Genomic DNA, 113994 nt, shown 5'->3' with positions numbered 1-113994 from the left:
TTTGGCGGCGAAGGCGGCGACCGATTTTTCGAGCGCGAAACGGCTTTCCAGCGGCCGCGACTGCTGGCTCGCCCAGGCGCCGATGCGCGAGTCGCGCGGGCGGCTGGAGAAATATTCGTCCGCCTCGACGTCGCTGACCGGGCTGACGGGGCCGCGCAGCCGCACCTGCCGGCGAAGCGACTTCCAGTGAAAGAGACCCGCCGCCTGCATATTGGCCTCGAGCTGGCGCCCTTTGGCGCTCTCGGCGTTGGTGTAGAATACGAAGCCGTCGGGCGTCCATTCCTTCAGGAGCACCATCCGCGCGTCGGGAAGGCCGCCGGCGTCGGCGGTCGCCAAGGCCATCGCCTCGGGATCATTCGGCTCTTTGGCCTTCGCTTCCTCGAACCATTGTCCAAACAACGCGAAAGGTTCGGTGGCGTCGACAAAGTCACCCGGCGTTAACGCGTTCAAGCGAGAATCCTCTCTAAGCCGAGTCAAAAGATCGGCGCTTCGAAGGTGGCGCTTTGCAGTTCCAGCGCGTCAGACATACCGCCGCTTGCGTCATTGCTCAAATGCCGCGCGGCGCAAGGCTTGTTGTCCTCACAGCGACAGCTGGCGGCCTCGCCGGCTGCTCGATCGCCGTGCCCATGGCCTCGGAACCCTCGCCGATGTGGAGTTCCGAGCGGGTGGCGTCGGACGTCACCGGCGCGATTCCGAAATCCCCGCCGAAATTGTCGCGCGCGCTCGATTCCGAAGATCAGCGCCGCGCCATTGCCGCGATGAGCACCGCGCTCGATCCGCAGGGGAGCGGCGCGAGCGTCAATTGGGACAATCCGCAGACTGGCGCCAAGGGCTCCTTCACGCCGGCCGGACAGCCCTATCCCGCCGAGGGCAAAATCTGCCGCGCCTTCCACGCCAACATCGCGGTGAACGAGACTCAGGAAAGCCTCGAGGGCGCGGCCTGTCGGGACAAGACCGCCGAATGGGCGCTCACCGAGGTAAAGCGCAAGAAAGGATGACATGTCGGCGCCCTTCGGCAGACGGCTCGTTATAACGACCATCGCGGCGATGCTGGCGATCCCGGCGTATTTTGTCCTCGCCCGCGCCGTCACAGCGTGGCGGCAGGGCTACGACTGGGCGGAAATGGACTGGGACGACAAGGGCCATACGTCGATCGCGGACTTCCTGCGCGCCGCCGACGTCGGCAAGCGTCCGGTCGACGTCGGCGGCCAGTCCTGCGTCGAATATTTCCTTTACCGGGAAGGCATGACCGTGAAGATCGTCTGCCCGCGCGGGTGAAACGCTAAAGCAGCACGCCCGGGTTCAGGATCCCCTTCGGGTCGAGCGCCGCCTTGATCGCGCGCATGGCGTCGAGCGCCACGGGGTCCTTCGTCTGACGCAACAGATCGCGTTTCAGCCGCCCGATGCCATGTTCGGCTGAGATCGAGCCGCCGAGTTCGCGCACGACGCCGTGCACGATCGCGTTGACATCCGCCCAGCGCGCCAGGAACTCGGCCTTGTCGCCGCCGACAGGCTGGGAGACGTTATAGTGGATGTTGCCGTCGCCCATGTGCCCGAAAGGCACAGGCCGCGCCTGCGGGAAGGCGGCGGCGAGCTTTTGTCCCGCCTCCGCGATGAAGCGCGGAATTTCATTCACCGGAACGGCGATGTCGTGCTTGATCGAGCCGCCCTCGCGCTTTTGCGCTTCCGACATGCTTTCGCGCAGCTTCCATAAGGCCTGCGCCTGATCCAGCGATTGCGCGAGCGTCGCGTCCTGCGCCATGCCGGCGTCGAGCGCCGCGGTCAGGATCTCGGTCGAGACGCGCTCGGCCTCGCCATCCGAGAAGCCCGCAAGTTCGACAAGCGCATACCAGCCGTGGCGCTCGGCCAGGGGATCGCGGCTTCCCGGGATGTGGCGCAGAACAAGATCCAGCCCCAGTCGCGACAACACCTCGAAGGCGTTGAGCATCGGACCGGCGCGTCCCTTGACGAAGTTCAGGAGCTGCAGCGCCTCGGCCGGATCGCGAAGTCCGAGAAAGGCGACGGCGCGTGAGCGCGGCCGCGGAAAAAGCTTCAGCGTCGCGGCCGTGATGACGCCGAGCGTTCCTTCCGATCCGACAAAGAGCCGCGTCAGATCGTAGCCGGTGTTGTCCTTGCGCAGCGCGCCGAGCATCGACAGCAGGCGCCCGTCAGCCAGCGCGACCTCGACGCCGAGCACGAGGTCGCGCATCGATCCGTGGGCGAGTACATGCACGCCGCCGGCGTTGGTCGCGAGATTGCCGCCGATGGTGCAGCTGCCTTCCGAGGCGAGCGACAGCGGAAAATAGCGGTCGGCGCCGAGCGCCGCGTCCTGCGCTTGCGACAGGGTGACGCCGGCCTCGACTGTCATGGCGTCCGCCGTCGCATCGACGGCGCGAATCCTGTTGAGCCGTTCGAGCGAGAGCACGACCGCCGTGGCGCTCGGGTCGGGAGTCTGGCCGCCGACGAGACCGGTGTTGCCGCCCTGGGGCGTTACGCATGTCCCGGTTTCATTGCAGAGCGCGAGAATGTCAGCGACTTCACGCGCGCTTCCCGGCTTGAGAACACAAAGCGCGCGCCCATGATAGAGGTCGCGGGGCTCGGCCAGGTAAGGGGACATCGCCGTCGCATCGGTGACGACGGCCGCCTCGCCGACAATCGCCGCGAGACGAGAAACGAGAAGAGGCGCGTCAGACCGATTTGCTGTCACAGTCAGTAAGATGCGCCCTTTTTGTCGCGCAGTCCTTAGCGGTAACGGCGGCGACGATTATCTTTTTGACGGGCGTAGACATAAGCGCGCATGGCGACGGGCGCGCTCGCGAGGACGACACTGCACAATGTTGCGGCGATAAGCGCATTCATCATGACGTTCTCCTTCCAGATCACGGAAATCATTGAACTTCCGGCTACGCTGGACCACTTCGCAAATCCTATGCCTGATTTGGCGGGCCGGCAACTCCGCTTTGCGAGAACCGGGTCGCTTCTCGGCGTTTCTTGACTCTCCTGTGACATTCTTGGCACGCAAACGCGCCGAAAACGCCGGCAAATCATCCAAGCAGACGACGTTTGGAGGCCTTGCGAACGGTCGCCCTTTCGAAAATCGCCACGATCTCGACATGCGCCGCATAGCGGAACTGGTCGATCGGCGCGATTTCCCGAATGACGTACCCGCCTTTGAGCAAAATTGCGGCGTCTCGGGCGAAACTTTGTGCACTGCAGGAAACAGCGACGACGGTCGGAACGTCCGATTGCGCGATCTCAGCGGACTGCGCGGCGGCGCCGGCGCGCGGCGGATCGAACACGATCGCGTCGAAGTCATTGAGTTCGCTGGCCCTCAGCGGCCGTGCAAAAAGATCGCGCTCGACGCCATCAAGCCTTCGCAGCCCTTGCGCCGACTGCGCGGCGGCGCGCATCGCCGCGACCGCGGCGGCGTCCAAATCATAGGCTTTCACCTGAGCGCGCTGCGCCAACCGCAGCGCGAAGGCGCCAACGCCGCAAAAGAGATCGGCGATGCTATGAGCCTTCTCCGTCGCCTTTCGAACACGCGCCGCGATCTCCTGTTCGCCGGCTTGCGTGGCCTGCAGGAAGGCGCCGGGCGGCAGCGTGAGCGTCGCCACGCCGATCTGGATTTGTGGCGCATGGCGCAGCGCGACGAGCCTGCCGTGATTCGTCAGCCGCGCCAGACCATGCGCGCCGGCCGCGGCGATCAGCGCGCCGGTTTCCGAATCATCGAGCGGGCCGGCGCCGCGCAGCTCGATGTCCAGACCGCCAAGGGTCGCCGTGACGGCGGTGTCCAGCGGCTTGCCGCGCCGTGCAAGCGTGCCGGCGATGGCGCGGGCGGCGTCGAGCGCGCCTTCGAGTTCGGGCGCAAGCAGGGGGCAGGCGTCGATCTCGACGATCCGATGCGAGCGCGCCGCCATGAAGCCGACGCGCGCCTCGCCAGACTCGAATCGCGCGTGAAAGGTGACGCGGCGGCGTCCGGCGCCATGCGCGTCGACGAGCGGCGCCACGTCGGCCGCTAGTCCGGCGTTGGCGAGCGCCGTTTCGACGAGGCCGCGCTTCCATGCCGCATAGGCGTCGGGGCGAAGCGCCTGCACCGCGCAACCGCCGCAATCCTCAAAGTAAGGACAGATCGGCGGAATGCGCTGCGGCGACGGCTCGATAATATCGACAAGGCGCGCCTTTTCGCCGTCCACATCAGCCGTAACGGTGTCGCCCGGCAACGCGTAAGGAACGAAGACGCGTCGATCGCCGAGCGTCGCGACGCCCTCGCCGCGATGGCCGAGGCGCTCGATGACGAGACGCTGCGGGCTAATCACCCAAGCCCCTCATCTCACTTCTCCCCGCTTGCGGGGAGAAGAGGCGGAAGGCGCAACGCTAACAGCCCCTCTCCCCGCTTGCGGGGAGAGGTAAGGTGAGGGGCCAGGGGATTGGCTCCGCTTTCAACTATTGGCACCATGTATCAAAAATTCCTTATTGCCGTCCCCGCCCGCGATCGGGGAAGGGATGACGCCGCAAACGCGCCAGCCCAGAGCTTCGATCTCCTGTTCTATGCGCGCGCAGACCTGCGCGTGAATCTTCTCGTCGCGCACGACGCCTTTCTTTACGGCGGCCCGGCCCGCCTCGAATTGCGGCTTGATCAGCGCGACCAGATCGGCGCGCGGCGCCGCAAGCGAAAGAACATGCGGCAGCAGGACGCCGAGCGAAATGAAGCTCGCGTCGATCACAATCAGGCTCGGCGCCTCGCGAAGATGCGCCGCCGTCAGCGCGCGCGCGTCCTGCCCTTCAAGCGACGTGATGCGCGCATCTCCACGCAGCCTCTCGTGCAATTGCCCGTGACCGACGTCGACGGCGACGACATGGCGCGCGCCGCGCGCCAGCAGAACGTCGGTGAAGCCGCCGGTCGAGGCGCCGACATCGAGACAAAAGCGCCCTTCAGGATCAACGCCGAAATGGTCGAGCGCATGGGCGAGCTTCACGCCGCCGCGCGACACCCATGGGTACGCCGCGCGCGCGACGATATTTGCGTCGGCGGCGATCGGCTCCGAAGGCTTCTTGACGATGCGTCCGTCGACGCTCACGAGGCCGGCTTCGATCGCCTCGCGCGCCTTGGCGCGGCTCTCGAAAAGCCCTCGCGCATGGAGCGCCGCGTCGGCGCGGCTCGCGGCCATCGTCATTCTCCCGTCTGCAGCAGCGTGCCGGCGCGACGCGCGCTTTTCAGCAGCAGGCCGAAAGCCGCCGATGCCGCCGCAAACAGAAATAAGTCGATCGCGAGACCCTGCGCGAGCAGATCCCAGCGAATGACGCGATCGATCAAAATGCCGCGCAACCCCTCGAAGACATAAGTCGGCGGAAGCATCCAAGAGATCGGCTGCAGCCAATTCGGCAGCGTGCTCACCGGATAATAGACGGCGCCGAGCGGCTGCACGAAAAACATCAGCGACCACACGAGATTTTCCGCGCCAAGCCCGAAGCGCAGCAGAATGCCTGTAACGAAGAGCCCGATGCTCCAGGCGAAGAACATCAGCACGACGAAGAATGCGGCGAAAGCCACCCCGAGCGCCCAGAGATTGAAGCCGAAGAACAGGATCGCCATGATCGTGACGGGAAACACGCCCACGGCAAGCCGAATGAGACTCATCGTAACGAGCGCGCCGACGAATTCCACCGGCCGCAGCGGACTCATCAGAATGTTCGGCAGGTTGCGCGACCACAGCTCCTCGATGAAGGAGAAACAGAAGCCTTGCTGGCCGCGCAGCAGTATGTCCCACAGGAGAATGGCGCCGATGAGCGTGCCTGCGGCCTGCGCCGCGCCGCCGGGCGCCGCGAGCGCCCCGGCGCGCACCAGATAGGTCTGCAGAAACCCCCAGGTGAGGAGCTGCACGGCCGGCCAGTAGATGATGTCGAGCACGCGGGTGTATGACGCGCGCAAGAGATAGGCGTAGCGCAGCACCATCGCGCCGACGCGCTTGAAGGAGAAATTCATGCCGCCGCTCCGTCGACGCGGCCGCGGGCGACATCGAGAAAGACTTCTTCGAGCGTGTCGCGGCCGTAGCGCGCGAGCAGGTTCGCGGGCGAATCGTCGTCGACGAGGATTCCATCCCTCAGCATCAGCACGCGGTCGCAGAGACGCTCGACCTCGCTCATGTTGTGCGAGGCGAGCAGGATCGCGCAATTATGCGTGCGCCGATGCGCCTCGAGCCGCGCCCGCACCCAGTCCGCCGTGTCGGGGTCGAGCGACGCGGTCGGTTCGTCGAGCAGCAGAAGCTGCGGGTCGTTGATGAGCGATTTGGCGATGGCGACGCGCGTCTTCTGGCCGGCGGAAAGTCGACCCGTCTGACGGTCGAGAAAATCGCCAAGCGCGAGATCCTTCGCCAGCTGCTCGATCTTCTCATCGAGATCCTCGACGTTGTAGAGCATGCCGAAGACGCGCAGATTCTGCCGTACGGTGAGCCGATGCGGCAGGTCGACATAAGGGCTCTCGAAGTTCATCCGGCCGAGCGCGCCGTAGCGCTGGCGCGACATGTCGCAGCCGAAAGCGCGGACCGAGCCCTCCGTCGGTTCGATCAACCCCATCACCATGCCGATGGTCGTGGTCTTGCCGGCTCCATTGCCGCCGAGCAGGCCAGTGACGGAGCCGGCGCCAAGCGCGAAATCGAGCGGGCCGACCACGCGGCGTTCGCCATAGCTTTTCGATAGGCCGGCGACGGAGAGCGTCGGCTCTGGCGCTTCTGCGTTTTGGGACATGGGCGTTATTAAGCCTCCCGCGGCCGGGCTCGCAAGGCCGTCACTTCTGGCAGCGGGGACAATAAAAGGTGGAGCGGCCGGATTGAACGACGCGCGTGATCGTTCCCCTGCAGCCTGGCGTCGGGCAGGCCGCGCCTTCGCGGCCGTAGACGCGGAAGCTGTGCTGGAAGTAGCCGAGCGAGCCGTCGATCTGGCGGTGATCGCGCAGCGACGATCCGCCGGCCTGCAGCGCCTCCTTCAGCACGTCCCTGATCGCCTTCGGCAGCCGCGCCAACGCCGCAGACGGCCTGCCGCTTTCCAGGACGAGCGATTTGGCGGCGCGCAGCGGCGAGACGCGCGCGCGATGCAGCGCCTCGCACACATAGATATTGCCAAGTCCGGCGATGAGACGTTGGTCGAGCAGCAGCGCCTTGACCGGCGCCGAGCGCCCGCGGAAGGCGCGCGCCAGGAAGGCCGCGTCGAGCGCGTCGCTCAGCGGTTCGACGCCAAGGCCATGAAAGAGCTTATCGGCGTCGATCGCATGCGTCGCGATGAGCAGCATGTAGCCGAAGCGGCGCGGATCATTGTAGATGACGCGCCGATCGTGTTCGAGATGGAAGACGACGTGATCGTGCGCCGCGCTCTTGTCGCGCTTGTGGTGAAAGACGCCGGGCGTCTCCCCATCGATGCGAAAAGAGCCGCTCATGCCGAGATGCATGATGAGCGACTGGCCGTCATCGAGATCGGCGATCAGATATTTGGCGCGGCGGCGAAGGTCGAGAACGCGCCGGTTCTGAAGGCGGGCCGCGAAGCTTTCCGGAAAGGGAAAGCGCAGATCCTGCCGCGCGAGCTCGACGCGCGCGACGGTCGCGCCGACCAGCGCCGGCGCGAGGCCGCGGCGCACGGTTTCGACTTCGGGCAGCTCAGGCATAAATTCAGCTTCATCCCGTGGGAAGGGCCCGCTCGGCACCGCGGCGCAGGCGTAGCCACCGGCCCGGCGACAGGCTATACCGTCCCCTTCCTTCCTCGTCACCCGAGCGCCTGATGACTGATCGAAGTTCCGAGCGAGATGGCTCGACCCATTTCGGCTATTCCGAGGTTCCCCTGAACGAGAAGCAGGGCCTCGTCGACGACGTCTTCCATAAGGTCGCGCGGCGCTACGACATCATGAATGACCTCATGTCGGCGGGCATGCACCGGCTGTGGAAGGACACGTTGGTCGCTAAGGTCAATGCGCGCGGCCGCAGAGGCTTTCGTCATCTCGACGTCGCCGGCGGCACGGGCGACGTCGCCTTCCGCATCGCCGCCGGCGCGGCGCACGACGCTGAAGTCGTCGTGCTCGACATCAATGGCGACATGCTCGAGGTCGGCCGCGATCGCGCGGGCGAACGCGGGCTTTCCGGCGTCGAGTTCGTGCAGGCCAACGCGGAATCGCTGCCGCTTCCGGACGCGCATTTCGACTGCTACACCATCGCTTTCGGCATCCGCAACGTGCCGCGCATCGACGCTGCGCTTGCGGAAGCCTATCGCGTGCTGAAGCCGGGCGGCCGTTTCCTGTGCCTTGAGTTTTCGCAAGTCGCCGTCCCGGGGCTCGACAAGCTTTATGAGGCCTATTCCTTCAACGTCATTCCGACGATCGGCAAGTTCGTCGCTGGAGACTCGGAGCCCTACCGCTATCTGGTCGAATCAATCCGCAAATTCCCGAGCGCGGAAGAATTCGAACGGATGATCCGCAGAGCGGGCTTTCGCCGCACGGGGTATGAGCGACTGACGGGCGGCGTGGTGGCGATCCATTCCGGCTGGAAGAGCTGATCTCTAAAGAGCGGCGGCTTCCGTGATCCTTGGCGTCGGTCATTTCTATCGTCTGGCGCGCGCCGGCTACATCATGGCGCGCGAAGGCGTCTTTGCGCTCGTCGATCCCGCGCTTCTGCCGCCGGCCGCGGCGCCGCTCGTGCGCTTCGCCAATCTTTTCGCCGGCGGCAAGCGCGACGGCGCCGGCAAGGCGCTTGTGCGGGCGCTGGCGCAGATCGGCCCCTCCTATGTGAAGCTCGGACAGTTTCTGGCGACGCGTCCGGACATCGTCGGCGGCGAGATCGCCGACGCGCTGACCGCGCTGCAGGACCGCATGGAGCCCTTCGGCCGCGAGCGGGCCGTCGCCATCGTGGAAAAGGCGCTCGGCAGAAGCGTCGACGAGCTGTTCATCTACTTCGGCGAACCTGTCGCCGCGGCCTCCGTGGCTCAGGTGCATGTCGCCGAGGCGCAATACAAGGAAGGCGTGCGCAAGGTCGCGGTGAAGGTGTTGCGGCCCGGGATCGAGAGCCAGTTCGCGCTCGATCTTCGCGACATGTATCGCATCGCGCGGCTCGCCGAGCGCTATTCCTCCGAAGCGCGCCGGCTGCGCATGATCGAAGTCGTCGACACGCTCGCGCGCACCGTGCGGCTCGAAACGGACTTTCGTCTCGAGGCGGCGGCGGCTTCGGAATTCGGCGACAATGTCGCCGGCGATCCGGAGATCCATGTTCCGCATGTCGACTGGAGCCGGACCGATCGCGAAGTGCTGACGCTCGAATGGATCGACGGCATTCCGCTCTCGGATATCGAGCGCGTCGCCGCAGAGGGCCATGACCTCAAGGCGATCGGCCGCAATGTGCTGCAGTCCTTCCTGCGTCATGCGATGCGCGACGGCTTCTTTCACGCCGACATGCATCAGGGCAATCTCTTCGTCGATAAGAAGGGAAGGCTCGTCGCCATCGATTTCGGCATCATGGGCCGGCTGGGCCTGAAGGAACGTCGCTTCCTCGCCGAAATTCTCTACGGCTTCATCGTTCGCGATTATAAGCGCGTCGCCGAGGTGCATTTCGAGGCGGGCTATGTCCCGGCGAACCATTCCATCGAAGAATTCGCGCAGGCGCTGCGGGCGATCGGCGAGCCGATGCACACGATCAACGCCGCCGACATCTCGATGGCGCGGCTGCTGACGTTGCTTTTCGAAGTGACGGCGCTCTTCGACATGCGCACGCGCACCGAGCTGGTGCTGCTGCAAAAGACCATGGTCGTCGCCGAGGGCGTCGCCCGCACCTATGATCCGACGCTCGACATCTGGAAGACCTGCGACCCCGTGGTGCGCTCCTGGATCGAGGAGAACCTGGGCGTCAAAGCGAAGATCGAGGACGCGAGCCGAAGCGTCACGGAGCTGGCGAAGCTCGCGACGCATCTGCCGCGCACGCTGGCGGAGGCGGAGCTCGCCATCCACCGCGTATCGAAGATGACGCAAGAAGGCGTCGAACTCTCCGACCGCTCGCTCGGCGCGCTCGACGAAATGAGACGCCGCTCCGACCGCTGGTTCGTGCTGGCGGTGATCGCATTGGCGCTCCTGGCGGTGTGGATTTTTTAGCGGCGTTCGGCGCGCTGTCAGCCGCCGGCTCAGGGCTTCGCCGTAATCCGCAGATTGGCGTCGGGCTTCGGAATATTCCCGTTTGCGCGAACTGTCGGTGCGCGTTGCCAATTTGCCGCCACCTCGGCGAGCGATTTCGCCCGCTCCCTCATGACCTCCAACACTTGCGGTGTTTGCGGATATTGCGCGGGCTTGTCGCAGTGCGCGAGGAACTCTGCGAAACCATCGGCGGGCGGCTCAGTCTCGTCGTACGCCCTTTTGACTTCGTCGAGCGTCTCTTCGAGCCGCGCCATTGCCACCAGGAAGCGTCGCCAGCGGTGAGCATCGAAGTCAAAATCTTTGCACAGCCGAGCGCCAGCCTGAGCGCCATAGCCGACGAGCGCGTCAATCGTCGGCTTCTCCATCACCAGATTGAGGCCTCCTTCCTCAGGGTTCAACCCGATGTGTACGATGCGCTCACGGTAACCTGGAAGAACGCTTTGCAAGTTGTCCTGCCAATCCTTGGCGGAATCGACGAGTCGCAGCAAGAAGCCGAGTAGCCCCTTGAAGTCTTGCAACTGGATATTCACGCCCGCTTCCGGCGTCGACGGCAGCCACGTCCGTGAACCATCCATGCTGCGCTTGTCGTCGAATGCATCAAGGGAAATCGCGAAGGTCGGACTGGTCGGCAACAATCGATCGAAAAAGTGAATGGGGAAGTTGCTGGAGAGGCCGCCGTCGCTGAACAGGCAGCGCCGGAATTTTTCCCGCTCGTGGATGTTCGCATCGTTGTAGGACGGATCCTTGCGCCAGAGTGGAACGGCGCAGATCAGTCCCGGAAAACTAAGGCTCATTCGAGCCGCGACGACGATCGGTAGATGCTCCATTTTTGGAAAGCGGTAGAATTCGCCCGACTGACCCTCGGGCGTCTGTTCCCTCGTGTCGTCGTCGCGGATCAGGAAGTCGATAACTCGCTTCGGAAATAGCTTGCTCCATTCGCCTTTTTCGAAAACGAAAGGATTTTCCTTGCGGTAAAGGCCGTCCAGGCGTTCGGCCTTCTCGGCGCCCTCCGTCGAGAGCGTGTAAGGCCTCCGCTCGGTCAGGCACGTCGTCATCATGGCCAGTCGGATCGGAGGACGGTCGCCCGGCGGTTTGAGGAGGTCGCCAAAGGTCAAAGGGGGAGCAGTCCTGCCGCGCCCAGACGCTTCCGAGACAAGTTTGTCCAGCCATTCCGTAAGCCCCTCCGGCTCTCCGCCCTCCTGACGCAAGCCGGGACAGAGGCCGTAGTCGTTTTCCGGCAGTTCCCGGGTTAGCGCGTGCAGGATTCTCAGGGCCAAAGCGGAGGCGGAGCCAAGCATCGCGAAGATCAGTCCGAAAACAATTATGTTCGAAACGCCGCCCCCCGTTAACAATCCAATCAGAATGGCAAATCCGATTCCGGCCAAGGCGCCATTCCGTGCATTTTCGAAATAGCCGCGCACGGCCGCGCTCACTGCACCCCAGCCCTTCTCGCACCCGTTGCGACCTCTTAGGAGCGCGACAAATATCTCGAACAGCGGGCGCAGCCGCGGAGTCGGCTGAAACAGCGACAGGAGCTGTGCGCCTATCTCTTCTGGAACCTTGTTAAGGCAGTCGAAGCCTGCGCTTGGCGTGCCGCGGCCATATTCCGCCGCCGCCGCCGCAGCTGCGGCTATCGCGCCTGCGGACGTCCCGCCGATGTTGGAGAAGCGATACTTTTTTGAAAGCTCGACCAAGGCCAGCGGATACACAACGCCGCTGGTAATCCCGCCTTTCATAACGATGTCGCAGGCTTTGTCGGGATGTGTAAAAACGCCTTGGGAAGAATGCATAATTGATCCTCCTGAACCCAAAAAAATGAACATTACTTTGATGGAATAATCAAAGACGTGCGCGCATGATCAAAGCGGCGCGCACGTCGATAAGTTTTCTTTGGCTTGCGCTGCGCTAAAAAAAGCGCAGCGTTACTTCACGCCGACCAGCTCCACGTCGAAGATCAGCCAGGAGTTCGGCGGAATCGCGCCGCCGGCGCCGCGCGCGCCATAGCCGAGCTCCGGCGGAATGACCAGCGTGCGCTTGCCGCCGACCTTCATGCCTTCGACGCCTTCATCCCAGCCCTTGATCACCTGGCCCTGGCCGAGCGGGAATGCGAACGGCTCTCCCCGATCGCGCGACGAGTCGAACTTCTTGCCCTTCGCGCCATTGTTGTAGAGCCAGCCCGTATAGTGCACGACCGCGGTCTGCCCGAGCTTCGGAGAGGCGCCGGTTCCGACCTTCGTATCCTTGAATTGAAGGCCCGTCAGGCTCTTCGTCATCTGCTCTTCGGCGCGCGCGTCAATGGGGAGCGCGAAGTTCGCGACGGCGGCGAGGGAAAAGGCGGCAAGCATCGTTTTGGAGACAAGGCGCATCGTTCATTCCTCCAGCTTTCAAATCGCTCTCGATCTCGTCGAGATCGAGAAAGCGCGCATCAGCTCAGCACGCCATTGTCGCGGGCGAGCTGCAGCAGATCCTTCTGCGGCCGCGCGCCGACGTGAGAGATGATCTCCGCCGCGGCGAGCGCGCCGAGCATGGCGCTGCGCTCATGCGGAAGGTCCTGCGTGTAGCCCGCGAGAAAGCCGGCGGCGAAAAGATCGCCGGCGCCGGTCGTGTCGACCACTTCGTCGACGGGAAACGCCGGCGCCGCGAGCGCGCTCGCGCCATTCGCCACGACGCAGCCATTTTCAGAGCGCGTGACGACCCCGAGCAAGCCGTCTTCGGCGCGCAGCGCGGCAAGAGCGGCGTCGAAATCGCCGGTCTCATAGAGCGCGTGCAATTCGCTTTCATTGGCGAAAACGATGTCGACGACCCGATCGCGAATTAGCGAGAGAAACTCGCCGCGATAGCGATCGACGCAGAAACTGTCTGAAAGCGTGAGCGCCACTTTGCGGCCGTTGGCGCGCGAAATCTTCGCCGCCTTGAGAAAGGCTTCCTTGGCCCCCGGCGGGTCCCAGAGATAGCCTTCCATATAGAGAACCTTGGCGCCCGCGACGGTCGCTTCGTCAATGTCGTCCGGCGCGAGCGCCTGGCAGGCGCCGAGATAGGTGTTCATCGTGCGCTGGCCGTCCGGCGTCACGAAAATCAGGCAGCGCGCGGTCGCCGCGCCATCGGCCGCCGCCGGTGTGTCGAACGCGACGCCGGCCTTGCGGATATCATGCGCGAATTCGCGCCCCGCGTCGTCTTCCTTCACCTTGCCGACGAATCCGGCGGCGCGCCCGAGGCTCGCGAGACCCGCCATTGTGTTGGCGGCGGAGCCGCCGGAAATGACCAGCGTCGGGCCCATCGCCGCATAGAGTTCGGCTGCTCGCGCTTCGTCGACGAGCATCATCGAGCCTTTGCGCAGGCCGGCTTGCAGCAAATCGTCATCCTCGGCGCGCGCGATCGTGTCGACGATCGCGTTGCCAATGCCCAGCACGTCAAATGATGAGGTCATGAGAGTCGTTAATCCGCTTAGGGTAGGCAATCGGGCGCCTGCGCGCCGCAGGCGTGCTGTTTAGCACCGCGGCGCCGTCCCGTCGATCACATGGCGAGCATTCGCAAGATCCGCGAAGAGGCGGATTCGCGTCTTCGGACTGCGATCAGCGACTATCTGCAGATCGGCGACAGAATGATCTCGATGACCAGGACGAACAGCGCCGCCGCCGTGAAGGCCGGCAGCGGGCGCAGCGACACATGCCGGAACAGGAAGGCGTACATGAACACCATCCAGATCAGGATCGGGAAAAGCAGAAAGCGCAGCAGCTTTTCGGTCGGCAGCGGCGGCGGCAGCGCGATGCCGAAGATGAGATGCAGGATAATGTAAGCGAGCGCCGCAAACGCGCCCATGATGGCGAGCGCCGTCGCCGTGCGCTGAAATTTCGCGTCCTCTTTCAGAACGCGCAGCAGACCGTAGGTCGCGCCGTAGAGAAAGGCCGCGCTCAGCGCGCCATAGAGAAGGCTGCCGAGCAGCGAATGATTGAACGCCTGCGCGAACGCCTGCAGCACGGCATAGGCGCCGAAAGCGCCCCACACCAATTCGCGCGAGTCCGGCAGCGACAGTTGCGACGCCTCCAGATTGAGCATCTTGAGGACGGTCTGCGGCGTCTGCTCATTGAGAAGCGGGATATTGATCTTCATGGAGAGCGTTTCCGTTGTCGCAGGGGAAAAGGCGAACGCCTTGCCCGCATTAGAAGCGAAAAGCCGTGCGGCCCAGCGCGCCGCAAAGGCGCTGGCGGAGCCGCACGACCAATTGGCGCCTCTCTAGCACGCTTTGGCGGAGCGCGGAAATGCGGCGATTGCTTTGTTGCAGCGCAACCACGAGGCTATGGCTGGCGCCGGCTCCAATCCTCGCGCGCGACCACCTCGACGACGCGTCGCGCGGCGTCGCGCCAGTCCACGCGCAAGACCTGCCGCGGGTCGGCGGCGCGTCGGCCGTCGAGAAAATCGGCGACCGCCTCGGCCAGCGCCAAAGGATCGTTGACGCGGAAATAGAGCGCGCCATCTCGCCCGACCTCCCGAAAGACCGGGATGTCGCTGCAGATCACGGGCCGTCCGCGCCGCGCCGCCTCGACGATCGGCAGGCCGAAGCCTTCAGCATAAGAGGGAAAAATCAGCGCCGCCGCCTGATCGTAGAGAAAGGAGAGTTCATCATCGTCCGCGTCGTCGATCCAGAACAGCCGGCGGCCGAATTCCTGATGTCCGAGAATTTCGTTCACGACCGCTTCTTCGAACCAGCCGCGCCGACCGACCACGATCAGCCGAACGTCGCGGCCCTTCGCCCAGAGTTCGTCGAAAGCGCGTAGGGCGACGCGCTGGCCCTTGCGCGGTTCGATGGTGCCGACAGTCAGAAAGACCGGCGCTTCGCCGGCCGCTGCGGCCCTGATCTTGTCGCGCGGCGCGGCTTCAGCGCGCAATGGCAGATCGGAGCCGCAGTGAAACCAGCCGATCTTCAGGCCGGGACGATGCGGCAGTTTTTGCGCGGCGACATAGTCGGCGAGCTCGTCGGCGACGGTTTGCGAAATCGCCAGGAAACTGTCGCTCTCGAGCAGCGCCTTGCGCAGCCAGGCGCGATAGCGCGGCACGGTCACTTCGTGACACGCGTGCGGATACAGCTCAGGAATGAGATCGAAGATGCAGGTGACGACTTCGCCGCCCGCGTCGCGAATCTTCGCGAATACGGGCGCCAGCTCCTCGAAGGCGTTCCAGCTGTCGGAAAGCATCAGAAAGCGGTCGCCGGGGGCGATCGAGATTTCGGAGTCGGGCGCCGCCTCGCCGCCGACAAGCTCGGCGACGAATCCGTTGGCCGTCAGCAGCCGCCCGCCCTCGCAGCGAACCGCAACTGCTGGAATGTCGAAACTCTCGCCGCAATAGAGGCCGCGCGTCACTTCCTTGACGACGCGCTGAATGCCGGTGCCCGCGTCGCGCTTGATCGTCCCCGTCACGTCGACCAGCAGCCGGCGCGCTCGCAGCGGCGCGCCGCGAGCGGGCGGCGCGCGTTCATCGTTGGCGATCGGCGCCGTCTCGCGCAGCGGCGCCGGGCGAAAACGCGCGGCGACAGCGTTCGCGCTGTCGGCGATGAACGCTTCGATCGGTCGAAGGAAGCGATAGATGTGGCCGGAAACCGAATAGATCAGCCGATAGCGTTCATGCGTCAGATGCAGAAGTTCGGCGCGCAGATGATCGAGCTGAAATTCCAGCAGGCGGATGCGCTCGCGATAGTCTTGCTCGCGGCCCTCTTCGCGCTCGCGGTTCTGCCGCTCGCTCATGACTGCGCCTTTGGCGCCTGCGCCTCCGCCGCGCGCGCGTCGTCGAGCAGCGCCTGCAGCATGTCGTCGATGTCATGGCGCGGACGCCAGCCCGTCGCATCCGTCAGTCGCCTCGCGTCGCAAGCGACGCTGGCGATATCGCTCTCGGGACGCAGCAGCGACGGATCGACCTCGATCGCGAATTGCGCCCTGGACTTTGCGCGAAGTCGCTCGAGCAACGCTTCCATGCGATGCGCCTTGCCGGAAGCGATGTTGAACGTCGAAACCGGCCTGGGCAGATCCCGCGCCGTTTCAATCAGCCGCATATAAGCGTCGATCACGTCGCGCACGTCGAGGAAATCGCGCGCCTTCGAGAGATCGCCGACCTTGAGGCGGGGCTCGGCGCGTCCCGATTCGATCGCGGCGATTTGCGCGGCGAAGGAAGCGAGGGCGAAGTTGCGATTGCGCTGGCCGGGGCCGGAATGATTGACCGGCCGCGCCACGATGAGCCGCCCCTTGGGCGCGAGCAGATCCCCGAGCGCGCTCTCCGCAGCGAGCTTCGAGCGGCTGTAGACGTCGACCGGCCGCAGCGGCGCATCCTCATTCAGGACGCCGTCGCGAAAGCTCGCGCCATAGGCGGCCGCCGTCGAAGCGAAAAGGAAGGCCGCCGTGGGACAATGACGGGCGATCGCCGCGCCGAGCGCGAAGGAGCCGTGAAAATTCACCCGCCAGGTCAGTTCGGCGGCGTGCAGCGCCTGGCCGATCGACGATTGGCCCGCAAGATGGATGACGAGGTCGGGACGCAGGCGCGCGATCAGCGCGTCGATCGCGGCCTCATCGACAAGATCGGCGACGGCGGCCGAGAAAGCCTCGTGGCCGCCGCGTTCGCCCGGACGCAGCAGCAGCGCCCGCGTCGCCTGCGGATATGTCTCGGCCAAGGCGGCGCAGAGATGGCCGCCGACAAATCCGGCGCCGCCCGTCACCAAGATGCGCTCGAAGGCGGCCATGACGCGCGCCCTTTTTGGATTAGGCCGACTCGCGCCGCAGCCGCTCGAGATCGGCGTCGACCATCTCGCAGATCATCTCGCGAAGATCGATTTCCGGCTTCCAGCCGAGAACCTGGCGCGCCTTGCTGGAGTCGCCAAGCAGAACGTCCACCTCGGCCGGGCGATAGAAGGCCGGGTCGATGATGACGAATTTTTCCATGTCGAGGCCGGCGTGCTCGAAGGCGATGCGGCACATGTCGCGCACCGTGGTGGTGACGCCGGTCGCGACGACATAGTCGTCCGGCTTCTCCTGCTGCAGCATGAGCCACATGGCGCGCACGTAGTCCTTGGCGTGGCCCCAGTCGCGCTTGGCGTCGATGTTGCCGAGCCGCAATTCCTTGGCGAGCCCGAGTTTGATCGCGGCGACGCCGCGCGTCACTTTGCGGGTGACGAATTCGACGCCGCGCAGCGGGCTCTCATGATTGAACAGAATGCCCGACGACGCGTGCAGGCCGAAGCTCTCGCGATAGTTCACCGTGATCCAATGGCCATAAAGCTTCGCCACGGCATAGGGGCTGCGCGGATAGAAGGGGGTCTTCTCACTCTGCATCGGCTCCTGGATGAGGCCGTACATTTCGGAGGAAGAGGCCTGATAGAACCGCGCTTTCGGCGCGCCGAGCCGCATCGCCTCGAGCACGTTGGTCACGCCGACGCCGGTGACGTTCGCCGTCAGGATCGGCTGGCGCCAGGAGGAGGCGACATAGGATTGCGCCGCAAGATTGTAGATTTCATCGGGCTGGATGGCCTGCACGGTGCGCAGCAGGCTCGACAGGTCGGCGAGGTCGGCGTCGTGCAGAGTCAGCTTGCCGCTGATGCCGAGCCAGCGCAGGCGGTGGTCCTCGACGCCACGGTGCGACGAGCGCCGCACCACGCCATGCACCTCATAGCCCTTGTCGAGCAGGAATTGTGAGAGATAGGCGCCGTCCTGTCCTGTAACGCCGGTCACCAGCGCGCGCTTGCTCATTAATGGTCCTATTCAAAATGGCCGGCGGCCTGTGGCGAAGGCGAAACCTCCGCGGCGGCGCGGCCTCAGGGCCGTCCTCGCCCAAGCCGCGGGCGGGCGCAAAGGGCGCGCGCGACGGAATTACAGAATCAAGGCGCCTGAAGCAAGAGCGTGGGCGGATGTCCGCCGGCGGCGAGGCGCCGCCGGCAGTTGCATAATCGGCCTCTATAGCGGCTCACGCCGGCTTGTCGGGCGGCGGCAGTTTGCCTTCCGGCGTCGCCTTGTCGATCAGTTCCGGCAGATATTGCGCGAGAAGCGCTTTTGCCTTGTCGACGTCGACGCCGGCGTTCTTGGCGATTTCCATCAGCTTGTCGGCGTTGACCACCTTGCCGATGTCCATCTCGCTGATCTTTTCATTGGGCCCGAGGCCGATCCACGAATGCATCTGCTTTCCCAGTCCCGAATTCTCGAAATTCTTGACGACGCCGTCGAGGCCGCCCTGCTTCTCCACATAATCCTTGATAAGATTCAGAGCCTCAGCGCCGATCACGCCGCCAGCGATCGCTTTGAGCCAACTCATAGCCATTCTCCCTTTCAAAAAAGCGTGCGCGTCGCGCCGCGCTAGGTGAGATAGAGCCGGGGCATAGGCTTTACAATGGAGGGTCGCTGCTGTCGTGGGCTAAACTATTCATTCAAATAGAAGATCTTCTTTCCTTTCGCCCCAGCGCTGGATTTCCTCCCATATGTCCGCAGCGGTTTCCGCATAGCGGAAGAGACGGCGGTCTTGCAGCTCGATCACGCCTTCGTCGACGAGAAAGTCGACGTCAAAGGCGCGTCGCCAATAGTTTTCGCCGACGAGAATGATCGGGATCGGTTCGACCTTGCCGGTCTGCACCAGGGTCAGCGTCTCGAACAATTCGTCGAAGGTGCCGAAGCCTCCGGGAAAGGCGACCAGCGCCCGCGCGCGCAGCATGAAATGCATCTTGCGCAGCGCAAAGTAGCGGAAGCGCAGGCAAAGCGACGGCGTGACATAGCTGTTTGGAAGCTGCTCGTGCGGCAGTGTGATGTTGAGCCCCACCGTCTCTGCGCCGACTTCGAAGGCGCCGCGGTTCGCCGCCTCCATTATGCCCGGTCCGCCGCCGGTCACGATGGCGAGGCGCGGCGCGCCGGTCTTGCGGGCCGCGCCGACGATCGCGCCGAATTCGCGGGCGATCTCATAGTAGCGCGAATTTTGGCAGACGCGTTCCGCGACGGCGAGCCGTCTGGCGAGCGCCGCGTCGCCGGGAGCGACGTTTGCCAGCGCCTGCGCTTCGGCGAGCCGGCTTTCGGCGAGAGCGGGTTCGACGATCCGAGTCGAGCCGAAGACGACGATCGTGTCGGCGACGCCGTGGCGGCGCAGCAGCAGTTCGGCTTTGAGGTATTCGAGTTCGAGGCGGGGTCCGCGGGCGTCGGCCGAGGTGAGGAAATCTATGTCCTCATCCGCCTTGCGATAGGAGGGGCTGGAGAGTATCGCCTGCAGCCGCTTCGCCGCGGCGAGATCCGGGATGTGCGGCGCCGGGAGTTCGGACGGAGGCCCGCCGCCGGCATCGGGTCGAGGATTCAGTTCTTCATCTTTTGCGTTCAATCATCCGCTCCCTGGCAGCCGTTGCAGCGCTTTTCTTTATTTCCGCTTGGGTCCGGCGTATATGACCCGCCGGACGCCTGACGGCGAAGATTTATCGAGGAGCAGGACGGGAGCGCATGGCCGGGCATAGTCAATTCAAGAATATCATGCACAAGAAGGGCAAGCAGGACGCGATCCGCTCCAAGCTTTTTTCAAAGCTTGCCCGAGAAATAACCGTCGCCGCCAAGATGGGCCTGCCCGACCCGAACATGAACGCCCGCCTGCGCGCCGCCGTGCTCGCCGCGCGGGCGGAAAATATGCCGAAGGACAATATCGAGCGCGCCATCAAGAAGGCCTCCGGCGCGGACGCCGAGAACTATGATGAAGTGCGCTACGAAGGCTATGCGCCCGGCGGCGTCGCGGTCATCGTCGAGGCGCTCACCGACAATCGCAATCGCACGGCCGGCGAGGTGCGCTCCTATTTCACCAAGGCCGGCGGCTCACTCGCCGAGACCGGCGCCGTCTCCTTCATGTTCGACCGGGTCGGCCTCGTCGAATTCGACAAGAAGGCCGCCACGGAAGACGCGATGATGGAGGCGGCGATCGACGCCGGCGCCGAAGACGTGTCGACGACGGACGAGACGCATGAAGTGATCACGTCGGTCGAATCGCTGCGCGACGTCGCCAAGGCGCTCGAGGATAAGTTCGGCGAGCCGCGCAAGGCGGCGCTCGTCTGGCGCCCACAGAACACGATCAAGGTCGATGATGATTCGGGCGAGAAGATCCTCAAGCTCGTCGGCCTGCTCGAAGACAATGACGACGTTCAGAACGTCTACGCCAATTTCGAGGTCTCCGACGCGCTCGTCGCCAAGCTTGCGGGCTAGCGAAGCGGGACGATGAGCGCCGATCGCGCGCCGCGGTGAGCGATGCACAACAAGCGGGGCTATCACCACGGTTCGCTCAAGCAGGCGCTGATCGACGCCGCTCTCGAGATTCTCGCCGAGGGCGGGCCGTCGGCGCTGACCCTCACCGAGGCGGCGCGCCGCGCCGGCGTTTCGCCCGCAGCGCCCTATCGCCATTTCACCGGCCGCGACGCGCTGATCAGCGAACTCGCGCGCCGCGGCTTCGAGACCTTCGGCGCGCGAATCGAAGCGGCGTGGGACGAGGGCCGGCCCGACGCCAAAAGCGCAATGCGGGCGATGTGCGCGGCCTATCTCAAATTCGCGCGCGAAGAGCCCGGACTTTATGCGGCCATGTTCGGACAGGCGCAGACGCTCGCCGACCCTGGAGCGGGCGGCGCCGCCGATCATGCGCTGGAGATTCTCTGGCGCGCCGTCGTCGCGTGGCTGCAGCAGGCGGGGGCGCCGGCGCAGGGCGCGCGCTACGCGGCGTTGCAAATCTGGTCTCTCGCGCATGGCGTCGCGATGCTGACGATCTCCGGCCATTTCGATCCGGTGAAAAGCGCGGATCCGGCGCTGGTGCTGGAGAGCGCGGCGCAGGGCGTCATGGAGAGCGCCGCGGCGCGCGCGAAAGCCGCGACGGCTTAATCTCTTAATAAAGCTTCATCCGGCGCCGAATTACGCGCGCGCTTTAATCCTTCGTTAACGTTAACGCCCTCAAATGAAGCAAATCTTAATTGCGTGAGGCTCTCGTGCCGCAAGCGTCTTCCAAACACATCCGCTTCAAGGGCCGGTCCTTCCCCGTCCTGACGCTTGAACCCGAGCAGCCGCTCGAAGGCTGGTTGGAGCAGCTCGACGCGCTGCTCGAGCAGTCGCCGGCCTTCTTCAGCCGGAAGTCGATCGTCATCGAACTCGCCAAACTGACGCTCGAACGGCCGCAGCTCACCGACCTTCTCAAAAATCTCACCCGGCGCGGCATACGCGTCATGGGCCTGTCAGGCGCGGACCCGGCATGGGCCGCCGACGATCTGCCGCCGATTCTGGCTGGCGGTCGCGCCACCCCGCAACCTTCGGCGGAAGCCAGCGCCGCGCGCGCCAAAGACGCAAATACTGGAACGCTGACCCCAAGCGAAGAAGCGGCGTTCGAGGACATTGCGAATGCGCTCGGCGCTGGCGGCGCGCAGGCGTCCGACGCCAAGTCGGCCGCGACGCCGGCGCCGGCGCCTGCGCCGCTGATCGTGCTCGAACCGGTGCGCTCCGGCCAGTCGATCTACTATCCGGACGGCGACGTCACTGTGGTCGGGTCGGTCGCTTCCGGCGCGGAGATCATGGCCGGCGGCTCAGTTCATATCTACGGAACGCTGCGCGGCCGCGCGATGGCCGGCGCCTATGGCGAAAAGCGCGCGCGAATTTTCTGCCGCAAGCTCGAAGCCGAATTGATTTCGGTTTGCGGCGTGTATCTCACAGCCGACGAGATTTCAGCGAGTGTGCAGAGCCAAGCCATTCAGGCCTGGCTCGAAAACGAGACGGTCAAGATCGAGCGGCTCGATTAAGAGGGACGAACAATGGCCAAGACTTTGGTGGTGACCTCCGGCAAAGGGGGCGTCGGAAAGACAACCTCGACCGCGGCGCTCGGCGCCGCGCTGGCGCAGCAGGGTCACAAGGTGGCGGTCGTCGATTTCGACGTCGGCTTGCGCAACCTCGACCTGGTGATGGGCGCCGAGCGGCGCGTCGTCTTCGATCTCATCAACGTCGCCCAGGGCGACGCGAAGCTCCATCAGGCGCTCATTCGCGACAAGCGCCTGAGCAACCTCTATCTGCTTCCCGCCTCGCAGACGCGCGACAAGGACGCCCTGACGGAAGAGGGCGTGCAGCGCGTGATCGGCGAATTGCGCGAGAAGTTCGACTGGATCGTCTGCGACAGCCCCGCTGGCATCGAACGCGGCGCGACGCTCGCGATGCGCTTCGCCGACGTCGCCGTCGTCGTCGCCAATCCGGAAGTCTCCTCGGTGCGCGATTCGGACCGCATCATCGGTTTGCTCGACGCCAAGACCGAGCGCGCCGAAAAAGGCGAACGCGTCGAGAAGCATCTGCTGCTGACGCGCTACGACGCGCAGCGCGCGGGCCGCGGCGAAATGCTCAGCGTCGACGACGTGCTCGAAATTCTCTCGATACCGCTGCTGGGAATCGTGCCGGAGAGCGAAGAAGTCCTGCGCGCCTCGAACGTCGGCGCGCCGATCATTCTGCACAACGCGATGAGCGCGGCGGCCCGCGCCTATTCGGAAGCGGCGAAACGACTGTGCGGCGAAAAGCTGCCGGTCAACATTCCTACGGACAAGAGAGGACTTCTCGTTCGGCTCTTTGGTCGGAGGGCGGCATGAATATTTTTGGATTGTTTGGGCGCCGCGGCGCCACCGCGCCGGTTGCGCGCGAGCGCCTGCAGATTCTTCTCGCGCATGAACGAAAGTCGGCGCAGGATTCAAATCTGATCGCGCTGCTGCATAAGGAGGTCCTCGTGGCGATCTCCAAGCACATCGCCGTCGACCCCGAAAAGGTCATGGTGAAAATGCACCGCAAAGACGACATGTCGCTGCTCGAAATCGACATCGAGATCGAGCCGGGCGCGACGCTCGAACGCGAAGCCGCGTTGGAGGAAGACGACGCCTTTGAAGACGATCTGAGCGGCAAGGCGGCGTAGTCCGCCCGACGCCGGCGGCTGACGACTCTCCATGCCTCCATGCTCGGCGGCGCGGCTCCATCTGGGGCCGGCGCCGCCGCGACGCGTAAAGGCGCGCGCCGATTTCGCAGCCCCTTTCCCTTGCGCCAATGTTAATGCATATTACATTGTCTGCGGCCCCGCTTCGCGGCGGGCCGCCGTTGACAACCCTGGAGCCCATCATGAGCTGCCATCGTTATTCCCGTATGTCGTCATCCGGAGAGCGCGGATCGCCCTGGGGACACTGCGGGCGAATGTCCTGGAGACCCTACGAGATCGCGGCGGTGATCCTCGGCTTCTTCATCTTCTGGCCTCTCGGCCTGGCGCTCCTCTTCTGGAAGATCTGGCAGCGCAGCCAGGGCTATGAAGGCGACTTCCTCGCTTTTGCGCAGGAGCAGGGCGTGCGCGTCAAGGAAGCGGTCAGCGGCGTCGCCCGCGAGAGCGCGGCCGGCTGGGGCGGTCCCTCGTTCATGCGCTCGACCGGCAATGTCGCATTCGACGAGTGGCGTGAAGGCGAACTGGCGCGTCTCGAGGAAGAGCGTCGCAAGCTCGCCGAAGCCGAGCGCGATTTCGCCGAACATATCGAGCAACTGCGCCGCGCCCGCGACCGCGAGGAATTCGAATCCTTCATGCGCGGCCGCAAAGGCGACGTCGCGAGCGCGTAAATCCGCTTAGAGCGGACGATCTCGAAGCCAATACAGTGGCGCAAATCGGCAATGTCCGATTTGCGCCACGCGCGCGCCATTACGATGACTTGTTGCGACTCATTCGTTATAGATAACGAACGCCCTTCGTCCGAGACGCTGTCTTTGAGCGTCATGCCCCTGGGCGTGTTTCAACCTTAAGGACGCCGACGCCGAGGCGGGTTTTTCTAGCGACCCCTCCCGCCTGATGCGTCAACTGAAAGATCTCCAACGCACATGCGCCAGCCCACGCGTCCGTTCATAACCGCATACAAAGGTCGGTCTTCCAAAGCGCGTACTTCCAATCCATGGAATATCGAAGAGGCTGCGAATGCTGGTTCGAGTCCATCTATCAACGACGTTCGCGCTCCGACGGCGCCCGAGGTCGAACGGGACGCCTCATATCTCGCGGCTCTCGAAGCCGCGGACGCCGTTTTCGGCGCCAGGGCCGCCGAGCCGCCGCCAGCTCCGCGAGCGACGAGCGTTCCGGGGCGGGTGCTCCCCAACCTGCTGCAAGAAGACATCCCAGGCGCGCTTCCGGCGATAGGCGCGCCAGCCAAGACGCGGCGTGCGCGCCAGCCCGCCAAAGTCGCACAGGCTGTTCCTGCGGAACCCAAAAAGGTGAAGCCGCGGACGGCGGCGCCCGCCCCGACTCCCCCCACGCCAGCCGCGAAAGCCCCCAGGCCGGAAACCATTCTCGATGCGTCGCCCCGGGCGATCAGCATGATTCAGCGGAAATGGGTTCTGAAGACGGAGCTCAAGGCCGGCGAAAGGTGGAAGCGGCGCTTGAGCAGATTTGCGCGTTGACCGCGCGCGTCGCTGCGAGGCTCGGCTTTAGCGCAGGCCGCTTCGCAACTGCCGGCGCCTGAGCAGCGCGTTTCCGTCCGGCGCGCCGCCTGCGTGTGGATCGCCCGCCACAGCCGGCAAATATCTGACTATTAACCACAATTTTCGACCCCGAATTAACCGCCCGGCGCCCATTCTCGCGGGATGGTCCGCCGCGCCTATCAATCGCTGCTATTGCTGGCGCTCGCAGCGGCGGCTCTTTCGGCGTGCTCCATCGGGCAGAAGCCGCAGCGGCCCGCATGGCGCACCCAGGCTGAAAACGCCTGTCTCGCAGAAAGACGCGTCAACCCTTCCGAATTCATCGCGCTCGCGACCGAAATCGACGGACCCGGCATCTGCGGCCTGACGAAGCCGTTCAAGGTGACGGCGCTGCAGGGCGGCGCGGTCGCCTTCAACTCCACCGCGACGCTCGACTGCTCGATGGTCGCGGAGCTCGACGCATGGCTCGCCGACTCCGTGCAGCCCGCCGCGCAGGCGCGCTTCGGGCAGCAGGTGGTTCAGATCAATTCAATGGGCTCCTACGCCTGCCGCGGGATGAACAATCAGCGCGGCGCGCAGCTTTCGGAACATTCCTTCGGCAATGCGCTGGACATCGGCGGCTTCGTGCTCGCCGACGGCCGCGAGATCACGCTGGTGCGCGACTGGTGGCGCGGCGACGAACAGACCCGCGCCTTTTTGATGGATGTGCATCGCGGCTCCTGCGGGCATTTCTCGACGGTGCTGTCTCCAGGCTCCAACGCCTTTCACTACAATCACATCCATGTCGATCTGGCGCTGCATGGCCGCTCGGGACGCAGCATCTGCAAGCCGGCGCCGCAGGAAACGCTGCCGCCGCCCGATCCGTCGCCGCTCATCGCCCAGCGGCGCGGGACGCCGGCGCCCGATGACGAAACCGACAATGATACGACGGGCAAGCCGCCGCTCGCGGCGTTCGAGGGACCCGGAGTCGGCGCGCGGGATGGATTTGGACCCCTCGCCGGACCTGAAGCCTATGCGCCGCCTCCGCCGCCGCTGCCGCCGCGCCGCGACGGCATCGGGCAGCTGATCGAGGATCCGGATCAGACGTCGAGCATAGGCCGGCGCAGGAGACTATAGACCGGCGGAAGCGGTTCAGCGTTTGCTGGCGCCCATATTCATGAGCCGCAAAATGAGCCACGCCGGCACGACGAAAACGGCGCCCGCGAGCACATAGCTGACAAGCTCCCGCACGGCGCCGAACCCCAGCTGATAGATGCGGTCGAAGAAGGCCTGGACGCCGCGGAAAATATCGATCGGCCGCAGGTCGAGCCACATCAGCAGCGCGCCGACCACGAGCGAAATGAAGAACAACCGCGCGAAAGTGTTGAGCGGCGAGCCGCCAAGGAAATTTTCAAGCGTATTGTTCGACGCCATCGGGCTGGTTTCCTGTGAGAATTTGTCGGAGCCTGGCAGGAGCAGGACGTCGCGTTCGGCTTCTGACCGCTCGGTCGGCCGATGCGGCTTGTCGAGATGCGGCCAATTGGCGAAAGGTCCCTGATCAGCGGCCATCGGGGCGCTCCTGCGGATGCGTCGTCCCTGCGGCGCTCACAGAGAGCCCCCCGGCGACGTCTCTTCGCGGAAGAGACGCATTATGCGGCGCAGAAAGCGCTCGGTAAAGGAGAGCGCGCGCTCGAATTCTTCTTCGCTCGGCGCCGTATTTGGCCTTGCTCCCGGCGGGACGGGCGCGGCTTCGGCGCGCGCTTTGAGCGCGGCGTTCTCCTTGCGCAGCCGGTCGATCTCCGCCTCCAAGGCGGCGCGCTCTTCGGCGCCGAGCCGACACACGGTGACGCCGTCCTTCACCGAACAATAGGAGACCGCGCCGGTTTCCTTGTTCAGCCGGACGTAGCCGCCTTCCGCAGGGGTGAGGGTGAAGCGCTCGCCCTCCGGCGCAATGATCGGCGGCGGCGTTTCGGCGAGCGCCGGCGCTGCGCAAGCCGCGGCGAAAAGGATGGCGAGAACAACATGCCGTGCCTGGCTCATGGGTCGCCGCTCTTTAAGGGAAACTCGCTCGCACATGGGCGTTCGGCGGCGGCGCGTCAATGGCGGGCGCGCCCATCGGCCGCGCTTGAACGGCGCGGCCGGCTCGGCCATATAGCTGTAGCCGGGGCGCTTCGCGGGCTCCGGCGAGGCGCCAACAGGGCTTCAGTCACAATGTCGCGTCCGCCGCTCAATTCGCCGTTCCTGCTCGGATTCGATGAGATCGAACGGGCGCTCGACCGAGTCGCCCGCACCGCGTCCGACGGCTACCCGCCATATAACATCGAACGCATTCCCCGCAGCGAGAGCGCGCCGGAACGGCTTCGGATCACGCTCGCCGTCGCCGGCTTCACGCGCGATCAGCTTGACGTCTCGCTCGAAGAAAACCAGCTCGTCATCCGCGGGCGGCAGACCGAGGAGCGTGAGCGGCACTTCCTGCATCGCGGCATCGCCGCGCGGCAGTTTCAGCGCGCCTTCCTTCTGGCCGAAGGGATGCAGGTGCTGGGCGCCGATCTCGTCAATGGCCTGCTGTCGATCGACCTGGCGCGGCCCGAGCCCGAGCGCGTGATCAAGAAGATAGAAATCGCGGCGCGCGATTGAACCGCGCCCGGCCGCGGTGAACGATGATCCGCGGGCGTCGCGGCTCGTCACATGCCGCGGTCAAGCCAGTTGCTTGAGAGCGGGCGCGGAAAGCCCTATCAGGGATCATGTTCGAGCTTGCCGTCGCGCTTGTATTGATCGTGATCAACGGGATCTTCTCGTTGTCAGAACTCGCCATCGTCTCGGCGCGCAAGGTCAGGCTGAAGACTTTGGCCGCGGAAGGGCGCCGGGGCGCCGCGACGGCTCTGGCGCTCTCTGAGGATCCGGGGCGCTTTCTCTCCACGGTGCAGATCGGCATCACGCTCGTTGGCGTGCTGGCGGGCGCTTTCTCGGGCGCGGCGCTCGGCCAGCGGCTCTCCCACGAATTGCGCGCGCAGGGCCTGTCAGGAACGACGGCCGATTGGATCGGCTATGGTGGCGTCATCGGGGTCATCACCTATCTTTCCGTCGTCATCGGCGAACTCCTGCCGAAGAACATCGCTCTAAGGCATGCCGAAGCCATCGCCTGCCGGATGGCGGCGCCGATGGCGTTCCTTTCCACGCTCGGCGCGCCGGTCGTCTGGCTGCTCGACGCGTCGACGAAGCTCGTTCTGCTGCTCGTCGGCCAGAAGAACGAGCCGCCCGCCGCCGTCACGGACGAGGAGATCAAGACGATCGTGGCTGAAGCGCATTCGGCCGGCGCGATCGAGGCTGACGAGCAGCAGATGATCGCCGGCGTGCTGCGCCTGGGCGACCGCGCCGCGCGCGCGCTGATGACGCCGCGCGCCGAAGTCGACTGGCTCAATCTCAGCGAGCCCGAGGACATCCTGCGCCAGAAGCTTGTCGAGACCACACACGCGCGTCTGCCGGTCAGCCGCGGCGATATGGACGACATGATCGGCGTGCTGCTGATCCGCGACCTTCTTGGGCCGGCCCTGCGCGGCGAGCCGCTCGACCTCGAGGCCCATGTCCGGCCCGCGCCCGTCGTCCCCGATTCGATCGATGCGCTCGACGCGCTGAACGTCTTGCGCGAAGCCGAGACGCCGATGGCGCTCGTGCACGACGAATACGGGCACTTCGACGGGGTGGTGACGCCTGCGGATATTCTGGACGCCATTGCCGGCGCGTTCAGATCCGACGAGGGACATGAAGAGCCGGAGGCGCTTCAACGCGACGACGGCAGCTGGCTCCTGGCCGGATGGATGCCGGTCGATGAGATGGCCGAACTCCTGCACGTCGCGCTGCCGGAGAACCGCAGCTTCGAAACGGTCGCCGGCCTCGTGCTCGACGGGCTCATCCGCTTCCCGACGCTTGGCGAAACGGTCGAGAAGCTGGGGTGGCGGTTCGAGGTCGTCGACCTCGACGGCCGCCGGCTCGACAAGGTGCTCGCGAGCAGGCTGCCCATCGAAAGCGAATAAACGCGCAAAACTGCGCTTCCGTGAAATTTCGGAAGACGCTGCGTGTGCGGCTTATGAGGTGGGGTTAGCCTCGCCCAGAGCGGCGCGCGCTTGGCGCGCCTTGTCTGGGATGGCTTTAATGCAGGCTAACCATCTGGAGATGGTTTTCGCGAGCGTTGCCGATGCAGCCCTCTTCCGAGTCTGCGAGCACAATGGGCGCTCCGTCCGCGCCGAAAAGCGCGAAGATCGTCAGCCCCGGCGCAATCTGCGGCGCCTGCGGGTAAAGCCGATTGACGTCTTCCGAGCGCATCGGCCGCACGTAAGCGATGAGGCCATCGCCAAGGTGGGCAAACTGCTCGGCCGTCAGCGGAGACTCTCTCGTTTCGGTCGCGGTCTTCATTTCCATCTCTACCTCCATGGCGGTCCTTTCGCCCCGCCGACGACGCCCAATGAGCGGCGCGCCGTCTGAAGTTAGATGTGCATGGTTCGGAGATTTTGAAGGGGCATGCCGCTATAGAGCGAGCGCAAGCCTTGCGGGATCCTCGAGCAACTCCTTGACGCGGACCAGGAAAGTCACCGCCTCCTTTCCGTCGACGAGGCGGTGATCGTAGGAAAGCGCGAGATACATCATCGGCCGCGCTTCGATCTTGCCGTCGATGACGACGGGACGCTCTTGAATCTTGTGCATGCCGAGAATGCCCGCCTGCGGCGCATTGAGGATCGGCGTGGACATGAGCGAACCATAGACGCCGCCGTTCGAAATCGTGAACGTGCCGCCTTGAAGATCGGCGATGTCGAGGGCGCCGTCGCGCGCCTTGCGGCCGAGTTCGGCGATGGTCCGTTCGATCTCCGCAAGCGACATGCGGTCCGCGTCGCGCACCACCGGCACGACGAGGCCCTTATCCGTGCCGACCGCCACGCCGATATGGCAGAAGCGCTTGTAGATGATATCCGCGCCGTCGATCTCCGCATTGACGGCGGGAATTTCCTCCAAAGCCTGGCAGCAGGCCTTCACGAAGAAGCCCATGAAGCCGAGCTTCACGCCGTGCCGCTTCTCGAACGCCTCCTTGTAGCGTTTGCGCAGTTCGATGAGCGCCGACATGTCGACCTCGTTGAAGGTCGTCAGCATGGCGGCCGTGTTCTGCGCTTCTTTCAGGCGCCGCGCGATCGTCTGACGCAGGCGCGACATCTTCACCCGCTCTTCGCGGCCGGCGTCTTCCTGCGGAACCGGAGTCCGGGGCGCCGGCGCTTCGATGCGCGCTTCCTGCGCGGGAGCCGTTTGAGCCCGGATTTCCTGCGCGGGCTGCGGCGCCGCCTGACGCGCGGCGAATTGAACGACGTCTGATTTCAGCGCCTGGCCGCGCTTGCCGCTGCCCGGAACCTGGGCGATGTCGATGCCCTGTTCCACAGCGATCTTGGCGGCTGAGGGCGAGGGCGGCATGGCCGTCGCTGGAGCGGGCGCCGGCGCCGGCGCTTGCTTGGGCGCCGGCTGGGCGGGGACGGGCTTGGGCGCGGCCTCGCCGCTCTTCGGCGCCGCCGCCGCTCCCTCCGCGATCTGTCCGAGCAGCGCGCCCGGCTCGACGGTTTCGCCTTCCTTCGCGACGATCTCGGCGAGCACGCCGGCGGTTGGGGCGTTGACTTCGAGCGTGACTTTGTCGGTTTCGAGCTCGGCGAGAGGCTCGTCGGCGCGCACCGCATCGCCTGCTTTCTTGAACCAGCGGCCGATAGTCGCCTCAGTCACCGATTCGCCCAGGGTCGGCACGCGGATTTCAGCCATCGCCTCACTTCTCACTTTTGGTCCGCGTCGCGCGTTAAGGCGCGAACGCTTCGTCCAGAAACAGTTTCAGCTGCGCCAGGTGCCGGGACATCGTCCCCGCGGCGGTCGAGGCCGACGCGGGACGGCCAACGTAGCGCGCGCGCTTTGATTTTCCGCCGATCTGCGTCAGCACCCATTCAAGATAGGATTCGACGAAGGACCAGGCGCCCATGTTCTTTGGCTCTTCCTGACACCATACGACGTCGGCGTCCTTGAACCGCCCGAGCGCGGTGACGAGGCCCTTGAGCGGAAACGGATAGAGCTGCTCGACGCGCAGCAGATACACGTCGTCGACGCCGCGTTTCTCGCGATCTTCGAAAAGATCGTAATAGACCTTGCCCGAACACAGGATGACGCGGCGGATCTTGTCGTCAGGCTGAAGAACGAAGGTCTCGGTCGGCGCCGTTTCGGCGTCGTCGAGAAGGAGACGCTGGAAACTCGACGCCATGCCCATCTCGCCGAGGCGCGAGACGGCCCGCTTGTGGCGCAGCAGGGATTTCGGCGTCATCAGCACGAGAGGCTTGCGGAAGCTTCTGTGCAGCTGCCGGCGAAGGATATGAAAGTAGTTCGCAGGCGTCGTGCAATTGGCGACCTGCATATTGTCTTCGGCGCAAAGCTGCAGATAGCGCTCGAGCCGCGCGGACGAATGTTCCGGACCCTGGCCTTCGTAGCCATGCGGCAGCAGGCAGACGAGCCCGGACATGCGCAGCCATTTGCGCTCGGCCGAGGAAATGAACTGGTCGAAGACGACCTGCGCGCCATTGGCGAAATCGCCGAACTGCGCTTCCCACATCACCAGCGCGTCGGGCTCCGCCAGCGAATAGCCATATTCGAAGCCGAGCACCGCCTCTTCCGAGAGCATGGAGTTGACGACCTCGTAACGGCCTTGACCGTCCGCGATGTGATTGAAGGGCAGGTAGCGCGCCTCGTTCTCTTGATCGATCAGCACGCTGTGACGTTGCGAAAAGGTGCCGCGCTCGCTGTCCTGGCCGGAGAGCCGCACATTGTAGCCTTCGTAAAGCAGCGAACTGATCGCCAGCGCTTCGGCCGTCGCCCAGTCGATCGGCCCGCCATGGTCGATGGCCGACCTGCGATTGTCGAGAAAGCGCTGGATGGTTCGATGCGCGTGAAAATCGGGCGGCGTCGACGTGATCTTGTCGCCGATGTGCTGGAGCGTCTCCAGCGCGACGCCGGTCTGGCCGCGACGCTCGTTCTCCGAGAGCTGTGAACCTGATTTCTTTCCGGCCCAGCGGCCGTCGAGCCAATCCGCCTTGTTGGGCCTGTAGCTTTGGCCGGCTTCGAACTCTTCGTTGAGTCGCGTGCGCCAGTCTTCCTTCATGCGGTCGACGTCGGCGCGCAACATCACGCCTTCGGCGATCAGGCGATCCGCATAGATGTCGAGCGTCGTGCGATGCGACCGGATCTTCTTGTACATCAGCGGCTGCGTGAAGCCCGGCTCGTCGCCCTCGTTATGGCCGAAGCGCCGGTAGCACCACATGTCGATGACGACGGGCTTTTGAAACTGCTGACGAAATTCAGCGGCGACGCGGGCGGCGAAAACGACCGCCTCCGGATCATCGCCGTTGACATGAAGAATTGGCGCCTCGACCGTCTTGGCGACGTCGGACGGGTAGGGCGAAGAGCGCGAGTAGCGCGGATAGGTTGTGAAGCCGATCTGATTGTTGATGATGAAGTGGATCGAGCCGCCGGTGCGATGGCCCTTCAATCCGGACAGGCCGAAACATTCCGCGACGACGCCCTGGCCGGCGAAGGCCGCGTCGCCGTGAATGAGAAGCGGCATGACGCAGCGGCGATCTCCGTCCGTGCAATGATGCTGATCCTGCTTGGCGCGCACCTTGCCGAGCACGACGGGATCGACGATCTCGAGATGCGACGGATTGGCCGTCAGCGAGAGATGCACCTTGTTGTCGTCGAAGGCGCGATCCGACGACGCGCCGAGGTGATATTTGACGTCGCCGGAGCCTTCGACCTCGTCGGGCAGGAAAGAGCCGCCCTTGAACTCATGAAACAGCGCGCGATGCGGCTTCGCCATCACTTGCGACAGCACGTTGAGACGGCCGCGGTGCGCCATGCCGAGAACGATTTCCTGAACGCCGAGCGCGCCGCCGCGCTTGATGATCTGCTCCAGCGCCGGAACGATGGACTCGGCGCCGTCAAGTCCGAATCGCTTGGTGCCGGTGTATTTGACGTCGAGGAACTTCTCGAAGCCTTCAGCCTCGACGAGCTTGTTGAGAATCGCCCGCTTGCCTTGCTCGGTGAAGACGATCTCTTTCTTCGGGCCTTCGATGCGCGCCTGCAGCCAGGCCTTCTCCTCCGGATTGGAGATATGCATGAATTCGAAGCCGATCGTGCCGCAGTAGGTGCGGCGCAGGATCGTGACCATCTCGAAGAGCGTGGCGTAGCGCATGCCCAGCACGCCATCGAGGAAGATCTTGCGCTCGTAATCCTCGTCGGTGAAACCGTAAGTCTGCGGATTGAGTTCGCCGTGGTCGTAGCGCTGCTCGAGTCCGAGCGGATCGAGGTTGGCGTGCAGATGGCCGCGCATGCGATAGGCGCGGATCATCATCAGGGCGCGAACCGAATCGCGCGTCGCGCGCAGAACCTCCTCGCCGGTCGGCGCTGGCGCGGCCCCGGGGGCGGCTGGCGCTTTAACAGGCGCCGGCGCCTCGCCGACGATCGCGCTCACCCATTCGCCGTTCGGCTGCGGCCAGTCGCGCCGCGCCCAGCTCGGCCCGCCGACGGCCGCCTTCTCCTGCGGCCGGATCCCCATCTCCGCGAAGAAATTGCGCCAGTCCGGGCTGACGGTCGACGGATCGGCCTCATAGGCCGCAAGCAGGCTTTCGAGGTAGCCTGCGTTCGCGCCCTGCAGAAAGGATGTCGAAGCCAGAAAGTCATTTTGCGGCGAGCGCGCGCCCGCCGGCGCGGCAGGCCCGGCGCCGCCATTGGTTTCAAAACGCGCCATCTCAATCTTTCCCAAAAGCGCCGGCGCTTGCAGACGCAGACGACTTTCGAAGCGTTGAGCGGACTAAGGCGCTAGCCCTTCAGCGCTTCGACCAATGTCTTTCCGAGCCTCGCAGGCGACGGCGACACTTTGATGCCCGCCGACTCCATGGCCGCGATTTTACTTTCGGCGTCGCCCTTGCCGCCCGATACGATCGCGCCCGCATGGCCCATCCGGCGGCCAGGAGGCGCGGTGCGGCCAGCGATGAATCCGACCATCGGCTTCTTGCGGCCGCGCTTGGCCTCGTCTTTCAAGAATTGGGCCGCGTCTTCCTCCGCCGACCCGCCGATCTCGCCGATCATGATGATGGACTTAGTTGCCTCGTCAGCCAGAAACAACTCCAGCACTTCGATAAAATCCGTGCCTTTCACGGGGTCGCCGCCGATGCCGACGGCCGTGGTCTGACCCAGGCCTTCGCGGGTTGTCTGGAACACCGCCTCATAGGTGAGCGTGCCCGAGCGCGACACGACGCCGACCGAGCCGCGCGAGAAGATGTTGCCGGGCATGATGCCGATCTTGCTCTCGCCGGCGGTGACGACGCCGGGGCAATTCGGACCGATCAGGCGCGACCTGGAGCCGCAGAGCGCGCGCTTGACGCGGATCATGTCCTGCACCGGAACGCCCTCGGTGATGCAGACGATCAGCGGGATCTCGGCTTCGATCGCCTCGCAGATCGCGTCGGCCGCGCCCGGCGGCGGCACATAGACCACGGAAGCCTCGGCGCCCGTCTTTTCGCGCGCTTCGAGGACGGTGTCGAAGACCGGAAGGTCGAGGTGGACCGAGCCGCCTTTGCCGGGCGACACGCCGCCGACCATCTTGGTGCCGTAGTCCAGCGCCTGAACGGAATGGAACGTGGCGGTCTTGCCGGTGAAGCCTTGGGTGATGACTTTGGTGTTCTTGTCGATCAGCACGGACATGAAGCGCAAATCCTGAAGAAAGCAAAACGGCGCGCGCGCCTTTTACATCGAAGCGAAAAACCGGCAGCCGCCGCCCGTCGTCGCCCGCGGCGGAACCTATTGACAAAAGCTCAGCCGCACAAGGCGACAAAGGCCCCTGCGACAGGCCGCCGCGTCGCCTTCCCGTTGTCTGTTTTGGCTCGGCAAGCCTTTACGCAGGATGAACCAAAACAAAAGCCGGCGGTCGCCCGCCGGCTTTTTTTAACTCGAGGATGCGTCTTCGCTCAGTGCGGGGCGGCGCCGAGGCTCGACACGTCGACCTTCACGCCCGGGCCCTGGGTGGAGCTGAGCGCGACGCGCTGAATATAGGTGCCCTTGGCGCCCTGCGGCTTCGCCTTGGCGACCGCGTCGACGAAGGCCTTGATGTTCTCGACGAGCTTGCCGTCGTCGAACGAGGCCTTGCCGACCGTGCCCTGAACGATGCCGGCCTTCTCGACGCGGAACTCGACCGCGCCGCCCTTGCTGGCCTTCACCGCGCCGGCGACGTCCATCGTCACGGTGCCGACCTTCGGGTTCGGCATCATGCCGCGCGGCCCGAGCACCTTTCCGAGACGGCCGACGAGCGGCATCATGTCCGGCGTCGCGATGCAGCGGTCGAAATCAATCGTTCCGCCCTGCACCGTCGTGACCAGATCCTCGGCGCCGACGACGTCCGCGCCCGCGGCCTTGGCTTCGTCCGCCTTGGCGCCGCGCGCGAAGACGGCGACGCGCAGAACGCGGCCGGTGCCGTTCGGCAGATTGACGACGCCGCGCACCATCTGGTCGGCGTGCTTGGGATCAACGCCCAGATTCATGGCGATCTCGACGGATTCGTCGAACTTGGCCTTGGCGCGCTCGCGCACGAGCTTCACCGCCTCGTCGACCGCATAGAGCTTCGTGCGTTCGATGCCCTCGCGGGATTTTGCGATACGTTTTCCGATATGCGCCATGGTCTTACTCCACCACCACGAGGCCCATCGCGCGGGCGGAGCCTTCGATCATCGACATTGCGGATTCGACCGAGGCGCAGTTGAGGTCGGGCATTTTCTTTTCCGCGATTTCGCGGATCTGCGCCTTCGTCACCTGGCCGACGACGTTGCGCCCCGGCGTCTTGGAGCCGGAGGCGGGCTTCTTGCCGATCTTGAGGCCGACGGCCTTCTTGAGGAAGAAGGAGACCGGCGGCTGCTTCATCTCGAAGGTGAAGGAGCGGTCCTGATAGGCGGTGATGACCACGGGGATCGGGGTCCCCTTTTCGATCTGTCCCGTCTTGGCGTTGAACGCCTTGCAGAATTCCATGATGTTGAGGCCGCGCTGGCCGAGCGCGGGACCGATCGGCGGCGAGGGATTGGCCGCGCCAGCCGGCACTTGCAGTTTGATATAGCCGGCGATTTTCTTCGCCATTGCTTCTCTCCAACGTTTGGCGCTCCCCGCGCGTGATGCGCGGCGGCGCCGGTTGCAGTTCGTGGTGCGACATGGTCTCCCGAGGCGAAGCGGGCATGTCTCCCACGTTGGGTTTTCGTTTCGGGTGAACGAAACGAAAAAAGCCCCCGCGAAGGGGCTTCGTGGCTTCTATGGGATGGCGACAGAAAGATCAACCGTCAATTATCGCACGATACGAGCGCACATGTTGGGATTTGCCCGAGCCTCTAGAGACAGATCGAGAGTTACATAAGCATCTATAAATATTAGGTCTATCCATTTGTCATCAACTGATGCTGTCGGCACATATGTCATATAATTAATGAGGCATTTGTGAAGATCATTTGCTAATAGACGAACCACTTCCGAATAAAATGTGCCCATTCTTTCATGGCAAATCTTGTTTCTAATTTCTCTAATCAGATTAAGCGCAGCCTCCTCGGTTGCACTTATGACGCCAAGATGTGCTGCTTTAATGATTTTAGCATCGAAGGTCATCTTTTTTGCCTTGTCGGCAGACACACCTTTGCTAATCAGAAGCGTCATCAAGCGCTCCGAGAGGACCGCTTCTGCGTGCGCCGCGATCCCGCGGCTGCTACCAGAAGCGATTTCTTCGTTGTGCGGAAGAATCTCCAGCATCCGTTCCACGACGTGGGGAGCCTTTGTCAAGGCCTCCAATTCAAGGACCGCTTCCGCCGGAACTGGATGCGTCGATCGTTGAGTTTCGAACGGCGCGATTTCCCCGAATTGACCAGAAACAATTTTTTGAAAAATCTCTCGTCCGTGAGGCTCACAGTCATACGGTGATGCAGTGAACGGCACCTCTTTCGCCATGTGTTCGAATTTGATGATGCAATCGATGGACGAGCGGTCTGCAGTACTCCATCTTGGATTTCGGAGAGTGTATTTGAAATTCCGCTGCTTCGGTCGCGTCATTGGAATCAGCTCCAGAATCGGCGCAGGCGCTCCTCGAATTCGGTCAGCAGAACGCCATGGCCGATCGCCGAAGAGTGATATTCCATAACCGAACGGCGCAGACCGGAGATTTGGTCGCCGAGACGCTTTTCGAGCGCCATCATGTCTGACGCTACGTCGGCGCGCAGCGAATGAATCTCGGAGCGAAGCTCCGAGCGCACATCGGCAATATCGTGCTTCGTCGCCATCACTTTGCGCATCCCGGCGACCTCGCCGGCAAGGCTGTCCACCTTCCCGTCGATCTTGCGCAGCAGCGCCAAGGTAAAATTTTCGGGCTCGTCGCTCAATCGCGGCTCCCAGTCGCCGGCGTGAAAAAAGCCGGGCAATTTTCTAGAATAGCATATTTTCCTGGGCGGGCGCCCCGTGCAGCCAAAGCGCAGTCGCGGAAGGACTTCCTCATCCCGGGATGAGGAGCGAGCGAAGCTCGCGTCTCGAAGGATGAAGGAGAAAAAAAGCTATTCAAATTCGGGCTTGAGATGTCCTCAGACCTTCTCGACCTGGGCGAACTCCAGTTCGACCGGGGTCGGGCGGCCGAAGATCGACACGGCCACCTTGAGGCGCGAACGCGCCTCGTCGATCTCCTCGACGAGGCCGTTGAAGGAGGCGAACGGCCCGTCGGCGACGCGCACCGTCTCGCCGACCTCGAACATGATCGTCGGCTTCGGCCGCTCGACGCCCTCGGCGACCTGGCCCTTGATGCGCAGGGCCTCTTCCTCGCTGATCGGCATCGGCTTGTTGTCGGCGCCGAGAAAGCCCGTGACCTTCGGGGTATTCTTGATGAGCGAGAAGACCTGATCCGACAGATCGCATTTCACCAGCACATAGCCGGGGAAGAATTTGCGCTCGGCCGAGACCTTGCGTCCGCGCCGCACTTCCATGACCTGTTCGGTCGGGACCAGAATCTCTTCGAAATGGTCGGAGAGACCGCGCTGCGTCGCGCCCTCGCGAATCGCGTCGGCGACCTTCTTCTCGAAGTTCGAATAGGCGTGGACGATATACCAGCGCATGCTCATAGCGGCGCCATCAGCTCCAATTATCTATCGACCGACGCCCAGCATCAGCCCGACGGCGAAACGCAGCGCCCAATCGACGACGACGAAAAACAGGCTCGCGAAGAGCACCATGAGGATGACGAGGCCGGTCGTGATCAGCGTCTCGCGGCGCGAAGGCCAGGTGACCTTGCCCGCCTCGGCGCGGACTTCCTGCAGGAATTGAAACGGATTGACCATTCGACTACCGGGCTGTGCGGGGACGCGCGATTTGCCGTCGTGACGCGCGTCGTAAAACGATCGCGGCGCGGGACCTGCCGGCCGCGCGCCACGAATTCAAATGGCTTATAGCGGCTTAGCGCCGCGCCGCCAAGCGAAAAACGCCGCCGTGGCCGTCCGGCCCGCGACAGGTCACGCGACGCCGCGGGCGAGCGACGCCAGGTCGGGCGGCAGCAATCGCTCTTCCTCGGGCGTGAGGGCCGCCACCTTGCCCCCAAGACTGCGGCCAAGCCGAGTCATCGCCTCGCTGAGGTTCGGGGGATCGTAGCGCGTGTTCGCGGCGCCGTAGATCGCGCAGCTGCGGCCGAGCTTGGCCAGCACGCTCCAATGGACTTTCTCGTTGACCTGTTCCTCGCCAGGGTCGCCGCCGGCGCTGAAGAAACTGTTGGCGGGGGCGCCGGCCGGAAACATCTCGCGAGCGCGCGGAAAATTCCTGTCGATCGGATATTTCTCGGCCGAATCCGGAATGTCGCCGTCGATGTTCGGCTTCACCGCCCGCTTGATCGCGCCTTCGTCGAAGGAGAGACCGGTGAGCGCCTGGGTGCGCGCGATCATCCAGATCAGCGCGATGTCCGACAGGCCCGATTCCTCGTAGCCGCCGCCCACATTGCAATGGACGCCCGGAAACCAGTTCTGCTCGATGTTCCTGGGATGCGCCGTCCCTTTCTTCACCGTCCAGAACGTCGGCGTGAAGGGACGGCGGCGCTCGTCCACGCCGATCGCGTGTAGCGCGTGATCGACATGCGGGCCGAGCTGCGTGTCCTCGAAACCGCCGAACACCGCCAGCGTGACATAGCGGCCGAGCGGCGCAAGCCCGCTGAAGCCCGCAGGCACGCCATATGAGCCGACCGTGTCGAAGACGCCGAGCAGCTTGATGCGATTGTTCGACTGTATGTCGGGACCGCTCGGCGGGCCGCCGAGCTGCGACGCCTTCTTCGCGCTCTTGTTGGCCTTCACGATGTCGAAGATGCTTTTGTCGCGGGTCTTGCGTATGCCGCAGTCGCCGATCAGGCCGGCCAGCGCGCGCGCCGCATAGGCGCCGCGCGAAAAACCGTAGATATACAGCTCCTGATCGTCTCGATAATTGTCGACGACCCAATTGTAGGCGTCCTGAACGATGGTCCGCAGGCCAAGCCCCGCCGCGCCGCCGACGATCTTGAATCCTTCGGCGCCGACGCCGGAAAAGTAGCGGACGTTCTGCTCGACGCCGTCCGCGCCTTTCGCAGGGATGAACTTTTCGGCGACTTTCTCATCCCAGGACTTTTTGCAGATGTTGGTGAAATCGCGCGGCGTGTTCCATGTGCCGTCGAGCAAAACAATGTTGCGAATCATCTTTCCTCCAAAATCGGCGAGCCCGGAGCAATGGAAACTGAAAACGTTACGGCGCGCCTAGAGAATGGTGACGCGCTTTGACGGCGTCCGCAAGCGAGTGACGATGGTTGCCCAGGAGGGGCGCTCGCCGCTAAGAAAGCCAGACTCGAGCCCAGCTCTGGAGAAGAGAATGCGCGCACGCTCACTGTTGCTGGCTGCAGTCGCAGCGGCGGCGACCGCCGGCTGCAATGCCGCCCGGCAACCGCAGATCGTTCCACCCGGCCCGGCGGGCCCGCCGCCGGCGCGGATGGGCGAAGCGCTTCCGCCCGACTCTCCGGGCTGCGCCGGCGCGGTCGCGCGCTATCGCTCCGTGATCGACAACGACTTGGCGATGGGCCACGTCAACAAGAGCGTTCACGCCCAGATCTCGAACGAGATCGGCGAGGCGTCCTCGGCCTGCTCGAGCGGTCAGGACGGCCGCGCGCTGTCGCTGTTGCGCGCCTCGAAATCGCGACATGGCTATCCGGGGTAATGGCGCCTGGCGGGCGCGCGCCCTGCGACATCAGCTTGGAAGCGATCCAGACTAGATTGATTGACCTCATGTTTTGGCGTTCTTACCTTCGGTGGCGACGCGTCAACACAGCGGCGCTGAGCAAATTCAGGAGGTTGGGTTTTTGATGCGCTGCTACTTTTGGGCCGTTCTCACGGCCTTGGCTCTGAGCCTTTCTCCCGCTGCGGCCGAGAACGCCTTCACGCTCACGATCAAGGGCCACCGCTTCGACCCGGCCGAACTGCGGGTTCCAGCCAATCAGGCCGCGACGCTGACCGTGAAGAACCTCGACCCGACCCCGGAAGAATTCGAGAGCAAGAGCCTGCGGATCGAGAAGGTGATCCCCGGCAACAGCGAGGCGACCTTCACGCTCCGACCGCTGAAGCCCGGCCGCTACAAGTTCGAGGGCGAGTTTCACGACGATACGGCCAAGGGCGAGGTCATCGCGGAATAGCCATGCTCGGCGCGCTCATCATCGTCTTCCGCGAAGCCATCGAGGCAGGGCTTATCGTCGGCATCGTGCTTGCCGTGACGCGCGGCGTCGCCGGCTCGCGCGGCTTCGTCGCGGCGGGAGCGGGCTTGGGGGCGCTCGGCGCGGTCATCGTCGCCGCCTTCGCCGACCGCCTCTCGGCAGCCTTCGCGGGCAGCGGCCAGGAGCTTTTCAACGCCGCCATTCTCGCCACCGCCGTTGTGATGCTGGTCTGGCACAACATCTGGATGGCGCAGCACGGGCGCGAGCTGGCGCAGAACCTCTCCGAGGTCGGCCGGGCGGTGGCGCGTGGCGATGAGACGCTGTTCGCGCTCACCGCCGTCGTCGCGCTCGCGGTGCTGCGCGAAGGCGCAGAGGTGGCGCTGTTTCTCTACGGCATTCTTGCATCAGGCGAATCCGGCTGGGACGTCTTCGCCGGCGGACTCGCCGGCCTGGCGCTCGGCGCGGCGACAAGCGTCGCCACCTTCTACGGGCTGGTCTCGATCCCCGCGAAACGGCTGTTCGCGGTGACGACATGGCTCATCACGCTGCTCGCCGCCGGCCTCGCGGCGCAGTGCGTCGCTTTCCTCCAGCAGGCGGGCCTCGTGACGGCGCTCTCCGAGACCGCCTGGGACACGTCGTGGCTGCTATCCGATAAGAGCATCGTCGGCCGGGTGCTGCACACGCTGATCGGCTATGCCGACCAGCCGTCCGGCTTGCAGGTCGCGGTTTATCTCGGAACGCTTGTCTCGATCATCGCCGCGACGAAATTCTTCGCCGCGCGGCCGCCGTCCGCCGCCATGCGCGCGCCCGCGGAATAGGCTGGGCGCGCTTAGCCGCCGCCGAAGAGATCCTCGAAGATGCTTCTCTCCTGCGCGCCGCGCCTTTGCCGCGGCCGCTCGATCGAGCCGACCGTCGGAATGTCTTCCGGCGGCAGAAGATCGTCGATCCCGCGCGGCGCCGGCGGCGCGTCGCGCCGAGGCCAATCCTGCTGCGCCTCGGCGACCGGCGGCTCGTCCGGCGCGCCGCCGCCGGAGATCGGCGCCGGCGGACGCGGCGCGGGCGCGCCTCTCCCAGCTTGCGCGCGCGGCGCGGGCCTCGATTCGCCCGTGAACAGGCCGATAAGATCATCCATCGGCTTGGCGATCTCTTCGGGGAGCGCAATGTTCTCCGACCGCCAGGCGCCCGCGGGCAATCCGGCGACCGGCTGTCCCTTCAGCGCGACGCCCATGAAGCGGCTCCAGATTTCGACCGGCAGGTTGCCGCCCGAGGCTTTCTTCGTCGGCGAATTGTCGTCATTGCCGAGCCAGACGCCGGCGATCAGCCGGCCCGTGTAGCCGACGAACCAGGCGTCGCGGAAATCCTGGCTGGTGCCGGTCTTGCCCGCCGCCTCCCAGCCCGGAAGCTCGGCCTTGCGCGCCGTTCCGGTGAGCAGCGTCTCGCGCATCATGTCGTTCATCATCGCGACGTGTTGCGGCGCGATCACGCGGCCGAGCGAGGCGCTCCTGCGCTGGTAGAGCGTCTTGCCGGCGGCGGTCTTCACCTTGAGGATGACATGCGGCTGCACCGCGATACCGCCGTTGGCGAAGGGCGTATATGCCGCGACGAGCTCGAGCGGCGTCACCTCCGACGTGCCGAGCGCGATCGAGGCGTTCGCCTGCAGATCGGACTGGACGCCGAGGCGGCGCGCGGTCTTCGCTACCTGCTTCGGGCCGACTTCCAGCCCGACGCGCACGGCGACGGTGTTGAGCGACAGCGACAGCGCCTTGGTGAGCGTGACCGGCCCGAGATACTGGCGGCTGTAGTTTTCGGGCCTCCAGCCTTTGACGTCGAGCGGGCCGTCCTCGCGCACGGATTCAGGGGTCAGCCCCTGTTCGAGCCCCGCGAGGTAGACGAAGGGCTTGAAAGCCGAGCCCGGCTGGCGTTTGGCTGAGACGGCGCGGTTGAACTGGCTTTGCGAATAGTCGCGGCCGCCGACGAGCGCCCGAATGGCGCCGGTCGGATCGAGGGCGACGAGCGCCCCCTGGGAAACGCCGAATTTCGCGCCCTTCTCGTCGAGTTCCTGTTTGAGCGCGCCTTCGGCCGCCATCTCCATGCGGGCGTCGATCGTGGTCGTGACGACGATGTCCTGGTCGATCGCGCCGACCGTATCGTCGAGCATGTCCATGACATAGTCGGCGGCGTAGTTGATCGCGCCGGCGCCGATGTCGCTGCGCGCGCGCGCCGGATGCGCCAGCGCCGTCTTGGCCATCGCCTCGGTGATATGGCCTTCCTGCGCCATGGCGGCGATCACCTGCGCCGCCCGGTCGGCCGCGCCTTCCGGATTGCGGTCCGGCGCAAGCTTGCTCGGCGCCTTCATCAACCCGGCGAGAACCGCGGCCTCTGAAAGGGTGATGGTCCTCGCGCCATGGCCGAAGTAGCGCTCGGCGGCGGCTTCCACGCCATATGCGCCCGAGCCGAAATAGACCCGGTTCAGATAGAGCTCGAGGATCTGGTCCTTGGAATATTTACGCTCGAGCCAGAGCGCCAGAATCGCCTCCTGGATCTTGCGCGAGATCGTGCGCTCCTGCGTCAGGAACAGATTCTTGGCGAGCTGCTGCGTCAGGGTCGAGCCGCCCTGCATCCCGCCGCGGCCGGTGACGTTGCGGACGATGGCGCGGCCGATGCCGAGCGGGTCGACGCCCCAGTGCGAATAGAAGCGGCGGTCCTCGATGGCGATGAAGGCCTTCGGCACATAAGGCGGCAGATCCGAGAGCCGGATCGCCGCGCCGCCCGTGTCGCCGCGATTGGCGAGAAGCTCGCCGTTCGCGTCGAGGATGGCGATGTTGGGCGGGCGCTTGGGCACCGCGAGCTGATCGATCGGCGGCAGACGCGAACCGTAATAGACGGCGAGGCCGCCGCCGGCGATGGAGCCCCAGAGCGCCAGCGTGACGCTCCAATAGATGAGCGCGCCGAACAGCGAGCGTGAGCGGCGCCTGCGCGGTGTCTTGCGGGGGCGCGCGCGGGGCGGCGGACGGCGTTCGGCGCGCAATTCGCCGTCGTCATCGTCGTCGTTGAACCGCGGTTCGCGACGCCTGTCGCTGCGCGCCATCGGATACTCGCCTGTCGCCGCCGCACGGGCCGAAATGCCTGATGCAGCGTAACGAAGGCCGTTTAAGGGCGGGTTAAGGGTGCATTGAGCCGGCGCGATTCACCCGCGGGGCGCGATCTGGAGGGCTAGCTGCGCTGACCGAGCTAGTGTCCTGTCCCAGAAATTACTAGCCACGTTTTCGCGATTGTGATTCCTTCGGCCCAGGCGGGATTCGGGAGGGCGGCATGGCGAGGGACGGAGCGACCAAAGCGAGCAAGATTGAGCTCAGCGAGAACGAACGGGAATACCTCAAAAGGCTCGTCCGGCGACGCAAGGTGGCGCGTGGGCATGCGCAACGCGCGGAGATCGTGTTGCGGGCCGCTGACGGGCTCAACAACTGCGAGATCGCGGCTGCGGTCGGTGTAACGCGGCAGACCGTGCGCACATGGCGCGAGCGTTTCGCCAAGCACCGTCTCGATGGTCTCGACGATGAGCCGCGCTGTGGCGCGCCACGCAAGATCGGCGACGACCGCGTTGAGGAGATCGTGACCAGGACACTCGAAACGCAGCCCAAGAACGCGACGCACTGGAGCACGCGCGGCATGGCGAAAGCATCGGGCGTGTCGACTTCGTCGGTTCATCGCATTTGGCGTGCATTCTCCCTACAGCCGCATCGCACCGAGACTTTCAAGCTCTCGACCGACCCGCAGTTCGTCGAGAAAGTGCGCGACATCGTTGGCCTCTATCTCGATCCGCCCGACAAGGCGCTGGTGATATGCGTGGATGAAAAGAGCCAAATACAAGCGCTTGATCGAACGCAGCCGCTGCTGCCGATGCGCCCTGGACAAGTCGAGCGGCGCACGCACGACTACGACCGCCACGGCACTACGACGCTCTTTGCCGGCTTCATCGCTGCTGTCACGGCTGAGACGACCGTGAAGGCTGGCAGTGTGATCGGCACATGCATGCCGCGCCATCGCGCGCAGGAGTTCCGCAAGTTTCTCGACGAAGTGGAGAGCAACGTTCCCGCCGGCCTCGACATTCACGTCGTGATGGACAACGCTTCGAGCCATAAGACGCAAGTGATCCGCAACTGGTTCGCCAAGCGGCCCCACTGGCACATGCATTTCACGCCGACATCGTCGTCGTGGATCAATCAGGTCGAACGCTTCTTCGCGCTGCTGGCCGAAAAGCAGATCAAGCGAGGCGCGCACAAGTCCGTCAAAGACCTCATCGCCGCCATCAAGGCTTTCCTCGCCCAACAGAACGCTGATCCGAAGCCGCTGCGCTGGACCAAGTCAGCCGACGACATTCTGGCCTCCATCGAACGCTTCTGCCGTCGCACCCTCGACCTCCAAGCCAAAGCTGGATAGAAACTTCTGAATCAGGACACTAGTTATGCACAATGACGGCCTCGGTCATCGCCTCGCCCTTGCGCTCCCGGCTCCGCCGCGCCAAAGTCTTCGCCCCCGGCGCGGCGCTTTGCCGCGCCGCAATAATATGCGGATTTCCCGGCGATGAAGGTCACGATCGAGAGAGCGGCGCTGTTGCGAGCGCTGGGCCATGTTCACCGCGTGGTGGAGCGGCGCACGACCATCCCGATCCTCGCCAATGTGCTGCTCTCCGCCAAGGACGGCGCGCTGACGCTCAAGGCCACCGACCTCGACCTCGAAATCACTGAAAAGACGGCGGCCGAGGTGTCGCAACCCGGCGCGACCACGCTGCCGGCGCATACGCTGTACGACATCGTGCGCAAGCTGCCGGAAGGCGCGCAGGTCTCTCTGGAGGCCACGGGCGACGCCGGCCAGCTCACGCTGCGCTCGGGGCGGTCGCGGTTCAATCTGTCGAGTTTGCCAGAAAGCGACTTTCCCGACGTCACCTCCGGCGACTTCAGCCACAAGTTCGCGCTGCCGCCCGCGGATCTCAAGCGGCTCATCGAAAAGACGCAGTTCGCCATCTCCTCGGAAGAGACGCGCTACTATCTCAACGGCATCTATCTCCACACGCTCGATGTCGAAGGCCGCCCGATGCTTCGCGCCGTGGCGACCGACGGCCATCGGCTGGCGCGTCTGGAGCTCCCCGCTCCGGAGGGAAGCGCCGGGATGCCGGGCGTCATCCTGCCGCGCAAGGCGGTGACCGAAGTGCAGCGGCTGATCGAGGACGCGCAGGGCGACGTGGCGGTCGAACTCTCGGTCAACAAGATGCGCTTCACCTTTGGCGACGCGCTGCTCACGACCAAGCTGATCGACGGCACCTTTCCCGACTACGCGCGCGTCATTCCCGCCGGAAACGACAAGCGGCTCACCGTCGAGCGCGACGTCTTCGCCAAGGCCGTCGACCGCGTGTCTACCATTTCCTCGGAACGCGGCCGCGCCGTCAAACTCGCGCTTTCGGAAGGCAAGCTCGTGCTGTCCGTTACCAATCCCGACCAGGGCTCGGCGGTCGAGGAGCTGGAAGCCGACTATGACGGACCGCCGCTCGATATCGGCTTCAACGCCCGCTATCTCCTCGACATCACGCAGCAGCTCGACAGCGATACGGCCCTCTTCAAGCTCGCTGACCCCGGCTCGCCGACGCTGGTCCAGGACCGCGACGGCGCCACGGCGCTCTACGTCTTGATGCCGATGCGGGTTTAGTCTTTGCCGGAAGCCGTCAGGCCGCTAGATTTAGTGGGTGCTTGCTGAAATCCCTCGTCTTTGGCCTTGGCTGCTCGCCTGTTTCGGGATCGGCGCAGCCGCTGGGGCGCTAACCCGGCGACCGCCCGAAAACGGCGTCCTCGCGCGCTGGCTCATCTGGACTGCGCTCGCCTTCGGCGTCGGCGTGCTTCTTGTGCGTCTCGGCGCGCTCGAGGCCGCCGCGACCGTCGTCGAAGGCGCTCTCGCGGCCTATGCCGCGTTTATTATCGGCGCCGCGCTCGGCGCACTGGCGCAGCACCGGTCGATCTGGGCGCATGAGGGCTGGGCCGTAGGGCTCATCGCCGCGTCGCTCCTGTGGGTTGGCGCGGCGGTGATCAACCCGTCCGACGGCCAGGAGCGTCGCCGTTACGCCGCGCCGGCGGAAAGCGCGGCGCCGGCCGTTGCGCCCGCGACCGCCCGACGCGCCGACGAAACGCCGGCGCCGGACCCGGCGCCTTCGCCCGCGCCGATTGAGGCGTCGATCGAGGCGAAAGCGTCGAGCGTCCCGGCTACGCCCGCACCTGCCTTAACGCGCATGACGATCGTGAACTGTCAGTCGGCGCTCGAGGAAGTTTCGAGGCAGAGCGAACTGGCTTTTCCCCGAGGCAGCGCGCGCCTGACGTCCTCGGCGGCGCTCGCGCTGGACAGGGCGACTGAGATCATTCGCCGTTGTCCTGAAGGCGCGACGATCGAGATTCGCGGGCATGTTTATGGATCGGGCGCGCGGGCGCATAACGAGGCGCTGGCGCGGCGGCGCGTTGAGGCGACGATCGGCTATCTTGAACGTCAGGACCTGGGCCGACGACGCCTTGTCGCGTCTGGCGGCGAGCCCGAACAGGCGGAAAAGCGGGCCATCGTCTTTACGGTTCGATGAGCCGTTGGCGCCTGAACTTCGGGCGCCGTCGCCGTGCGCCGTAGCGCCGAAAGCAGTTTCTACTTAAAACAGCGGCCCTGAGAGAGACATGTCGCGACTGGAGCCCCCGGTCGTCGCGAAAGGATCGCCTTGAACGCTTTCGACCCGCCCGAGGCCGCTCACCGGGCCGTCGTCGCCGCGCTGCGCGACGACGTGCAGCGGCGGCTAACCTATACGGTCGGCAAGGACAACGCCGACGCCAGTCCGCGCGACTGGTTCGTCGCGACCGCGCTCGCGACGCGCGATCGGCTCGTGTCGTCATGGCTCGGGTCGACGAAGCGCAATTATCAGGAAGACCGGCGGCGCGTTTATTATCTCTCGCTCGAATTTCTCATCGGCCGGCTGCTGATCGACGCGCTGACCAATCTCGGGCTGACCGAAGCGATGCGCGACGCGCTCGCCGAACTCGGCGTCGATCTCGACATGCTGCGCGCGGTCGAGCCGGACGCGGCGCTCGGCAATGGCGGGCTTGGTCGGCTGGCCGCCTGTTTCATGGACAGCATGGCGACGTTGGAAATCGCCGCCATGGGATACGGCATTCGCTACGATCACGGCCTGTTCCGGCAAACGATCAAGGACGGCTGGCAGCACGAATATCCCGAAGACTGGCTCTCCTTCGGCAACGCCTGGCAGTTCCCGCGTCCGGAAATCACTTATGACGTCGGCTTCTTCGGCCATGTCGAAAGTTCGCGGCTCGCCGACGGGATGCTGGCGCATGTCTGGCGACCCGGCGAAACCATTGTCGCCGTCGCCTATGACACGCCGGTCGTCGGGTGGCGCGGCAAGCACGTCAACACGCTGCGGCTGTGGTCGGCGCGCGCGCCTGACGCCCTGCGCCTCGACGCCTTCAATCAGGGCGACCATGTCGGCGCGCAGTCGGAGCAGGCGCGCGCCGAGGCGATTTCCAAGGTTCTCTATCCGAGCGATTCGACGCCCGCGGGACAGGAGCTGCGGCTGCGTCAGGAATATTTCTTCGCCTCGGCCTCGCTGCAGGATCTGATCCGCCGTCATCTAAGGCAGACGGGCGACATCCACCGGCTTGCGGAGAAGGTGGCGATCCAGCTCAACGACACGCATCCGGCGATCGCCGTCGCCGAGCTGATGCGCCTGCTCGTCGACGTCCATGGCGTCGAGTGGAAGGAGGCCTGGCGCATCACCCAGGCGACATTCTCCTACACCAACCACACGCTCCTGCCCGAAGCGCTCGAGACCTGGCCGGTGCAGCTGATGGAGCGGCTGCTGCCGCGCCACATGCAGATCATCTATCTCATCAACGCCATGCATCTCGACTGCTTGCGCGCCAAGGGCGCGAGCGACGCGGCGACGCTCTCCTCCGTGTCGCTCATCGACGAGCATAACGGCCGGCATGTCCGCATGGGGAATTTGGCCTTTCTCGGCTCGCACAAGGTGAACGGCGTCTCGGCGCTGCATAGCGCGCTCGTCAAGGAGACGGTGTTCAAGGATTTCCACCGGCTCTATCCCGACCGCATCGTCAATAAGACGAATGGCGTCACCTTCCGCCGCTGGCTGCTCGAGGCCAATCCGCCGCTGTCGCGATTGCTCGCCGAGACGATCGGCGCGGGCGTGTTCGATCATCCGGAGCGATTGATCGAACTCGAAGGATTCGCGGATGACCCCGAGTTCCAGAACCGCTTTGCGGCGGCGAAGCGCGACAACAAGGCGCGTCTCGCGACGACAGTATTTGAGCGCGTCGGCGTCAAGATCAATCCCGCCGCGCTCTTCGACGCGCAAATCAAGCGAATCCACGAATATAAGCGCCAGCTTTTGAATGTGCTGGAAGCGGTCGCGCTCTATCAGGACATCATCGCGCAGCCGGCGCGCGAATTCGCGCCGCGGGTGAAGATCTTCGCCGGCAAGGCGGCGGCGAGCTATCACCAGGCGAAGCTCATCATCAAGCTCGCGAACGACGTGGCGACGGTCGTGAACGGCGATCCGGCTGCGCGCGGCCTCTTAAAGATCGTGTTCCTGCCCAACTACAATGTGAGCCTCGCCGAAACGATCATTCCGGCGGCCGATCTCTCGGAGCAGATTTCGACCGCCGGCATGGAGGCTTCCGGCACCGGCAATATGAAATTCGCGCTAAATGGCGCGCTGACCATCGGCACGCTTGACGGCGCCAATGTCGAAATCAGGGAGCGCGTCGGCGACGACAATATCTTCATCTTCGGCCTCACCGCGCAGGAGGTCGAGGCGAGCCGCGCGCGGGGCATCGACGCGCGCGAGACGATCGCTGCGACTCCGCGTCTCGCCGAGGCGCTGCGGGCGATCGCCGGCGGCGTCTTTTCGCCGGACGATCCGCATCGCTACGCGCAGCTTGTCGATACGCTGACCTATTACGACCACTTCCTCGTCGCGAAGGATTTCGACGCCTATTGGGAGGCGCAACGGCGCGCCGACGCGCGCTGGCGCGATCAGAAGGCGTGGCGCCGCTCGGCGATCCTCAATACGGCGCGCGTCGGATGGTTTTCTTCAGACCGAACGATCCGCGAATATGCGCAGGAGATCTGGAATGTTCCGGTGTGAGGAATCGCGCTGCTGCAACGCTCGACGCTAAAATATCGTCGCGGCGAAGCGATCGCGGTCCCGGTAGATTTTGAATTGCTTCGACGTTTCGCTCCTCGCAATGACGACGCCGCTTCAAGGACAATAGAGTGACGAAAGCCGACTGGCGCGCTTCCGCGGACGACATCGATGCGATTCTTCGCGCGCGCCATGGCGATCCCTTCGCACTGCTCGGCCTGCATGAGACGCCTGCCGGCTTTGTGATACGCGCATTCGTTCCCGGCGCAACGCGCGTGGAGGCGGTTACGCCCGACGGCCGCGTGATCGCGCCGCTCGATCGCGTTCACGCCGATGGCTTCTACGAAGGGCTGACGCCGCTTGCGGCGCGGGCGCCCTATCGCCTGCGCGCCGCGAACGACGCCGCGCAATGGGAGTTCGCAGACCCTTACGCCTTTTCGCCCGTGCTCGGCGCGATGGACGACCACCTTCTCGTCGAAGGCGCGCATCAGAAGCTTTACGAGAAGCTTGGCGCGCATGTGCTGACGCATGAGGGCGTCGAAGGCGCGCATTTCGCCGTCTGGGCGCCGAACGCCCGGCGCGTCTCCGTCGTCGGCGACTTCAATCAATGGGACGGACGCCGCGCGCAGATGCGCAAGCGGATCGACAGCGGCGTCTGGGAGATCTTCATTCCGGGCGTCGGCGCAGGCGCGAATTACAAATATGAGATCGTCGGGCGCCAGGGCGAACTCCTGCCGCTCAAGGCGGACCCGCTTGGCTTCGAGGCGGAGCTGCGGCCCTCGACCGCTTCCGTCGTGGCAGCAAACGCCCCCTATCAATGGGGCGACGAAACCCACATGCGCGAGCGCGTCAAATTCGAACCGCGGCGTTCGCCCATGTCGATTTACGAGGTTCATCTGCCGTCTTGGCGACGCGGCGAAGACGGGCGCTTTCTCACCTATGACGAACTCGCCGATCAGCTCGTGCCCTATGTCGCGGATCTCGGCTTCACGCATATTGAATTGATGCCGATCAATGAGCACCCGCTTGACGCCTCCTGGGGCTATCAGCCGATCGGGCTCTTTGCGCCGACGCGCCGGCACGGCGATTCCTATGGCTTCCGTCGCTTCGTCGACCGCGCGCATCAGGCGGGGTTGAGCGTCATTCTCGACTGGGTGCCGGCGCATTTTCCGACCGACGAACACGGCCTCTCGCTATTCGACGGCGGACCGCTCTATGAGCATCCCGATCCCAAACGCGGTTTCCATCCCGACTGGAGCACGGCGATCTACGATTACGGGCGCCGCGAAGTCGCGAATTTTCTCATCGCCAGCGCGCTTTATTGGCTCGACCGCTTCCATATTGACGGGCTGCGCGTCGACGCCGTCGCCTCCATGCTCTATCTGGATTATTCTCGCGAGCCCGGCCAATGGTCGCCGAATCCCGACGGCTCCAACGACAATCGCGACGCCGTCGCCTTTCTTCAAAGGTTCAACGAACTCGTCTACGCGCTCTATCCCGGCGTGGTGACCATCGCCGAAGAGTCGACCGCCTGGGGCGGCGTGACGCGCCCGACCTATGCGGGCGGACTCGGTTTCGGATTCAAATGGAACATGGGGTGGATGAACGATACGCTGCGATATCTCTCGTCCGATCCAGTTCATCGCAAATGGCGCCACAACGAGTTGACCTTCGGTCTGCTCTACGCCTTCACCGAAAATTTCGTGCTGCCGATTTCCCATGACGAGGTCGTGCACGGCAAGGGCTCGGTCGTCGGCAAGATTTCCGGCGACGAATGGCGTCGCTTCGCGACGGCGCGCGCCTATTACGGATTCATGTGGGGCCATCCGGGCAAGAAGCTTCTGTTCATGGGGCAGGAATTCGGCCAGACGAATGAATGGAGTTATGCGTCAAGCCTCGACTGGTGGTTGCTCGATTTCCCGCCGCACCGCGGACTTCAGGCCTTCATTCGCGATCTCAACCGCATCTATCGCGATCACGAGGCGCTCTATGCGCGCGACTGCGAGGCCGAGGGCTTTCAGTGGATCGTGGTCGACGACGCCGAGAGTTCGGCGTTCGCCTTCGCGCGCTTCGGCGCCGATCGGTCGCGCCCCATTGTCGTCGTGTCGAATTTCACGCCGGTCACGCGCAACGCCTACAGGCTCGGCTTGCCGCGCGCGGGCCGCTGGCGCGAACTCGTCAATTCCGACGCCGCGATCTATGGCGGCTCCGGACTAGGCAATCTCGGCGCCATTCATGCGCGCAGCGAAGCCTTCCGCGACTTTCCGGCAAGCGCCGAAATTCTTCTGCCGCCGCTGTCGACTCTCTTCTTCGCATTCGAAAGCGATGAACTAAAATGAATATCGAATCGAGTGGAACGATGAGAATGTCCGCTTCAGGAGACCAGGCCGAAGGTTTCCTCATCCCGAGGACGAAGTTACGCCATTCGCCCGAGGATAGGGCTCGTCGGCCCGATGGGGGCGGCGATGTCCGTCTTTGACAATCCGCCGCTCGCGCGCCACGCCATGGCCTATGTGCTCGCCGGCGGCCGCGGCGCGCGGCTGATGGAGCTGACAGACAGACGTGCGAAGCCTGCGGTCTATTTCGGCGGCAAGTCGCGCATCATCGACTTTGCGCTGTCCAACGCGCTCAACTCCGGCATCAGGCGCATCTGCGTCGCGACCCAATACAAGGCGCACAGCCTCATCCGCCATTTGCAGCGCGGCTGGAGCTTCTTTCGCACCGAGCGCAATGAGAGCTTCGACATTCTGCCGGCGAGCCAGCGCGTCTCGGAAGACCATTGGTATCTCGGCACGGCCGACGCCGTCTATCAGAACCTCGACATCGTCGAGAGCTATGATCCAAAGTATATCGTGCTGCTTGCGGGCGATCACGTCTACAAGATGGATTACGAGCCCATGCTGCAGCAGCATGTGGATTCCGGCGCCGATGTGACCATCGGCTGTCTCGAAGTGCCGCGCGTCGAGGCGTCCGGCTTCGGCGTCATGCATGTCGACGAGAATGACCGCATCATTTCCTTCATCGAAAAGCCGAGCGACCCGCCGGCGATGCCCGGTCATCCCGACCGCGCGCTCGTCAGCATGGGGATCTATGTTTTCGAGGCGAAGTTTCTCTACGAACAGCTGCGTCGCGACGCCGACGACGCGCGCTCGACGCACGACTTCGGCAAGGACCTGATCCCCTACATCGTCTCGCATGGCAAAGCGGTCGCGCATCATTTCGAGCGCTCATGCGTGCGCGCGGCAAGCGAACGCAACGCCTATTGGCGTGACGTCGGCACGGTCGACGCCTATTGGGCGGCCAACATCGATCTCACGGACTTTACGCCTCAGCTCGATCTCTATGATCGCAACTGGCCGATCTGGACTTACGCCGAAATCACCCCGCCGGCGAAATTCGTGCACGATCAGGTCGGACGCCGCGGGCAGGCGCTGTCGTCGCTCGTCTCCGGAGGCTGCATCGTCTCCGGCTCGACTCTGCGCCGCACGCTGCTCTTTACAGGCGTGCGCGTGAATTCCTACGCCACGGTCGAGAACGCCGTCATCCTGCCCTACGTCGACGTCGGCCGCTCGGCGCGGCTCACCAATGTCGTCGTCGATCGCGGCGTGCAGATTCCGCAGGGGCTTGTCGTCGGCGAAGATCCGGCGTTCGACGCGGCGCGCTTCCGCCGCACCGAAGGCGGCGTCTGTCTCATCACGCAGCCGATGATCGACAGGCTCGGCGCATGAGCATGTTGCGCGCGCTCGCCATCGCTTCGGAGATGGCGCCCTTCGTCAAGACCGGCGGGCTCGCCGATGTTGTCGGCGCATTGCCGCATGCGCTCGCAGCTGAAAACGTCGAGCTGCGCACGTTGATTCCAGGCTGCCCCGAGGTCCTCGCCGCGCTGCGCGCGGGCGAAACGGTGTTTGAGTTCGAGGATCTCTTCGGCGGACCCGCGTGGATTCACGCCGCGCGACATCATGGCGTCACGATCTACGCGCTCGTCGCGCCGCATCTTTATGCGCGCGAAGGCGGGCTCTATACGGGACCGGACGGCGCGAATTATCCCGATAACGCCTTTCGCTTCGCCGCGCTCGCCTGGGCCGGCGCGCAGATCGGGCTTGGCGCGCTTGACGGATTTGCGCCCGACGTCGTGCATGCGCATGACTGGCAGGCTGCGCTCGCGCCCGCCTATATGCATTACGCCGATCATCCGCGCCCGGCGACGATCTTCAGCATCCACAACATCGCTTTTCAGGGCCAGTTCCCGAAAGAGCTGCTGGAGCCTTTGCGACTGCCGCCGCACGCTTTCGATATCGACGGCGTCGAATATTACGGCGCGATCGGTTTCCTGAAGGCGGGGCTGCAGCTTGCCGACCGTATCACGACGGTGTCGCCAAGCTATGCGCGCGAGATCGAGACGCCGGAGTTCGGCATGGGCCTCGAGGGCCTGTTGAGGGCGCGCGCGGATCGCGTGAGCGGCATATTGAACGGCGTCGACGAAGAGACCTGGGATCCGGCGACCGACCCCCATATCGAAACGCGCTATGATCACTGGAGCCTGCCGTCGCGCGCCAAGAACAAGACGGCCTTGCAGAAGCGGCTGCGGCTGCGCGTCGACCCCGACGCCTTCCTCATCGGCGTCGTCAGCCGGCTCTCTTGGCAAAAGGGGCTCGACCTGCTGCTCGACGTCTTGCCGCAGCTCATGCGCGGGCGCGCGCAACTGGCGCTGCTCGGCGCCGGCGACAAGACGCTGGAAGAAGAATTCACGGCAGCGGAAGCCGCGCATCCGGGCCGCGTCGGCGCGCATATCGGCTATAGCGAAGAACTCGCGCATATGATTCAGGCCGGCGCCGACGCTTTTCTCGTGCCCTCGCGCTTCGAGCCTTGTGGGCTGACGCAGCTTTATGCGCTGCGTTACGGCGCGGTGCCGATCGTCTCGCGCGTCGGCGGATTGAAGGACACGATCATCGACGCGAATGAAATGGCGCTGCAGGCGGAAGTCGCGACGGGCCTGCAATTTTCGCCGACGACCGCCGAAGCGCTCGCGAGGGCGCTGCGCGAAGCCGAGCGGCTGTTCCGCGACGCGGAGACGTGGCGCAAGCTTCAGGTCAACGGCATGAGAACCGATGTCTCGTGGCGCAATCCGGCGCGCCGCTACGCCACGCTCTTTCGGGACGCGGCCGCCGCGAGAGCTGCGTGATCTTTGATGGGAAGAGACCCCCTCCCTGTCCCTCCCCCGCTTTCGCGGGAGAGGGAACCCTAACGATCGGCGTGGCGCACGGTATGCGACATGCGCCGCGTCTTCCTCCCTCTCCCGCAAGCGAAGCGAAGCGGGGGAGGGGCGGGGAGGGGGCATGAGCGGCGCCGCCGATGGCGCGCCGGAGCCGCTTGGCGTCATGCCGGATGCGCGCGGCGCAAATGTCGCGGTCTTTTCCGCTCACGCCGAGGCAATCGAGCTTTGTCTCTTCAATGACGACGACGAAGAGATCGCGCGCATAAGATTGCCGGCGCGCAGCGGGGACGTTTTTCATGGGCATATCGTGGGTCTGAGCGAAGGCCAGCGCTACGGCTTTCGCGCCTACGGGCCTGATGCGCCGGAAGCCGGCCATCGCTTCAATCCTGCGAAACTGCTCGTCGATCCTTATGCGCTCGCGCTCGACCGCGCCTTCGCGCTGCATCCGTCGCTCTTCGCCTATGGCGAGACGGCCCATGCCGACAGCGCCGCGCATGTACCGAAAGCGATCGTCACCAAGCCTTGTGACGCGAATGCGCTGCGGCCCAAACATGCTTGGCGTGAGACGATCATCTACGAGCTTCACGTCAAGGGCTTCACCGCGCTGCATCCCGACATTCCGCAGCAGCTGCGAGGGACCTTCGCCGGTCTCGCGCATGAAGCGGCGATCGCGCATTTGAAACGGCTCGGCGTGACGACGCTGGAGCTCTTGCCCTGCGCCGCATGGATCGACGAGCGCCATTTGCCGCCGCTCGGGCTCTCCAACTATTGGGGCTATAATCCGATCGCCCTGATGGCGCCCGATCCGCGCCTCGCGCCTGGAGGATGGCGCGAAGTGCGGGAGGCCGTCGCCAGGCTTCACGACGCCGGGCTCGAAGTCATTCTCGACGTCGTATTCAACCATACGGGCGAAAGCGACGAATTCGGACCGACGATCTCCTATCGCGGACTCGACAACGCGACCTATTACCGGCTCGCCAACGATCGTGCGCGTTACGTCAATGACTCGGGCTGCGGCAATATTCTCGATTGCGCACGCGCGCCTGTCGTGCGGCTCATCATGGATTCGCTGCGCGCCTGGGCGCTCTATGGCGGCGTCGACGGCTTTCGCTTTGATCTTGCGACGACGCTCGCGCGTCACCCCTCCGGTTTTGATCGCGACGCCCCGTTTCTCTCAGCGCTGCTGCAAGATCCCGTGTTGCGCGAGTTGAAGCTCATCGCCGAACCCTGGGACATTGGCCCCGGCGGCTATCGGCTCGGCGAGTTTCCGGAACCTTTCGCCGAATGGAACGATCGCTATCGCGACAGCGTGCGCCGCTTCTGGAGGGGCGACGCTCGTGGCGTCGCCGAGCTTGCGACGCGCTTCGCCGGCTCGCAGGATGTGTTCTCGCGAAGGCGTCCCTCGCGCAGCGTCAATTTCATCGTCGCGCATGACGGTTTCACGCTGCGCGATCTCGTCTCCTACGCGCATAAGCGCAATGCCGCGAATGGCGAAGAGAACCGCGACGGCGCCGACCACAATCTCTCATGGAATAATGGCGTCGAGGGCGAGAGCGAAGACGCCGCAATCAACGCGAGGCGCGCGCAGGACATCCGCAATCTGCTCGCGACGTTGCTCTTCTCTCGGGGGACGCCGATGCTCGCGATGGGATCGGAACTCGGCAAGACCCAGTGCGGCAACAACAACGCCTATGCGCAGGACAACCCCCTGTCGTGGCTCGACTGGTCGCAGGCCGACGAAGAATTGATCGAGGCGACGGCGCAGCTCATCGCGCTGCGCAAGCGGCATCGCGCCTTGTGCGACGATCTATTTCTCGATGGCTTGCCGCATGACGCGACGCTGATCCCGGACGTTGCATGGCTGCGGCCCGACGGCGCGCCCATGCGTGAGAATGACTGGCGGGACGGCGACGCGCAGACGCTGATCGCCGTGCTCTACGCCGAGGACGATCGCGTCGTCGTCATTCTGCACCGCGGCGCGGATGAGATTTCCGTTCAGCCGCCGCCCGCCCGGGACAATCACGATTGGAGATTGGCGTTCGATTCAGCGAAGGCGAACGCGCACGAAGATGTTGAACAAAACATCTCCATGGCCGCGCGATCGCTTGTGCTTCTCGTCGAAGAAAAGCGCACATCGCGCCGGTCTGCCGCGCCGGCTTCGGAAGAACTCCTGACACGCCTCGCCGAGGCGGCGGGCGTCGAAAGGCAGTGGCGTGACGTAGACGGCGCGCTGCACGACGTTCCGCGCGGAACGGTCTGCGCGCTGCTGGCGCAACTCGGCTTTCCGGTAGATACGCTCGACGCCGCGCGCGAAAGTCTGGCGCGTCTATCCGATTTTCGTGACAGACGCGCGCTGCCGATGAGTCTGACGGCCAAGGAGGTCGAGCCTTTGTCGCTTCGGCTTGCCGCGCGCGACGGACGCACGCCCCGCTGGATCATCGTGAAGCGTGAAGACGGAAGCCAGTCGCGCATATCTTTGCTCGCAGCCGCCGTCCCGGTCACATGGCGCGGACTGGACGGGCGGCGCTGCGACGGCGTTGATATGCGCCTGCCGCCCCTGCCGCTTGGCCGTCACCAGCTGTCGCTCGACAGCGGCGAAACCTGTGCGCTCACGATCGCGCCGCAGGGCTGCTATCTGCCTCCGCACGAGCGTCGCGAATTCGGCCTGTCGGCGCAGCTTTATTCGGTTCGCCGTGAGGGCGATCAGGGAATCGGCGATTTTTCGACGCTCGCCGAACTCGCGCGCGTCGGCGCCAGGGAAGGCGCCGCGCTCATCGCCATCAATCCGTTGCACGCGCTCTTTCCGCAGGACCGCACGCGCGCCAGCCCGTATTATCCTTCCGACAGGCGTTTCCTCGATCCGCTCTATATCGACGTCGCCGATTTGCAGCGCGTGCTCGGCGTACCTATCGCCTTCGACGAGCGCGCCGCCGCGGCTTTACGCGCTTCGGCCGAGGTCGACTATCCTGCCGTCCATGCGCTGAAGATGGCCGCGCTCGAGCGCGCTTTCGGCGCCTTTCTCGATCTCATGCGCCGCCAGCCGGACGCCGCGCCCGTTGCATCATTCTTGCGCTTCATCGCAGAGGGCGGCGCTGCGCTGGCGCGCTTCTGCCTGTTCGAGGCGATCAGCGAGGCGCACGATGGCCAAAGCTGGCGGAACTGGCCGCAGGCGCTCCGCGGGGCGAGCGCGACGGCGCTATTTTCGTTCGCGAGCGAACATGAGTCGCGCCTGCGCTTCCATCAGTTTCTGCAATGGCTCGCCGACGCGCAGCTGACACGCGCCGCGCAGGACGCGCGCGCGGCCGGCCTGTCGCTCGGCTTCTGCCGCGACCTCGCCATCGGCGCGGCGCCAGAAATTTCATCGACGGCTTCGCCATCGGCGCGCCGCCTGACGCTTTCAGCCGGGAGGGTCAGAACTGGGGCTTGCCGCCGCCCAATCGGATCGAGATCGAGAAAAACGGCGGCGCGGATTTTGCGGAATTGGTTCGCGCCAACATGCGCCACGCGGGCGCGCTGCGCATCGATCACGTCATGGGACTTGCGCGGCTCTTCGTTATTCCGGACGGCGAAAAACCGGCCGCCGGCGGCTATCTCAGCTACCCGTTCGAGACCTTGATCGGCCAGCTTGCGCTCGAAAGCCGTCGCGCCGAATGCATCGTCGTCGGCGAAGATCTCGGCACGTCTCCGTGGGTCTTTCGCGAGCGCATCGCGCGCGCCGACGTGCTGAGCTACCGCGTCTTATGGTTTGAACGTTCGGGCGAGAGTTTCGCGCCGCCAACCCACTATCCGGAGAAGGCCATGGCCTGCGTTTCGACGCATGATCTGCCGACGCTCGAAGGCTGGTGGGCGGCGGCGGACATCGCCGAGAAGGAGACGTTGGGGCTGATCGCGCCCGAGGCGGCGGACGCCGCTCGCGCCGCGCGCCGCGCCGAGAAGGAGGCGCTTCTCGATGCGCTGCGCGCGCAGGGGCTGAGCGGCGACGCGCATCAACCGTCGAGCCCTTTCGACGACGCATTGGCGCAGGCGCTGCACGCCTTCGTCGCGCGCACGCCGTCCTTGCTCGCCGTGGCGCAGCTCGACGACCTCGCGGCTGAAGTCAACGCGATCAATCTCCCCGGCACGGATCGCGAACGCGCGAACTGGCGACGAAGATTGCCGCATTCGCTCGACGCGCTCTTCAATTCGCCGCGCGCGCGCGCGGTCTTCGCCGCGCTTTGCCGCAATGTGGACGCTATTTCGGGAGCATATCCGTCTCCTGGCGAAATGGATTGCCGCGGAAGGACATGAGCGTTTCGGGCAGGGCGCGTAACGAAGCCATGAAGCGCGGGCTTATGTCAGCGGCGCTCTTTGCGACGACGGTCGCATTCTCGGCGAACGCCGAACAACAAAGCCCCGAAACGGACCTATCCACAAAGCAACTGGAATTGCGCGGCGTCGAAGACACGATGGGCGCCGCACAGGAACGCGCCCGCCGGCTCGAAGAGCAGCTGATCGATCACGCCGCGGCGCGCGAAAGGCTGAACGGCGCGCTCATCGAAGCGACGCAGCGCCTGCAGGAGACCGAGGCGCGCGCCGCCGAGATCGAAGAGCGGCTTTCGGTTCTTACCGAAAACGAGAGCAGGCTCGTCTCATCGCTCGAGAGCCGCCGCGGCTTGATCATGGAGATCCTGACCGTCCTGCAGAGGATGGGCCGCCGTCCGCCGCCGGCGCTTATGGCGCGCCCGCAGGAAATCCTCGAAGCGGTGCGCGCGTCGCTCGCGCTCGGCGCCGTGCTGCCGCAAATGCGCGCTGAAGCGCGCCAGCTTCAGCATGATCTCTCCGAACTGCAGCAGGTCCGCGACGGCGTTGCGCGGGAGCGGGAGCGTCTCGCCGAGCAGCAGGCGAGCCTCAAGGTCCAGCGCGAGCGGCTCGCGCCGATGATCACGGAACGTCAGCAGGCGCTCTCGACGGCGCAAAACGCGCTGCAGGCGGAGCAGGACCGCGCGCGCGTCCTGGCGCAGCGCGCGACCAGCCTCAAGGACCTAATTTCGCGCATGGAGGCGGAGAGCGCCGCCGCCAAGCGCGCGGCCGAGGCGGCGCGCAAGGCCGACGAAGAACGGCAAAAGGCTCAGGCAAAGCTTTCCGAGCGGGAGCGGCTGAACGCGCTCGCCGCGCCCTTCAAGGACCCGGCGCGGCTCGCGCCCGCCATCGCCTTCGTCGATCTCAAGGGCCGGCTGCCGGCGCCGGTCTCGGGACCGGTCGTTCGCCGCTTCGGCGCGCCCGACGGGTTTGGCGGCAAGGAGAAGGGACAGTCGATCGCGGCGCGGGAAAACGGCGTCGTTATCGCTCCTTGCGACGGATGGATCGCTTTTTCAGGACCTTACCGAAGTTACGGACAACTCTTGATCATTAACGCCGGCGGCGGCTATTATGTGGTCCTGGCCGGCATGAGTCGCACCAATGTGAATGTGGGACAGTTCGTTCTCGCGGGTGAGCCGATAGCCAGCATGGGAGACGGAGCCGCGCAGACCGCGGCGACCATCGCAATTGGCGCGAAACAACCCATTCTCTATGTTGAGTTCCGCAAGGACGGAGCGTCAATCGACTCGGGCCCATGGTGGGCGAAGTCAGACAGTCGGAAGGTCGGCGGATGATTCGCAAAACAGTTCTAATCGCTACGGGGATCGCCATCGGAGCGGGATGCGCCACGCTGGGCCAGCAGGCGCGCGCCGTCATCGGCGCTCCGGCTCAGGCTGCCTCCGCCGACACATACAAGAATCTAAGCCTGTTCGGCGACGTCTTCGACAAGGTCCGCGCCGATTACGTCGAGAAGCCTGACGAGCAGAAGCTGGTCGAAAACGCCATCAACGGCATGCTGACCTCGCTCGATCCGCATTCAAGCTACCTTGACGCCAAGGCTTTCAAGGACATGCGGACGCAGACGGAGGGCAAGTTCGGCGGCCTCGGCATCGAGGTCACGCAGGAAGACGGGCTCGTGAAGGTCGTCGCCCCGATCGACGAAACGCCGGCGTCGCGCGCCGGAGTCATGTCCGGCGATCTCATCGGCGCCATCGACGACGAGTCCGTGCAGGGCATGACGCTCAACCAGGCCGTCGACAAGATGCGCGGCGCGATCAACACGCCGGTTAAGCTGACGATCTTCCGCGGCAAGAACAAGGACAAGATCGAGGTCAAACTCGTCCGCGCCGAGATCCACATCAAGTCCGTGCGCACGCGCAAGCAGGGCGACGACATCGCATATGTCCGCATCTCGCAATTCAATGAGGAGACCGCGGAAGGCCTGCGCAACGCGATGGCCAAGGCGCAGCAGGATATCCCCGCGGACAAGTTCAAGGGCTACATCATCGATCTGCGCAACAACCCGGGCGGCCTGCTTGATCAGTCGATCCAGGTCGTCAACTCCTTCATCGACAAGGGCGAGATCGTGTCGACCCGCGGCCGCAACGCAGACGAGACCCAGCGCTACAACGCTCGCGGCTCGGGCGATCTGTCGAAGGGCAAGCCGGTCGTCGTGCTCATCAACGGCGGTTCGGCTTCGGCGTCGGAGATCGTCGCCGGCGCTCTGCAGGACCATAAGCGCGCGACGCTGATCGGCACGCGCTCATTCGGCAAGGGTTCGGTCCAGACCATCATTCCGCTCGGCGGCAGCGCCGGCGCGCTGCGCCTGACGACGGCGCGTTATTACACGCCGTCGGGCCGTTCGATCCAGGCCAAGGGCATCGACCCGGACATGGTCATCCTGCAGGACGTGCCGGACGAGCTTAAGGGCAAGGACGACACCAAGGGCGAAGCGTCGCTCAAGGGCCATCTCAAGAATGGCGACGACGAAAAGACCGGCTCTCAGGCCTATGTCCCGCCGGACGAGAAGAACGACAAGCAGCTGACCGCGGCCGTCGAACTTCTGCACGGCAAGCCGAGGGCGCAAATCCTCGCCGAGCAGACGAAGGAGGTCGCCAAGGACACGACCAAGCCGCCGGCCAAAGCCGCGAATTGACGGCGCGGATCATGCGGCTTAGGCAGTCGGCGGGAGTTTTCGGCCGTCGATGAGCTTTCTGTCCACTTACGCTAACCCAACGCGCTTTCTGCGTTTTGCAGAACGCGCGTTGCCGTGGCTCTCAAGCGCCACCGCGCTCCTGCTTGTTGTCGGGCTCTATGGCGCCTTCACGGCGCCGCCCGATTATCAGCAGGGCGAGACGGTGCGGATCATGTACATCCATGTTCCGTCGGCATGGCTTGCGATCTTCGCTTATGTCGTGATGACCTCGGCGTCGCTCGGCGTTCTCGTATGGCGCCATCCGCTGGCCGACGCGGCGCAGAAGACCGCCGCGACTCTCGGCGCCGCCTTCACCTTCATCTGCCTCGTCACCGGCTCCCTCTGGGGCAAGCCGATGTGGGGAACGTTCTGGGTGTGGGACGCGCGCCTCACCTCGATGCTCGTCCTGTTTCTCCTCTATCTGGGGCTCATCGCCGTGAGGCAGACGATGGACGACACGCCGCGCGGCGCGCGCATCGCCGCGATCATGACGCTCGTCGGCGCGATCGATATTCCGATCATCAAATATTCGGTCGACTGGTGGAACACCCTACATCAGCCGGCCTCCGTCTTCCGCATTGGCGGGCCGGCGATTTCCGGATCGATGCTTTGGCCGCTCATCGTCATGGCGCTCGCCGCGACGCTGCTGTTCCTGACCTTGCATGTGATGGCGATCCGCAATGAAATCCTGCGGCGCCGCCTCGCGCGGCTTTCGATGCAGGCGGTCCGGGCCGGCGAAACCGCCGGCGACGAAAGCATGGAGGCGGCGGAATGAGCGATCATTCGATTTACATCGCCGCCGCCTATGGCGTCACGGTCGCGACGCTCGGCGTCGTGACTCTGCGCATTGTCCTCGAATATCGTCGTTTGCGTTCCGCGCTGGCGCGTTTTGGCGCGGCGGGCGCCCGCGATGAAGGAGAGGGCGCGTGAGCGACGTCGTCGCGCCGCGTTCGGCGCTGCGCTTTCTGCCGCTGGCGCTCTTCGCGCTGCTGGCGCTCGTCTTTTTCGTGCGGCTTTTTTCCGGCGACGCCTCGCGCATCCCCTCGGCGCTGATCGGCAAGCCGGCGCCGGCCTTCGATCTGCCGGCGCTTGACGGACTGGCCGGCGTTCCGGGACTCTCGACCGAAGATCTGCGCAAGGGCCACGTGAGCCTCCTCAACGTCTTCGCAAGCTGGTGCGGGCCCTGCCGGCAAGAGCACGCCGTGCTGATGGCGATCGCGGGCAACGAAGCGCTCAAGGCGAAGGGCGTCGAACTTTACGGGCTTTCCTACAAGGACGAGACGACGAAGGCGTTGGGTTTCCTTGAGGAGGGCGGCAATCCTTTCGCGCGGGTCGGCGTCGATCCCGCCGGCCGCACCGCGATCGACTTCGGCGTCTACGGCGTGCCCGAGACATTCGTGATAAAGGGCGACGGGACCATCGCCTACAAATTCGTGGGGCCGCTAACGCCTTCCGCCGTCGCGACGACGCTCATTCCCGAGATCGACAAGGCCGCCGGCGCCGCTGCGACGCGCTGAACGCGCGGCGGGCCCGCTAAGGCGCTCTGAGGAAGAGCCCGACAGTCAGCGCTGCGCCGATCACGATGATGAAGATGCGCAGAAGTTTCTCATCGATGTGATGGATCAGGCGCGCCCCGGCGATCCCGCCGATCGTCGCGCCCGCGCTCGTCACCAACGCCTGCGGCCAGTGCAGATCCGGCGAAAACAGAAAGATGGCGACGGCCGAGGCGTTCATGACCCCCGCCAGAACATTCTTCGTTGCGCTGGCGATGCGCACGCCCTGTCCGGCCATGGTCAGCGCGGCGACCATCAGAAAGCCGATGCCCCCGCCGAAATAGCCGCCATAGACCGAGATCAGGAATTGCGCGACCCCCGCGCCGGGCGGGCTGAGATGCGTATGCGCCTCGCTCGGTTTACGAAAGAAGCTGCCCCAGGCGAAGACGCCGGTGGCGAAGAGCACGAGCCAGGGCACGAGCCGCGCGAACAGCCCGCGCGGGGTGGCCAGCAACACCGCCGCGCCGACGGCGCCGCCGACGATGCTGATCACGAACAGCGTGCGCAGCGACAGCCCGTTGGCGCCCTTCGCAAGCTTGCGGCCGGTCCAACCGGTCGCGACCTGCGCCGGAAACAGCGCCACGCATGACGTGACATTGGCGGCGAGCGCGTCCATGCCGGTAAACATCAGCGTGGGGAGGGTGAGGAAGGAGCCGCCGCCGGCGAGCGCATTCTGCGCGCCCGCCCAGACCGCCACGGCAAACAGCAGAACGAAAGCCATGCGCGCCTATGTCAGGTCGCGCCGCTCAAATCAACCGGGCGGACTCCATCATCAGGCCGTCCGCGAGAATGCGCACGACCTTTTCGAGCTGCTCGTCGAGCAGCTTCGGCGGCGTCTCGGCGATCTTCTCCTCGAGTCCGAGCGCCACGACGCCGTGGACCGCGGAGAACAGTGTTCGCGCCAGGGACTCGCGCGCCTCTTGTCCGGTTCCGGGCAGCAGATGCTCCAGCGGCGCGTCCAGCCTATGGAACAGACGATTGCGCGCGTCGACATACCACTGCGGCGGCGCGGTCCCCTTAGGCAGGCGATGCTCGAAGAGGGCGCGCCAGCTCGGCTCTTCGCGTCGCGCGAAACTCAAATAGGTTCGCGCCATCGTCTGCAGCGCCTGCTCCGCGTCGGCGTCTCCCAGCGCCGCCTCGATCGCGGCGTCAAGCCGGTGCAACGTGCGCGCGTTGACGCGCAGGATCAATTCGTCGAGGTCGTCGAAGGCCGTGTAAATGGCGCCGAGCGCGCAGCCCGCCGCCGCGGCGAGGTCGCGCGCCTTGAGGCCCGCGAGGCCCTGAGCGGCGATCGTCTCCTGCGCGGCCTCGATCAGTCGCTGGCGGAGTTGGGTCCTGCGGTCGCCCCCCGCTTCGGTCATTTTCTCGTTCAAGGGACGTTCTCTCCCATCGTTCTTGAACATCGTTCATTTTTTGGTTGACGGCGCAGCAAAAGCGCTGCAGTGTCTATTATGAACACAGTTCATGGCGAAAGGCTGACCTTCAACGCCCATTGCAACGCGCCCGACTTGACCGATCCTTAAGGGTGATCGGCGAAAGTCTCGACGCCCCTTCCCGGAAGTTCGGACATGACGCATTCGCTTCTCGTTTCGCGGCGTTTCGCGCCGTTGTTCTGGCGTCAGTTCTTCGCGGCCTTCAACGACAATTTCTTGAAGAACGCGCTGGTGCTCCTGATCCTGGCTCACGCGGCCGAGAGCGGAGCGTCACTGGTCACGCTCGCCGGCGCCGCTTTCATCGCGCCGTTCTTTCTTCTGTCGGCGATCGGCGGCGAGATGGCCGACAAATACGACAAGGCGCGGGTCGTGCGCTGGCTCAGCGTCGCGGAGATCGGCGTGGCGGCATTGTCCGCGATCGGTTTTCTGTTCGCAAATATCCCGACGCTCTTTGGCGCGCTCATCCTCTTTGGCGTCACCGGCGCGCTGTTCGGTCCCGTCAAATACGGAATCCTGCCCGATCATCTGACCCGGGAGGAGCTTCCCGCGGGCAATGCGCTGGTTGAAAGCGCCACCTTTTTCGCGATTTTGACCGGCACGATCGCCGGCGGCATGGCGCTCCACGTGGGCGACGGGATTATCCTCGCGACGGGAGTCATGGTCGTCGCGGTCCTTGCCCTTGGCGCCGCCTGGCTCATTCCTCCCACGCGGCGCGCCGATCCGGATCTCGAGATCGACGCGAATATTTTCCGCTCGACGTTCAAACTGCTGCGGCATCTGCGCGCGCAACCCGAACTGCGGCGGCTTGCGATCGTAACGAGCCTCTTCTGGCTGTTCGGCTCTATCGCCATGGCGCTGGCGCCAGCGCTCATCGTCCAGAGGCTGCACGGCGCGGAACTCGTCGTCAGCATCCATCTTGCGCTATTTGCGGTTGGCATCGCCGTCGGGTCGGGTCTTGCCGCCTTCCTGCTCAAGGGCAAGATCGTGCTGCTGCCGTCCGCCGCCGGCGCCGCGCTCGTCGCCTTCGGATCGGCCGACCTCGGCCTTGCGCTGTTCCTTTCGCCGGCGCCTGACGCATCGGCGGCGCTGCTGCCGCAAGCCTATTTCGCGCAGCCGCTCGCATGGCGCGCCGCGATCGATCTGTCGCTGCTCGCGATCGCCGGCGGCCTGATGATCGTTCCGTCCTTCGCCGCGATTCAGGCGCAGAGCGCGCCGCAACAGCGCGCGCGCACCGTCGCCGCGGTCAATGTGCAGAACGCCGCCTTCATGGCGCTGGGCGGCGTCGGCGTGGCGGGTCTGCAGAGCTTGGGCGTCTCCTTCGCCGCGCTGCTGACGGGGCTGGCCGTCGTCTCGTTCATCGCGTCGATCTGGATCGTCAAGGCGGTGGTCGTATCGCCGCTGCAGGATTTGCTGTCGATCTACTTTCGCGCCTTTTATCGGCTCGAAGCGAAAGGGCTCGAAAATTTCGACGCGGCCGGGCCCAATCCGATTGTCGCGCTCAATCATGTGAGCTTTCTCGACGCCGCCGCCATTCTCGCCGTCATGCCGAAGCAGCCGGTCTTCGCCGTCGACCGCGAGATCTCCAAGAAGTGGTGGGCGAGGATGTTTCTGAAGTTCGTCCGCGCCATTCCACTCGATCCCGCGAATCCGCTGGGCGCGCGCACGCTCATCAACGCCGTCAGAGACGGCAATCCGCTCGTCATCTTCCCGGAAGGCCGGCTCACCGTCACCGGCAGTTTGATGAAGGTCTACGACGGCGCCGGGCTGATCGCGGAGAAATCCTCCGCGATGGTCGTCCCCGTGCGCATCGACGGCGCCGAGGCGACGATGTTCTCGCGGCTGACGCGCGAACAGGCGCGCCGGCGGTGGTTCCCAAAATTCACGCTGACCGTGCTCGAACCCGTCCGGCTTGGCGTCGACGATGCGCTGAAGGGCAAGGCGCGGCGGATGGCCGCCGGCGCGGCGCTCTATCAGATCATGTCGGATCTGCTGTTTCGAACGACGAACGTCGATCGCACGCTATTTGAAGCGGTCGTCGAAGCGTCGCGCACGCATGGGCTCTCGCGCGTCGCGCTGGAAGACCCGATCGCCGGCGCGTTCAGCTATCGCAGGCTCCTCATCGCAACGCGCGCGCTCGCCGGCAAGATCGCCGCGATCGGCAATCCTGGCGACGCGATCGGACTCATGGTGCCTAACGCCAATGGCGCGGGCGTTTCCTTCCTTGCGGTCGTTTCAGCCGGGCGCACGCCGGCCATGATCAATTTCACCGCGGGCGCCGCCAACATACTCGCCGGTTGCGAGGCGGCGCAGGCGCGGACCATTCTGACGTCGCGCGGCTTCATCGAGAAAGCCAAGCTCGAAAAACTCGTCGCGGCGCTCGAAGAAAAAGTTGCGATCGTCTATCTCGAGGATCTGCGCGCGCACGTTTCCTTCGTCGACAAGCTCGACGCCTTTCGGCGCTTTCGCCGGCCCGTCGTGACGCGCAAGGCCGACGACATGGCGGCGATTCTTTTTACTTCCGGTTCGGAGGGCGCGCCAAAGGGCGTGGCGCTATCGCATAAGAACATGCTGGCCAATGCGGCGCAGGCCGCCGCGCGCATCGACTTCGGACGCACGGACAAGGTCTTCAACGTGCTGCCGATGTTTCATTCCTTCGGGTTGACGGTCGGCTTCATGCTGCCGCTCATCTCCGGCGTTCCGGTCTACCTCTATCCCTCGCCCTTGCACTACCGCATCGTGCCGGAGCTCGTTTACGGCTCGAACGCGACGATCCTTTTTGGCACCGATACTTTTCTCGCCGGCTACGCCCGCGCGGCGCACGCTTATGATTTCCGCTCGATCCGCTACGTCATCGCCGGCGCCGAGCCCGTGAAGCAATCGACGCGCGATTTGTGGATGGAAAAATTCGGCGTGCGCATCCTCGAAGGCTATGGCGTTACGGAAGCCGCGCCGGTGCTTGCGCTCAACACGCCGATCTTCAACAAGTTCGGCGCCGTCGGACGACTGATGCCGGGCGTCGAACACAGACTCGAACCTATGCCTGGCGTCGAGGGCGGCGGACGCCTCCTTGTGCGCGGACCCAATGTCATGATGGGCTATCTGAAAGTGGACAAGCCCGGCGTGGTGCAGCCGCCGGAGAACGGCTGGCACGACACCGGCGACATCGTCACGATCGATGCGCAGGGTTATGTGACGATCAAGGGCCGCGCCAAGCGGTTCGCCAAGATCGGCGGCGAGATGGTCTCGCTCGCGGCGATCGAACAGCTCGCGGCGGAACTTTGGCCCGGCGCGCTCTCGGCGGCCGCAACGGAGATCGACCCGCGCAAAGGCGAGAGAATCATTCTCATCACCCAGCACAAGGACGCGACGCGCGCGGATTTCCAAGCTTATGCGAAATCGAAAGGCGCCGCCGATCTGATGATCCCCACGGAAATCCTGGTTGTCGAACAGGTGCCGCTGCTCGGTTCCGGCAAGATCGACTTTGCGGCCGTGACCAAACTCGTGCGCGAGCGCGGCCGCTATATTCTGTCCACTCCGCGGCTGCCGAACGGCCTGCACGGGCGCATCGACGGCAGCGCCACGATATCGGCGTGAACGGCTTTGTCGTGTAAGCTAAGGCCTCTCATCGTGCGAAGCGCTTGGCAATTCGCGTCACCCGAGGCCCCTATCCTGAGGAGCCCTCAAAGAGGGCGTCTCGAAGGACGAGGGCCGAAGACGAATGCCTGAGATGTCTGCGTCTGCGGACGCGCTCTACGTCCAAAACGGCGCCAGTTTCTTCAGCCGTTTTTCGCTCTTTCTTGCATGCGCGACGCCTTGCTGCGCCGCATGCGCGAACCAGCCGCGGATAAATCCGGAGGCGCGGGCGGCGTCAGGATGTTCGGCGTCGACGCGGTCGAGCAGCACGTTCGCCACCTCCATATCGTTGAAGACGCCCAACTGGTCCTGCATGTCGCCGAGCGCATGCAGATAGGCGCGCGCGGCCTTGCGATCGTCAAAGAGGCTTTCGAAAAATTCCGCGCCATAGCGCGCCTTTTTCAGCGCGATGCGGACCCGGTGCCGGTCTTCGGCCGAGAGCTGCGCGAAGTTCTTGCTCTTCTTCAAGAGCCGCTTGCGCAGGCGGGTGAGCGCGCGCGCGGCGAAAGCGCAGGCCGAGCCCGGTTCGCGCATCTGCGGCGCGATCTCCCAATCTCGCCGCGCGATCGTCAGGCGCAGGTCTTCGACGAACTGCGACGTTTCTTTCGACGACAGCTTGTCATGCGCGGCGCCGTAGGTCTTTTCCCGAAACGATTTGATCGCATCGGTCAGCGCATGAAAGCTCGGGTCGTCGCCGAGCGCCTCGCCCGGGCCGGCTTTGATCGTCGCGCTAAAGACGTCCCAGTCGCGCGCGTCGCCGAGAACGGAAGCGATGGTTTTGGCGCGCTCGCGCGCGTCCTCGAGCGCCGGCCCGGCGAGGGAGGGCTGCAACAGTCCGATCGCCGCCCGCAGTCGGCGCAGGGCGACCCGCATCTGATGCACGCTTTCCGGCGCGCTCGATGTTTGAAGAAGCGGGATATTGGCGAGAAAATGCTCGAGCGAGGCGGAGAAAATGGCCGCGGCGGCGTCCTCGAGCGCATCATCCTGCGAAAGCTCGATCGCTTTCGCCTTGATCGCCGCCGGCGCGTCGGCGGAATCGGTCTCCCCCGCGCCATGGGGCGCGCTTGCATTCGCTGGTTCGGTCGAACGCTCCATAAGACGCTCTACGGCAGGTTTATCGCACACATAGGATTCGGCGCGCGCGGCGCAACATTATGCGCGCCGCCTCCGGTCCCTCAAGCTCTTGATTAATACGTCCGCGCTTGCTTTATCGCGGCGCAACATCTTTCTCGGGAGCTGCGCCTTATGTCGACTTGGCCAAACTACGGCAAAATCACTGGTCCGATCGTGCTGATCGGCTTCGGCTCCATCGGCCGAGGCATTTTGCCGCTGATCGAGCGCCACTTCGATTTCGACAAGTCGCGCTTCACCGTCATCGACCCGGTCGATACGCATCGCCGTCTGCTCGACGAGCGCGGCATCGCGTTTTTAAAGACAAGCCTCACCCCCGAAAACTACCGTGAGGTTTTGACGCCGCTGCTGACCAAGGGCGATGGCCAGGCGTTCGTCGTCAATCTCTCCGTCGACGTTTCGTCGCTCGCGATCATGAAGCTCGCGCGGGAGCTGAAGGCGCTTTACGTCGACACCGTCATCGAGCCCTGGCCGGGCTTCTATTTCGACAAGAGCATGGGCAATGAGGCGCGCACCAATTACGCTCTGCGCGAGACGGTGCTCGATGAGCGGCGCAAGAATCCGGGCGGCTCGACCGCCGTCTCCTGCGTCGGCGCCAATCCCGGCATGGTGTCCTGGTTCGTCAAGCAGGCGCTCGTCGATATCGCGCGAGACACGGGCGCGCTCGACAAGGAGCCCAGCACCCGCGCCGAATGGGGCGCGCTCGCGCAGAAGCTCGGCGTCAAGGGCATCCATATCGCCGAACGCGACACGCAGCGCGCGCGCGATCCGAAGCCGCGCAACGTCTTCGTCAACACCTGGTCGGTCGAAGGCTTCGTCTCCGAGGGCATGCAGCCCGCCGAACTCGGCTGGGGGACGCATGAGAAGGGCCTGCCCGACATTGGCCGCACGCATCCGACGGGCTGCGGCGCGGCGATCTATCTGCTCTCGCCCGGCGCCAACACCCGCGTGCGCTCATGGTGCCCGACGCCCGGCGCGCAATATGGCTTTCTCGTCACGCATAATGAGTCGATATCGATCGCCGATTTCCTGACGGTGCGCGACGGCTCGGGACAGGCGATCTATCGTCCAACCTGTCACTACGCCTATCATCCCGCCGACGACGCGGTGCTGTCGCTGCATGAACTGTTCGGCGCCGCCGGCAAGATGCAGGAGAGCTGGAAAATTCTCGACGAGCATGAAATCGTCGACGGCATCGACGAACTCGGCGTGCTGCTCTACGGCCACGCGAAGAACGCCTATTGGTTCGGATCGCAACTTTCGATCGAGGAGACTCGCGACCTCGCGCCGTATCAGAACGCGACGGGGCTTCAGGTGTCGTCCGCCGCGCTCGCCGGCATGGTCTGGGCGCTCGAAAACCCGGAGGCCGGCATCGTCGAGGCCGACGAGGTCGACTACAAGCGCTGCCTCGACGTGCAGCTGCCTTATCTCGGCCCGGTGAAGGGCTATTACAGTGAGTGGACGCCGCTGGACGGTCGTCCGGGGCTGTTCCCGGAAGACATCGACCAGGACGACCCCTGGCAGTTCAAGAATTTTCTGGTGCGCTGAGCGCGCAACAGATGGATTGAGGGGAGGCGCGCCGCCGAAAGCCGGCGCGCCTTTTCCGTTCAGCAGCCGCACTTGCATGGCGCGCATGTTCTCTATATGTTCTTAGCCAGGTTTCCGCCATGGCGCGACGGCGACGCTCGCGACGGCGGCGGCAAAGGTTGGCGAACATGGGGCGTGCGGTTCAATCGGTAAGGGAGACGACGGGCGCGCCGCCGGGCGACCCGGCTTCCTTCGTCGAGGCGGAGCGCCGGCGCGGGCGCGGGACTCTGTCGAAGCGCAGCGGCCGCTTCGAGAAGGAGACGCGCGAAGAAACCGACGACGGCTGGGGGTCGCTGGAGAGCCTCGAAGCGCTCAAGACCAATTTCCACGTCGAGAAGCCGCGCACGATCATCACCAGGAACGATTCGCCCGACATTTCCTTCGATCGTTCGATCAATCCCTATCGCGGCTGCGAGCATGGCTGCGTCTATTGTTTCGCGCGCCCGACGCACGCCTATATGGGCTTTTCGCCCGGCCTCGATTTCGAGACCGAGATCTTCGTCAAGGAGGGCGCCGCGCAGCTTCTCGAACGCGAATTGTCGGCCCCGGGCTATGCGCCGAAGACGATCGCCATCGGCACCAACACCGACCCCTATCAGCCTGCGGAGAAGAGCCATCGCGTGATGCGCTCGATCCTTGAAGTGCTGGCGCGCGCCAATCATCCGGTCGGCATCGTGACGAAGTCGGCGCTCGTATTGCGCGATCTCGATCTACTCGCGCCCATGGCGGCCAAGGGCCTGGCGAAGGTCGCGATCTCCGTGACGACGCTCGACCGCAAGCTTGCGCGCCTCATGGAGCCGCGCGCCGCCACACCTGAGCTGCGGCTCGAGGCGCTAGAAAGGCTTAGCGCCGCCGGAGTGCCGACCGCGGTGATGACGGCGCCGATCATTCCCGCCATCAATGATGACGAGATCGAGCGGATTTTGACGCGGGCGCATGCGGCGGGCGCGCGCGAGGCCGGCTATGTGCTGCTGCGCCTGCCGCTCGAATTGCGCGACCTCTTCACCGAATGGCTCCTCGCGCATTTTCCTGACAGGGCGCGCCGCGCCCTGGCGCTCGTTCGTTCGACCCGCGACGGCAAGCTTTATGACTCCGCTTTCGGAACCCGCATGAAAGGCGAAGGCCCCTACGCCTGGATGATCGGCCGGCGCTTCGAACTCGCCGCAGCCCGGCGCGGCTTCGCGCAGAAAGCGAAGCTGCGGACGGATCTTTTCGAGCCGCCGCGCCGCGCGCCGCAACAGCTCAGCCTGTTCTGACCAAATTTTTGGGCGCTCGTCTCCCGCCCGACCGTCCGACCCGGCTGATTTTTCTTTGGAACGCCGCCGCAGGCGACGTCCTTCGGCTTGCCAGCGGCGGGCTCTCCGAGCTTTATTCGCGAGCGGCTCCTGCGCCCCATGACGCGCCAGGATCGCGCGCGATCGGGCGGGGGGAGCGTTTGGTGACGGTCAGCGGGCCCACTTTCCGGCTGGAGGGACAGCTGCGCCGGCAGGGCGTCTGGCCGATCGCCGGCGTCGATGAAGTGGGACGCGGGCCGCTCGCCGGACCGGTCGCGGCCGCGGCGGTGATTCTCGACCCCGACCGGCGGCCGCGCGGGCTCGACGATTCGAAGGCGCTCAACCAGGCGCAGCGCGAGGAGGCGTTCGAGCGGATCATGGCCAGCGCGCTCGCGGTCAGCGTCGCTTTCGTCACAGCCGCCGAAATCGACCGCATCAATATCCGGCAGGCGTCGCTCGCGGCCATGGCGCGCGCCGTGGCGGGTCTTACCCACGCGCCCGCCTATCTTCTCGTCGACGGCAACGACAGGCCGCCGGTCAGTTGCCCCTGCCGTTTGATCGTCAAGGGCGACGCCACCGCGCTCTCCATCGCCGCAGCGTCGATCGTCGCCAAGGTCGCGCGCGACGCCATGATGCGGCGTCTGGCCGCCCATTATCCGCAATATGGCTTCGAGACCAACGTCGGCTACGCCGCGCCGCGCCACCTCGAAGCGCTGGCGCTGCATGGCGCGAGCCCGGCGCACCGGGTCAGCTTTGCGCCATGCTCGAGGCCAGCCGAAATGCTCCAGATTGGCGCGCTGGACGCGTCACTGTCGCCGGCGAAGACGCCTGACCAGGACGCATAATTTGGATTAAGGCGGTCCGGTTGATTTCGGCGCTCGAAACGAGCGTCGAGAATGGCTGCAAGCTGCTCGACCAATATGGCGCGAACGCGCGGGAGCAACGCCGTCAACTATTCGCTAACCTTTTTATTTCCTTAAGACTTCCGTTCGAAAAAGAGACGCGCTGCTTTTCTCGCTCTAAACGCGGCTTTTACCTCCCTACGTCACTATCGCGCCTGTTGAGTAGCGTTGGTGGTGTTGAGTTCATGCGTAGCGCGCGCGTCGGGGCGGCTCGCCTCAAAGCCCGAAATCAGGTCACGCGTATCGGGCGCTCCAGACATGGGCCGCTCCGCGCGACGGCGCGCAACGAAATCCTCAGCGGCGACTGCGTCGCATCGATGGAGCGATTGGCGGACGAGAGCGTCGATCTCGTCTTCGCCGATCCGCCCTACAATCTGCAGCTCGCCAATCCTCTGCATCGTCCGGACCAGAGTCTCGTCGACGCTGTCGATAACGACTGGGACAAATTCGCGAATTTCGCCGCCTATGACGCCTTCACGCGCGACTGGCTGGCAGAGGCGCGTCGGCTGATGAAGCCTTCGGCGACGATTTTCGTCATCGGCTCCTATCACAATATCTTCCGCGTCGGCGCGATCATGCAGGACCTCGGCTTCTGGATCCTGAACGACATCGTCTGGCGCAAGAACAATCCGATGCCGAACTTTCGCGGCCGCCGCTTCACCAACGCCCATGAGACGATGATCTGGGCGGCGCGCGACCAGAGCGCGAAGAACTACACTTTCAATTATGAGGCGCTGAAAGCCGCGAACGAGGATTGCCAGGTGCGCTCCGACTGGCTGCTGCCGATCTGCGCAGGGACCGAGCGCCTCAAGGATGGCGCAGGCCGTAAGACCCATCCGACGCAAAAGCCGGAGGCGCTGCTCGCGCGCGTCATTCTCGCCGCGTCAAAACCCGGCGATCTTGTGCTCGATCCATTCTTCGGCTCGGGAACGACCGGCGCCGTCGCCAAGCGCTTGGGGCGCGATTGGCTCGGCATCGAGCGCGACGGCGATTATCGCGCGGCGGCTCATGCGCGGATCGCCGCGGTCCAACCCTTGCCGGATGAGGCGATCGCGACCGCGCCCTCAAAACGCGCCGAGCCGCGCATCGCCTTCGCGAGTCTTGTCGAAGCGGGACTGATTCAGCCTGGCGCCGCGCTCACCGACGCCAAGAGACGGCATGTGGCGCTGGTGCGCGCCGACGGCGCGCTGTCGCTCTCAGGATTTGTCGGCTCGATCCACAAGACCGGCGCGCTGGCGCAGGGCCTCCCGGCCTGCAACGGCTGGACCTTCTGGCATTATGAAGAAAAGGGCGCGCTCGCGCCGATCGACGACCTGCGCGCGCAAGCGCGCGAGCGTCTGCGGGTCGCGGCGGAATAATATCCGTCATTGCGAGGAGCGGAGCGACGAAGCAATCCAGAGCTTTGGGCGCGACTCTGGATTGCTTCGCTTCGCTCGCAATGACGGCCTTATGCCAGAAAGCCTGCGTAGAAGCCGACGAGCAGCACGATCCCGATGAAGCCGCGATAGAAGACGAAGGGCCAGGCGGAAAAACGTTCGAGAATTCGCAGCAGGCCCCAGATTGCGACGAAGGCGGAAAGCGACGCGACGAAGAGCCCCAGCGTCAGCACCGCCCAGCCGTGGAAATCGAGCTGGGCCTTGTGCAGCTCCCACAGCTCCTTCAGTCCGGCTAGAGCGATCGCCGGCAGGCCAAGCAGGAAGGAAAAGCGCGCGGCTTCCTCGCGCCTTAAGTCGAGGAAAAGCGCCGCGGTCAGAGTGGAGCCCGAACGCGAGACGCCTGGAATCAACGCGCCGACCTGCGCGAAGCCGACGATCATCGCATCCTTCAAGGTGACATGTTCGAGCGTGCGCTTGTGGTTGCAATAGAGTTCGGCGATGGCGAGCAGCGCCGCCATCACGATCGAGGAAATGCCGATCACCGGCAGCGTGCGCAGCGGCGAGCCGCAAGTGTTTAGCGTATGTGACAGCGCCATGCCGGCGAGGCCGATCGGCACTGTCGCGAGCGCGATCCAGACGACGAAGCGAAAGGTCCAGTCGTTGAAATCGCGTCGCACGAGCGCGCGAACGGAGCCTTCGGCCAGCGCGCGGATGTCGCTCCAGAAATAGCTGACGACGGCGGCGAGCGCGGCGAGCTGCATCGCGGCGGAGAAGGCGGAGCCGGGGTCCTTCCAGCCCAGAAGCGCCGGCACGATGCGCATATGCGCGGTCGAGGAGATCGGCAGCAGCTCGGTGATGCCCTGCACCACGCCAAGGACGGCGACTTTCATATAGCCGAGATCGACGAACCCCGTGTCGAGCCCATTCGTGCAAGCGGTCGCCATAGAGGCCCCTCGTCTCGTTGCGGCCCCGCGACGAATCACGACGGCGCCGAGCGACTCCGACTTCTGACAAACAAGCAGGCCACGATCAAGGCGAGCCGCCGAGGCAATCGGGTGAAGGCTGGGGGTTCGCGCATCCCTCCCCTTTACGGGGAGGGTGGCCCCGCGAAGCGGGGCCGGGTGGGGTGATACCGCTCGCCGCCGCGCGACGAGAACCCCCACCCGGCGGGCTGCGCCCGCCGACCTCCCCGCAAGGGGGAGGTATTTCGCGGGCCTTCACGAGATCAGCGAAACAGAGCGGCGGTCTTCAGGAGCGTGATCCAGACGCCCCAGGCGAGCGGCGCGCCGACGGCGGCCCAGGCGAGGCCCATCAGAAGCGCTCCGCCGTTGGGGAGACGCGCGGCGCGTGCGGCGGCCGGCGGATCCTCATCCGCGGCGCTCGGCTCCCGCGCCTCTTCGACAAAATCCTCGAAGTCGGCGTGGACCTCGTCCTCTTCCTTGACGACCTCGGCGACGGTGACGTGTTTTTGCGCCGCCACCTCTTCGTCGCTCATGTAATATTTCTCGGCGCACGGCCGCACGAGGAGATTGCAGAGGAGCCCGCAGAGCAGCAGGCCGGCGAGAACATACATCGTCTGATTATAGGCGTCCTCGCGCGGCGCGCCGACGCTCAACTGATATTCGCGAATGTAATTGACGAGCACCGGCCCGAGCACGCCCGCGGTCGACCAGGCGGTCAAAAGCCGGCCATGGATGGCGCCGACATGGTGCGTGCCGAAAATGTCGGCGAGATAGGCGGGGATCGTGGAAAAGCCGCCGCCATACATGGTGATGATGAACGCGAAGAGCAGAACGAAGACGCCGACCATTCCGCCTTTCGCCGCAAAGGGGATCGCCGAATAAAGCGCAAGGCCGGCGACGAAGAAGATCGCGTAAGTGAGCTTGCGGCCGAACCTGTCGGAGGCCGACGCCCAGCCGATGCGCCCGCCGATGTTGCAGAGGCTCAAAAGGCCCGTGAAGCCCGCGGCGATCGCGGCGATCTGCTTCTTCTGATCGGCGTCGAGCTGGTCGAATCCGACGTCCAGCCCGATCAGCCTGCCGCCGAAAACTTCCTGCAGCATTGGCGAGGCCATGCCGAGAACGCCGATGCCCGCTGAAACATTGAGGCAAAGCACGCCCCAGAGCAGCCAGAACTGCGGCGTCTTCCAGGCGACGTCGAGATGCACATGGCGATGCGTCATCATGCCGTTCATGCCCGCTGTGGGAGGCGTGAAGCCGTCCGGCGCCCAGCCCTGGGGCGGCACCCGATAGCTGAGCGCGCCGGCGACCATGAAGGCGAAATAGATCGCCGCCAGCGTGACGAAGGTCTGCCAGACGCCGGGCGACGCCGGCGTGGCGTAAATGCTCATCAGCCGGTCGGCGAGCGGCGCGCCGATCATCGCGCCGCCGCCAAAGCCCATGATGGCGAGACCTGTCGCGAGGCCGCGCCGGTCGGGGAACCATTTGATCAGCGTCGAGACGGGGGAGATATATCCGAGCCCCAGGCCGACGCCGCCGATCACGCCGGAGCCGATCCACAGCAAGAGGATCTGATGCAGATAGACGCCGAGCGCCGAGATGAGCAGGCCGCCGCACCAGCAGCAGGCCGCCGCGAGTCCCGCCTTGCGCGGCCCCGCCGTCTCCAGCCAATGGCCGAACACCGCCGCGGAAGAACCGAGAAACACGAAGAACAGCGTGAACGTCCACCCGAGCCAGCTGATCTTCCAGTCGCAATCGGTGGCGACGAGCGTCGCGAAAAACCCGAGCGTTTGCGGGCATTCCTTCGGCTGCGCGCCGCCGACCACGCGAGAGAGCGGCAGCCAGAAGACTGAGAAGCCGTACGCCATGCCGATGCACAGATGAATGGCGAGCGCCGCCGGCGGCGCGAGCCAGCGATTGAAGGCAGGCGATGCGATGGTGCGCTCGCGGCTCAGGAAGTCGGATCGGGCGATGGCGGCGGCGGTCATTAATGCTTCCCGAGCTAAAATGTAGCCTCGCGGTTATCGCGTATGCGCGGAGCCCGGCACAAGTCCGGACTGCACAAAGCAATCTTCATGCAGAGGAGCCGCCGCGAGCTTTCATTGGAGCGCGTCATGGCCGGGCTTGTCCCGGCCATCCACGAAGGCGATCGCGCCTATACGGCAGGCCGACTTGAACTGGCGCCGCGTCATGCCCGCGACAAGCGCGGGCATGACGCAAAGAGGGGAGGCGCCTACGCCTCAGACCGCCGCCTTCTCGATGATATGGGCGAGATCGGTCATGATGGCGTTGAGGTCGTAGTTCTTCGGCGTGTAGACGGCCGCGACGCCGGCTTCGCGCAGGAGCTTTTCATCGGCTGGCGGAATGATGCCGCCGACGACGAGCGGCGCGTCGACGCCTTCCTGCTTCATCAGCTTGATCACCTCATGCGCCAGCGTCACATGCGAGCCTGAAAGAATGGAGAGGCCGATGCAATGCGCGCCTTCCTTCTTCGCGGTCTCGACGAGTTCGGCCGGCGTCGAGCGGATGCCGGCGTAGATCACATCGAAGCCGGCGTCGCGCGCGCGCACCGCGATCTGCTCGGCGCCGTTCGAGTGACCATCGAGGCCGGGCTTGCCGACCAGGAATTTCGCCCGCTTGCCGAGCTTCTGCGAGACGCGCTCGACTTCGCCGCGCACCGCGTCGAGCGCGCCGCCGACCTGACGCGCCGTCGACGAGACCCCCGTCGGCGCGCGATATTCTCCGAACACGCCGCGCAGCACATTGCCCCATTCGCCGGTGGTGACGCCCGCCTTCGCCGCGGCGATCGACGGCTCGACCATGTTGCGGCCTTCTTTCGCCGCGCGCGCCAGTGCTTCGATGGCGGCCTGCGCGGCCTTCTGATCGCGGGCTTCGCGCCAGGCTTTCAGCCGGGAGATCTGTTCGGCCTCGACATGTTCCGGCACGACCATGATCTGATCCTCGCCCGAGGCGAGCGGCGACGGCTCGCCGCCGGTGAATTTATTGACGCCGACGACGATCTGTTCGCCGGCCTCGATCGACTCGAGTCGCGCGGTGTTCGCCTCGACGAGCTTCGATTTCATATAGCCGATCTCGACCGCCGCGGCCGCGCCGCCGAGGTCTTCGATCTTCCTGAGTTCGGCTTTCGCCTCGGCCTTCAGTTCGGCGACCTTGCGGGCGATCTCGGGATTGCCGTCGAAGATGTCGCCATATTCCAGGAGGTCCGTCTCATAGGCCATGATCTGCTGCATGCGCAGCGACCATTGCTGGTCGAAGGGCCGCGGCAGGCCGAGCGCCTCGTTCCAGGCCGGCAGCTGCACGGCGCGCGCGCGCGCGTTCTTGGAGAGCACGACGGCGAGCATCTCGATCAATATGCGGTAAACGTTGTTTTCCGGCTGCTGCTCGGTGAGGCCGAGCGAATTTACCTGCACGCCATAGCGGAAGCGGCGAAGCTTCTCGTCCTTCACGCCGTAGCGCTCGCGCGTGATCTCCTCCCAGAGCTCCACGAACGCCCGCATCTTGCAGAGTTCGGTGACGAAGCGCATGCCGGCGTTGACGAAGAAGGAGATGCGGCCGACCACTTGCGCGAAATCCTCGTCCGAGATTTCGCCGGACTTCTTCACATTGTCGAGAATGGCGACGGCGGTCGCGAGCGCATAGGCGAGTTCCTGCGACGGCGTCGCGCCGGCTTCCTGCAGATGGTAGGAGCAGACATTGATCGGGTTGAACTTCGGACATTCCTTCGTCGTGAAGAGAATGAGATCCTGGGTCAGCCGCAGCGACTGCGCCGGCGGAAACACGTAGGAGCCGCGCGACAGATATTCCTTGATGATGTCGTTTTGCGTCGTGCCCTGCAGCTTTATGCGCGGCGCGCCCTGTTCCTCGGCGGCGGCGATGTAGAGCGCCATCAGCCACACGGCGGTGGCGTTGATGGTCATCGAGGTGTTCATCTCGCCGAGCGGGATGCCCTCGAAGAGCGTGCGCATGTCGCCCAGATGCGAAACCGGCACGCCGACCTTGCCGACTTCGCCGCGCGAGAGCGGATGGTCGCTGTCATAGCCCGTCTGCGTCGGCAGATCGAAGGCGATGGAGAGACCGGTCTGGCCCTTGGCGAGATTGGAGCGATAGAGCTTGTTGGACTCGCTCGCCGTCGAATGGCCGGCGTAGGTGCGGAACATCCAGGGCTTATCGCGGCGCGGCGCGGACATATCGTTCATATAGCGTCTCCTGCGCCGTAGCTAGCATGGGGTGGGCGCAGGCGGAAGACGGACGCTCGGCCGCAGCCCGGCGGGCGCCCTCCGTCAGCGCATTCCTGCAGCCATAGGGAAACGCTTGCCGATCCATCGGAATTTTCGCGCTATGAAGCGTGGCGGCGGCCTATTATAAGCTCCGCCGGAACTTTATTGGCGCCAGACCAGAGCGGAGGGAGCGAAACCTTGAGCGAGAAGAAAGACCTCTATGAGATGGGCGAGATTCCGCCGCTCGGGCATGTGCCGAAGAACATGTACGCCTGGGCGATCCGCCGCGAGCGGCAGGGGCCCCCGGAAACCGCCATGCAGATGGAGGTCGTGCCGACCTGGGAGCTCGACAGCCACGACGTGCTCGTTCTCGTGATGGCGGCGGGCGTTAATTACAACGGCGTCTGGGCCTCGCTCGGCGAGCCGGTGTCGATGTTCGACGTTCACAAAAATCCGTTTCATATCGCTGGCTCGGACGCCTCTGGCATCGTCTGGGCGGTGGGCTCCAAGGTGAAGCGCTGGAAGGTCGGCGACGAAGTCATCATTCATTGCAACCAGGATGACGGGGACGATGAGGAGTGCAACGGCGGCGACCCGATGTATTCGCCCTCGCAGCGCATCTGGGGCTATGAGACGCCCGACGGCTCCTTCGCCCAGTTCTGCCGCGCGCAGGACCGCCAGCTCATGGAGCGGCCCAGACATCTCGCCTGGGAGGAGGCCGCCTGCTACACGCTGACGCTGGCGACCGCCTATCGCATGCTTTTCGGCCACCAGCCGCATGAGCTGAAGCCGGGGCACAATGTGCTCGTCTGGGGCGCGTCAGGCGGCCTCGGAGTCTTCGCCGTGCAGATTTGCGCCGCCGTCGGCGCCAACGCGATCGGCGTGATCTCGGATGAAACGAAACGCGACTATGTCATGTCGCTCGGCGCCAAGGGCGTGCTCAATCGCAAGGACTACAACTGCTGGGGCCAGCTGCCAAAGGTCAATTCGCCGGAATTCCACGCCTGGACCAAGGAAGCGCGCAAATTCGGCAAGGCGATCTGGGACATCACCGGCAAGAAGGACGTCGACATCGTCTTCGAACATCCGGGCGAACAGACCTTCCCAGTCTCCTGCCTTGTCGCCAAGCGCGGCGGGATGGTGGTGTTCTGCGCCGGCACGACGGGCTTCAACCTGACCTTCGACGCGCGTTATGTCTGGATGCGACAGAAACGAATCCAGGGCTCGCATTTTGCGCATCTGAAACAGGCCTCTGCGGCCAATCAGCTGGTGCTGGACCGCCGCGTCGACCCCTGCATGTCGGAAGTGCTGGCCTGGGATAAGATTCCGCAAGCGCATATGAAGATGTGGCGCAACGAACACCTGCCCGGCAACATGGCGGTGCTCGTCATGTCGCCGAAGCCGGGCTTGCGCACGGTCGAAGACGTCGTGGACGCCTATAAGCAGAAGTAAGCCGCGGCGGCGGTCGGGGAATTACTCCACCTCGATCGTCGCCATCAGCCCGCCGCCGCCTTTCGTCTCGGCGTTGTCATTGCTCGTGTGATGGGGGATGTGGCAATGGATCAGCCACTTCCCTCGTTCCCGCGCCGTCCAGATGACGTCATAGCGCTGTCCGGGACCGACATTGACTGTGTCGGCGAGATAGCGCGCGCTTTTGGCCAGCGTCTCGCCGTCGCGCGCCACGACCTCAAATGGCCCTCCGTGAATATGCATCGGGTGGATGAAGCCGTTATTGGTGCCGATGAAGCGCACCTTGAGCGTTTCGCCGAGCTTCATGCGAATCGTCTCCGTCGACGGATATGACTTGCCGTTGATGGTGAAGTAGTTCGGCTGCATGCCGTCCATCGGCATCGCTGGGAACGTCAGGCCTTCGCGCCACAGCCATTCCTGCAGCTGCATGACATAGTCGTGGTCGGCGGAGACCTCCTCGGCGGGCGCTGCCGGGTCGATGATGAGCGCGCCATAGAGGCCAAGCGCCTGACTTCGGTCCGGCTCCGCGTGCGGGTGATAAAAATAAGTTCCGTGCTGATGCGCCGTGAACGCGTAGTCGAAATATCCGCCCGGCGGAATTGGCGGCTGCGTAATCTCGCTCGGCCCGTCCATCCCATTCGGCAGAACGAGCCCGTGCCAGTGAACGGTCGTGCCTTCCGGCAGCTCGTTGCGCACCCGGATGCGGACCCGGTCCCCTTCGCGAATATGGATGCGCGGCCCCGGTATCTGCTGGTTATACGCATAGGCGTCGACGGCGACGTTGGGAAGGATGCTCCAACGGATGACGGACGCGGTGAGTTCGAAGACCTTGACGCCGCCGTCCATGGCGAAAGGCAGCTCCCGATCGCCGCGGACGTCAATCGGAAAGCGCGCGCGCACGAGCCGCGAATTCGCGAAGCTCATCTCGCGCATCGCTTCGGCGCTCGTGTTGCGAAACATGAGCATTCCCGGCGGCATGATCAGCCCGCCCACCTCATGCGCTGAAAGCCCCATGTTCACCCAGTTGGCGGGCGCGACCATGCCGGTCGCGAGAACGACGAGAGACGTCAGGCTGAAAGCCGCGATCTGAGCGCTCGTCGCCTCCGACGTCGCATGCATATGCATGGAGGCGTGACCGGCGGCATGTGCATCGATGTCATGAGTCGGCGCTGATTCTTCGGCCGCGCCGGCGTGCTCGCTGTGAGCGTGATGCTCATGATGCGCAGCGTGTTCGCTCGACTCGGCGCTCTCCGCCGCTCCGGGCTCAACGGCTGTCGCGCGCTCCGTCATCAGCCCATGCTTCAGTCCCTGCGCGACCATCCAGACGTTTGACGGATAGGCCGTGACAAAGCCCGCCATCACGCCAAGCGACATGACGCCCCAGAAGATGAGCTCGGTGGGAACCATGGCGCGCATGTCATGGCCCATCATCAGGAAGCTCATGACCGGGGCCATGCCGGCCATCATGAAATTCATGCTGATGAATTCAGGAAAAAAGCTGCGCCGCACATTCTCCCAATAGGAGCCGCCCATCATTTCCTTCATGAAAAGCGACTGAAAGATGAAGAGTCCGAAGGCGAATCCGGCGAGATATTCGACAATGAGATCGAGCCACATCGGCAAGCCCATCCAGGCGACGATGACGGCGGCGAGGATGATGCCCGTCGCGTCGCCGGCGACGCAATGGATCGTGGAGCCGACGCCTTGCTTCCACAAAGGCCGCACGAACTGCTCATGCGCGCCGGGCCGCGGCTCCTTGTCAGCGAGGACATAAAGCAGAAGGCCGAACGGCCCCGTGTAGAGCGTGACGAGAATGAACCCCCATTTCATCACCACCGGTTCGGGATTCTTGTACCCATCGATGCCGACGTAGAGCGTGCAGACGGCTGTCAGCGCGAACCATGCGGCGAGGAAATAGTCGATCGGCAAGAGCAGGAGCGAATGCATATCGGTCTTCTCTCGAACTGGACTTAAAAACCGCGGCCGCACATCCGGTTTATCTGTTGATTTGGCTCAGATGCAAGATGAGCGGACGAGAGCGGCGGCTCAAGTCGCTTAAGCGGCGTTCGTTGCTTGACGGGTCTGATGCAAAGATGCAGTCTCGACCCATAAATCATACTCGACGCAGGCGCGGGCCACGGCGCCGGGTCGGGGGCTGCAAGGCGGAGCGGCGGATGCTTGAAGCGCGCAATCTCACCAAGCATTACGACGGCGCTGACGCGCCGGCGCTCGACCGCTTGAATTTGACCGTGCCGCCGGGCGAGGTGTTTTGCCTGCTGGGTCCAAACGGCGCCGGCAAGACGACGACGGTCAATCTCTTCCTGAACTTCATCCAGCCGACCGCCGGACAGGCGCTCGTCTGCGGGATCGACGCGGCGGTCGATCCGTCAGCGGCGCGCGCGCTTCTCGCCTATATACCCGAGCAGGTGATGCTCTATGGCGCCCTGACGGGCCTCGAGAATCTGCAGTATTTCACCGAAATCTCCAGCGCCGAGGCGCCGCGCGAGACGCTTCTTTCCCTGCTCGCCGCGGCCGGCCTGCCGGACGACGCGGCCAGTCGCGCCGTGCGCTTCTATTCGAAGGGCATGCGCCAGAAGGTCGGCGTCGCCATCGCGCTGGCGCGGCGCGCGCAGGCGCTGGTGCTCGATGAACCGACGTCGGGTCTAGATCCGCTCGCGGCCAACGAATTCGCCACGCTGATCGAGCGGCTGCGCAAGGATGGCATGGCGGTGCTGATGGTCACGCACGACCTCTTCCTCGCCAAGCAATGCGGCACGAGGATCGGCATCATGGCGCAGGGGCGTCTCGCGTCCGTCTTCGGCGCCGAGGACGTCGATCATCTCGGGCTGGAGCGCGCCTATCTCGATCTCTTTGCGAGGGCGGCGTGAGCGATCTCGTCCTCGCGCCGCTTGCTACGGCCGCGCCGAAGAAGAGCCGCTGGCGCGTCATGCGGGCGGTGGCCGCCAAGGAATGGTTGGAGCTCTTCCGCGACCGCCGCCTCGTCTGGCTCGGCGCCTTCATCGTGGCGCTGATGCTCGCCGCGCTCGCCTTCGGCTATGTCGAGAACGCCCGCTTACTTCGCGAGCGCGAGGCCGCGGCGAAAGCCGATCGCGAACTCTGGGTCGGGCAGAGCGCCAAGAACCCGCACGCCGCCGCGCATTTCGGGCAATACGCGTTCAAGCCGTTGAGCCCGCTGGCGCTCGCTGATCCCGGCGTCGACGCCTATGTCGGCTCGGCCGTATGGCTCGAGGCGCATAAGCAGAACGAGACCCAGTTCAAACAGGCGCGCGACGGCGGCGTCGGCGCGCGGCTTGGTTCGCTGTCGCTCGCCTTCATCCTGCAGACCATCGCGCCGCTCATCGTCATCCTCATGGGTTTCGCGAGTTTCTCGGGCGAGCGCGAGAGCGGCACGCTGAAACAGTTGCTGAGCGTCGGCGCTAGGCCGCGCGACATTCTCGCCGGCAAGGCGATGGCGCTCATCGGCGCCATTTTCGCGCTGCTCGCGCCGGCCTTCGTCGGCGCGGCGCTCGCCCTTCTCTTTTTCGTCGATCGCGAGCGCCTGTCGCTCGCCGATCAATTCATCCGGCTCGCCGCGCTCGGCGCCGCCTATGCGGCCTATCTCGCGGGCTTCGCTTTCCTCGCGCTTGGCGTTTCGGCTTTGGCGAGAAACTCCCGCGCGGCGCTCGTCGCGCTGCTCGCCTTCTGGCTGGCCAATTCCTTCCTTGCGCCGCGGCTCGCGACGGACGCCGCGCGCGCCTTCGCGCCCACGCCGACCTCGCAGGAGTTTCGCGCCGCCATCGCGAAGGACAAGGCGAAGACCTTCGGTCATGACGAGAGCCATCCCGCCTTCATCGCCTTTCGAGACGAGACGCTGAAGAAATATGGCGTGTCGCGCGTTGAGGATCTGCCGGTGAGTTTCCGCGGCCTGACGCTGCGCAAGGACGACGAAAACGGCTATGCGATTTTCGACCGGCATTTCGGCGCGCTGCAGTCGGCCTACGACCGTCAGGACGCGCTGCGCGCCGCGGTCGGCTTCCTGTTTCCGCTTCTCGCGGTGAGGCCGATCTCGATGGCCTTCGCCGGCGTCGACAGCCGCGCCCAGTTCGACTTTGCTTCCGCCGCGGAGGCGCATCGGCGCGACATCCAGAACGATGTCAGCGACAACATCATCCACTTCGCGCACGACAGTAATTACGTCGCAGGGCCGGAGCTGTGGCGAAAGATCGCGTCATTCGCCTATCGGACGCCCGGCGCGGCCTTGGCGCTGGACCATAGCGCGCTGCCCATTCTCGGTCTGCTCGCCTGGCTCGCGCTCGCTTGCGCTTTCGCGATTTTCGCGGCGCGCCGGCTGCGGCCGGTGTGAGGCGCGCCATGATGTCCGCTTTCCTTGCAGGATTGCGTTTTGAGGCGCGCATCATGCGCCGGGATCACGCAATCTGGTTTGCGCTCATCGCCCTGATGAGCGTTGCGCTATTCGCGCTCGGCATGGGCGCGTCGCGCGTCTCCGCGCAGCAGGCGGCTATCGCGGCGGCGCGCGCCGACGAAACGCAGCGCATCGGTAGCCTTGAGAAGACGCTTGCGCAATTGCAGCAGGCCGACGCGTCCGGGAAGCCAACGCCGGAGCCGCCGCCCTATCGCGATCCGCGCAACGCCGCCTTCATGGGCGGCGGGCCCGCCGCGAAGGTCGCCGCGCTCGAGCCCGCGCCCTTGGCGCTCGTCGCGACAGGGCAGAGCGATCTGCTTCCGCCCGCGATCCGGGTGACCACCGGCTCGAAGGACGGCTTTCTCTTCGCCGACGAGATCGACAATCCCGCCAATCTGATGTCCGGCGCGACCGACCTCGCCTTCGTCGTCGTCTTCGTCTATCCGCTCGTCATACTGGCGCTGGCCTTCAATCTGCTCGCCGGCGAGCGCGAGCGGGGCACGCTGGCGATGACGCTCGCCTCGGCCCGGCGGCCGGGCGCGGCGCTCGCCGGAAAAGTCGCGGCGCGCGTCGCCGCGCCCATCGCCGCGATGCTGCTGGCTGTCGCGGCGGGCGTCTGGATTTTTGCAGGATGGGAGCGCGTCGCCTCTCCCGGCTTCGCCGCATTGCTCGTCCTGGTTCTGCTTTACGGCGTCTTCTGGGCGGCGCTCGCGGCCGCTGTCGACGGGCTCGGCCGCGGCTCGGCGTTCAACGCGCTGGCGCTGATCGGCGCCTGGGTGGCGATCACCATGATCCTGCCCGCCGCGATCAACAGCCTCGCGGCCTTCGCCCATCCGGCCCCCTCCCGCATCGACATGGCGCTCGCCGCCCGCGCCGCCTCGACCGACGCCGATCGCGCGCGGGACGCCTCGCTCGCGCGCTACGCCCAGGAGCATGGCGAGACGGGGCGGCCAAGGGGCGGCCCGCAGGAGATGACGCTGCGCCGTCTCGCGACGCAGGAGGCCGCCTTTCAGCGCGTCGAGGCGATCGTCGCCGATCATGACGCGCAGCTTGCGCGCCAGCGCGACATGGCCGACAGGCTCGGCTATCTCTCGCCGGCCTATCTGACCTATCAGGCGATGGCCGACGTCGCCGGCGCCGGCGAGGCGCGCTCTCGGGCGTTCCTCGACCGGATACGCGCCTTCCATGTCGACTGGCGCGATTTCTTCCTCTCCCGCGCCAGGGCCGGCGCGTCGCTCACGGCGCAGGATTACGCCGCAATGCCGAAATTCACGCAGGCGGACGAAGAATTGATGGCCCCCGCGCCGGCAGGACAATCCGGTTTGCTCATCGGCGTCGCGCTGCCGATGCTGCTGCTTGCCGCCCTCGCCATGCGGGGCTATCGCCGCGTCGCGCCGCGATAAAGCGGCGCAGTGCGGAACGGTTGCGTCTCGGGCCAAATGGCGGCATGTAGGACGCAAATTTGCCCGGCGCCTATGGCGCCTCGACCTTCGGAAAGTGAAATGACCGCAGCCGTCGCGACGAAACTTGAAGCCGCCGATTGGACGACCGACGCGAAAGAGGCGCTCGCCGCCGTCGAGGCGCTGTACAAGGACGCGCTGGCGAGCGTGCGCGCCCGCGTCACCAAGGACGGCAAGCTTTCCAACGAGCTGATCGAGGCCGACCAGCACGCCGCGCACGGGCTCGCCTGGCTCGCGACCTACGTCCAGGGCCTGCGCGAACTCATCGACTACGCCGAACGCCTCTCGGCCGAGGGCGCCTATGGCGAGACCGAAGAACTCTTGAACCAGATCGGCTTCGCCGAATTCCTGGCGCAGATCTACGGCGGCATTCCGATGAGCCAGGGCGAGATCGTCCGGCTCAGCGACTTCGGGCTGACGAGTCAGCAGGTGCTGGCGCGCCGTCCCGCTTCGGTCGACCGCCTGATCCACTCGGGCAATACGCCGGCGAACCGCGCCCGGCTCGCCGAACTCATCGATCATCACGCGGCGGCGGAGACCATCGGCGCTTCCGGCCTCGACGACACCCTCGAGGCGATCCGCAGCGAGATGCGCAAATTCGCCTTCGACCATGTCACGCCCTATGCGCAGGACTGGCACGCCAAGAACGAATATATCCCGCTCGAGGTCATCTCGGGCCTGGCGGAGCTTGGCGTCTTCGGCCTGACCATTCCCGAGGAATATGGCGGCTCCGGCATGGGCAAGATCGCCATGTGCGTCGTCTCCGAGGAATTGTCGCGCGCTTATATCGGCGTCGGCTCGCTCGGCACGCGCTCGGAAATCGCGGGCGAACTGATCCTCGTCGGCGGTACCGAGGCGCAGAAGCAGAAATATCTCCCCAGGATCGCCTCGGGCGAAATCCTGCCGACCGCCGTCTTCACCGAGCCCAACAACGGCTCCGACCTTGCCGGGCTGCGCACGCGCGCGACGCTGGAGGGCGGCGTCTACAAGGTCATCGGCAACAAGACCTGGATCACCCATCCGGTCCGCGCCGACGTGATGACGCTGCTCGTGCGCACCAACCCCAATGAGAAGGGCTATAAGGGCCTCTCCATGCTGCTCGCCGAGAAGCCGCGCGGCACGGATGAGAATCCCTTCCCGGCCAAGGGCATGACCGGCGGCGAGATCGAAGTCCTCGGCTATCGCGGCATGAAGGAGTTCGAGATCGGCTTCGACAATTTCGAAGTGCCTGCCGAAAATCTCCTCGGCGGCGAGGAAGGCAAGGGCTTCAAGCAGCTGATGGAGACCTTCGAGTCGGCGCGCATCCAGACGGCGGCGCGGGCGCTCGGCGTCGCCCAATGCGCGCTCGACCTCGGGCTGAAATACGCCAAGGAGCGCATCCAGTTTGGCAAGCCGCTGTTTTCCTTCCCGCGCGTCTTCAACAAGATTGTGTCGATGGCGGTCGAGATCCACGTCGCCCGCCAGATCACCTATTTCGCCGCGCGCGAGAAGGACGAGGGCAAGCGCTGCGACCTCGAAGCCGGCATGGCGAAGCTGCTCGGCGCCCGCGTCGCCTGGGCGGCGGCGGACAACGCCCTGCAGATCCACGGCGGCAACGGCTTCGCGCTCGAATATCCAGTCTCCCGCGTGCTCTGCGACGCCCGCATCCTCAATATTTTCGAGGGCGCGGCGGAGATTCAGGCGCAGGTGATCGCCCGGCGGTTGCTGGAGGGCTGAGCGGCGTCGCGCCGCCATCGACACTTGCCTCAGCGGGTTGTATTTAGGGCGATATGACCAAGACGCTGCAAATTGAGGACGCTCTCGTCGACGCGGCCCGCGCCGCGACTGGCGAGACAGACGACAGCGCCGCCGTCGAGCGCATTCTCAAAGGCGCTCTCGACACACGTCGCAAGAATGCGGCGCTGCTCGATCTTGTCGGGAAGGTCGAGTTTTACGAAGGATACGATCCCAAAGCGCTGAGCCCCGTTCGGCATGATCCTGGCTGACACCTCGGTCCTCATCGCCTCGGTTCGCGACCGGACGGGCGCTCGTGCGCAGGAGCTTCTTGAATTCGCCGGTGATCGCGAGATAGTCGTCGCCCGCTTTACCGAAATGGAGCTGTTGGCCGGCGCGAAGGACAAAGGGGATTGGCGTCGCCTTTCGGACTATCTTGCGAAAATTCGATTGATCGATCCCTCCGTCGCGACATGGGGAGAGGCGGCCCGCATCTATTTTGATCTTCGGCGTCAGGGAATAACGATCCGCAGCCTCGTCGACTGCTGCATCGCGCAGATTGCAATGGACCAGTCGTCGACGCTCGTCCACAATGATCGCGACTTCGACGCCATTGCGCGTATCCGGCCGCTAAACCATGTGCATCTCGGCTAAGTCCCTCCGCTTCGACGACGATAGCATGTGGGTCGAACTGTCCGATGGGCGTACGCTCGGCGTGCCGCTCGTTTGGTTCGCCCGTCTTCTGCACGCGACACTGGCGCAGCGCCTCGGTTACGAGATCAGCCGCAAAGGGCTGCACTGGGACGAACTCGACGAGGATATCTCCATCGAAGGACTGCTCGCCGGCCGCGGCGACGAGATCCGACACACGCCGGTCGCGGCGCAGTAGGGCCAGGCTGAACTGATTGCCGCGGGCTACGCCGCTTTTGAGCTGAGTGGCCCGCGCGTCTCTCTTTCCCATACGGCTCGCTCTTCCTCGCGATCATCCGGCGCCTTACTTCTCGCTCATGAGCAAACGCGTCTATCGCCTTGTTGACGGCTCGCGCGGGCCGCGGCGGGATTTCCGCATCACCGTCGGGCTGCGCGAGGGGTGGGAGGCCGAGGGGCGCGTCTATGACGTCTCCGAGGCGGTGCGCTGCGCGCGCGCCTGGATGCGGCGCCGCGTCGAAGCCGGCGCGCCCGCGCTCTCGGGCATGTTCACCCGCGGCGAGGTGACCTACGCCTGGCCGAAGGAGGATGGCGGGGTCGGCTCGGACCGCGAGCCGGTCGCGATCTTCACCGGCGAAGCCGTGCACGCCTATCTCGGCGGTCTGCCCGACGCCCAGATCGAGGCGATGCTGAACGAGCTTGCCGGCGAGCTCGGGGCGGCGCTCGGCCAGGAACGCCTCTATGTCGCCTTTTGCGACAAGACGTGGATTCTCGACTGCGGCGAGGAGTAGGCCGACCCTCCTGCGCACGGCCGCCCTATCCTAAGAGCGACGCCTTTAGTCGGAGGCCCTCATGCTCACGCTCTATTACCATACCGGCGCCTGCTCGCTTGCGCCGCACATCGCACTCGAATGGATCGGCGAGCCTTATGAGACCAAAGAGGTCGAATTCGGCGACAAGGAATATTTGAAGATCAATCCCGCAGGCGCGGTGCCGGCGCTCGACACCGGCGAAGGCTGGATCCTGACCCAGGCCGCGGCCGTGCTGCGCTACCTTGCGGATCGTTTCCCGCAGGCCGGGCTCGCTCCAGACGGTTCGCCGCGCGAGGAAGCCGAGGCCAACCGCTGGTCCTCCTTCATCACCGGCGATCTGCATCCGGCCTTCTTCCCCCTGTTCCTGCCCGATCGCTACACGCGGGCGAGGGAGAAGGAGGAGTTCGACAACGTCCGCGAAGCCGCCAATGCGCTCGTGCGAAAGAAGTTCGACATCATCGAGGCGCATCTCGCGGGCCGCCGCTATATGGTCGGCGACAAGCTCAGCTATCTCGACGCCTATGTCTTCCCGATGGAGCGCTGGGCGGCTTCGATGCTCGAGGATGGCCTGTCGAAATACCCGAATATCCAGAAACACCATGACATGATGGCCGCTGACGAAGGCGTGAAGCGCGCGCTCGCGGCCGAGGGCGCCTGAGAAAACGCCTCCCTGGAGCTTGACCGAGAGGCGCCCCGAGTGGAAGCGTGCGCGCGTTCAGCCTTGGAGGCGCTGGTGGGACGTTTTAGCGGGAAAGTCGCGCTGGTCACCGGCGCTGCGAGAGGGCTCGGGCGGGTGACTGCGCTGGCCTTCGCGCGCGAAGGGGCGCGCGTCGCGCTCGCCGACATCGACGACGCCGGCGGCCGCGAGACGCTCGACATGATCCGCGCGGCGGGCGGGGAAGGTCTCTTCACGCCTGCCGACGTGCGCGTCGAGCGGGACGTCGAAGTCATGGTGGCGAAGGCGGTCGAAGCCTATGGACGCCTGGATTGCGCGGTGAACAACGCCGGCGTCGTGCGCTTCAAGCCGATCGTCGAAGAGACGGAAGAAGGCTTCAATTTTCACATCGATGTCAATCTGCGCGGCGTCTTCTTCTGCATGAAGCACGAGATCCGCCATATGCGCCAGAACGGCGGCGGCGCGATCGTCAATCAATCGTCGATCACCGGCAGCCTCACCGGCAATCCGGCCGAAGGCGCCTATGCCGCCTCCAAAGGCGGCGTCGATGGCCTGACCAAAACGGTCGCGCTCGAGGTCGCCAAGGACAATATCAGCGTCAACGCCATCTGCGCCTGCGGCATCGACGCGCCCGGCGACGTCTTCCATCAATGGATGGAGAAGGAGCGCATCACCCCGGAGGAGGCGGGAAAGCTGTTTCCGATCGGGCGCATGGGCAAGGCCGAAGAGCTGACCGAGGCCGTGCTGTTCCTGTGTTCGGAACAGGCGCGCTTCATCGTCGGCCATCTGCTTGTCATCGACGGCGGATGGATCGCCCGCTGAAGACTTTTCCGCCCTTGATTATCAGTCCGGCGTCCCGTAACGTCGCCTCGAAAGAAAGAGCGGAACGCATGCGCGCATTTCTCGTATCCAAAGCGCCAGGAGCGGAGCGGGGTTAGCCCCGGCCTTCCGCCAATGGCGCTTGACCCAAGGCCCCAAGAGGGCCTTTTTTGTTGCCCGAACACACGAAAAGTCCTGGTCGCCAGCAGAGAAGCAAGACGGAAAGAGACGATGTCGAAGGAAATGACCGGAGCCGAAATGGTGGTCGAAGCCCTGAAGGATCAGGGCTTGGAGATTATTTTCGGCTATCCCGGCGGCGCGGTCCTTCCGATCTATGACGTCCTCTTTCATCAGGACAAGGTGCAGCACATTCTGGTGCGCCATGAGCAGGGGGCGGCCCACGCCGCCGAGGGCTATGCGCGCTCGTCCGGCAAGGTCGGCGTGCTCCTCGTCACCTCGGGACCGGGCGCCACCAATACGGTGACGGGACTGACCGACGCGCTGATGGACTCAATCCCGCTGGTCTGCATCACCGGCCAGGTGCCGACGCATCTCATCGGCTCCGACGCCTTCCAGGAATGCGACACGGTCGGCATCACCCGCCACTGCACGAAGCATAATTATCTCGTCAAGAACATCGCCGATCTGCCGCGCGTGCTGCACGAGGCCTTCTATGTGGCGTCGTCCGGCCGCCCCGGACCGGTGGTCATCGACATCCCCAAGGACGTCCAATTTGCGCGCGGGGTCTACGCGCCGCCGCGCAGCGCCGCGCATAAGACCTATCATCCCAAGCTCGACGCCGACATGGAGACGATCCAGCAGGCCGTGCGCATGATGGCGGCGGCCAAGCGTCCGATCTTTTATACAGGCGGCGGCGTCATCAATTCTGGACCCGCCGCGTCGACGCTGTTGCGCGAGCTCGTCAGCCTGACGGGCTTTCCCATCACCTCGACGCTGATGGGGCTCGGCGCCTACCCGGGGTCGGGCGAGAACTGGCTCGGCATGCTCGGCATGCATGGCACCTGGGAAGCCAATCACGCCATGCATGACTGCGATCTGATGATCGCCGTCGGCGCGCGTTTCGACGACCGCATCACCGGGCGGCTCGACGCCTTCTCCCCGGAGTCGAAGAAGATCCACATCGACATCGACCGTTCCTCGATCAACAAGAACGTCAAGGTCGATCTCGCCATCGTCGGCGATTGCGGCCATGTGCTCGAAGCCATGGTGCGCCTGTGGCGCGCCGAGGCGATGAGCGCCGACAAGCAGCCGCTCGATCATTGGTGGGCGAAGATCAACGAGTGGCGGGCGCGGAAGTCGCTGGCGTTTCGCAATTCCGAGGCGGCGATCAAGCCGCAATATGCGGTGCAGCGTCTCTACGCCCTGACCAAGGATCGCGACGTCTATGTCACGACGGAGGTCGGGCAGCATCAGATGTGGGCCGCCCAGCATTATCATTTCGAGGAGCCGAACCGCTGGATGACGTCAGGCGGTCTTGGCACGATGGGCTATGGCCTGCCGGCGGCGATCGGCGCGCAGCTCGCGCATCCGGGGTCGCTCGTGATCGACATCGCCGGCGAGGCGTCGATCCTGATGTGCATTCAGGAAATGTCGACGGCGATCCAGTACCGGCTGCCGGTGAAGATCTTCATCCTCAACAATGAATATATGGGCATGGTGCGCCAGTGGCAGGAGCTGCTGCATGGCGGGCGCTATTCGCACAGCTACTCGGAGGCGCTTCCCGATTTCGTCAAGCTCGCCGAGGCCTTCGGCGCCAAGGGCGTCCGCTGCTCCGATCCCGCGACGCTCGACGCCGCGATACAGGAGATGATCGACTATGACGGGCCGGTGATCTTCGACTGCGTCGTGGACAAGGTCGAAAATTGCTTCCCGATGATCCCCTCCGGCAAGGCGCATAACGACATGCTGCTCGCCGATCTTTCGGACGACGCCGGAATTGAGCTTGGCGCGGTCATCGACGAAAAGGGCAAGATGCTCGTTTAGGCAGTCGGGCTTCGGCAGTCGGCAGTCGTAAAAACCACTCCGATTGCCGACTGCCGATCTGCCGACTGCCAGAGGACCGAAATGAACGCCCCCGCTTCTCCGCCTTCCCCCTATGCCGCCGCGACGACGAACTCCAAGCTCGAGTCGCATACGCTTTCCGTGCTCGTCGACAATGAGCCGGGCGTATTGGCGCGCGTCGTCGGCCTGTTTTCGGGCCGCGGCTATAATATCGAGAGCCTCACGGTCGCCGAGGTCGCCCACGCCGAACATCTCTCCCGCATCACCATTCTGACCTCCGGCGCGCCAGAAACGATCGACCAGATCCACCACCAGCTCGAGCGACTCGTCCCGGTGCATCAGGTGACCGACCTCACGGTGTCGAAGCGCTCGCTCGAGCGCGAACTCGCGATGGTCAAAGTCAAGGGCAGGGGCGAACACCGCACCTTCGCGCTGCAGCTCGCCGAGGCCTTTCGGGCCCGCATTGTCGACGCCACCACCGAGAGCTTCATCTTCGAACTGACCGGCAAGCCACATAAGATCGATGAATTCATCGATCTGATGCGGCCGATCGGGCTCGTCGAAGTATCCCGCACAGGAGTCGCCGCGATCGCCCGGGGCCCGGACCCGATCTAAGGCGCGAGAATTTTGACCTTGCCCGGCGGCCCGCGTAGAAGGAGCCCGCCAGCGAATTCGACGGCGCGGGGCGCGCCGTTCCCCCAAGAAGCGCACGCACATTAAGGGAAGCAGAGCAAATGCGCGTTTACTATGATCGGGACGCCGACATTAATTTGATCAAAGGCAAAAAAGTCGCCATCGTCGGCTACGGCAGCCAGGGACACGCGCATGCCCTCAATCTGAAGGACAGCGGCGTCGCGGAGGTTGCAGTTGCGCTGCGCGAAGGTTCGGCGTCGGCCAAAAAGGCCGAGGGCGCGGGGCTCAAGGTGATGAGCGTCGCCGACGCGGCCAAATGGGCCGACGTCGTCATGATGCTGACGCCGGACGAACTTCAGGGCGAGATCTATGCGAATGAGCTTGCGCCGAATCTCAAGCAAGGCGCGGCGCTTTTCTTCGCGCATGGGCTCAACATTCATTTCAATCTGATCGAGCCGCGCGCCGATCTCGACGTCGCGATGGTCGCGCCCAAGGGGCCCGGTCACACGGTGCGCGGCGAATATCTCAAGGGCGGCGGCGTGCCCTGCCTAATGGCTGTGCACCAGGATGCGTCGGGCAACGCCAAGCAGATCGCGCTGTCCTATGCGTCGGCGATCGGCGGCGGCCGCGCCGGCATCATCGAAACGACCTTCCGCGAAGAATGCGAGACCGATCTTTTCGGCGAGCAGGTCGTGCTTTGCGGCGGCCTCGTTGAACTGATCCGCGCCGGTTTCGAGACGCTGATCGAAGCGGGCTACGCGCCGGAAATGGCCTATTTTGAATGCCTTCACGAAGTGAAGCTGATTGTCGACCTCATCTATGAAGGCGGCATCGCCAACATGAATTACTCGGTCTCGAACACGGCCGAGTATGGCGAATATGTCACCGGTCCGCGCATCATCACCAAGGAAACCAAGGCGGAGATGAAGCGTGTGCTTGACGATATCCAGACCGGCAAATTCACCCGCGACTGGATGCTGGAGAACAAAGTCGGCCAGACTTCCTTCAAGGCGACGCGCGCGCGGAACAACGCGCATCCGATCGAAGAAGTCGGTCTTCGCCTCCGCGGCATGATGCCCTGGATCGGCAAGAATAAGTTGGTCGACAAGGACCGCAATTAGCGCATAATAATCCCAAAAAGCCGAGCGCGTATTCGGGTTTGGGCGAACCCGATCGCGCGGCAAGCGGATCGCGGACGAGCGGATGCATCGCCGCAACGGGGGATGAATGCACGGGCCGGGCGGGCGGTCGAGTCAGCTTATCGAGAGCGAAACGCGCCGGCGCGTGCATGAGATTGTACGAAGCCGCATGTCGTACGATGTCTCCACGCTGGTTCAACATTTCGTCGAAGACGTCGAACTCAATTACAGCAGCTCGCGGCTTGGCTTGCTTCCGCCCGGACAGTGGCGCGGCCGCGAGGCGTTGCGCGCGCATTTGCGTCGGGTCGACGTCGATTACGAACCGCTAGACGCGGAGATCCTCGCCGTTCTCGTCGAAGGCGACAATACGGTCGTGCGATGGATCAGCAGTTGGCGTCATCGCGCCACGGGCCACGTCCACAGCATGGACATGGCGCATTTCCTGCGCTGGCGGGACGGCCTCGTTTCGGAAATGTACGAGTTTCGCGACCATCGTTGCGCCGCCCGCGGCGCGGACGCCGTGCCGCAAAGCGTCGACGACATTCTCAATCCGCGCGGCCCGGGTTTGACGCGCGACGAGATGGCGCGCCGGCTGATCGCCATGGGCAGTTTTTCATGCGGACCTGACATAGCGCTTATACGCGAGATGTGTTCGTCCGACGTTGTGTGCGAATTCGTCGGCGACCGCACGACGATTTCACATGCAGGGCGCCATCGCGGCGTCGACGCGCTCATCAACATCGTGCGCAGCATCGGCGTCGAGTTCGAGCAGTTGGGAGTCGCGAGGCCCGAAGTTATCGTCGACGGCGCAAACGCGGCTGCGCGCAGAACCGTCGAATGGCGTCATCGCGGCACCGGACGTCGCGGTCAGGTGCAGCTTGCCGATTTCGTGCGCTTTGAAGACGGCCGCATCGTCGAGATCGTCGAATTTCGCGACAGCGTCGCGCTTCTGCAGATGCAGGCGTAATCGCGCGCCGTGACCCGCTCGATGCGATCGAATGAGTTCGGCCGAATTCCAACGTTCGCCGCGCGCACTCGCCTCCAGTCCGCCATGCGCCGCTTCGCGCGCCATTGCGGCCAAGCAGCGGCCAGCCTGTGACTAGCGAAATCCTGGATGTCGATCGCCTCGACTGTCGCTTTGTGGATCATCGCTGGGCGTTCGCGCAGGAGCGCGCCGCCGATATCGAGCGCCACTGGGAGGAGCGACGGCGCGCGAATCCGGCGCTCTATGACGGTTCCGTGCTGCTCGCCTGTCGCGTTGAGCGCGCGACGAGCGAGAATGGCGCGCGCGCGTTGCGCATGACGTTCTTCAAGACGCGCTTCTCGACCTTTCTCGCCTGGCGCGAGTTCGGCTGGCCGGACCAAACCATCTACAACTGCTTTTCAATGCCGGCGGCCCGCGCCTGCGACGGCGCCTATCTCTTGGGAGAAATGGGGCCGACACACTCATTCGCCGGTCAACTCTATTTTCCCTGCGGGACGCCCGACCCTTCCGACATCGTCGCCGGCGGCGGCGTCGATCTCGCCGGCAGCCTCGTGCGCGAACTGGCCGAAGAGACTGGCCTCGACGCGTCAGAGGCGCATCCGTCGCCGGGCTGGACGGCGATTTTCGACCGCCAGCACGTCGCCTGCATCAAGCGGCTCGATTTCGACGCGACCTCGCACGTCCTCCTCTCCAAGGTGAGAGACTTCATCGCGGCCGAAAGCGCGCCCGAACTCGCGGATGCGCATATGATTTCCAGCCTCAAGGCGCTCGCCGACCCCCGCCTTCCCCAATTTATGGTCGCCTATCTTACGCGCGCGCTCGGCGGCGCGGATGAAATTCCGCTCCGCGCGGGTTAGATTTGCGCTAATGACCCGACCCCAACACTCCGGCGCCGTCCTTCCGCCTCTGCACGCGCCGCACGACGAGCGCGCCTTGGCCGTGCGCGCCGGCCTGAACGGCCGGGCGATCGTGCTCGTCGGCATGATGGGCTCCGGCAAGAGCGCCATCGGCCAGAGGCTCGCGGCGCGGCTCGGCCTGCCATTTGTCGACGCCGACGCCGAGATCGTCGCCGCGGCGGCCGGCATGTCCATTCCCGAGATTTTCGCCAAATATGGCGAGCGCTATTTTCGCGACGGCGAGCGGCGCGTCATCATGCGCCTTCTGAACGGCGGCCCGATCGTGCTCGCCACCGGCGGCGGCGCGTTTCTAGACCCTCGCACGCGCGAACGCATCGGCGAACGGGGCGTGTCGGTGTGGCTCGACGCCGATCTCAAGACGCTTCTGAAGCGCGTGCGCCGAAAGAACGATCGCCCGCTGCTGCACACCGAGGATCCTGAGGAAACGCTGCGACTGCTGCTGGAGGCGCGACGTCCCGTATACGAACTCGCCGACATTCGCGTCGAGTCGCGCGAAATTCCTCAGGATGCGATGGTGGAGGATACGATCGGCGTTCTCGCCGCCGAATTGCCGAGACTAGAGGAGCTCCGGCGGCGCGCGCAAAGCAAGGATTTCGCGAAAGCCATGACGCATCTACATCCGCCGCGCGCGACAGGCGACGGGCTCACACATCAGGAGATTGTCCGGGTCGCGCTCGGCGGGCGCTCCTATGACATCATCATTGGCGACGCGCTGCTGCCGCGGGCCGGGGAATACATCGCGCAAATTGCGCCCGGCGCAGCCTGCGCGATCATCACCGACGAGAACGTCGCCAGATTGCACCTTCCCACCGTCGAGCAGAGCCTGAAGGACGCCGGTCTGGCCACGACGACGATTATCGTTCCCCCCGGCGAGGCGTCGAAATCCCTCTCCGTCTACGGCCGCGTCTGCGACGACGTGCTGGCGGCGCGGATCGAAAGGCGTGATCTGATCGTCGCGCTTGGCGGCGGCGTAGTTGGCGATCTCGCCGGATTCGTGGCGGCGAGCGTCAGGCGCGGCTCGCGCTTCGTGCAAATTCCGACGACGCTTCTCTCGCAGGTCGACTCTTCCGTCGGCGGCAAGACGGGGATCAATTCGCGGCACGGAAAGAATTTGATCGGCGCCTTCCATCAGCCTTCGCTGGTTCTGGCGGACGTCGACGCGCTTCGGACTCTGCCGACGCGCGAATTTCGCGCCGGCTACGCGGAGGTGGTCAAATACGGGCTGATCGGCGACGCCCGCTTCTTCGACTGGCTCGACGCCGACTCGGACGCCGTTTTCCATAGTCAGGCGGAGCAGATTTGCGCCGTGGCGGTGAGCTGCGAAACCAAGGCGACGATCGTCGCGCGCGACGAAACCGAGCAGGGCGAGCGGGCGCTGCTCAACCTCGGGCACACATTCGGTCATGCGTTCGAGCGCCTGACCAATTATGACAGCGCGCGCCTCGTTCATGGCGAAGGCGTCGCGATCGGCATGGCTTGCGCCGCGCGCTTCTCCGCACGCCACGGTCTCTGCGATGAGGCGGTCGCGGAACGCGTCGAGCGCCATCTGAAGGCCGTCGGACTGCCCACGAGAATCCGAGACATTCCGGATTGGAGCGATGACGCTCAGGCGATCCTCGACGCGATGTATCAGGACAAGAAAGTCGAGCGCGGCGCGCTGACGTTCATTCTCCTGCGCGGCATCGGCCAGGCGTTCATCGCGAAATCCGTCGACCCCAACGAAGTGCTTGGCTTTCTCAAGGACGAGTTGAAGCGGACATAGTCCCATGCATGGCCTCGAAACCGGCGCGCCGCAGGTCGACATATGGACTGCGGTTGTCATTGTCGTTCTATGCGTGTTCCTGTCGGCGTTTTTTGCAGGGTCGGAGACGGCCCTCACCGCCGCATCGCACGCCCGGATGCATTCGCTCGAGAAAGAGGGCGACAAGCGCGCGGCGGCGGTCAACCGGCTGCTGCGCCAGCGCAACCGAATGATTGCGGCGTTGCTGCTTGGCGGCACGCTCGTCAATATCGGCGGCTCCGCCTTCACGACGAGCGTGCTCGTCGTGATCGCGGGCGACAATGGAGCAGTTTACGCGACCATCATCATGACCGGGCTGCTGCTCGTCTTCGCCGAGGTTCTGCCCAAGACGCTGGCGATCAACCATCCCGACGAGACGTCGCTGCGGGTCGCGAAATTCATTGCGCCCTTCGTGCGCGTCGTCGGCCCGCTGCTCGCCGGCGTTGAATATGTTGTGCGCCTGGTGCTCCAATTGGCGGGCGTCGAGGTCGGCCAGGGCCGGACGGTGCGCTCCCCATATGACGAATTGAAGAGCGCGGTGGATATCCTGCACGACGAGGGAAACGTCGAGCGCTCCGCGCGCGACATGTTCGGCGGCGTCCTCGATTTGCAGGTGCTGCATGTTTCGGATGTGATGATCCACCGCACCAAGATGCGCACGATCGACGCCGATCTGCCGCCGGCGCAAATCGTGCGCGAGGTGCTGTCCTCGCCGTTCACCCGCATGCCGCTCTGGCGTGAGCGGCCGGATAATTTCGTCGGCGTTCTGCATTCCAAGGACATGCTGCGGGCGCTCGACGCCTCGGACGGCGACGCCTCGAGAATCAATGTCGACGAGGTGATGTTGGCGCCCTGGTTCGTCCCCGAGGCGACGACGCTCGAGGATCAGCTCGAAGCCTTCCTCAAGCGCAAGACGCACTTCGCTCTGGTCGTCGACGAATATGGCGAGGTGATGGGACTCGTTACGCTCGAGGACATACTCGAGGAAATCGTCGGCGACATCCGCGACGAACATGATCTCGCGGTGCAGGGCGTGCGTCCGCAGCCCGACGGGTCAGTGCTGGTCGACGGCGCCGTGCCGGTGCGCGATCTCAATCGCGTCATGGCGTGGGACCTGCCGGATGAAGAGGCGACCACGATCGCGGGACTGGTGATCCACGAGGCCGGAGCGATTCCGGAAGCCGGACAGGTCTTCACCTATCATGGCTTTCGTTTCGAGGTGATGCGAAAGATCAGGAATCGGGTCACCGCCCTGCGCGTAACGCCGCAGCACGTCGCCTGAGCCGCGACGGCGGAGCGTTTTCAGATTTCGGCCGAGAGTTCGGCATGCAGGCCTTCGGATCGATACGAAAGCGTGACGTCGCCGCCCATCTGCCGTGCGAGCACGTTCGTGATCAGGAAATGACCTACGCCGGTTTGCTGCGGGTTTTCCACCGCGGGGCCGCCGGTCTCCGTCCAGTGCAAGATAAGTCGCGGGCGATCCTCCTCACGATCGACGCTCCAGCTGATCGCGACCCGCCCGTCGTCGTCTGACAGCGCGCCGTGCTGCTCGGCGTTGGCGAGCAGTTCGTTGAGCGCGAGGCCAAGAGCCGAAGCGACCGCAGAACGCAACTCCACGTCTTCTCCCGTCAATGAAACCCGGTCGGCGTAATCATGGCTGCCGCAGGACAGCGCAACCAAGATCAGGTCTCTGAGCGGCGTTCGTTCCCAGGAGGTCTGCACGAGCAGGGTGGAGATGCGGCTCAGACACTGCACCCGATGCGAGAATCCGTGCTGAAAGCTCGCAAAGTCCTGCGCCGTCCTCGCCGTGATGTTGGCGATGCCCTGAATCATCGCCAGCGAATTGTTCACCCGGTGATGCAGTTCGCGATTCATCATCTGGTTGTGCATTTCGGCGTTCTTGATGTCATCGACGTCGGTCACCGCGACGATCGCGCCGATCACGACGCCCTTGTCGTCGCGGATCGGCGCGCCGACGATGTTGATCCAGACATAAGCGCCGTCGCCGCGCTCGATCTTGCATTCGAGCTGCGGATGATTTTCGCCGGCCAGAGCGCGCGCCAGCGGATACTCCTCGCTCGCCACCGGCCGGCCGTCCTGATGAATGGCGTTCCATTCGTAATAGGCTTCCGTGCTTTCCGAGTAGCGAACCGGCCGACGCAGGATGGATTCGATGACACGATTGCCTTCGACGATGCGTCCGCTCGGCGCTTCAGCAATGATGATTCCGACCGGCACGGCGTCGAGCAGCGCGCGCAGTTGCAGATTGGCGCCGGCCCGGCTGACGATCGTCGAGCTTTTCATCAACAATTCATTGAGCTCGGACAATCTCTTGCGCTTTTCGCGCAGGCGCTCGTCGATATCCTGAATGCTGTGCGCAATGGCGTCGACCTCCGCAACGCCGGTGTCGCACCAATGTGAGGCGCCGCGCGCTTCCACCGCCAGAGTCAGCTCGGCGAGTTCATGTTGCGCCTTTAGCGCGTCGCGCCGCTGTTTCACCAGCCAGGCGATGACGGCAAACGTCATGGCCTGCGCGACTGCGAGCGCGCCCACGATCGTCGGCCAGACATCGTCCATTCGGGTGGAGTTCTCGGCGGCGGCGATTGAGGTCATGGCCAGCCATAGCGCGAGCGCCGCCTGGGCTCGAAGGGCGAACGCCCGCGCGCGCGCCCTGGCGTTCGCCGTAGTCTCGCTGAGGGACGGCGGCCTTGCCTGACCGTCACGACCTTCCGTCATCTACGCTGCCAAAAATTCTCGGATACCCTGTTGGGGCTAGAGCGTCAGATAGCGCGCGCTCTCGCCAGCGCACCCCTTGCGAAGGCCGGGCTTGAATTTAAACTGCCCGGGAGGGCCGGCGCGCCGCGAGGTCGGACACGGTCGGATCGGTGTCGATATCGCTTGGCGTCAGCAGGCCCAGATGCTCCGCGAGCTTGGCGCGCGCCCGGTTCAATCGGCTCTTGACCGTGCCGATGGCGACCCCGCAGATCTGCGCCGCTTCCTCGTAGGAGAGCTCGGTGATCCCGATCATCAGCAGGATTTCCTTGTGCTCCGGTGCGAGCTTATCAAGCGCCGCCTGGACGTCGGCCAGGGTCAGCGCCGATTCCTGCCCGCCCTTCACTGGGATCTGCTGGGCCAGGAGATTGTCGCTGTCCTGCACTTCCCGCGAGCGTTTTCGATAGCTCGAGAAATAGGTGTTGCGCAGGATGGTCACGAGCCAGGCGCGCAGATTGGTGTTCGGTTCGAATGAATCGGCGTGCGACCAGGCCTTGACCAGAGTGTCCTGCACCAGATCGTCGGCCAGGCTATGCGAACCGCAAAGCGAGATCGCGAAGGCGCGCAGATAGGGCATCTGCGCCACCATCTGATCTCCAAAGGCCTCGTCGGTCATTTCTTTTCGCGCTGTTTGGCTTCCAGCTTGGCCAGCAGCACAGTGAATTTGTCGGGAATGGGCTGATGTATCAAATCGTCGCAATAGGCGCGAAAAACCCGGCCAAGCTGGGCCTGGACTTTTGGGTCCAGCATGATTCCGTCCGCCAGCGAGCCGTCGACATCCGTCTCGGCCCTTCCGGCAACGCCGTTATTTAGGTCCGATTCCGCGCCGCGGCAGGGGCCGTCGTTGTCGGGATTTTCGCGTTGGCTCATTTCGACCCCGAGTTGCCCCCCCAAGACGACCCGCCAGCACTCGGGGGCGGCCGAGCGACGACCTCCCTTGATGGAACGCGTAAGAACACTAATTGTTCCGTAATTGCAAGCGGGGAACACTTGGCATATCAAGGGCGCCCGAATTGACTCGGGCGTTTGGCGCAATAGGATGGAGCTATGAACCTTTCGCGTGAGATCGCGGTGCATCTTCCCTATTTGCGCCGCTTCGCAAGGGCGCTCTGCGGGTCGCAAAAAAGCGGCGATGCTTATGTCGTCGCGACGCTCGAAGCGCTCGTCGCGGATCCCGACGCATTCCCCGCGAACATGTCGCCGAAGGTCGGGCTCTACCATCTCTTCATGACGTCGTGGTCATCGATCCGGCTCAACACCGAAGCTTCCCCGACCGATGAAATCTCCGCCGCGCAGCGCAACATCAGCATGCTGACGCCGCGCTCGCGGCAGGCATTTCTACTGCGGACCGTGGAAGGTTTTTCCGTCGCCGACGCGGCCGCCATCCTGGGCGTGACCGAAGAAGAGGTCGAAGCGCTCGTGCGCGAGGCTGGTCGCGAAATCGCCGAACGCGTCGCGACGGACGTGCTCATCATCGAGGATGAGTCGCTCATCGCGCAGGACATCGAGTTCATTGCCCGCGACCTCGGCCACCGCATCATCGGCGTCGCGCGCACCCATCAGGAGGCGGTGGAGCTCGCCAAGCGCCAGCGGCCGGGACTTATCCTTGCCGACATTCAACTTGCCGACGGCAGCTCCGGTCTCAACGCCGTCAACGAAATGCTCGAAAGTTTTGATGCGCCAGTGATTTTCATTACCGCGTTTCCCGAGCGCCTGCTCACCGGCGAGCGGCCCGAGCCGGCGTTTCTCATCAGCAAGCCTTACAAGGTCGACACCGTCAAAGCGACGATCAGCCAGGCGCTGTTCTTCGAGCGCAAGGCGTCTCGCGCCGCTTAACGGCAGCGCCCTAGCCGCAGTTCCTGTCCGCCGCTCCCATCCACGAAATGGGCGCCCTGACGCTATAGTCTAGCTGTTCCTTCGCGCCATATGAAAGCTGCGCAGCAGGCGCGACGCGCCGGGCCGCTCGACAGCTCCCTCGCTGATCGTCGGGTGCGCGAGCAAAGGGGAGGCGCTTTGACATTGAGCCGTCAGGCTACAGCCGGTGGGGCGGCTGCAGAGGTCAAGCAGCCCGATCGAGCGCGTTGGCGGGAGTTTTGCGCGCTCGCGCTGGAGTTCTGGACCGGCGAGACCAGGCGGCGCGCGTGGATCCTCACGGGCTTGGTCGCCCTTTGCATCGCCCTGCAGCTTGGGGCGCAGTTAAGCGCCAATGAATGGAATCGGAAGTTTTTTGACGCGCTCGAAAGCAGAAATGTCGAGTCGCTGAGCTGGGCGACGCTCTTATTGCCCGCGCTCGTCGCATTCAGCGGGGTCGCCGTCAGCGGCGCGCTCGTCGCGCGCATGACCTTGCAGATGCGCTGGCGAGAATGGCTCACCGAGAAACTCGCCGGCTGGTGGCTCGACGACCAGCGTTATTATCGTCTCGAAATCGCCGCTGCTGAGCAGACCTCTCCGGAATACAGGATCGCCAAGGACGTGCAGCTTGCCGTCGATCCTCTGGTCGAATTCGCAGTAGGGTTTTTTGACGGCGCTGGCGACGGCGTCGGCCTTCATTGGCGTTCTGTGGGCTGTCGGCGGCGCGCTGGAGTTCGATCTGTTCGGATTCCGCGTCGTCTTGCCGGGCTATCTCGGCTTCGCCGCCGTGATCTACGCAACCGTCGCCGGCGCGGTGGCCTATGTCGCCGGACGTCCGCTCGTTCCAGCGGTTGCGCGCAAGAACGAAGCCGAAGCTCAGCTGCTCTCCGAACTCACGCGACTGAAGGAGAATGCGGAAAGCATCGCGCTCATTCGCGGCGACGCAGACGAATTGGGCTCCATTCTCCAGAATTATCGACGCGTCGTCGCCGCGTGGATTCGCCAGATTCATTGCAACGGGGTGATCGCCACCGTGCAAAGCGCCAATGGCGCGCTGACGCCGCTTATTCCGCTTGTGCTCGTCGCGCCCAAATACCTTTCGGGCGCGCTCACGCTCGGCGCGGTCATGCAGCTCGCCTCCGCATTCATGACTGTGCAGATCGCCTTCAACTGGTTCATCGACAATTCCGTGCGCGTCGCGGAATGGATGGCGTCAGCCAACCGCGTCGACGAACTCGTCGAAGCGCTCGAGAGCCTCGACGTCGGCGTCATCATGGAAGAAAAGGAGTTTATCGAGTTCGGCGTCAGCGACGACGATAAGATTCACATTCAGGATCTTGCGGTCGCGCATCGCAACGGGCGGATTGTGATCGCCGGCGCGAATGTCGTGATCCCTGCTGGCGAGAAGCTGCTTGTGGCCGGCCCGAGCGGCACGGGAAAGAGTACGCTGGTTCGCGCGCTCGCCGGACTTTGGCCGTGGGGCTCGGGGCGCATCCTCTTGCCGAAAGACGCTCACATCGTCTTTGTGCCGCAGAAGCCGTACATTCCCTTGGGAACGCTCCGTCAGGCGATGCTGTATTCGATCTCCGATATGGAAATCACCGACGCGATGATCGAAGGCGCACTGCGCCGTTGCGGCCTGAGTTATCTCGTCAGGCATCTCGACGAAGAACAAAGATGGGACCAAACGCTTTCCGGCGGCGAGCGGCAACGAATAGCCTTCGTTCGGCTGTTGCTGCAGAGGCCGCAGATCATCATCATGGATGAGGCGACTTCGGCGCTCGACGAAGAGAGTCAGGTTTCGATGCTGCGCCTTTTCAATGAAGATCTCGCCGGCGCGACGGTGATCAGCGTCGGTCATCGCGTCGGCCTTGAAGATTTCCACGATAAGAAACTCGTTCTCGAACGCCGCGCCGCTGGCGCGCATATCACAAGCCGCAAGTTGCAGAAGTCGTTGTGGCATCTGTTCGACGACGCCGCGCTTTATTGAACGTTTCCGGCGACGCAGCAGCAGCGGTCGCGCCGCATGTATCCTCGACTGTGCCCAACGATCCATATGTCAGGCGCGCCAGAGGACTTATTGTTTGCGTTGCGTCGGCGAGCAAATGCGACAGGCGTTTGAGCGGCGCAGATTCCTTTGTCCCTTTGGGAGGATCAGATATGCAAGTCGCTTATAATGGAGCAACGCCTTCGGTCGCGCCGATGGGCATGGTCGTCGATCAGATGTTTGCGCCGCAAGGCTTCATCGGCGGCGCGCTGGGCAGCGCGCTGGGCGGATTGGGCGGCGGCGCGCTTGGCCGCGCGCTCGGCAATCAGAACCTTGGTCGACAGATCGGCAGCGTCGCGGGCGGCGTGCTTGGCGGACTGCTTCCGTTCGAGGCCGGCCCGCAAGCCTATGCCGGAACCTATTATGTCCCGCAGACGGCCGGGGCCGGATTCGCCCCGCAGGGCATCGTCGGCGACGCGCTTGGCGCGATCGGCGCGCCGCTTGGCGGCTTTATCGGCGGTCGCTTCGGCAACGCCGGCCTGGGCCAGACGATCGGCGGCACGGTGGGCGGCCTCGCTCAGCGCTTCCTGCCATTCGAAGCCGCGCCGGTGTTCGCGCCGCAGGGGATCGTCGGCGACGCGCTTGGCGCGATCGGCGCGCCGCTCGGCGGCTTCATCGGCGGTCGCTTCGGCAACGCCGGCCTGGGCCAGACGATCGGCGGCACGGTGGGCGGCCTCGCTCAGCGGTTCCTGCCGTTCGAAGCCGCGCCGGTGTTCGCGCCGCAGGGCATCGTCGGCGACGCGCTAGGCGCGATTGGGGCGCCGCTCGGCGGCTTTATCGGCGGTCGCTTCGGCAACGCCGGCCTGGGCCAGACGATCGGCGGCACGGTGGGCGGACTCGCTCAGCGGTTCCTGCCGTTCGAAGCCGCGCCGGTGTTCGCGCCGCAGGGCATCGTCGGCGACGCGCTTGGCGCGATTGGGGCGCCGCTCGGCGGCTTCATCGGCGGCCGTTTCGGCAACGCCGGCCTGGGCCAGACGATCGGCGGCACGGTGGGCGGACTCGCTCAGCGGTTCCTGCCGTTCGAAGCGGAGCCGGTATTCGTTCCGCAGGGCTTCATCGGCGATGCGCTCGGCGCGGTCGGGGGCCGGGTCGGCAACTGGATCGGCGGACGCTTCGGCAACGCCGGCGCCGGCCAGACGGTCGGCAATGTGGTGGGCGGACTTGCCCAGCGCTTCCTGCCGTTCGAAGCCGCGCCGGTGTTCGCGCCGCAGGGGATCGTCGGCGACGCGCTTGGCGCGATCGGGGCGCCGCTCGGCGGCTTCATCGGCGGTCGCTTCGGCAACGCCGGACTCGGCCAGACGATCGGCGGCACGGTGGGCGGTCTCGCTCAGCGTTTCCTGCCGTTCGACGCCGCGCCGCAGCCCGTCTACTACGTGCCGCAAATGCAGGCGCCGATGTACGGCTGACGCCGAGCCGCGCCATCGACGCGGCGTTTGAAGGATGATCTGTTGCCGCTCCCGGGCCGATTTTCCGGCCCGGGAGCCATCCAGAAAATCAGGATCGCGACGTCATGAGCGCAATGAAAGGCATCGATCAATTCCTGGTGGCGCCGCGCAACGCGGCGGCGCTGGGGGATTTGGCGGCGTTCGAACAGGCGATGCAGTCTGTTCCAGGCGCGGCCATTCTCCAACGCGCCGGCAAAGTTGGTCAACCAAGGCTGGTCGTCGCGCTGCCCGCGGCAAGCGCAAGTCAGTTGCGCCAGCAGTTCGGCGCGACCCTGATTATTGAACCTAACGCTCCACTCAAACAATTTTAGCGCCGGCGTCGCGTCCTCGCAGCGATGCGCAGGCTGGCCTGCTTTCATTTAGGAGAGTCGATATGGCTGGTCCCGACAATAACAACCCGGCGCCTAACGGCCACAGTCCTGAGCCCGCCGCGCCTTCGCCGAACGGCGCCGATACGCGCGTCGAGCCCATGGCGGTCGCGCCCACAGAGCGCTTCATGATCGCTTCACGGCGCGTGCCCGGTTTCGCGCCCGCTTCGGCGACCGATCTCGCCAATGCGCTCCCCGACGTGAAAATTGTGCGGCGTATCGCGCCGCGCGGCCTCACAGCCTTTTCGGCGGCCGGCGGACCCACTTCGCAAACGCCCGAGATTCTGGTGGCGGAGATGGATCCCGCGCGCGGCGCCGCGCTGCAGTCGTCGGCGCCGCCCAACGTCATCGTGGAGCGCGACGCCTTTCTCCGCGCCTCGGACGATTTTCGTCCTTTCGACTTCAACGGAGTGATGCCGATCGCGGCGGGCGTCGGAGTCGATGTGCAGCTTCGCGTGGTGGGCGCCGGCGGCAAGCCGCTGCCGAAAGCGACCGTCTATGTCTATGGTCAGGGGTTTCCCGGCCAGGGCGTCACGAATGAACGCGGCGAAGTCGTCGTCACCGTTTTCGGCGGCCCGATCGAGACCATCCAGGCGATCTACGTCAAGCCTGCCGCCGATCATTGGGATCGGATGCTTCGCGCGCCAGCGCTGCAGGCCGGCGCCATGAACACGGTGCAATTGCGGCCGCTGACCGAAAGTTTCAACGGCTTCCCTCAAAACGGCATGGTGGGTTGGGGCCAGCGGCTGATGAAGCTCGATCGGCTCGATCCGTCCTTCACCGGCGCCGGCGTCAAGATCGGCATCATCGACTCGGGTTGCGACAGCGCGCATCCTCAGTTGCGGCATGTGACGCGCGGCGCCGATCTCACCAATGGCGGCGACAAGACGAGCTGGGCGAACGATGAAATCGGCCATGGAACGCATTGCGCGGGAATCATCACCGCCGCCTCCGACGGCGTCGCCGGTATCCGCGGCTTTGCGCCGAAAGCGGAGGTCCATGCGCTGAAGGTGTTTCCCGGCGGACGCTTCAGCGATCTCATCGACGCGCTCGACGAATGCATCGAACGGCAGCTGGATGTCGTCAATATGAGCCTCGGCAGCGGCGATCCTTCCGAACTCGTCACGCAGAAGATCACCGAAGCGCGCCAGAGCGGCGTCGCCTGCATCGTCGCCGCCGGCAACTCCAGCGGACCCGTGCAGTTTCCAGGCATGTTGCCGACGGTGCTGACCGTTGCGGCGCTCGGCAAATTGAACGAATTCCCAGGCGACAGCTATCACGCGCAGACTGTCGTTCCGCAACTTGTCGCTGGAACGATGTTCTCGCCGAAGTTCACCTGCTTCGGACCGCAGATCGCGGTCGCGGCGCCTGGCGTGGCCATCGTCTCGACCGTGCCCGGCGGCGGTTATGCGGCGTGGGACGGCACCTCCATGGCGACGCCTCACGTTACGGGCATGGCTGCGCTGCTTCTCGCCCATCACCCGCTTCTGACTGGCGCGCGGGCGACGCGCAATGAGCAGCGCGTCGCGCAGCTCTTCTCGCTGCTCGCCTCGTCCGGCGTGCGCTATCTCGGCGACGCCGCGCGCGAAGGCGTCGGCGCGCCCGACTTCGAGCGGGCGCCCGGTCTCGCCGCGGCACAGCCGATGGGCGCTGCGGCGCCGGCCAGCGCGGGACTGGCGCCCGGCTGGATGGGCGAAGGATTGGCGCCGATGAGCAGGCCGATCGCGGGACAGTTCGTCAATCCCGCGCTTCTGCAGCGCTTGACTGAGTTGCGCGCGGCGGGACTGATCTAGTCAAACATGGAATACTGCGCTCCCTCTCATATCGGGAGGGAGCGCAGGCGCATCGAGTGAGCCGCTTCGCCGCGTCCGCGCACTTGCAGCTTTTGAAGAACATTGTGAACGTGATTCTTCACCGTGCCGAGTTCGATGCGCAGTCGACGCGCGATCTCCTTGTTCGACAGCCCGCGTTCGATCAGCTCCAGTATTTCACGTTCGCGCGCAGTCAGCGCGTCCTTTGCATCTACGCCGGATGCGTTCGAGCTTCTGACGATCGGCCGACGCTGCGCGACGGAATGAATCGCGGATGCGGCGGTCAACCTCTCGAGTAGTTCGACGACGTCTTCAACCGAACCGTCACGAGGTATGACGCCCACGATTCTTGGACACGCCGCCGCCAGGGCCGCGCCAGCCGATGCAGGCGCGCCGATCGCGACAATGCGCAAATCCACATGTTGTGCGGCGAGACCTTGCGCAATCGCGAGGCTTTCCAACTCGCCGACGTCGAGCAGAGCAATATCGGGCCTAAATTCCGCCGCCGCCGCTTGCGCGGCCTCGCGCTCGACGACGGCGACAATCGACATTCCTTTATGCGCGCTCAGACGCAAGCCAAGAGCCTCGCTGAACAGGCGCATGTCGCTGACGATCAAGATACGCGCGTCTCGCGGCAAATTCGTCGACGCAGGAACAAACGCGTTTTGCGCGGACGGATCGATCTCCAGGGCGGAATCGTTTCGGAAAGCCGCGAACCGGGGCATGTTACTACTCCTGAGCGCTGTGTCTGAGTGAGGCGCCTAACGCATTGGCGCGTCTTGAAAGGCGTGACGCTCAAACGTCGCCGCCTGCAATTGTTTTGGTCTCAGCTTCATGACCGTTGTAAACCGCATCGACGCTTAGCCGTATGACGCCTTCAGGCGTCGCCTGGCTTGATGGTCAACATGCGTCCATAAGCGCGCTTTAGAGCGCTTTGTCCTCCTGCAAATGAATGGCCTTACGCGAAAAGTCTCGAAAGCTGATGGCTTTCGAGACTCTTTCACCCAGCCAAGATCCAGCCCACGCCGATGCTCGCGGTTAACGCCGCATCATTTTTTTGTCGGATAGAGAATCACATGCTCCTGTTCGTCGCCGTCATTGCGCGCGACGATCGCGATCGCCGCCTCGCTGTCGCTCAAATTCACCGGTTGGTGCGGAACGTCGGGAGGAATGAAGATGAAGTCCCCTGCGACGTTCACGACGCTCTTCTCGAGATTTTGTCCGTAGCGCGTCTCGACGCGGCCCTGCAAAAGATAGATCGCGGATTCATGTCCCTTATGGGTATGAGCCTCGGCCTTGCCGCCCGGCGGAATAACGACCTTCAACAGCGACAGGCCTTTTGCGCCGGCGGTGTTTGCGGAGATTCCAGGAAAGATCGGCAACGCCTGTTTGGATTGCGTCGCTTCGCCGACACGCACCGTCACAATATCTTTCCCGTCCTTTTTGCCTATGATCGACGTCTCGGCCGATGCGGGCGCTGCAAGCGCCGCGAAGATCAGGGTAAGAAGCAATGTGTTGCGCATGGCGGTCACTCCAAAGTCCGGAACAAAGAGACTATAGCGCAGGCGCGCAGCCCAACCACAGGCGGTTGATTTTTCGATGACGGACTTCTCTCTCATGATTCATGGCGGCGCCGGCGCGATCCGCGAGCCGCACCGATATGAGCCCTCGCTGCGCGCGATCGTTGAATCAGGCGCGCGCCTTTTGGCGGCGGGGTCGTCGGCGCTCGACACGGTCGCGCACTGTGTCGCGCTGCTCGAAGACGATCCTCTTTACAACGCTGGCCGAGGTTCCGTGCTTAATGCAGAGGGCGTCGCGATGTGCGACGCGTCGATCATGGAAGGCCGGACCCTCAAAGCTGGCGCCGTCGCGGCAATTCGCGGCGTCAGAAATCCGGTGCGCCTCGCATATGAGGTCATGGAGAGAAGCCGCCATGTGCTGCTCGTCGGCGAGGGCGCGGAGCGCTTCGCGCGAGAGCGGCGTTTGGCGTTCGAAAGCGAGGATTATTTTCGAACGCAAGAGCGCGTCGCGCAATTGGCGAAGGCCAGGCGAAAGCACGAGGTCGCGCTCGACCATTCTGACGCGGCGGATGAGAAGCTTGGCACTGTTGGCGCCGTCGCGCGTGATCAAAACGGCGATCTCGCCGCGGCGACTTCGACAGGCGGCGTCGTGAATCAGCGCTCCGGCCGCGTCGGCGATTCACCGCTCATCGGCGCCGGCACATTCGCCGATAACGCGAGCTGCGCGGTCTCCTGCACCGGCGTCGGCGAGGATTTTATCCGCACGGCGCTTGCGCGGACGGCAGCCTTTTTCGTCGAGTTTCGCTCCATGCAAGCTGAAGAAGCCGCGTGCGAGGCGATTCGCTATCTCGTCGACAGAGTCGACGGACGTGGCGGCCTCATCCTTGTGGATCGGCAGGGAAGATGCGGTCGGGCGCGCTCGACCCCCGGCATGCTCACGGCGACGTTCGTCGATGGCGTGGCGCGGGTGGAGAGCACATAGTCACGCAGCCCCGGGGCGCGGCGTATGACGTCGCCACGCGGCAAGTTTCTGGACCACGGGATGTCGGCGATCGAGCGCAATCTGCGCCAAGGGCGCGACGAAACCGGACGCATTGACGTCGCCGGCAATTTCGAAGCGGCACATCAGGCCCTGTGCGCCTGCGTCCAAGACGTCGAGGATGATCAGCCGTGGCGCATTCCGACCGATTGCGCCGCGTCCGCGCAGGAAGGCGAGGAGCGCTGGCCTGGGCCGGGCGGAGAGGGGCAGCGCGTCGCGTAAGCTCTGGACAAGATTTTCCTGTCTTACGCGATCGAAATCCATTCGCCGCTCCATCAATAAACTAAAATTCGCGTGCAATCGCATTGGCTTACGCGTGACGAAAGGAAACTTGGCTTTTAGCGCGTCGTCAAGCTGAGCGGCTGATTTTTCTGTGCGTGGGCGGCCGCGCTCGGTTATTGGGCGGCTGCTGGCGACGGCTCCTGCCTTAAGGGCGATCCGCTAGCGGTATTTCGCGATCAGATCCCGGGCCAAGAGATCGTTGCCGAACTCGCTGTAGTGCACGTCCGTCCATATGAACAGATCTTTGAGGAAGTTCGGATGAGCGTCCTTGTACGCATGGAAAACAGGAAAGTGATCAAAGAACTTTCGGCATTTGGTCGCGCACCAGTCTCGCCAGATCTGCGCCTGGCGTGAGTTTTCCTGATCGTACAGCAGCTGCTGCGGCCAAGGGTAGACGCCGACCGAGAGCGGGATCCCACGCGCGCTCAGAAGCGCATGGAGCCGATCCATGTTCTCGATCGCCTTCGCAACGCCGCCTTCAATGCCCATTGCGCCGTAACACTTCGCCCTCGAGTCATAAGTCCAGCTGCCGCGATCCCTATCGCGTCCGTAGCTCATGCCGGGCTTCACCAACTCCGCGCCGCTCAAGCCTCGCACATCCTTGATCGCGCGCCGCATGAAGCGGTCCTTTTCCAGATACTCCAGTGTGTAAGAAGGCCGCGCCCACCAGGAGGGTTCGATGACGAGAGTCGCCTCAGGCGATGGACACTCCTTCTCGAAGTTGCTCCATTCGAGCTTCCCGTCTGCGCCATACCGATAGTAGATGGCTTCATCCTGCACGTCGGAAATGTCGACATAGACGATCACTTCGTCGAAGCGCACTCCAGCGTCCAGCAGCGATTTGATCTTCGTGAAATAGACCGATGGCGCGTATGAGCTCACGCCCGCGTTAAGGACATCAACCTCGGGAAGCGCCGCGGCGAAACGGCCGACGAACGTCTGCTCATAGGGAAGCCCGACCCCTTCAGTGAAGGAGTCGCCGATGAAGAGAACGCGTCGCCGATCCGACTCGAAAGGCACGTCTCGGTTGACGGCGTCCTTGAACCCAAGTGCGTTTGTTCGAATATGGTAGCGATGTCCGCCCCACAGATCGTCGCCGTCGAAATTCGCCGCCAGGGAGTGGCTGTAGACGGGAACATGCACTCTGAACGCGCTCTTGACGAAGGGCGGGCCAAGCAGCGGGTTCTGATTTGGCGATTTGAGGTGCAAGCCCAGTTCGACGAGAAGAAAAAGGCCGAGAAAAATGGCGGCGTTTATCGCCCCGATTTTCGCGGCGCGCTTCAGCCATTGCACGATGTCCGATGTGCTCATGAAAAATGGCGGAACATTCTAATCGAGTTCGAACAGTTCTTTATAATCGTGCTTGAGCGATGCGTTCTGGTCCTCTTTCCGCAGATAGCAGTTGCCGATCACAAGCGTGTCCATCTCGGTGCCCATGAAGCAGCCGAAGGCGTCTTCCGGCGTGCAGACGATGGGTTCGCCGC

General features: G+C 64.6%; 103 protein-coding genes and 2 pseudogenes (2 of these 105 only partly in view). 60 read left to right on the top strand and 45 right to left on the bottom strand.

Annotated features, from left to right (window positions below; translation table 11 throughout):
* Positions 1-450 carry the 5' portion of a pyridoxamine 5'-phosphate oxidase gene (gene pdxH, locus AC0X69_RS11280; protein ID WP_482607662.1) on the bottom strand. Its footprint begins 165 nt before the window's first position, so the window shows 450 of its 615 coding nt (coding positions 1-450); its start codon is at positions 448-450; the stop codon falls past the left edge of the window.
* A gap of 176 nt (positions 451-626) precedes the next feature.
* On the opposite strand from pdxH, the gene AC0X69_RS11275 reads away from it, so the two are divergent.
* Together AC0X69_RS11275 and AC0X69_RS11270 are read left to right on the top strand one after the other, a co-directional pair.
* On the top strand, positions 627-998 hold the full coding sequence (locus AC0X69_RS11275; protein WP_482607660.1) for an RT0821/Lpp0805 family surface protein: 372 nt from the start codon (positions 627-629) through the stop codon (positions 996-998).
* Position 999: 1 nt separating this feature from the next.
* Positions 1000-1278 carry a hypothetical protein gene (locus tag AC0X69_RS11270; protein WP_482607658.1) on the top strand — a complete coding sequence of 93 codons (279 nt, stop codon included), beginning with the start codon at positions 1000-1002 and terminating at the stop codon, positions 1276-1278.
* 4 nt (positions 1279-1282) lie between these two features.
* Here AC0X69_RS11270 and AC0X69_RS11265 read toward each other — a convergent pair whose 3' ends face one another.
* The 7 genes from AC0X69_RS11265 to mutM all read right to left on the bottom strand — a co-directional run bounded on the left by AC0X69_RS11265 (position 1283) and on the right by mutM (position 7654).
* Complete coding sequence (locus AC0X69_RS11265; RefSeq protein WP_482607656.1) at positions 1283-2707, bottom strand: FAD-binding oxidoreductase; 1425 nt, start codon at positions 2705-2707, stop codon at positions 1283-1285.
* A gap of 35 nt (positions 2708-2742) precedes the next feature.
* A complete protein-coding gene (locus tag AC0X69_RS11260) occupies positions 2743-2892 on the bottom strand; it encodes a hypothetical protein (protein ID WP_482607654.1) in 150 nt (49 codons plus the stop codon).
* A 152-nt stretch (positions 2893-3044) separates the two neighbouring features.
* Positions 3045-4313, bottom strand: a complete 1269-nt coding sequence (locus AC0X69_RS11255) for a class I SAM-dependent RNA methyltransferase (RefSeq protein WP_482613377.1) — start codon at positions 4311-4313, stop codon at positions 3045-3047.
* A gap of 126 nt (positions 4314-4439) precedes the next feature.
* A complete protein-coding gene (locus AC0X69_RS11250) occupies positions 4440-5168 on the bottom strand; it encodes a TlyA family RNA methyltransferase (protein WP_482607653.1) in 729 nt (242 codons plus the stop codon).
* A gap of 2 nt (positions 5169-5170) precedes the next feature.
* Entirely contained in the window at positions 5171-5983 is an 813-nt protein-coding gene (locus AC0X69_RS11245) for an ABC transporter permease (RefSeq protein WP_482607651.1), read from the bottom strand.
* Entirely contained in the window at positions 5980-6744 is a 765-nt protein-coding gene (locus AC0X69_RS11240; protein WP_482607650.1) for an ABC transporter ATP-binding protein, read from the bottom strand. The genes AC0X69_RS11245 and AC0X69_RS11240 overlap by 4 nt, the downstream gene beginning before the upstream one ends.
* A gap of 40 nt (positions 6745-6784) precedes the next feature.
* Entirely contained in the window at positions 6785-7654 is an 870-nt protein-coding gene (gene mutM, locus AC0X69_RS11235) for a bifunctional DNA-formamidopyrimidine glycosylase/DNA-(apurinic or apyrimidinic site) lyase (RefSeq protein WP_482607648.1), read from the bottom strand.
* A gap of 110 nt (positions 7655-7764) precedes the next feature.
* Here mutM and ubiE point away from each other — a divergent pair, with 110 nt between their 5' ends.
* Together ubiE and ubiB are read left to right on the top strand one after the other, a co-directional pair.
* Complete coding sequence (gene ubiE, locus AC0X69_RS11230) at positions 7765-8535, top strand: bifunctional demethylmenaquinone methyltransferase/2-methoxy-6-polyprenyl-1,4-benzoquinol methylase UbiE (RefSeq protein WP_482613375.1); 771 nt, start codon at positions 7765-7767, stop codon at positions 8533-8535.
* Between the two features lie 22 nt (positions 8536-8557).
* Positions 8558-10117, top strand: a complete 1560-nt coding sequence (ubiB, locus tag AC0X69_RS11225) for a 2-polyprenylphenol 6-hydroxylase (protein WP_482607647.1) — start codon at positions 8558-8560, stop codon at positions 10115-10117.
* A gap of 29 nt (positions 10118-10146) precedes the next feature.
* Here ubiB and AC0X69_RS11220 read toward each other — a convergent pair whose 3' ends face one another.
* The 9 genes from AC0X69_RS11220 to AC0X69_RS11180 form a co-directional block, all read right to left on the bottom strand.
* Positions 10147-11946, bottom strand: coding sequence for a patatin-like phospholipase domain-containing protein (locus tag AC0X69_RS11220; protein ID WP_482607645.1), 1800 nt, complete (start codon positions 11944-11946; stop codon positions 10147-10149).
* A 132-nt stretch (positions 11947-12078) separates the two neighbouring features.
* Positions 12079-12522: an FKBP-type peptidyl-prolyl cis-trans isomerase gene (locus tag AC0X69_RS11215; protein WP_482607644.1), complete on the bottom strand. Its 444-nt coding sequence runs from the start codon at positions 12520-12522 to the stop codon at positions 12079-12081.
* A 59-nt stretch (positions 12523-12581) separates the two neighbouring features.
* Entirely contained in the window at positions 12582-13583 is a 1002-nt protein-coding gene (locus AC0X69_RS11210; protein ID WP_482607643.1) for an adenosine kinase, read from the bottom strand.
* Between the two features lie 152 nt (positions 13584-13735).
* Complete coding sequence (locus AC0X69_RS11205; protein WP_482607642.1) at positions 13736-14266, bottom strand: hypothetical protein; 531 nt, start codon at positions 14264-14266, stop codon at positions 13736-13738.
* Positions 14267-14451: 185 nt separating this feature from the next.
* A complete protein-coding gene (locus tag AC0X69_RS11200; protein WP_482607641.1) occupies positions 14452-15894 on the bottom strand; it encodes a glycosyltransferase family 4 protein in 1443 nt (480 codons plus the stop codon).
* Entirely contained in the window at positions 15891-16880 is a 990-nt protein-coding gene (locus AC0X69_RS11195) for an NAD-dependent epimerase/dehydratase family protein (protein ID WP_482607640.1), read from the bottom strand. Before AC0X69_RS11195 ends, AC0X69_RS11200 begins: the two co-directional genes overlap by 4 nt.
* Before the next feature lie 19 nt (positions 16881-16899).
* Positions 16900-17883 carry a GDP-mannose 4,6-dehydratase gene (gene gmd, locus AC0X69_RS11190; RefSeq protein WP_482607638.1) on the bottom strand — a complete coding sequence of 328 codons (984 nt, stop codon included), beginning with the start codon at positions 17881-17883 and terminating at the stop codon, positions 16900-16902.
* A gap of 214 nt (positions 17884-18097) precedes the next feature.
* The gene (locus tag AC0X69_RS11185; RefSeq protein ID WP_482607637.1) at positions 18098-18442 is read right to left on the bottom strand and encodes a YidB family protein; all 345 of its coding nucleotides are present in this window, start codon (positions 18440-18442) and stop codon (positions 18098-18100) included.
* 108 nt (positions 18443-18550) lie between these two features.
* Positions 18551-19486 (bottom strand): LOG family protein, encoded by a 936-nt coding sequence (locus AC0X69_RS11180; protein WP_482607636.1) that lies wholly within the window; start codon positions 19484-19486, stop codon positions 18551-18553.
* A gap of 116 nt (positions 19487-19602) precedes the next feature.
* On the opposite strand from AC0X69_RS11180, the gene AC0X69_RS11175 reads away from it, so the two are divergent.
* The 7 genes from AC0X69_RS11175 (at position 19603) to AC0X69_RS11145 (ending at position 25704) form a co-directional block, all read left to right on the top strand.
* On the top strand, positions 19603-20349 hold the full coding sequence (locus tag AC0X69_RS11175) for a YebC/PmpR family DNA-binding transcriptional regulator (RefSeq protein WP_482607635.1): 747 nt from the start codon (positions 19603-19605) through the stop codon (positions 20347-20349).
* Positions 20350-20391: 42 nt separating this feature from the next.
* The gene (locus tag AC0X69_RS11170) at positions 20392-21012 is read left to right on the top strand and encodes a TetR/AcrR family transcriptional regulator (protein ID WP_482607633.1); all 621 of its coding nucleotides are present in this window, start codon (positions 20392-20394) and stop codon (positions 21010-21012) included.
* A 104-nt stretch (positions 21013-21116) separates the two neighbouring features.
* Positions 21117-21917: a septum site-determining protein MinC gene (minC, locus tag AC0X69_RS11165; RefSeq protein ID WP_482607632.1), complete on the top strand. Its 801-nt coding sequence runs from the start codon at positions 21117-21119 to the stop codon at positions 21915-21917.
* A 12-nt stretch (positions 21918-21929) separates the two neighbouring features.
* Positions 21930-22745, top strand: a complete 816-nt coding sequence (gene minD / locus AC0X69_RS11160) for a septum site-determining protein MinD (RefSeq protein WP_482607630.1) — start codon at positions 21930-21932, stop codon at positions 22743-22745.
* Positions 22742-23062: a cell division topological specificity factor MinE gene (minE, locus tag AC0X69_RS11155; protein ID WP_482607629.1), complete on the top strand. Its 321-nt coding sequence runs from the start codon at positions 22742-22744 to the stop codon at positions 23060-23062. Before minD ends, minE begins: the two co-directional genes overlap by 4 nt.
* Before the next feature lie 272 nt (positions 23063-23334).
* On the top strand, positions 23335-23745 hold the full coding sequence (locus tag AC0X69_RS11150) for a DUF2852 domain-containing protein (protein ID WP_482607627.1): 411 nt from the start codon (positions 23335-23337) through the stop codon (positions 23743-23745).
* Between the two features lie 1008 nt (positions 23746-24753).
* On the top strand, positions 24754-25704 hold the full coding sequence (locus AC0X69_RS11145; RefSeq protein WP_482607625.1) for an extensin-like domain-containing protein: 951 nt from the start codon (positions 24754-24756) through the stop codon (positions 25702-25704).
* A gap of 15 nt (positions 25705-25719) precedes the next feature.
* Here the strand turns inward: AC0X69_RS11145 and AC0X69_RS11140 are convergent, their stop codons facing one another.
* A complete protein-coding gene (locus AC0X69_RS11140; RefSeq protein ID WP_482607624.1) occupies positions 25720-26136 on the bottom strand; it encodes a DUF6460 domain-containing protein in 417 nt (138 codons plus the stop codon).
* A gap of 36 nt (positions 26137-26172) precedes the next feature.
* Positions 26173-26607 (bottom strand): hypothetical protein, encoded by a 435-nt coding sequence (locus tag AC0X69_RS11135; protein ID WP_482607623.1) that lies wholly within the window; start codon positions 26605-26607, stop codon positions 26173-26175.
* Positions 26608-26778: 171 nt separating this feature from the next.
* On the opposite strand from AC0X69_RS11135, the gene AC0X69_RS11130 reads away from it, so the two are divergent.
* Both AC0X69_RS11130 and AC0X69_RS11125 read left to right on the top strand, forming a co-directional pair.
* Entirely contained in the window at positions 26779-27204 is a 426-nt protein-coding gene (locus AC0X69_RS11130) for an Hsp20 family protein (RefSeq protein ID WP_482607621.1), read from the top strand.
* 107 nt (positions 27205-27311) lie between these two features.
* A complete protein-coding gene (locus AC0X69_RS11125) occupies positions 27312-28601 on the top strand; it encodes a hemolysin family protein (protein WP_482607620.1) in 1290 nt (429 codons plus the stop codon).
* 115 nt (positions 28602-28716) lie between these two features.
* On the opposite strand, the gene AC0X69_RS11120 is transcribed toward AC0X69_RS11125, so the two are convergent.
* The 11 genes from AC0X69_RS11120 to AC0X69_RS11070 form a co-directional block, all read right to left on the bottom strand.
* Entirely contained in the window at positions 28717-28986 is a 270-nt protein-coding gene (locus AC0X69_RS11120; protein ID WP_482607618.1) for a BQ00720 family protein, read from the bottom strand.
* A 105-nt stretch (positions 28987-29091) separates the two neighbouring features.
* A complete protein-coding gene (gene odhB, locus AC0X69_RS11115; RefSeq protein ID WP_482607617.1) occupies positions 29092-30357 on the bottom strand; it encodes a 2-oxoglutarate dehydrogenase complex dihydrolipoyllysine-residue succinyltransferase in 1266 nt (421 codons plus the stop codon).
* 34 nt (positions 30358-30391) lie between these two features.
* Positions 30392-33379 (bottom strand): 2-oxoglutarate dehydrogenase E1 component, encoded by a 2988-nt coding sequence (locus tag AC0X69_RS11110; RefSeq protein ID WP_482607615.1) that lies wholly within the window; start codon positions 33377-33379, stop codon positions 30392-30394.
* 71 nt (positions 33380-33450) lie between these two features.
* On the bottom strand, positions 33451-34335 hold the full coding sequence (gene sucD, locus AC0X69_RS11105) for a succinate--CoA ligase subunit alpha (RefSeq protein WP_482607613.1): 885 nt from the start codon (positions 34333-34335) through the stop codon (positions 33451-33453).
* A 263-nt stretch (positions 34336-34598) separates the two neighbouring features.
* Positions 34599-35303, bottom strand: coding sequence for a 50S ribosomal protein L1 (gene rplA, locus AC0X69_RS11100; protein WP_482607611.1), 705 nt, complete (start codon positions 35301-35303; stop codon positions 34599-34601).
* A gap of 4 nt (positions 35304-35307) precedes the next feature.
* A complete protein-coding gene (gene rplK / locus AC0X69_RS11095; protein ID WP_482607609.1) occupies positions 35308-35754 on the bottom strand; it encodes a 50S ribosomal protein L11 in 447 nt (148 codons plus the stop codon).
* A 201-nt stretch (positions 35755-35955) separates the two neighbouring features.
* Positions 35956-36708: a hypothetical protein gene (locus AC0X69_RS11090; protein WP_482607607.1), complete on the bottom strand. Its 753-nt coding sequence runs from the start codon at positions 36706-36708 to the stop codon at positions 35956-35958.
* Between the two features lie 5 nt (positions 36709-36713).
* On the bottom strand, positions 36714-37034 hold the full coding sequence (locus AC0X69_RS11085; protein ID WP_482607606.1) for a hypothetical protein: 321 nt from the start codon (positions 37032-37034) through the stop codon (positions 36714-36716).
* A gap of 195 nt (positions 37035-37229) precedes the next feature.
* Complete coding sequence (nusG, locus tag AC0X69_RS11080; RefSeq protein WP_482607604.1) at positions 37230-37760, bottom strand: transcription termination/antitermination protein NusG; 531 nt, start codon at positions 37758-37760, stop codon at positions 37230-37232.
* A 24-nt stretch (positions 37761-37784) separates the two neighbouring features.
* Positions 37785-37976, bottom strand: a complete 192-nt coding sequence (gene secE / locus AC0X69_RS11075; protein ID WP_482607602.1) for a preprotein translocase subunit SecE — start codon at positions 37974-37976, stop codon at positions 37785-37787.
* A gap of 171 nt (positions 37977-38147) precedes the next feature.
* Entirely contained in the window at positions 38148-39347 is a 1200-nt protein-coding gene (locus AC0X69_RS11070) for a T6SS phospholipase effector Tle1-like catalytic domain-containing protein (RefSeq protein WP_482607600.1), read from the bottom strand.
* Positions 39348-39516: 169 nt separating this feature from the next.
* Here AC0X69_RS11070 and AC0X69_RS11065 point away from each other — a divergent pair, with 169 nt between their 5' ends.
* The 3 genes from AC0X69_RS11065 (at position 39517) to AC0X69_RS11055 (ending at position 41166) form a co-directional block, all read left to right on the top strand.
* Positions 39517-39858 carry a hypothetical protein gene (locus AC0X69_RS11065; RefSeq protein ID WP_482607598.1) on the top strand — a complete coding sequence of 114 codons (342 nt, stop codon included), beginning with the start codon at positions 39517-39519 and terminating at the stop codon, positions 39856-39858.
* A gap of 145 nt (positions 39859-40003) precedes the next feature.
* Positions 40004-40330, top strand: a complete 327-nt coding sequence (locus tag AC0X69_RS11060; protein ID WP_482607596.1) for a cupredoxin domain-containing protein — start codon at positions 40004-40006, stop codon at positions 40328-40330.
* Positions 40331-40332: 2 nt separating this feature from the next.
* Entirely contained in the window at positions 40333-41166 is an 834-nt protein-coding gene (locus AC0X69_RS11055; RefSeq protein ID WP_482607594.1) for an FTR1 family iron permease, read from the top strand.
* An 11-nt stretch (positions 41167-41177) separates the two neighbouring features.
* On the opposite strand, the gene AC0X69_RS11050 is transcribed toward AC0X69_RS11055, so the two are convergent.
* Positions 41178-43436: a transglycosylase domain-containing protein gene (locus AC0X69_RS11050; RefSeq protein WP_482607593.1), complete on the bottom strand. Its 2259-nt coding sequence runs from the start codon at positions 43434-43436 to the stop codon at positions 41178-41180.
* 224 nt (positions 43437-43660) lie between these two features.
* On the opposite strand from AC0X69_RS11050, the gene AC0X69_RS11045 reads away from it, so the two are divergent.
* The 13 genes and pseudogenes from AC0X69_RS11045 (at position 43661) to AC0X69_RS10985 (ending at position 63309) form a co-directional block, all read left to right on the top strand.
* On the top strand, positions 43661-44788 hold the full coding sequence (locus tag AC0X69_RS11045) for an IS630 family transposase (protein ID WP_482607591.1): 1128 nt from the start codon (positions 43661-43663) through the stop codon (positions 44786-44788).
* 144 nt (positions 44789-44932) lie between these two features.
* Entirely contained in the window at positions 44933-46051 is a 1119-nt protein-coding gene (dnaN, locus tag AC0X69_RS11040; RefSeq protein ID WP_482607590.1) for a DNA polymerase III subunit beta, read from the top strand.
* Positions 46052-46088: 37 nt separating this feature from the next.
* Positions 46089-46964: an OmpA family protein gene (locus tag AC0X69_RS11035; protein ID WP_482607589.1), complete on the top strand. Its 876-nt coding sequence runs from the start codon at positions 46089-46091 to the stop codon at positions 46962-46964.
* A gap of 129 nt (positions 46965-47093) precedes the next feature.
* Positions 47094-49547 (top strand): glycogen/starch/alpha-glucan phosphorylase, encoded by a 2454-nt coding sequence (locus AC0X69_RS11030; protein WP_482607587.1) that lies wholly within the window; start codon positions 47094-47096, stop codon positions 49545-49547.
* Positions 49548-49675: 128 nt separating this feature from the next.
* Positions 49676-51883, top strand: a complete 2208-nt coding sequence (gene glgB, locus AC0X69_RS11025; protein WP_482607586.1) for a 1,4-alpha-glucan branching protein GlgB — start codon at positions 49676-49678, stop codon at positions 51881-51883.
* 126 nt (positions 51884-52009) lie between these two features.
* Positions 52010-53272: a glucose-1-phosphate adenylyltransferase gene (glgC, locus tag AC0X69_RS11020; RefSeq protein WP_482607584.1), complete on the top strand. Its 1263-nt coding sequence runs from the start codon at positions 52010-52012 to the stop codon at positions 53270-53272.
* Complete coding sequence (gene glgA, locus AC0X69_RS11015) at positions 53269-54726, top strand: glycogen synthase GlgA (RefSeq protein ID WP_482607583.1); 1458 nt, start codon at positions 53269-53271, stop codon at positions 54724-54726. Before glgC ends, glgA begins: the two co-directional genes overlap by 4 nt.
* 154 nt (positions 54727-54880) lie before the next feature.
* Positions 54881-59068: pseudogene (gene glgX, locus AC0X69_RS11010) on the top strand (glycogen debranching protein GlgX).
* A gap of 7 nt (positions 59069-59075) precedes the next feature.
* Positions 59076-60392 carry a murein hydrolase activator EnvC family protein gene (locus tag AC0X69_RS11005; protein WP_482613374.1) on the top strand — a complete coding sequence of 439 codons (1317 nt, stop codon included), beginning with the start codon at positions 59076-59078 and terminating at the stop codon, positions 60390-60392.
* Positions 60389-61753, top strand: coding sequence for a S41 family peptidase (locus tag AC0X69_RS11000; RefSeq protein WP_482607582.1), 1365 nt, complete (start codon positions 60389-60391; stop codon positions 61751-61753). Before AC0X69_RS11005 ends, AC0X69_RS11000 begins: the two co-directional genes overlap by 4 nt.
* Before the next feature lie 49 nt (positions 61754-61802).
* Positions 61803-62567, top strand: coding sequence for a heme ABC transporter permease (locus tag AC0X69_RS10995; RefSeq protein ID WP_482607581.1), 765 nt, complete (start codon positions 61803-61805; stop codon positions 62565-62567).
* On the top strand, positions 62564-62722 hold the full coding sequence (gene ccmD, locus AC0X69_RS10990) for a heme exporter protein CcmD (RefSeq protein WP_482607579.1): 159 nt from the start codon (positions 62564-62566) through the stop codon (positions 62720-62722). The genes AC0X69_RS10995 and ccmD overlap by 4 nt, the downstream gene beginning before the upstream one ends.
* On the top strand, positions 62719-63309 hold the full coding sequence (locus tag AC0X69_RS10985; RefSeq protein WP_482607577.1) for a DsbE family thiol:disulfide interchange protein: 591 nt from the start codon (positions 62719-62721) through the stop codon (positions 63307-63309). The genes ccmD and AC0X69_RS10985 overlap by 4 nt, the downstream gene beginning before the upstream one ends.
* Before the next feature lie 16 nt (positions 63310-63325).
* Here the strand turns inward: AC0X69_RS10985 and AC0X69_RS10980 are convergent, their stop codons facing one another.
* Together AC0X69_RS10980 and AC0X69_RS10975 are read right to left on the bottom strand one after the other, a co-directional pair.
* On the bottom strand, positions 63326-64066 hold the full coding sequence (locus AC0X69_RS10980; RefSeq protein WP_482607575.1) for a sulfite exporter TauE/SafE family protein: 741 nt from the start codon (positions 64064-64066) through the stop codon (positions 63326-63328).
* A gap of 25 nt (positions 64067-64091) precedes the next feature.
* Positions 64092-64718, bottom strand: a complete 627-nt coding sequence (locus AC0X69_RS10975) for a TetR/AcrR family transcriptional regulator (RefSeq protein WP_482607573.1) — start codon at positions 64716-64718, stop codon at positions 64092-64094.
* Positions 64719-64913: 195 nt separating this feature from the next.
* Between AC0X69_RS10975 and AC0X69_RS10970 the strand changes: the two genes are divergently transcribed.
* Positions 64914-68372, top strand: a complete 3459-nt coding sequence (locus tag AC0X69_RS10970; protein WP_482607571.1) for an acyl-[ACP]--phospholipid O-acyltransferase — start codon at positions 64914-64916, stop codon at positions 68370-68372.
* 156 nt (positions 68373-68528) lie between these two features.
* Here AC0X69_RS10970 and AC0X69_RS10965 read toward each other — a convergent pair whose 3' ends face one another.
* Positions 68529-69506: a CHAD domain-containing protein gene (locus AC0X69_RS10965; protein ID WP_482607570.1), complete on the bottom strand. Its 978-nt coding sequence runs from the start codon at positions 69504-69506 to the stop codon at positions 68529-68531.
* A gap of 150 nt (positions 69507-69656) precedes the next feature.
* On the opposite strand from AC0X69_RS10965, the gene AC0X69_RS10960 reads away from it, so the two are divergent.
* The 4 genes from AC0X69_RS10960 to AC0X69_RS10945 all read left to right on the top strand — a co-directional run bounded on the left by AC0X69_RS10960 (position 69657) and on the right by AC0X69_RS10945 (position 74663).
* Positions 69657-71090 (top strand): homospermidine synthase, encoded by a 1434-nt coding sequence (locus AC0X69_RS10960; protein ID WP_482607569.1) that lies wholly within the window; start codon positions 69657-69659, stop codon positions 71088-71090.
* Positions 71091-71257: 167 nt separating this feature from the next.
* Entirely contained in the window at positions 71258-72385 is a 1128-nt protein-coding gene (locus AC0X69_RS10955; protein ID WP_482607567.1) for a PA0069 family radical SAM protein, read from the top strand.
* Between the two features lie 179 nt (positions 72386-72564).
* Complete coding sequence (gene rnhB / locus AC0X69_RS10950; protein ID WP_482613372.1) at positions 72565-73248, top strand: ribonuclease HII; 684 nt, start codon at positions 72565-72567, stop codon at positions 73246-73248.
* Positions 73249-73490: 242 nt separating this feature from the next.
* On the top strand, positions 73491-74663 hold the full coding sequence (locus AC0X69_RS10945) for a site-specific DNA-methyltransferase (protein ID WP_482607565.1): 1173 nt from the start codon (positions 73491-73493) through the stop codon (positions 74661-74663).
* A gap of 89 nt (positions 74664-74752) precedes the next feature.
* Here the strand turns inward: AC0X69_RS10945 and uppP are convergent, their stop codons facing one another.
* The 3 genes from uppP to AC0X69_RS10930 all read right to left on the bottom strand — a co-directional run bounded on the left by uppP (position 74753) and on the right by AC0X69_RS10930 (position 79857).
* A complete protein-coding gene (uppP, locus tag AC0X69_RS10940; protein WP_482607564.1) occupies positions 74753-75625 on the bottom strand; it encodes an undecaprenyl-diphosphatase UppP in 873 nt (290 codons plus the stop codon).
* 281 nt (positions 75626-75906) lie between these two features.
* Positions 75907-77628 carry an OFA family MFS transporter gene (locus AC0X69_RS10935; RefSeq protein WP_482607563.1) on the bottom strand — a complete coding sequence of 574 codons (1722 nt, stop codon included), beginning with the start codon at positions 77626-77628 and terminating at the stop codon, positions 75907-75909.
* 252 nt (positions 77629-77880) lie between these two features.
* Positions 77881-79857 (bottom strand): ethylmalonyl-CoA mutase, encoded by a 1977-nt coding sequence (locus AC0X69_RS10930; protein WP_482607562.1) that lies wholly within the window; start codon positions 79855-79857, stop codon positions 77881-77883.
* Positions 79858-80103: 246 nt separating this feature from the next.
* Here AC0X69_RS10930 and ccrA point away from each other — a divergent pair, with 246 nt between their 5' ends.
* On the top strand, positions 80104-81330 hold the full coding sequence (gene ccrA, locus AC0X69_RS10925) for a crotonyl-CoA carboxylase/reductase (RefSeq protein ID WP_482613371.1): 1227 nt from the start codon (positions 80104-80106) through the stop codon (positions 81328-81330).
* 21 nt (positions 81331-81351) lie between these two features.
* On the opposite strand, the gene AC0X69_RS10920 is transcribed toward ccrA, so the two are convergent.
* Entirely contained in the window at positions 81352-83295 is a 1944-nt protein-coding gene (locus AC0X69_RS10920) for a multicopper oxidase domain-containing protein (RefSeq protein ID WP_482607560.1), read from the bottom strand.
* Between the two features lie 227 nt (positions 83296-83522).
* Here AC0X69_RS10920 and AC0X69_RS10915 point away from each other — a divergent pair, with 227 nt between their 5' ends.
* The 17 genes from AC0X69_RS10915 to AC0X69_RS10835 all read left to right on the top strand — a co-directional run bounded on the left by AC0X69_RS10915 (position 83523) and on the right by AC0X69_RS10835 (position 100657).
* Positions 83523-84236 carry an ABC transporter ATP-binding protein gene (locus tag AC0X69_RS10915; protein ID WP_482607559.1) on the top strand — a complete coding sequence of 238 codons (714 nt, stop codon included), beginning with the start codon at positions 83523-83525 and terminating at the stop codon, positions 84234-84236.
* Positions 84233-85711, top strand: coding sequence for a DUF3526 domain-containing protein (locus AC0X69_RS10910; protein ID WP_482607557.1), 1479 nt, complete (start codon positions 84233-84235; stop codon positions 85709-85711). Before AC0X69_RS10915 ends, AC0X69_RS10910 begins: the two co-directional genes overlap by 4 nt.
* A gap of 8 nt (positions 85712-85719) precedes the next feature.
* On the top strand, positions 85720-87174 hold the full coding sequence (locus AC0X69_RS10905) for a DUF3526 domain-containing protein (RefSeq protein WP_482607555.1): 1455 nt from the start codon (positions 85720-85722) through the stop codon (positions 87172-87174).
* Between the two features lie 99 nt (positions 87175-87273).
* The gene (locus tag AC0X69_RS10900) at positions 87274-88947 is read left to right on the top strand and encodes an acyl-CoA dehydrogenase family protein (RefSeq protein ID WP_482613369.1); all 1674 of its coding nucleotides are present in this window, start codon (positions 87274-87276) and stop codon (positions 88945-88947) included.
* Positions 88948-89000: 53 nt separating this feature from the next.
* Positions 89001-89216 (top strand): hypothetical protein, encoded by a 216-nt coding sequence (locus AC0X69_RS10895; RefSeq protein WP_482607553.1) that lies wholly within the window; start codon positions 89001-89003, stop codon positions 89214-89216.
* A complete protein-coding gene (gene vapC, locus AC0X69_RS10890) occupies positions 89203-89598 on the top strand; it encodes a type II toxin-antitoxin system VapC family toxin (RefSeq protein WP_482607551.1) in 396 nt (131 codons plus the stop codon). The genes AC0X69_RS10895 and vapC overlap by 14 nt, the downstream gene beginning before the upstream one ends.
* Positions 89582-89833 carry a DUF2442 domain-containing protein gene (locus tag AC0X69_RS10885; protein WP_482607549.1) on the top strand — a complete coding sequence of 84 codons (252 nt, stop codon included), beginning with the start codon at positions 89582-89584 and terminating at the stop codon, positions 89831-89833. The genes vapC and AC0X69_RS10885 overlap by 17 nt, the downstream gene beginning before the upstream one ends.
* A gap of 118 nt (positions 89834-89951) precedes the next feature.
* The gene (locus tag AC0X69_RS10880; protein WP_482607548.1) at positions 89952-90383 is read left to right on the top strand and encodes a hypothetical protein; all 432 of its coding nucleotides are present in this window, start codon (positions 89952-89954) and stop codon (positions 90381-90383) included.
* A 61-nt stretch (positions 90384-90444) separates the two neighbouring features.
* Positions 90445-91062 carry a glutathione S-transferase family protein gene (locus AC0X69_RS10875; protein ID WP_482607546.1) on the top strand — a complete coding sequence of 206 codons (618 nt, stop codon included), beginning with the start codon at positions 90445-90447 and terminating at the stop codon, positions 91060-91062.
* Between the two features lie 75 nt (positions 91063-91137).
* A complete protein-coding gene (locus AC0X69_RS10870) occupies positions 91138-91902 on the top strand; it encodes a glucose 1-dehydrogenase (RefSeq protein ID WP_482607545.1) in 765 nt (254 codons plus the stop codon).
* A 228-nt stretch (positions 91903-92130) separates the two neighbouring features.
* Entirely contained in the window at positions 92131-93903 is a 1773-nt protein-coding gene (locus tag AC0X69_RS10865; protein ID WP_482607544.1) for an acetolactate synthase 3 large subunit, read from the top strand.
* Between the two features lie 81 nt (positions 93904-93984).
* Positions 93985-94536 carry an acetolactate synthase small subunit gene (gene ilvN, locus AC0X69_RS10860; RefSeq protein WP_482607543.1) on the top strand — a complete coding sequence of 184 codons (552 nt, stop codon included), beginning with the start codon at positions 93985-93987 and terminating at the stop codon, positions 94534-94536.
* Between the two features lie 119 nt (positions 94537-94655).
* Positions 94656-95675, top strand: coding sequence for a ketol-acid reductoisomerase (gene ilvC, locus AC0X69_RS10855; protein ID WP_482607541.1), 1020 nt, complete (start codon positions 94656-94658; stop codon positions 95673-95675).
* A gap of 187 nt (positions 95676-95862) precedes the next feature.
* Positions 95863-96660 (top strand): nuclear transport factor 2 family protein, encoded by a 798-nt coding sequence (locus AC0X69_RS10850; RefSeq protein ID WP_482607540.1) that lies wholly within the window; start codon positions 95863-95865, stop codon positions 96658-96660.
* Between the two features lie 128 nt (positions 96661-96788).
* On the top strand, positions 96789-97535 hold the full coding sequence (locus AC0X69_RS10845; RefSeq protein WP_482607539.1) for an NUDIX hydrolase: 747 nt from the start codon (positions 96789-96791) through the stop codon (positions 97533-97535).
* Positions 97536-97545: 10 nt separating this feature from the next.
* Positions 97546-99357 carry a 3-dehydroquinate synthase gene (gene aroB / locus AC0X69_RS10840; RefSeq protein ID WP_482607537.1) on the top strand — a complete coding sequence of 604 codons (1812 nt, stop codon included), beginning with the start codon at positions 97546-97548 and terminating at the stop codon, positions 99355-99357.
* A 4-nt stretch (positions 99358-99361) separates the two neighbouring features.
* A complete protein-coding gene (locus AC0X69_RS10835; protein ID WP_482607535.1) occupies positions 99362-100657 on the top strand; it encodes an HlyC/CorC family transporter in 1296 nt (431 codons plus the stop codon).
* 20 nt (positions 100658-100677) lie between these two features.
* Here AC0X69_RS10835 and AC0X69_RS10830 read toward each other — a convergent pair whose 3' ends face one another.
* From AC0X69_RS10830 to AC0X69_RS10820, 3 genes are all read right to left on the bottom strand, one after another.
* Positions 100678-102111, bottom strand: coding sequence for an HWE histidine kinase domain-containing protein (locus AC0X69_RS10830; RefSeq protein WP_482607533.1), 1434 nt, complete (start codon positions 102109-102111; stop codon positions 100678-100680).
* Positions 102112-102208: 97 nt separating this feature from the next.
* On the bottom strand, positions 102209-102763 hold the full coding sequence (locus AC0X69_RS10825) for a sigma-70 family RNA polymerase sigma factor (RefSeq protein ID WP_482607531.1): 555 nt from the start codon (positions 102761-102763) through the stop codon (positions 102209-102211).
* Positions 102760-103017 (bottom strand): NepR family anti-sigma factor, encoded by a 258-nt coding sequence (locus tag AC0X69_RS10820; RefSeq protein ID WP_482607530.1) that lies wholly within the window; start codon positions 103015-103017, stop codon positions 102760-102762. The genes AC0X69_RS10825 and AC0X69_RS10820 overlap by 4 nt, the downstream gene beginning before the upstream one ends.
* Positions 103018-103194: 177 nt before the next feature.
* Between AC0X69_RS10820 and AC0X69_RS10815 the strand changes: the two genes are divergently transcribed.
* From AC0X69_RS10815 to AC0X69_RS10790, 6 genes and pseudogenes are all read left to right on the top strand, one after another.
* On the top strand, positions 103195-103983 hold the full coding sequence (locus AC0X69_RS10815) for a response regulator (RefSeq protein WP_482607528.1): 789 nt from the start codon (positions 103195-103197) through the stop codon (positions 103981-103983).
* A gap of 90 nt (positions 103984-104073) precedes the next feature.
* A pseudogene (locus AC0X69_RS10810) lies at positions 104074-104598 on the top strand (hypothetical protein); the annotation flags it as partial.
* A 67-nt stretch (positions 104599-104665) separates the two neighbouring features.
* Complete coding sequence (locus tag AC0X69_RS10805; protein ID WP_482607526.1) at positions 104666-105988, top strand: ABC transporter ATP-binding protein/permease; 1323 nt, start codon at positions 104666-104668, stop codon at positions 105986-105988.
* 170 nt (positions 105989-106158) lie between these two features.
* Positions 106159-107451, top strand: a complete 1293-nt coding sequence (locus AC0X69_RS10800; protein ID WP_482607524.1) for a hypothetical protein — start codon at positions 106159-106161, stop codon at positions 107449-107451.
* Between the two features lie 104 nt (positions 107452-107555).
* The gene (locus AC0X69_RS10795; RefSeq protein WP_482607522.1) at positions 107556-107801 is read left to right on the top strand and encodes a hypothetical protein; all 246 of its coding nucleotides are present in this window, start codon (positions 107556-107558) and stop codon (positions 107799-107801) included.
* Between the two features lie 62 nt (positions 107802-107863).
* On the top strand, positions 107864-109651 hold the full coding sequence (locus tag AC0X69_RS10790) for a S8 family serine peptidase (protein ID WP_482607521.1): 1788 nt from the start codon (positions 107864-107866) through the stop codon (positions 109649-109651).
* Positions 109652-109677: 26 nt separating this feature from the next.
* Here the strand turns inward: AC0X69_RS10790 and AC0X69_RS10785 are convergent, their stop codons facing one another.
* Together AC0X69_RS10785 and AC0X69_RS10780 are read right to left on the bottom strand one after the other, a co-directional pair.
* Positions 109678-110394 carry a response regulator transcription factor gene (locus tag AC0X69_RS10785; protein ID WP_482607519.1) on the bottom strand — a complete coding sequence of 239 codons (717 nt, stop codon included), beginning with the start codon at positions 110392-110394 and terminating at the stop codon, positions 109678-109680.
* Between the two features lie 324 nt (positions 110395-110718).
* Positions 110719-111192, bottom strand: coding sequence for a cupin domain-containing protein (locus AC0X69_RS10780; protein WP_482607517.1), 474 nt, complete (start codon positions 111190-111192; stop codon positions 110719-110721).
* A 76-nt stretch (positions 111193-111268) separates the two neighbouring features.
* Here AC0X69_RS10780 and AC0X69_RS10775 point away from each other — a divergent pair, with 76 nt between their 5' ends.
* The gene (locus AC0X69_RS10775; RefSeq protein ID WP_482607515.1) at positions 111269-112171 is read left to right on the top strand and encodes an isoaspartyl peptidase/L-asparaginase family protein; all 903 of its coding nucleotides are present in this window, start codon (positions 111269-111271) and stop codon (positions 112169-112171) included.
* A 24-nt stretch (positions 112172-112195) separates the two neighbouring features.
* Entirely contained in the window at positions 112196-112450 is a 255-nt protein-coding gene (locus tag AC0X69_RS10770) for a hypothetical protein (RefSeq protein ID WP_482607514.1), read from the top strand.
* A gap of 219 nt (positions 112451-112669) precedes the next feature.
* Here the strand turns inward: AC0X69_RS10770 and AC0X69_RS10765 are convergent, their stop codons facing one another.
* Both AC0X69_RS10765 and AC0X69_RS10760 read right to left on the bottom strand, forming a co-directional pair.
* Positions 112670-113821 carry an SGNH/GDSL hydrolase family protein gene (locus AC0X69_RS10765; protein ID WP_482607512.1) on the bottom strand — a complete coding sequence of 384 codons (1152 nt, stop codon included), beginning with the start codon at positions 113819-113821 and terminating at the stop codon, positions 112670-112672.
* An 18-nt stretch (positions 113822-113839) separates the two neighbouring features.
* A protein-coding gene (locus tag AC0X69_RS10760; protein WP_482607510.1) for a carbamoyltransferase family protein crosses the window boundary here: on the bottom strand, positions 113840-113994 show its final stretch. Its footprint extends 1681 nt past the window's final position; 155 of the gene's 1836 nt are visible here — the last part of the coding sequence; the start codon falls outside the window, past its right edge; it ends in the stop codon at positions 113840-113842.

Source organism: Methylocystis sp. Uni0008 (genome assembly GCF_056838045.1).
Note: the sequence above shows the minus strand (reverse complement) of the source record. Positions and strands in the feature narration are given on the sequence as shown.

What these genes read in the sequence shown, in the direction of transcription:
- AC0X69_RS11275 (WP_482607660.1), top strand. Translation starts at nt 627, where the DNA reads ATGGCCTCGGAACCCTCGCCGATGTGGAGTTCCGAGCGGGTGGCGTCG.
- AC0X69_RS11270 (WP_482607658.1), top strand. Translation starts at nt 1,000, where the DNA reads ATGTCGGCGCCCTTCGGCAGACGGCTCGTTATAACGACCATCGCGGCG.
- AC0X69_RS11260 (WP_482607654.1), bottom strand. Translation starts at nt 2,892, where the DNA reads ATGATTTCCGTGATCTGGAAGGAGAACGTCATGATGAATGCGCTTATC.
- AC0X69_RS11250 (WP_482607653.1), bottom strand. Translation starts at nt 5,168, where the DNA reads ATGGCCGCGAGCCGCGCCGACGCGGCGCTCCATGCGCGAGGGCTTTTC.
- AC0X69_RS11245 (WP_482607651.1), bottom strand. Translation starts at nt 5,983, where the DNA reads ATGAATTTCTCCTTCAAGCGCGTCGGCGCGATGGTGCTGCGCTACGCC.
- AC0X69_RS11240 (WP_482607650.1), bottom strand. Translation starts at nt 6,744, where the DNA reads ATGTCCCAAAACGCAGAAGCGCCAGAGCCGACGCTCTCCGTCGCCGGC.
- mutM (WP_482607648.1), bottom strand. Translation starts at nt 7,654, where the DNA reads ATGCCTGAGCTGCCCGAAGTCGAAACCGTGCGCCGCGGCCTCGCGCCG.
- AC0X69_RS11220 (WP_482607645.1), bottom strand. Translation starts at nt 11,946, where the DNA reads ATGCATTCTTCCCAAGGCGTTTTTACACATCCCGACAAAGCCTGCGAC.
- AC0X69_RS11215 (WP_482607644.1), bottom strand. Translation starts at nt 12,522, where the DNA reads ATGCGCCTTGTCTCCAAAACGATGCTTGCCGCCTTTTCCCTCGCCGCC.
- AC0X69_RS11210 (WP_482607643.1), bottom strand. Translation starts at nt 13,583, where the DNA reads ATGACCTCATCATTTGACGTGCTGGGCATTGGCAACGCGATCGTCGAC.
- AC0X69_RS11205 (WP_482607642.1), bottom strand. Translation starts at nt 14,266, where the DNA reads ATGAAGATCAATATCCCGCTTCTCAATGAGCAGACGCCGCAGACCGTC.
- AC0X69_RS11200 (WP_482607641.1), bottom strand. Translation starts at nt 15,894, where the DNA reads ATGAGCGAGCGGCAGAACCGCGAGCGCGAAGAGGGCCGCGAGCAAGAC.
- AC0X69_RS11195 (WP_482607640.1), bottom strand. Translation starts at nt 16,880, where the DNA reads ATGGCCGCCTTCGAGCGCATCTTGGTGACGGGCGGCGCCGGATTTGTC.
- gmd (WP_482607638.1), bottom strand. Translation starts at nt 17,883, where the DNA reads ATGAGCAAGCGCGCGCTGGTGACCGGCGTTACAGGACAGGACGGCGCC.
- AC0X69_RS11185 (WP_482607637.1), bottom strand. Translation starts at nt 18,442, where the DNA reads ATGAGTTGGCTCAAAGCGATCGCTGGCGGCGTGATCGGCGCTGAGGCT.
- AC0X69_RS11175 (WP_482607635.1), top strand. Translation starts at nt 19,603, where the DNA reads ATGGCCGGGCATAGTCAATTCAAGAATATCATGCACAAGAAGGGCAAG.
- AC0X69_RS11170 (WP_482607633.1), top strand. Translation starts at nt 20,392, where the DNA reads ATGCACAACAAGCGGGGCTATCACCACGGTTCGCTCAAGCAGGCGCTG.
- minD (WP_482607630.1), top strand. Translation starts at nt 21,930, where the DNA reads ATGGCCAAGACTTTGGTGGTGACCTCCGGCAAAGGGGGCGTCGGAAAG.
- minE (WP_482607629.1), top strand. Translation starts at nt 22,742, where the DNA reads ATGAATATTTTTGGATTGTTTGGGCGCCGCGGCGCCACCGCGCCGGTT.
- AC0X69_RS11150 (WP_482607627.1), top strand. Translation starts at nt 23,335, where the DNA reads ATGTCCTGGAGACCCTACGAGATCGCGGCGGTGATCCTCGGCTTCTTC.
- AC0X69_RS11145 (WP_482607625.1), top strand. Translation starts at nt 24,754, where the DNA reads ATGGTCCGCCGCGCCTATCAATCGCTGCTATTGCTGGCGCTCGCAGCG.
- AC0X69_RS11140 (WP_482607624.1), bottom strand. Translation starts at nt 26,136, where the DNA reads ATGGCCGCTGATCAGGGACCTTTCGCCAATTGGCCGCATCTCGACAAG.
- AC0X69_RS11135 (WP_482607623.1), bottom strand. Translation starts at nt 26,607, where the DNA reads ATGAGCCAGGCACGGCATGTTGTTCTCGCCATCCTTTTCGCCGCGGCT.
- AC0X69_RS11130 (WP_482607621.1), top strand. Translation starts at nt 26,779, where the DNA reads ATGTCGCGTCCGCCGCTCAATTCGCCGTTCCTGCTCGGATTCGATGAG.
- AC0X69_RS11125 (WP_482607620.1), top strand. Translation starts at nt 27,312, where the DNA reads ATGTTCGAGCTTGCCGTCGCGCTTGTATTGATCGTGATCAACGGGATC.
- AC0X69_RS11120 (WP_482607618.1), bottom strand. Translation starts at nt 28,986, where the DNA reads ATGGAAATGAAGACCGCGACCGAAACGAGAGAGTCTCCGCTGACGGCC.
- odhB (WP_482607617.1), bottom strand. Translation starts at nt 30,357, where the DNA reads ATGGCTGAAATCCGCGTGCCGACCCTGGGCGAATCGGTGACTGAGGCG.
- AC0X69_RS11110 (WP_482607615.1), bottom strand. Translation starts at nt 33,379, where the DNA reads ATGGCGCGTTTTGAAACCAATGGCGGCGCCGGGCCTGCCGCGCCGGCG.
- sucD (WP_482607613.1), bottom strand. Translation starts at nt 34,335, where the DNA reads ATGTCCGTGCTGATCGACAAGAACACCAAAGTCATCACCCAAGGCTTC.
- rplA (WP_482607611.1), bottom strand. Translation starts at nt 35,303, where the DNA reads ATGGCGCATATCGGAAAACGTATCGCAAAATCCCGCGAGGGCATCGAA.
- rplK (WP_482607609.1), bottom strand. Translation starts at nt 35,754, where the DNA reads ATGGCGAAGAAAATCGCCGGCTATATCAAACTGCAAGTGCCGGCTGGC.
- AC0X69_RS11090 (WP_482607607.1), bottom strand. Translation starts at nt 36,708, where the DNA reads ATGACGCGACCGAAGCAGCGGAATTTCAAATACACTCTCCGAAATCCA.
- nusG (WP_482607604.1), bottom strand. Translation starts at nt 37,760, where the DNA reads ATGAGCATGCGCTGGTATATCGTCCACGCCTATTCGAACTTCGAGAAG.
- secE (WP_482607602.1), bottom strand. Translation starts at nt 37,976, where the DNA reads ATGGTCAATCCGTTTCAATTCCTGCAGGAAGTCCGCGCCGAGGCGGGC.
- AC0X69_RS11070 (WP_482607600.1), bottom strand. Translation starts at nt 39,347, where the DNA reads ATGATTCGCAACATTGTTTTGCTCGACGGCACATGGAACACGCCGCGC.
- AC0X69_RS11065 (WP_482607598.1), top strand. Translation starts at nt 39,517, where the DNA reads ATGCGCGCACGCTCACTGTTGCTGGCTGCAGTCGCAGCGGCGGCGACC.
- AC0X69_RS11060 (WP_482607596.1), top strand. Translation starts at nt 40,004, where the DNA reads ATGCGCTGCTACTTTTGGGCCGTTCTCACGGCCTTGGCTCTGAGCCTT.
- AC0X69_RS11055 (WP_482607594.1), top strand. Translation starts at nt 40,333, where the DNA reads ATGCTCGGCGCGCTCATCATCGTCTTCCGCGAAGCCATCGAGGCAGGG.
- AC0X69_RS11050 (WP_482607593.1), bottom strand. Translation starts at nt 43,436, where the DNA reads ATGGCGCGCAGCGACAGGCGTCGCGAACCGCGGTTCAACGACGACGAT.
- AC0X69_RS11045 (WP_482607591.1), top strand. Translation starts at nt 43,661, where the DNA reads ATGGCGAGGGACGGAGCGACCAAAGCGAGCAAGATTGAGCTCAGCGAG.
- dnaN (WP_482607590.1), top strand. Translation starts at nt 44,933, where the DNA reads ATGAAGGTCACGATCGAGAGAGCGGCGCTGTTGCGAGCGCTGGGCCAT.
- glgC (WP_482607584.1), top strand. Translation starts at nt 52,010, where the DNA reads ATGTCCGTCTTTGACAATCCGCCGCTCGCGCGCCACGCCATGGCCTAT.
- glgA (WP_482607583.1), top strand. Translation starts at nt 53,269, where the DNA reads ATGAGCATGTTGCGCGCGCTCGCCATCGCTTCGGAGATGGCGCCCTTC.
- AC0X69_RS11005 (WP_482613374.1), top strand. Translation starts at nt 59,076, where the DNA reads ATGAAGCGCGGGCTTATGTCAGCGGCGCTCTTTGCGACGACGGTCGCA.
- AC0X69_RS11000 (WP_482607582.1), top strand. Translation starts at nt 60,389, where the DNA reads ATGATTCGCAAAACAGTTCTAATCGCTACGGGGATCGCCATCGGAGCG.
- AC0X69_RS10995 (WP_482607581.1), top strand. Translation starts at nt 61,803, where the DNA reads ATGAGCTTTCTGTCCACTTACGCTAACCCAACGCGCTTTCTGCGTTTT.
- ccmD (WP_482607579.1), top strand. Translation starts at nt 62,564, where the DNA reads ATGAGCGATCATTCGATTTACATCGCCGCCGCCTATGGCGTCACGGTC.
- AC0X69_RS10980 (WP_482607575.1), bottom strand. Translation starts at nt 64,066, where the DNA reads ATGGCTTTCGTTCTGCTGTTTGCCGTGGCGGTCTGGGCGGGCGCGCAG.
- AC0X69_RS10970 (WP_482607571.1), top strand. Translation starts at nt 64,914, where the DNA reads ATGACGCATTCGCTTCTCGTTTCGCGGCGTTTCGCGCCGTTGTTCTGG.
- AC0X69_RS10965 (WP_482607570.1), bottom strand. Translation starts at nt 69,506, where the DNA reads ATGGAGCGTTCGACCGAACCAGCGAATGCAAGCGCGCCCCATGGCGCG.
- AC0X69_RS10960 (WP_482607569.1), top strand. Translation starts at nt 69,657, where the DNA reads ATGTCGACTTGGCCAAACTACGGCAAAATCACTGGTCCGATCGTGCTG.
- AC0X69_RS10955 (WP_482607567.1), top strand. Translation starts at nt 71,258, where the DNA reads ATGGGGCGTGCGGTTCAATCGGTAAGGGAGACGACGGGCGCGCCGCCG.
- AC0X69_RS10945 (WP_482607565.1), top strand. Translation starts at nt 73,491, where the DNA reads ATGCGTAGCGCGCGCGTCGGGGCGGCTCGCCTCAAAGCCCGAAATCAG.
- uppP (WP_482607564.1), bottom strand. Translation starts at nt 75,625, where the DNA reads ATGGCGACCGCTTGCACGAATGGGCTCGACACGGGGTTCGTCGATCTC.
- AC0X69_RS10935 (WP_482607563.1), bottom strand. Translation starts at nt 77,628, where the DNA reads ATGACCGCCGCCGCCATCGCCCGATCCGACTTCCTGAGCCGCGAGCGC.
- AC0X69_RS10930 (WP_482607562.1), bottom strand. Translation starts at nt 79,857, where the DNA reads ATGAACGATATGTCCGCGCCGCGCCGCGATAAGCCCTGGATGTTCCGC.
- ccrA (WP_482613371.1), top strand. Translation starts at nt 80,104, where the DNA reads ATGGGCGAGATTCCGCCGCTCGGGCATGTGCCGAAGAACATGTACGCC.
- AC0X69_RS10920 (WP_482607560.1), bottom strand. Translation starts at nt 83,295, where the DNA reads ATGCATTCGCTCCTGCTCTTGCCGATCGACTATTTCCTCGCCGCATGG.
- AC0X69_RS10915 (WP_482607559.1), top strand. Translation starts at nt 83,523, where the DNA reads ATGCTTGAAGCGCGCAATCTCACCAAGCATTACGACGGCGCTGACGCG.
- AC0X69_RS10905 (WP_482607555.1), top strand. Translation starts at nt 85,720, where the DNA reads ATGATGTCCGCTTTCCTTGCAGGATTGCGTTTTGAGGCGCGCATCATG.
- AC0X69_RS10900 (WP_482613369.1), top strand. Translation starts at nt 87,274, where the DNA reads ATGACCGCAGCCGTCGCGACGAAACTTGAAGCCGCCGATTGGACGACC.
- AC0X69_RS10895 (WP_482607553.1), top strand. Translation starts at nt 89,001, where the DNA reads ATGACCAAGACGCTGCAAATTGAGGACGCTCTCGTCGACGCGGCCCGC.
- vapC (WP_482607551.1), top strand. Translation starts at nt 89,203, where the DNA reads ATGATCCTGGCTGACACCTCGGTCCTCATCGCCTCGGTTCGCGACCGG.
- AC0X69_RS10885 (WP_482607549.1), top strand. Translation starts at nt 89,582, where the DNA reads ATGTGCATCTCGGCTAAGTCCCTCCGCTTCGACGACGATAGCATGTGG.
- AC0X69_RS10880 (WP_482607548.1), top strand. Translation starts at nt 89,952, where the DNA reads ATGAGCAAACGCGTCTATCGCCTTGTTGACGGCTCGCGCGGGCCGCGG.
- AC0X69_RS10875 (WP_482607546.1), top strand. Translation starts at nt 90,445, where the DNA reads ATGCTCACGCTCTATTACCATACCGGCGCCTGCTCGCTTGCGCCGCAC.
- AC0X69_RS10865 (WP_482607544.1), top strand. Translation starts at nt 92,131, where the DNA reads ATGTCGAAGGAAATGACCGGAGCCGAAATGGTGGTCGAAGCCCTGAAG.
- ilvN (WP_482607543.1), top strand. Translation starts at nt 93,985, where the DNA reads ATGAACGCCCCCGCTTCTCCGCCTTCCCCCTATGCCGCCGCGACGACG.
- ilvC (WP_482607541.1), top strand. Translation starts at nt 94,656, where the DNA reads ATGCGCGTTTACTATGATCGGGACGCCGACATTAATTTGATCAAAGGC.
- AC0X69_RS10850 (WP_482607540.1), top strand. Translation starts at nt 95,863, where the DNA reads ATGTCGTACGATGTCTCCACGCTGGTTCAACATTTCGTCGAAGACGTC.
- aroB (WP_482607537.1), top strand. Translation starts at nt 97,546, where the DNA reads ATGACCCGACCCCAACACTCCGGCGCCGTCCTTCCGCCTCTGCACGCG.
- AC0X69_RS10835 (WP_482607535.1), top strand. Translation starts at nt 99,362, where the DNA reads ATGCATGGCCTCGAAACCGGCGCGCCGCAGGTCGACATATGGACTGCG.
- AC0X69_RS10830 (WP_482607533.1), bottom strand. Translation starts at nt 102,111, where the DNA reads ATGACGGAAGGTCGTGACGGTCAGGCAAGGCCGCCGTCCCTCAGCGAG.
- AC0X69_RS10825 (WP_482607531.1), bottom strand. Translation starts at nt 102,763, where the DNA reads ATGACCGACGAGGCCTTTGGAGATCAGATGGTGGCGCAGATGCCCTAT.
- AC0X69_RS10820 (WP_482607530.1), bottom strand. Translation starts at nt 103,017, where the DNA reads ATGAGCCAACGCGAAAATCCCGACAACGACGGCCCCTGCCGCGGCGCG.
- AC0X69_RS10815 (WP_482607528.1), top strand. Translation starts at nt 103,195, where the DNA reads ATGAACCTTTCGCGTGAGATCGCGGTGCATCTTCCCTATTTGCGCCGC.
- AC0X69_RS10800 (WP_482607524.1), top strand. Translation starts at nt 106,159, where the DNA reads ATGCAAGTCGCTTATAATGGAGCAACGCCTTCGGTCGCGCCGATGGGC.
- AC0X69_RS10795 (WP_482607522.1), top strand. Translation starts at nt 107,556, where the DNA reads ATGAGCGCAATGAAAGGCATCGATCAATTCCTGGTGGCGCCGCGCAAC.
- AC0X69_RS10790 (WP_482607521.1), top strand. Translation starts at nt 107,864, where the DNA reads ATGGCTGGTCCCGACAATAACAACCCGGCGCCTAACGGCCACAGTCCT.
- AC0X69_RS10785 (WP_482607519.1), bottom strand. Translation starts at nt 110,394, where the DNA reads ATGCCCCGGTTCGCGGCTTTCCGAAACGATTCCGCCCTGGAGATCGAT.
- AC0X69_RS10780 (WP_482607517.1), bottom strand. Translation starts at nt 111,192, where the DNA reads ATGCGCAACACATTGCTTCTTACCCTGATCTTCGCGGCGCTTGCAGCG.
- AC0X69_RS10775 (WP_482607515.1), top strand. Translation starts at nt 111,269, where the DNA reads ATGACGGACTTCTCTCTCATGATTCATGGCGGCGCCGGCGCGATCCGC.
- AC0X69_RS10770 (WP_482607514.1), top strand. Translation starts at nt 112,196, where the DNA reads ATGACGTCGCCACGCGGCAAGTTTCTGGACCACGGGATGTCGGCGATC.
- AC0X69_RS10765 (WP_482607512.1), bottom strand. Translation starts at nt 113,821, where the DNA reads ATGAGCACATCGGACATCGTGCAATGGCTGAAGCGCGCCGCGAAAATC.